Origin of the sequence: Roseivivax isoporae LMG 25204 (assembly GCF_000521865.1) — a bacterium.
Taxonomy (GTDB): Bacteria; Pseudomonadota; Alphaproteobacteria; order Rhodobacterales; family Rhodobacteraceae; genus Roseivivax; species Roseivivax isoporae.
Genome location: NZ_JAME01000024.1, coordinates 1 through 83,383 on the forward strand (window position 1 = coordinate 1; position 83,383 = coordinate 83,383).

Consider the following 83,383-nt stretch of genomic DNA (forward strand, 5'->3'; position numbering starts at 1 on the left):
CGGCGCGCGCATGCGCGGCCGTCAGCGGCGGCTCGGGCGGAAGCGCGGACCGGCGGCGCGTGTCGGCGATGAGCGGCGCCGGGCGGCGACCGCGCCCCTTGGTCAGCGGCGTCTCGGCGGCGATGCGCGCCTCGGGCGTGGCGCGGAGGCGCGCGCGGATCGCGTCGGCGATCTTGGCGCGCACGCGGTCCTCGCCCGGCGGGTCGATCTCGTCGGACATGACGCCCTGCTCCACGAGTTCGGGCTCGGGCATCGGGTCCTGGCGGCGGATGAGCGAGGGCATCCGCGACAGGAAGCCGCCGCGCTCGGGCGCCGGTGCGGCGTCGGCATAGTCGTAGGGATCGAGCACGTCGTCGTCACCGTCCTCGACATGCAGGTCGTGGAACTCGGGCGCGGCGGGCACCGCGCGCCTCACGCGCGAGGACGGCGCCGGGACGGCGGCCTGCGCCGCTTCCCACTCCGCGGCCTCCTCGGCCTCGACCCGGCGGCGTTCCCGGCGGGCAGTGTGCGCCGCCTGCACGGCCTGCGCACCGCGCACGGCACCGGCCGCGCCGTGACCCGCGACCCGCGACAGGACCCGCAGGCAGGCGACATAGGTCACCACGGCCCCCACGCCGAGGAACCGCGCGATGTTCTGCAGCTCGGCCTTGGTGAAGCCGAGCACGAAGGCGCCGAAGGCGATCACGCCCGCGCCCATGAGGACCATCGCGACCTTGAGGCTCAGTCCCGCGCCGAGCGGCAGGATGCCCATGAGCGTGCCCATGGCCATGTCGCCGAAGAGCCCGCCCAGACCGAAGGAATGGCTCCATTCCGGGCCCGCGGTCAGGCCGGCGGCGTAGATCGAGGCGACGGCGATCCAGATCGGGGCAAAGATCACCCGCGACATCGCCCGCTCCTCGCCCGCGTGCAGGACGAGCCGCGCGCCCCAGACCACGAGCACCACGGCGATCGCCCAGGACCCGGCGCCCACGATCATGAAAAGGGGCGCGGCGAAGGCCGCGCCGAAGCGGCCCATCCAGTTCTGCACCGGCGCGTCGGTGGCAACGAGCCACGAGGGGTCCTCGGGCGTGTAGGACCCGATCATGGCGGCGGCCATCAGGCCAAGCACGATCAGCGCAAGCCCGGCCAGCTCCTTGCCGCGCCGTTCGAGCGCCGTCGCCATGTCGCTGTCGAAAAGGGGATCCCGCCCCCGCGCCTGATATGCCATCCTTCGCCTCTTGATCGGTCTTTTCTCTTGTCAGTCCGGGAACAGGCAGGCGCGCAGGCGCTCCAACCCGTCCGCGGTTTCCTCGCGCGGGGCGACCAGCGCCACGCGCACGTATCCCGTGCCCGGGTTCCCCCTGTCCGTGTCGCGCGAGAGGTAGGCGCCGGGCAGGACCCGGACGCCGGTCTCGCGCCAGAGCTTCACCGCCGCGGCCTCGCCGTCCTCGACCGGCAGCCAGAGGAAAAACCCGGCCTCGGGGCTGCGGTATCCCGGCACGTTGCCGAGGATGCGGTCGGCATCCTGGTACTTCTCGGCGTAGAGCGCGCGGTTCTCGTCCACGTGCGCCTCGTCGCGCCAGACCGCCTCGGCCACCCGCTGAAGCGGCAGCGGCAGCGGCGCCCCCGCATAGGCGCGCAGCTGCCGCATCCGCGCGATGCTCTGCGGTCCGCCCGCGACGAATCCCGAGCGCAAGCCCGGCAGGTTCGACCGTTTCGACAGCGAATGGAAGGCCACGATGCGCTCGGGGTCGGCGCCCATCTCGGCCGCGACGTCGAGGATGCCCGGTGGCGGCGTGTCGCGCCAGATCTCGGAATAGCACTCGTCGGCGAGGATGCGGAAATCGTGCTTCTCGGCGAGCGCGACGAGCCGCGCCCAATCCTCGCGGGAGGCCACGGCGCCTTGCGGATTCGCGGGCGAGCAGAGATAGGCCAGCGCCGTGCGGTCGAGCACCTCGGCCGGCAGGCTTTCATAATCGGGCAGATGCCCCGTGGCGTCGGTCGCGTTCACGAAGACCGGCTCGGCGCCGACCGACAGGGCCGCAACGGCGTAGACCTGGTAGAACGGGTTCGGCGACAGCACCACGGGCCGCTGGCCGCGCTTCGTCTCGGGGCAGAGCGCCATCGCGGCGTTGTAGAGCCCCTCGCGCGTGCCGTTGAGCGCCATGATCCGCGTGTCGGGATCGACCGTCACGCCGTAGCGGGCCCGCAGCCAGTCCGAGATCGCCGCGAGAAGCTCGGGCGTGCCCTCGTTCGTGGGGTAGCGGCCGAACTCGGCCGCATGTTCGGCGATGATGTCGGTGATCCACGGCGGGAAGGCGTGCGTCGGCTCGCCGATGGTCATGTGCGTGACCGGCCCGCCGGGCGGATGCACGTCGAGCAGGGCCCGCAGACGCGGGAACGCGTAGGCCGGAAGGTTCGAAAACCGATCGGGAAACATGCTCAACTGCCTCTGTCCGGGATCTTTTGCCGTCCCGCCTTTGGGGCGAGGATACGAAAGCGCGGCTTCTCCGTCCAGCACCGAGGTGGGCCACCGGGGTCCTGTGGCAGGAAGGTCGCAACGCCCCTCGGGCTGCCGGACCGCAGCACGCGGCTTTGCCGCCCGCGCGATCCGCGCTAAGGCTCCGGGGCAGCCGGGAACGCACGCAGCGCCGAGGGATCCGACCATGCCGCACCTGTGGCTTCGCGCCGAAACGAGGCCGAACGAGGCCCGCACCGCGCTGACCCCCGACGGTGTCCGCACGCTCCGCGAGGCGGGACACGATGTCACGGTCGAGGAGAGCGAGCAGCGCGCGCTGCCGCTCGCGGACTACCGCGCGGCCGGGGCCGCCATCGCGCCCGAAGGCGGCTGGCGCGGCGCGCCGCGGGACGCGTGGATCCTCGGGCTCAAGGAACTGCCCGAGGAGGACGCGCCGCTCGTGCACCGGCACGTGATGTTCGGCCACGCCTACAAGGGCCAGGCCGCGGGCGCGCGGCTTCTCGACCGGTTCCGCGCGGGCGGCGGCACGCTCTACGACCTTGAATACCTCTGTGACGCGGGTGGCCGGCGCGTGGCCGCGTTCGGGTACTGGGCGGGCTATGCCGGCGCCGCGGTGGCGCTCATGTCGTGGATCGCCCAGGCCGATGGCGGAACCTGCCCGCCCCTGTCGGCCCATCCCGACGCCGCGACGCTCGAGGCCGACCTGCGCGCGGGGCTCGCCGGCGCGCTGCCCACGGTGCTGGTGATCGGCGCGCTCGGGCGCACGGGCACCGGGGCCACCGATTTCCTGCAGCGCATGGGCCTGCTGCCCACGCGCTGGGACGTGGCCGAGACGCGCCATGGCGGCCCGTTCCCCGAGGTGCTGGCGCACCACGTCTTCCTCAACTGCATCCTCGCCCAGCCGGGCGCGCCGGTCTTCGTGCCCGCGGATGCGGTCACCCGGCCCCGGCGGCTGACCGTGATCGGCGACATCGCCTGCGATCCCGGGTCCGACTTCTCGCCGGTGCAGGTCTACGACGCGCCGACGGACTGGCAGCACCCCGCGCGGCGCGTGCACGGGGCACCGGTCCTCGACGTGATGGCCATCGACAACCTGCCCTCGCTCCTGCCGCGGGAAAGCACGGTGGACTTCGCGGGCCAGCTCCTGCCGCATCTCCTGGGGCTCGAGGCGGATCCCGACGGCATCTGGACGCGGGCACGCGACACCTTCCACCGCTTCGCCGCGCCGGCCGGTCGATGAGCGTCCACTGGGTCGGCACGGGGCGGGCGGCGGCGCCCGGCCTGCGCCGGCTGGTGATCGCCGGGCACGAGGTCGTGGTGTGGAGCCGCGATCTCGACGCGGCCGAGGACGCGGTGGGCGACCTGACGCAGCGGCTGCGCGAATACGATGCCGGGGCGCTTGCCGAGGAGGTGCAGGACGGCGACGTGGTCGTGTCGATGCTGCCCGCCGACCGGCATGCCGAGCTCGCGACGCTCGCCCTGCAGCGGGCCGCGCATTTCGTGTGCCCGGGCCACCTGACGCCCGCGCTCCGCGCGCTGCATGCCCGCGCGCAGATCAAGGACGCGCGCGTCCTCGCGGAATGCGGATTCGCGCCCGGCATCGACCACCTGCTGGCGCAGGGGCTGGTGCGCGACTGGCGGCAGGCGCCGGACCACGACCCCGATGCGGTGCTCGACGTGATGTCCCTCTCGGGCCTTCCGGGCGCACGGCCCGACGCGGGCGCGACCCGGCTGCGGCGCGGGTTCGAGGACCTCGCGGTAGGCGATCCCCGGGACGCGGCGTGGCAGGCGACGCTGCCGCTCCGCGCCAGCCCGCGCGTCGACGTGGTGCCTGCGGGGGACGCGCTGCGCATGGTCGAGGATTACAGCATCGACCCGACCTGGCGGCTGCGGAGCGCCGTGCGCGGGCGGATGGTGCTGCCCGATCCCGGTGCCGCCGCGATCTGCGTCTCGCTCGCCGCCGAGCGGGCCGGCGCGACCCTCTGGCACAGGAGCGCGGTTCTCGAGGCGGGCGATGCTCGGGCGGCGCTCGTATCGGTGCCGGTGTCTCTCGCCGCCGAGGCGGCACTCGGCCGCAAGGTTCCGGCGGGCGTCGGCATCGCGCCCGCGGACCCGCACCTGGCGGCCGCGTGGCTCGAGGTCATCGCGCCGCTGGTCCGGCGGCTCGAGACCGTCGATCACCTGCGCTGAGCCGCGGCTCAGCCCTGCCCGAGCTTCGGCGACGCGCGGTCGGTGACGAGATGCGCGTCGGAAAAGCGGAACGGCGCCCGCACGCCGGGCACGCCGTCGGGATCGATCCTGAGCCCGCGGGCGACGACCTGAGGGTCGGCCATGACCTCGGCCATGTCGTTGATCGGACCCGCCGGCACGCCCTGGTCCTCGCAGGCGGACAGGAGCGCCGCGCGAGTCATGCGCTTCGTGCCCTCGGTCAGCGCGGCGGTCAGCGCCGCGCGGTGCGCGATCCGGTCGGCATTGGTACGGTATTCCGGCGCCTCCGCGAGATCGGGAAGGCCGAGGAGCCCGCAGAACCGGCGGTACTGCGCGTCGTTGCCGGTGGCCACGATGCAGAAGCCGTCGGCGCAGTCGAAGACCTGGTAGGGCGCGAGGTTCGGGTGGTAGTTGCCGGTCCGCCCGGGCGGCGTGCCGGTCGAGAGGTAGTTCATCGCCTGGTTGGCGGTCGCCGCCACGGCGCAGTCGAGAAGCGCCATGTCGATGTGCTGGCCGCGGCCGGTGCGCTGCCGCTGGTGCAGCGCGGCGAGGATGCCCGCGACCGAGTAGAGCCCGGTGAAGAGGTCGGTGACCGCCACGCCCGCGCGCTGCGGCTGGCCGTCCGGATCGCCGGTGATGGACATGAAGCCCGACATGCCCTGGATGATGTAGTCGTAGCCCGCACGATGCGCGTAGGGCCCGTCCTGCCCGAACCCGGTGATCGAACAGTAGATGAGCCCCGGGTTCAGCGCCGACAGGCTCGCGTAGTCCATGCCGTATTTCGCGAGCCCGCCGACCTTGAAGTTCTCGATCAGGATGTCGGCATCGGCCACGAGACCGCGCATGGTCTTCTGCCCCTCGGCACTCGCGAGGTCGACGACGACCGAGCGCTTGCCGCGGTTGCACGCGTGGAAATAGGCGGCGCTGCGCTCGTCGCCCCGGTCGATGAAGGGCGGACCCCACTGGCGGGTGTCATCCCCCGCGGGCGCCTCGACCTTCACCACCTCGGCGCCCAGATCGGCGAGCGTCTGGCCGGCCCAGGGGCCGGCGAGGATGCGGGCCAACTCGACGACCTTGACGCCCTCGAGCGGCCCGCGCGGTGCCGAAACGGTCATTCGGCCGCCGCGATCTTCTCGTCGAGGATGGCGGAGAAATCGTCGTAGCCCATGTTCGAGTGCTTCTCGCCGTCGATGATGAAGGTCGGCGTCGAGGTCACGTCGTCCTCGGTCGCGTTGGCCTGGTACCAGTCGACGAGCGCGCGCAGCTTGGCGCCGTCGGTCAGGCAGCCTTCGAGCTGGTCGTTCGAGAGGCCGGCGAGCCGGCCGATCTTGCGCAGTTCCTCGGCGATGGCGGCATCCGAACCGGCGCGCGTCCACTGCTCCTGCCCGTCGTAGATCAGGTCGGAGATGCCGAAGAACCGCTGCGTGTCGTCGCCGCAGCGCGCGATGAGCGACGCCCACATGCCGTACTTGTCGAAATAGACCTCGCGGTAGACGAACCGGACCTGGCCGGTGTCGACGTAGTTCTCCTTGAGATCCTCGAACACCGTCTCGTGGAAGGTGCGGCAATGCGGGCAGGTATAGGAGGCGTATTCGATCACCTCGACCGGCGCGTCCTCGGCCCCGATCGCCATGTCCGTGATCTCGATCTCCTCGGCCGGAGCGTCGGCATCCTGCGCCATGGCGGCGCCGGGCAGGACCGGGGCGCCGCCCGGGGCGGAAAGTCCGGCGAACCAGAACCCGCCGCCGGCGAGAATCGCGGCGAGCGCCGCGGTCGAAATCGTGCGTTTCATGGGTGGGATGCCTCTCGTGTGTCTGGTGTCGTTCTGGGACGGACGCGGTCGCGTCAGCGCCCGGTTTCGGGCCGTCGGCCCAGCACGTTGAGCGCGAGGCGCTCGAGCGCGCCGCGCAGGCCCTCGTCGGTGACGCCGCCCGCCTCGTCGCGGGCGCGCGCGGTGAGCGCGGGATCGGGTGCGACCTCTGGCGCAGGCTCCGCACGGTGCACGAAGCTCGCCTGCCCCTCGGCGAACCCGGTGGCGGCGGTCTGGGTGATGCGGATGCGCGCGATGGCGTTGTAGCCGTAGACCGCGTTCACCCGGTCGCGCAGCGTGTCCTTCTGCATCTCGAGGACCGGCGCATGCGCCCCGGTCGTCAGCAGGGTCAGCGTCGCCCCCATGCCGCCGCGGCCATAGCCGATCTCGACCGGGCGGCTGATGGCGGCGATGTCGGGGCCCGCGATCTCGGGCCACTGGGTCAGGAGGCGGGACTGGGCGAAGCCGCGGCTTTCCGACGCGGCCCGGATCCGCCCCTGCAGGAGCGCCGAGGTTCGGGTGAATCCGTAGGTGGACGTGCGGCGTCGAACCATGGCTTGCATCCTCTCCATCGACCCTATTCTAGTGATCGCGGCCGCAGGCACCAGACCCGGCAAGCATCCGACAGGCTCAAAGGATCGTCATGTCGCGTGACAGCACGGACACCGGATATTCCCCGACCGCCCCGGCACTGCCCCCGGCGCAGGCCGAGGACCTGCTCGAGTGGTACGACCGGCACGCGCGCGAGATGCCGTGGCGCACCGGCCCGCGCGCCCGCGCCGCGGGCATCCGCCCCGATCCCTACCGCGTCTGGCTGTCCGAGATCATGCTGCAGCAGACGACGGTGGCCGCGGTGCGCCCCTATTTCGAGGCGTTCACCGCCCGCTGGCCGGACGTCACCGCTCTTGCCGCGGCCGAGGATGCCGAGGTCATGGCCGCCTGGGCGGGCCTCGGCTACTACGCGCGGGCGCGGAACCTCCTCAAGTGCGCGCGGGCGGTCGCGGGCGAGCATGGCGGCGTCTTTCCCGCCGACCACGCGGCGCTGCTGAAGCTGCCGGGGATCGGACCCTACACCGCCGCCGCGGTGGCCGCGATCGCCTTCGACATCCCGGCCACCGTGGTCGACGGCAACGTCGAGCGGGTGATGGCGCGGCTGCACGACGAGCCGACGCCGCTTCCCGCGGCCAAGCCCGTGCTGACGCGCCTCGCGGCCGACCTGACGCCCGAGACGCGACCGGGCGATTACGCGCAGGCGGTGATGGACCTCGGCGCGACGATCTGCACGCCGCGGAACCCGGCCTGCGGACTCTGTCCGTGGCGGCCGTCCTGCGCGGGCTGGCACGCGGGCACCGCCCCTGCCCTGCCCGCGAAGACACCCAAGGCGCGCAAGCCGATCCGCCGCGGCATCGCCTACCTCGCCCGCCGCGTCGACGGCGCGTGGCTTCTCGAGACGCGGCCCGAGAAAGGGCTTCTGGGCGGCATGCTGGGCTGGCCGGGATCCGACTGGATCGACGCGGCCGCAGGCGCGCCCACGGACGCGCCGCCGATCCGCGCCGAGTGGAAGACGCTGCCCGAGGAAGCGCGCCACACCTTCACGCATTTCCACCTGCGGCTCGAGATCCGCACCGCGCTCGTGCCCATGGACCGTACGCCGGAGCGCGGCGGCTTCGTGCCCCTCGAGGAGTTCCGCCCGGCGGACCTGCCCACGGTCATGCGCAAGGCCTTCGACCTCGCGCGGCCGCGCTGAGCCGCGGCGCGCAACAGCCCGCCCGCGCCGTTCACTCTGCGGCGACGCGGCGCTTGGCACGGCCCGCGCCGGGGCCGTAACCTCTGCCCCGGAACGCTCCGACGGAGACCTGGAATGCCCGCCCGCACCCTGCCCCCCGCCGACGTGGCGCGCCTGTCGGCTGCGCTCCCGTTCTGGCTGTCGCTCCTTCTCGTGCCGATCCTGTGGCTCGGCGCGATCAAGGGCGGCGCGTGGGTGCTGCTGACGCCGCTCGTGACGTGGTACATGTTCTCGGCGCTCGACGCGGCGCTCGGGGTGAACCAGGACAACGCCGATCCCGCGACCGACGAGGCGCAGCTTTTCTGGTACCGGCTGGTGACGCTCGTCTGGGCGCCGGTGCAGGTCGCGACGCTGGCCGGGCTCCTGTGGTACGTGCCGCGCGCCGACCACCTCGACGGGCTCGAGGCGTTCGGCGTCTTCTTCGGCATGGGCGTGATCTCGGGGACGGTGGGGATCAACTACGCGCACGAGCTCATGCACCAGAGGAACGCGGCCGAACGGCGGCTCGGCGACCTGCTGCTGGCCATGGTGCTCTACGCGCATTTCCGGTCCGAGCACCTGCTGGTGCACCACCGCTACGTGGGCACGCCGCGCGATGCGGTGACGGCGCGCTACAACGAGGGTTTCCACCGCTTCTACCCGCGCGTGCTGCGGCAGTCGCTGACCTCGTCCTTCCGGGCCGAGCGCGACATGCTGGCCCGGCGGGGCCTGCCGTGGTGGCACCGGCGCAACCCGTTCTGGATCTACTGGGGCCTGCAGGCGGGGTTCCTGGCCATGGCGCTGGTCCTCGGAGGCGGGGCCGGCGTGCTGCTCTTTCTCGCACAGGCGGGCGTCGCGATCTGGCAGCTCGAACTGGTGAACTACGTCGAACATTACGGTCTGACGCGCCGGCACCTGGGCGAAGGGCGGTACGAGCACGTCAAGCCGCGCCATTCGTGGAATGCCTCGCACAAGGCGTCGAACTGGCTGCTCATCAACCTGCAGCGCCATTCCGACCACCACTACAAGCCCGACCGGCGCTTTCCGCTGCTGCAGACCTACGACGAGGACGAGGCGCCGCAGCTGCCCTACGGCTATCCGGTGATGACGGTGGCGGCGATGATCCCGCCGGTCTGGCGGCGGGTGATGAACCCGCGGGTGCGCGCCTGGCGGCGCAAGTTCTATCCCGACATCGAGGACTGGACGCCCTACAACCGCCACGCCACGCCCGATCCCCGCTGAACGCGTGCGGGCCCGCCCCCTTGGGGAACGGGCCCGGCACGGCGATGCGAGACGCCTCAGGCCGCCGCGAGGTCCGAGGGCGGTTCCTTGGCGCCCGTCATGAACGCGACCGCGTCGTTCATGGTGATGCTCTTCGGATCGACCACGCAGAGCCTGCGGCCCAGCCGGTGCACGTGGATGCGGTCGGCGACCTCGAACACGTGCGGCATGTTGTGGCTGATAAGCACGATCGGGATGCCGCGCCGCTTCACGTCCTGGATCAGCTCCAGCACCTTGCGGCTTTCCTTCACGCCCAGCGCCGCGGTCGGCTCGTCGAGGATGATGACCTTCGATCCGAAGGCGGCCGCGCGGGCCACCGCGACGCCCTGGCGCTGGCCGCCCGACAGCGTCTCGACCGCCTGCCCGATGTTCTGGATCGTCATCAGGCCGAGCTCGTTCAGCTTTTCCCGCGCGAACTTTTCCATCGCGGCCTTGTCGAGCTTGCGCAGGTACTTTCCCATGAAGCCGGACCTGCGGATCTCGCGGCCCATGAACATGTTGTCGACGATCGACAGGGCCGGCGACATGGCGAGCGTCTGGTAGACCGTCTCGATCCCGTGCTCGCGCGCGGCGATGGGGTTCTCGAAGGTGACCGGCTTGCCGTCGAGCCTGATCTCGCCCGCGTCGGGGGTGACGGCCCCCGACAGCGCCTTGATGAGGGACGACTTGCCGGCCCCGTTGTCGCCGATCACCGCGAGGATCTCGCCCGGGTAGAGGTCGAAGTCGCAGCGGTCGAGCGCGGTGACCTTGCCGTAGCGCTTGACGAGCCCGCGGGCGGCGAGGATGGGCTGCTGGGTCATGACGTCACCTTTCTGATCCACTGGTCGACGGCCACGGCGCCGATGATGAGCGCCCCGATGAGAAGGTAGGTCCACTGCGCGTTGGCCCCCGCCATGCGCAGGCCGAGCTCGAACACGCCGACGATGAGCGCCCCGAAGAAGGCGCCGTAGATCGAGCCGCGCCCGCCGAAGAGCGAGATGCCCCCGATCACCACCGCGGTGATGGACTGGATGTTGCCCACCACGCCGGTCGACGCCGAAGGCGACACCGATCCGAAGCGGCCGATCATCACCCAGCCCGCGATGCCGCAGATGAAGCCCGCCAGCATGTAGACCGACATGATCGTGCGGTGGCGGTTCACACCGGCGAGTTCCGCCGCCTCGGCGTCGTCGCCCACCGCGTAGACGTGGCGGCCCCAGGCGGTCGAGCGCAGGCAGTAGCCGAGGACCACCACCAGGACGATCATGGCGACCACGCCCAGGGTGATGATGGCACCGCCGAGCTGGAACCGTTCGCCCATGAGCCCGAGGAGCGGCGCCTGTTCGTTGATGTCCTGGCTGCGGATCGTCTCGTTGCGCGAGTAGAGGTAGTTCGCGGCGAGCACGATCTGCCACATGCCGAGCGTCACGATGAAGGGGGGCAGCTTGACCCGGCTCACGAGCCAGCCCGAGGCCGCGCCGATCGCGGTGCCGACCGCGAGCCCCGCGGGGATCGAGAAGAGCGGCGGAATGCCGTAGCGGAAGGTGAAGGCCCCCATGATCACCGAGCAGAACACCGCGATCGCCCCCACCGACAGGTCGATGCCCGCGGTCAGGATGATCAGCGTCTGCGCGGCGGCGAGGATGCCGACGATCTGCACCTGCTGCAGGATCAGCGTCAGCGTGCCGGGCGAGAAGAACCGCGAGCCCAGGGTCAGCGCGAAGATGACGATGGCCGCCAGCAGCACGATCAGCGGCACCAGGGCCGGCGTCACGTGCAGCGCGTGCTGGATGCGATGGATGAGGCCTTTGCGCGTGTCCTCGAACTCGGCGACGCGGTTGCTGGCGCTGGACAACGAGGACTCGTAGTCCTGCCCCTTCGAGGCGGTCTCTGACATGGGTTCTCCCCCCGGTTGAATGACGGCGTCTCAGGCGCCTTGCGTCCAGCCTATCACGAAACGGCCGGCAACGCGCGTGCGACAGAGGGAAGGAGCGGGCGCGCCGCCCCTTCCCGGCCGGGGCATCAGCCCCAGCAGAGCTCCAGGCCTTCCTCGACCGAGATCGAGTCGACACCCTCGACCGGGTTGTCGGTCACGAGCGCCACGCCGGTGTCGAAGAAGTCCTTGCCCTCGCTCGGGGTCGGCAGCGTGCCGTCCTGAGCGTATTGCACGATCGCCTCGATGCCGAGCGAAGCCATCCGCAGCGGGTATTGCTGCGAGGTCGCGCCGATCACGCCGTCGGCGACGTTGCGCACGCCCGGGCAGCCGCCGTCCACCGACACGATGGTGACGTCCGAGCTGCCCATGGCCTGCAGTGCCTCGTAGGCGCCCGCCGCCGCCGGCTCGTTGATCGTGTAGACCACGTTGATCGACGGGTCGGAGGCGAGGCAGTTCTCCATCGCGGTGCGCCCGCCCTCCTCGTTGCCGGCGGTGACCTCGTTGCAGACGATGCGCGGGTCCTCCTCGTCGCCCCAGACGTTGGGATCGTTGAGTTCGATGCCAAAGCCCTGCAGGAAGCCCTGGTCGCGCAGCACGTCGACGGAGGGCTGGCTGATGGCGAGGTCGAGCATGGCGATGCGCGCGTCCGCCGCGGCGTCGCCGAGTTTCGCCGCCGCCCACTGGCCGATCAGTTCGCCGGCAAGGAAGTTGTCCGTCGCGAAGGTCGCGTCGGCCGCGTCCACCGGCTGCAGCGGCGTGTCGAGCGCGATCACGAGGATGCCCGCGTCGCGCGCCTGCTGGACCGCCGGCACGATCGCCGCGGTGTCCGAGGCGGTGATCAGGATTCCCTTCACCCCGTTGGCGATGCAGGTCTCGATCGCAGCCACCTGCGCCTCGTTGTCGCCGTCGACCTGGCCGGCATAGCTGTTCAGCGTCACGCCGAGTTCCTCGGCCTTCGCCGACGCGCCTTCGCGCATCTTGACGAAGAACGGGTTCGTGTCCGTCTTGGTGATGATGCACGCGCCGATGTCTTCCTGCGCATGTGCCGGCGCGGCCAGGACGGTGGCCGTCGCCGCGGCACCCAAGAGGGTGGCGAGGGTTGTCCGTTTCATGTCTGTCTCCTCCCGAAAAAAGATCACCCGGCCGCGAGAATCTCGCTAAAGTTGCTTGCGACCGCCCCGGAACGCGGTTGGCCGCGCTGCCGTCGCATACAGAGTTCCCAGAATCGCAGGGATGAGTCAAGAATAAATAAATCACTCTGATTTATAATTGACAGGCGCCTGATTTTGCAGAACCATCAGGCATCGCACGTCCGCACGAGGCATCCCGATGGCGCCGGCCGAACATTCCGACATCACCCCCGAGATCGGCGCCCTTGCAGGAACGCGGGGCTCGAACCAGTCGGGCATGCGCGCGCACAACGAACGGCTGGTGCTGAGCCTCGTGCGCCGCCATGGCGGGCTGGCCAAGGCGGACATCGCGCGCGCCACCGGGCTCTCGGCGCAGACCGTGTCGGTGATCATGCGCGCGCTCGAGGCTGACGGCCTCCTGGTGAAGGGCGCGCCGGTGCGCGGGCGCGTGGGTCAGCCCTCGGTGCCCATGCGGCTTGCCGCTGACGGCGCGTTCTTCTTCGGGCTCAAGGTCGGGCGGCGCAGCGCCGACCTGATCCTGACCGATTTCCTGGGCGAGGTGGTGGCGCGCACGCGCACGACCTACCGCTACCCCGACGTGGACGCGACGCTGCGCTTCGCCACCCGGGGGATGGCGGAACTCGCCGGAGCCCTGCCGGCGGGCAAGGCGCGCCGGATCGCCGGGCTCGGCATCGCGATGCCGTTCCTGATCTGGGACTGGGCGCGCATCATCGGGGTGGAGCCCGGCCGCCTCGACGACTGGCGCCACCGCGACCTGCGGCAGGAACTGGCGGACAACGTCGACATGCCGGTTTTCCTGCAGAACGACGCGACCGCCGCCTGCGGTGCCGAACTGGTGTTCGGCGATCCGGTCGCGCAGTCGGATTTCCTCTATTTCTTCGTGGGATACTTCATCGGCGGCGGCCTCGTCCTGAACGGCAACGTGTTCTCGGGCCATACCGGCAATGCGGGCGCGCTGGGGTCCATGCCGGTGCCGGGCCCCGATGGCAGCCGCCAGCTGCTCGACGCCGCGTCGCTGTCGGTGCTCGAGACCATGGTCGAGGCGCGGGGCGGCAGCGCCGGCTGGCTCTGGGAGGATCCCGATCTCTGGGAGCTGCCCGAGGACACGGCGGCGGCCTGGATCGAGGATGCCGCGCAGGCCATGGCGCACGCCATCGCCGCGTCCATCTCTCTCGTCGATTTCGACCTGGTGATGATCGACGGGTGGCTGCCCTCCGCCTTCCGTACCCGGCTGACCGACGCGACACGCGCCGCTCTGGCGCGGATGAACCTCGCGGGCCTCAACGCGCCGTCCATCGTCGAGGGCACGGTCGGGCCCGACGCCCGCACGCTCGGCGCGGCGAGCCTGCCGCTGTCCGAACGCTACCTGATCGACAGCACCGCCTTCCTGAAGCAGGTCTGACGCGGGGTCCTAAAGGCGGTCGAGCAGGCCGGGCGTTGGCCAGGCATCCGCGGGAAGACCCAGGTCGCGCTGCACGTCGCGCACCGCCGCGCGGGTCCCGGCGCCGAGGATGCCGTCGATCTCCCCCACGTCGTGGCCGCGGGCCTGCAGCGCCTCCTGCAGCCGCTTCATCGCGTCGCCGTCGAGCCCGGGCGCGGGATTTCCCGCGTCGTAGATCTGCGCGCCCTCGAGGCGCGTCGCGAAATAGGCGGCGGTCAGGACGTAGGTGAAGCTCTGGTTCCACTCGAAGAGCACGCGGAAGTTCGGATAGGCGAGGAAGGCAGGCCCGCCCCTGCCCTGCGGCAGGACGATCGACGCGGGCAGGTCCGGCCGGTCGATGTTGCCGTCGCGCGCCGTAACGCCCGCCGCGGCCCAGTCCGTCGCGCTGCGCGTGGTCTCGAGCCCCGTGGCGTGCCAGTCGAACTCCGCCGGCATCACCACCTCCTCGAGCCACGGCTCGTTCGCGCGCCAGCCGAGGCTCGCCAGCATGCTGGCCCCGGACAGGAGCGCGTCCTCGGGCGAGGACTTGAGCCGAACGTGCCCGTCCCCGTCGCCGTCGATGCCGTTCTCGATGATGTCCTCGGGCAGCATCTGCACCATGCCGATCTCGCCCGCCCAGGCCCCGGTCGTGGTCGCGGGATCGAGGTCGCCCTGCGCGTGGAGCTCGAGCGCAGCGAAAAGCTGCGGCCGGAAGAGCTCGGGCCGGCGGCAATCATGCGCGAGCGTGGCGAGGGCGTTCGCCGTGTTGAAATCGCCCTGCACCGCGCCGTAATCGGTCTCGAACGCCCAGAAGGCGAGGAGGATGCCGCGGGAGACACCGAAACGGCGCTCGATCTCGTCGAAGGTCGCCGCGTGCCGGTCGGCCAGCTGCCGGCCGCGCTCGATGCGGTTCTGGCTGATGAGCCGGCGCGAGAAGTCGATGAACGGCGCCTGGAAGATGCCCTGCCGTCGGTCCGCGGCCAGCACATCGGGATCCTGCCGCAGCCCGTCGAAGAAGCGCGCGGCGACATCCGGGTCGGCGCCGCGTTCCACCGCCTCCTGCCGCGCCGCCTCGAGGAAGGCGTCGAACGGGCCGCCGCAGGGCGCCTCCTGGGCCGACAGCGGGCCGGCAAGGCAGGCGGCCGCAGAGAGGAACAGGATGGCGGGTCGGACGGTGCGGCGCATGGGCGGGTCCTCGGAAAGGCGACGTATCGCGCCCGACGCTAGCGCCCGCGCGGCGCCCGGCAAGCATGCGGACCCCGGGGCCTGACCGGAATTCGGTACACGCATCGGCCCAGATTTATGACACATTCAGAAAATAAGGGTGTATCACTGGGACAAGCTGTCGGGACGATTTCCGTGAAGGTGCTCATCGTCGAAAGCCGCACCGCGCTGTGCACGCTCTGGCGCCGCCACATCGAGAGGATGGGCGCCACGGTCTGGTGCGCCGCCGGCCAGGGCGAGGCGGCGCGGCTTCTCTGCGTCATCCCCTTCGATGCCATGGTGCTCGACCTCGAGATCGCCGAGGGCAGCGCGGTGGCGCTGGCGGATTTCGCCAGCTACCGTCGCCCCGATTGCAGCGTGATCTTCGTCACGCGCAGGACGTTCTTTTCGGACGGCAACATCTTCAACCTGTTCTCGAACGTGCGCGCCTATCTGCCGGCGGCCACCGATCCCGACGACATCGCCGCCCTGGTCGAGCATTGCGCGACCACCCGGCTGTCCTGATCAGGCGGCCTCGAGCCGACCGCGCCCGTGCGGCGCGTCGAGGTCGAGATCGGGACCGATGGGCAGGATCCGGTAGGGATTCACCGACTCGTGGCTGTAATGGTAGTGCCGCACGATGTGGTCGAAATTCACCGTCTCGGCCACGCCCGGCCACTGGTAGAGCTCGCGGGTGTAGCCCCAGAGGTTCGGGAAGTCGACGATCCGGTTGCGGTTGCACTTGAAGTGGCCGTGATAGACCTTGTCGAACCGGATCAGCGTGGTGAAGAGCCGCCAGTCCGCCTCTGTGAGGCGCGCGCCCATCAGGTAGCGGTTCCGCGACAGGATGTCCTCGATCCAGTCGAGGCTGTCGAAGAGCGGTCGGACCGCCTCGTCATAGGCCTCCTGCGAGGTGGCAAAGCCCGACTTGTAGACGCCGTTGTTCACCGTGTCGTAGATGCGCGCGTTCACCGGCTCGATCGCGTCGCGCAGGTCCTCGGGCCAGTAATCCTCGCGGTTCCCGGTGATGCCGTCGAAGGCCGAGTTGAGCATGCGGATGATCTCGGCCGATTCGTTCGACACGATGGTTTCGCGCTGGCGGTCCCAGAGCACGGGAACCGTCACGCGCCCCGAGATCCCGGGGTCGGCCTTGAGGTAGACCTCGCGCAGGTAATCGAAGCCGAACAGCGCGTCGCCGGTGGCTCCGGGAAAGTCCGAGCGCAGCTCCCATCCCTCGGACAGCATGTCGGGATGCACGACCGAGACGCCGATATGGTCCTCGAGCCCCTTGAGCTTGCGGAAGATGAGCGCGCGGTGCGCCCACGGGCAGGCATAGGAGACGTAGAGGTGGTAGCGGCCGCTCTCGGCCTCGAACCCGCCCTCGCCCGAGGGGCCGGGCGTGCCGTCCGCGGTCACCCAGTTGCGGAACGCCGTTTCCGAGCGGACGAACTTTCCGCCCGTCTTGTCGGTGTCGTAGCCCTTGTCGTGCCAAACTCCGTCGACGAGAAGTCCCATGACCTCCTCCTGCATTGGCCGGTTTCTGGCCAAAGCTAGGTCGTGCGGGCGGCCACGTCATGCGCCCTGTGCGCAGCGATGCCCTGCATGAGCGCACATATCCGGGCGGGAACAGGCAGGTCTTGTGCGTGCGCGGGCTGCAGCGGCCACGGGTGGCGGCTCAGGCGTCCTGCGGGTCCTCGGCCGACAGGCGCAGGGGCGCCGCCGGCGCCTCGAGATCGTCGGTGCGCAGGGGCTCGGTCGGCCGCGACAGCCTGTTGCGGACGACCCAGATCAGCCGGCCCGACGCGCGCGTGATCGCCACGTAGGCGAGCCGCTTCCACAGGGGCTGGCCGGCCTCGACGCGCCCCATGCGCGCGGCGGCGTAGAGGTCGGGCGCAAAGACCTGCACGTTCTCCCATTGCGAGCCCTGCGCCTTGTGGATCGTCACCGCCGCGCCGTGCAGGAAGGCCGCGCCCATGCGCGCGGCATAGGGGATGAACGGCTCCTCGGTGTCGGGCTTCTCGATCTTCACGATCGAGGCGGCCGAGATCCGCGGTTCCTCGGCCCCCATGACGTGCAGCCGCGAGAAGCCGGGCTTCTTGCCAGGGCCGAGATAGATCACCTGCGCGCCCTTGATGAGCCCGCGCGCCTCGAGGTCGAGCCGTTTCTTGCGGTGCTTGAGCGGCAGCTCGAGCCCGTCGCAGATCAGCGGCTCGCCCTCGAGGAGCTCTGTCTCGGGCGCGCCGTGCACCGCGCGGAAGGCATTGATGAGCCGGATGCGCGTGGCGTTGCGCCAGACGAGGACCGGCGAGCGCGCCATCAGGTCGACCTCGACCCGGCTGCCCCAGACCACGCGGTCGTCCTCGGCCGCCTTGCGCTCCACCAGGCGTTCGAAGTCCTCGAAGCCCAGTGCCGGATCGGCGAGCGCATGGGCGAGGTCGAGGATCGGGTTGTCCGCCGCCTGCCGGTGGATGCGGTTCAGTTCCAGCTTCTGCGACGCGTCGAGATCGTCGAACACCATCTTGCCCGACTGGTTCACCGGGGCGAGCTGCGCAGGATCGCCGAAGAGGACGAGGTTGGGAAAGATCTCGCGCAGGTCCTCCACCTGCCGGTCGTCCAGCATCGACGCCTCGTCCACGAAGCCGATGTCGAGCGGCTCTTCCCGCCGTTTCCAGCCCGAGATGAAGTCCGAGCCGCGCAGCCCCGCCGCCGCCAGCGCCGCCGGCACGGAACTGTGGGCCTCGTAGGAGGCCTGCGCGCGGTCCAGCGCCTCGTCGGTCAGTCCTTCGATCGACGGGCGTTCGGCATTGCCCATGAGCCACTCGGCGATGCGCTCGTATTCGGGATCGTAGACCGGCGTGTAGAGGATGCGATGGATCGTGGTCGCCGGCACGCCGCGCAGTCGCAGGACGCTCGCCGCCTTGTTGGTGGGCGCGAGCACCGCGAGCGTGCGCCGCTCGCGCTTCCGCCGGCTCTCGTAGTCGCCCGACACGAGCTCGACGCCCGCGTCGGCCAGCGCCTTGCAGAGTTCGGCCAGAAGCAGCGTCTTGCCCGACCCGGCCTTGCCCATGAGCGCCATCAGCCGGCCCGAGCCGCCCTTCGCGGGCAGCACCTGCCCGCGGACAAGGTCGATGCCCGCCCCGCGCAGCATCGCGGCGACGTTGTCCCAGGCCTGTGCCTGGTCGTCGGAAAAGGTCACCGCCGGCACGTTCATGCGCGCGACCCTATCGCCGCGGCGCCCTATCCGCCAGAGGGCCGCAGCACTGGCATCCGGCGCGCGCGGTCTCTATCTAGGGCTGGACATGACCCACGGAGCCTCCTCGTGATCCTCGGAGACATCGCCGACCGCCTGCGCACGGGCGTGGAGAACGTGACCGGCACGGTGTCCGAGACCTTCCTCGAACCGGTGGTGCGGCTCGGCGTGACCGGACTCGCGCGGTCGGGAAAGACCGTCTTCATCACCTCGCTCGTGGCGAACCTCACCGACCGGGGCCGCATGCCGCAGCTCCTCGCCGCCGCCGACGGGCGGATCGAGGCGGCGTTCCTGCAACCGCAGCCCGACGACACCCTGCCGCGCTTCGACTACGAGGCGCATCTGGGCGCGCTCACCGCCCCCACGCCCCGCTGGCCCGATTCGACCCGCGCGATCAGCGAGCTGCGCCTGTCGTTCCGGGTGCGTCCGCGCGGCCTGCTCGCCGGATTCCAGGGGGCGCGCACGGTGCATCTCGACATCGTCGACTATCCCGGCGAATGGCTGCTGGACCTCGGGCTTCTCGACAAGACCTACCGGCAGTGGAGCGAGGAGACCCTCGCCCGGAACGCCGCGCGGCCCATGGCGCAGGACTTCATCGCCATGGCACGGGCCGAGGACGCGGGCGCCGAGCTCGACGAGGTCCGCGCCCGCGCGCTCGCCGACAGCTTCACCGACACGCTGAACGCCGCGCGGCGCGCGGGCTATTCCGACTGCACGCCCGGGCGCTTCCTGCTGCCCGGCGACCTCGCGGGAAGCCCGGTCCTGACCTTCGCGCCGCTTCCGCCCCTCGACGCTGCCCCGCGCCGGTCGCTCTGGCGCGAGTTCGAGCGGCGGTTCGAGGCCTACAAGGCCCGCGTGGTCAAGCCGTTCTTCCGCGACCACTTCGCCCGCATCGACCGGCAGATCGTGCTGGTCGACGCGCTCGGCGCCATCCACAAGGGACCGCAGGCGGTCGAGGACCTGCGCCGCACCATGGCCGACATCCTCGGCGCCTTCCGGCCGGGGCGCAACGCGTTCCTGTCCCAGCTTCTGGTGGGCAAGCGGGTCGAGAAGATCCTCTTTGCCGCCACCAAGGCCGACCACCTGCACCACCGCCAGCACCCGCGGCTCGCGGCGATCATGGCGGCGCTGACGCGCGACGCGGCCGAGCGCGCGCGCTTTGCCGGGGCCGAGACGCAGTCGATGGCGATCGCCGCGCTGCGCGCCACCGTCGAGGAGACGCGCCAGCACCAGGGCGAGGCGCTCGACTGCGTCCGCGGCACCCTGCTCGACACCGGGCGCAGCGCCGCGTTCTACCCGGGCGAGCTGCCCGAGGATCCGGCGCGGCTCCTGTCGCCGGCGCGCGAGGGGGCGGAGCGCTGGCTCGACGGCGAGTACGGCATCATGAGCTTCGCGCCCGCGCCGCTCACGCTGAAACCCGGCGAGGGGCCGCCGCACATCCGGCTCGACCGCGCGGCGCAGTTCCTGATCGGGGACCGGCTGTGACCGCGCTGACGCTCCGCCCCGCCCGACCGACCGATGCAGGCCGCCTCGGCGCGCTTCTGACAGATGCGGTCGAGGACGTGCCGTGGAAGCCGCGCCTGCGCTCGGCCGCCGAGGACATCGCCGAGGCGGGCCGCATGATCGAGGCCGGCTGGGTCACCGTGGCCGAGGCGCCGGAACGGCGCATCCTCGGATTCCTTGCGCGCGAGGGCGCCTACGTGCACGCGCTGATGATCGCGGCCGAGGCGCAGGGACAGGGCATCGGCCGGCGGCTGGTCGACGACGCCAAGGACCGCAGCCCCGAGCTGCGCCTCTGGACCTTCGCGCGGAACGAGCGCGCGCGGCGCTTCTACGCGCGGGAGGGCTTTGCCGAGATCGCGCGCACCGACGGCGCGGGCAACGACGAGGGCCTGGCCGACATCCATTTCCACTGGTCGCGCGAGGGCATCCCCCATGAGTGACAGACGCCGCGGACCGGTCCTGTTCGACATCGACGAGGCGGAGCGCCCGGCCGCGGGGCCGGCCGAGGCGCCGCCCGTGCCCGATCTCGGGCCCGAGGAACCGCCGCAGGGCGCGGCGATGCAGGCGGCGGCGACCATCGCCGCGCGGCGCCCGTCGCGGCTCGCCCGCTGGTTCTGGCGGCTCGCGGTCGCCATCGTCGTGACCGTGGCCTCGATCATGGCGTGGAACTTCGTCACCCGGCTCGTGACCGAGAACGCGTGGCTCGGGCTCGCGGTGGGCGTGCTGTTCGGGCTCTTCGCGCTCGTCGCGCTCGCCATCGTGGTCAAGGAGCTCGCCGCCTTCGCGCGGCTCGCGCGGCTCGACGACCTGCACCGCGACGCCGCCGCCGCCCGCGCCTCGGGCTCGGTCGAGGCGGCGCGCTCGGTGACCACGCGGCTCGTGAAGCTCTATTCCGGCCGCGAGGAGACGCGCTGGGGCCGCGACCGGCTGGCCGAGCGGTCCGAGGAGGTGTTCGACGGCGAGGCGCTGCTGGCCCTGGCCGAGACCGAGCTGCTCGCCCCGCTCGACGCCGCGGCCCGGCGCGAGGTGCAGGCCGCCGCGCGCCAGGTGGCGGCGGTCACCGCCTTCGTGCCGCTCGCTTTCGCGGACGTGCTGTCGGCGCTCGCCGCCAACCTGCGCATGATCCGCCGCATCGCCGAAATCTATGGCGGCCGCTCCGGCACGCTCGGGTCCTGGCGGCTGACGCGGGCCGTCTTCTCGCACCTCGTGGCGACGGGCGCCGTCGCGGTGGGCGACGACCTGATCGAGCCGATCCTCGGCGGCGGCATGCTGGCGCGGGTGTCACGCCGCTTCGGCGAGGGCGTGGTGAACGGCGCGCTCACCGCGCGCGTGGGCGTGGCGGCGATGGAGGTCTGCCGCCCGGTGCCCTTCACGGCCGAGACGCGCCCCTCGGTGCGCGGCCTCGTGGCGCAGAGCCTGACCGGCCTGTTCGGCCGCGCCGGCGCCTGAGGGCGGCGCCCCGGGCCCGACCGTCCCGCCGGCGAGGGGCCAGCCCCTCGCGCTCCCCGGGATATTTCCGCCAAGAAGAAGGGCGGAGCCGAGGCCATCGCGGCCCGGGGAGCGGCCGGTGCCCGCGGGCGCGGTGACGCCGCGCGGCGGCGTGCTATGCTTCGCCGCGCGGGCGCCGGGCCCGCCTGCCGGAGCCCTGCACATGGAAAGTTTCGCCGCCGATCTCGCCACCCTCGTGCGCACGCCGCTCGAGCCCGACCACGTGCGCGCGCTCGAGCGGCACGGCACGCGGGTCGAGGTCCCGGCGGGCGCGACGGTGCAGGAGCCGGGCGCGCCCATGGACCGGTTCCTCTACATCCTCGCGGGCGAACTCGAGGCGGTCGATCCCGCGACCGGCTCGCGCTATGGCGGCGCCACGCTCGGGCCCACGCAGTTCTTCGGCGAGCTGGGCTTCCTGCAGGGCGGCAAGGCGCTGCTCGGCGCGCGCGCGGTGACGGACACGACGATGCTGTCGGTGCCGCGCGCCACCATGCTGCGGCTCATGTCGGAAATGCCCGAGATGTCGGACATCGTGGTGACGGTGCTCGCCGCGCGCCGCCGCCGCATCGTCGAGAGCAAGGAGGGGGGGCTCATCCTCGTCGGGCTCGAGACCTCGCGCAACCTGCGGGCCATCGCGACCTTCGCCGCGCGGAACCGGCTGCCCGTGCGCGAGCTCGATCTCGGCTCGGACGAGGCGCGGGCCCTCGCGCGCGACTGCGCCATGCCCGAGGACGCGGCGCTGGTGATCCTCGGGCGCGGCGTCGCGATGCGCGATCCGACGCCGCAGGCGCTGGCCGAGGCGCTGGGGCTCGACCTGCCGATCGCCGACGCGGGGCGGTTCGACGTGCTGATCGTGGGCGCGGGTCCCGCGGGCACCGCCGCCGCGGTCTACGCGGGCGCGGAGGGACTGTCGGCGCTCGTGATCGAGGAGATCGCCATCGGCGGGCAAGCGGGCACGTCGAGCCGGATCGAGAACTACATGGGGTTCCCGACCGGCATCGCCGGGGCCGACCTGGTGGCGCGGGGCGAGGTGCAGGCGATGAAGTTCGGCACCCGCTTCGCCATGCCCCGCCGCGTCGTGTCGCTCGCGGACCTGCCGGACGGCGCGTTCCGCGCGACGCTCGACAACGGCCGCTCGGTCGAGGCGCGCGCGGTGGTGGTGGCCACGGGCGTGCAGTACCGGCGCATGGCGCTGGAGCGGCTCGAGCATTTCGAGGGCGCGGGCGTCTACTATGCCGCGACCGAGATCGAGGCGCGGTTCTGCCGGGACCGCGACGTGGCGGTGATCGGCGGCGGCAATTCCGCCGGGCAGGCGGCCATGCACCTCGCCCGGAGCGCCCGCCACGTCCATGTCCTCGTGCGCGGCGGGACGCTGGCCGCGTCCATGTCCGACTACCTCCTGTCGCGGCTCCGGGCGCATCCGCGCATCACGATCCACCTGCGCACAGAGGTGACCGCGCTGCACGGCGCGGAGAGCCTGACCGCCATCACGGTGCACGACCGCAATGCCGGGCAGGACTGGCGGCTCGCGACCGGCGGTCTCTTCGTGATGGCGGGAGCGGCGCCCAATACCGCATGGCTGCGGGACTGCGTGGCGCTCGACGACAAGGGCTTCGTCCTGACCGGGGCGGAGGCGGGCGCCTCCCAGCCCTATGCCACGTCGCATCCCGGCATCTTCGCCGCGGGCGACGTGCGGGCGGGGTCGGTCAAGCGCGTGGCGAGCGCGGTCGGCGAGGGATCGGTCGCGATCTCCGCGGTCTGGAGCCACGTGCACGGCTGAGGCGCGCCGGGGTCGCCGGCGCGCCCGCGAGCGGGCGTCAGTGCCCGAGGATCTGGCTCAGGAAGAGCTGGGTCCGCGGGTTCTGCGGGTTGTTGAAGAACGCCTCGGGCTCGTTCTGCTCGACGATCTGGCCCTGGTCCATGAAGATCACCCGGTTCGCCACCTGGCGGGCGAAGCCCATCTCGTGGGTGACGCAGATCATCGTCATGCCCTCCTCGGCGAGCTCGACCATGGTGTCGAGCACCTCCTTGATCATCTCGGGATCGAGCGCCGAGGTCGGCTCGTCGAAGAGCATGATCCGCGGCTTCATGCAGAGCGACCGCGCGATCGCCACCCGCTGCTGCTGTCCGCCCGAGAGCTGGCCGGGATACTTGTCCGCCTGTTCGGGGATCTTCACCTTCTCGAGGAAGTGCATCGCGGTCTTGTCCGCCTCGTGCTTCGGCACCTTGCGCACCCAGATCGGCGCCAGCGTGCAGTTCTCGAGGATGGTGAGGTGCGGAAAGAGGTTGAAGTGCTGGAACACCATCCCGACCTCGGACCGGATCGTGTCGATGTTCTTGATGTCCGAGGACAGCACCGTGCCGTCCACCTCGATCCGCCCGCGCTGGTGTTCCTCCAGGGCGTTGATGCAGCGGATGAGCGTCGACTTGCCCGACCCCGAGGGGCCGGCGATGACGATGCGCTCGCCGCGGTGCACGGTCAGGTCGATGTCGCGCAGCACGTGGAACGTGCCGTACCACTTGTTCATCTTCTGGATCGAGATGGCGACCTCGTTCGACACCTTCATCTGCGGGGCGTCGGGGGCGTGGGTGGCGGCGTCGGTCATGGGCTCTCTCCTATCGACGGTCGGTGGCGAGCTGGCGCTCGAGCCACTGCGAGTATTGCGAAATGCCGTAGCAGGTGACGAAGAACAGCAGCGCCGCGAAGCCCAGCAGTTCCCAGTAGACCCCGTTCCACTCGGTCGAGGCGAGGATCGGCCCGCGGATCATGCCGACGAGGTCGAACATCGAGATGATCGAGACGAGCGTGGTGTCCTTGAAGAGGCCGACCGCCACGTTGACGATCCCGGGGATCGAGATCTTCAGCGCCTGCGGCAGGATGATGAGCCGCATCGCCTGGGCGTAGTCGAGCCCGAGCGAGTCCGCCGCCTCGTACTGCCCGCGCGGCAGCGCCGCGAGACCGCCGCGGATCACCTCGGCGATGTAGGCCGAGGCGAACATGGTGATCATGATGATCACCCGCAGGATCAGGTCGAAATTCGTCCCCGGCGGCAGGAAGTAGGCCAGCACCACGTTCGCCACGAAGAGGAGCGTGATGAGGGGCACGCCGCGCACGAACTCGATGAACGCGACGCAGATCCACTTGATGATCGGCATGCGCGACTGGCGCCCGAGCGCCAGCGCGATGCCGAAGGGGATCGACAGCGCCACGCAGACCGTGCCGAGGATCAGGTTCAGCATGAAGCCGCCCATGTTCCGGCTGTCCACCGATTGCAGCGCCAGGATCCCGTCGAAGTCGAGGAACCCCGTCAGCCACCAGAAGAGCAGCGCCGCCGCGATGGCCCCGAAGAAGCCGAGCGCGAAGCTCTGCGCGACGAACCGCGCGTAGACGAGGTAGCCCAGCACGAAGCCCAGCGCCGCGGTGACCGGCACCAGCAGCGAGCCGCCCCAGATCAGCCAGTAGGCGAGGAACGGGTAGATCGCGGTGAAGACGAGCATCTGCGCCGGGAACGTCTTGCGGAACAGCACCGGCGCGATCGCGACGAAGAGGAGCGCGAAGGCGAGCGCCGGGCGCCAGTAGATCTCGGACGGGTACTGGAAACCGAACAGCAGCTGGTTCCACCGCTCCGCCAGCACCGCGAAGCAGCCGCCGGTGGCGCCCTGCAGCATCTCGCGGCAGGCGGACAGCGACGGCGCGTTCCAGATGCCGTTGGCGAACCACGGCACCACCCCCGACAGGAGCTCGTAGAGGCACCAGAGCGCGACGAGCGTCAGGAGGGCGTTCGGGATCGTCGAGAACAGGTTGGCGCGCATCCACCGGACGATGCCGCGTTCGGCGTCGGGCGGCGGCTGCTGATCGATCAGGGAGTCTCGGACCCAGCCGACCGATTGGGCGTGCGTGTCGCTCATCTCAGCGCTCCTTCAGCCGCACGGCATTGTTGTAGACGTTCATCACCGCCGAGATCGTCAGGCTGATCGCGAGGTAGAACAGCATCAGCAGGAGGATCGTCTCGATCGCGCGGCCGGTCTGGTTCAGCGTGATGCCGCCCAGCGTGCCCGTGAGGTCCATGTAGCCGACGGCGATGGCGAGCGACGAGTTCTTGGTGATGTTGAGGTAGTGCGAGATCAGCGGCGGCACGATCACCCGCAGCGCCTGCGGCAGGATCACGAGGTTCATGATCCGGCGCGGGCGCAGGCCCAGCGATGCGGCCGCCTCGGTCTGGCCGCGGCTGACCGACTGGATGCCGGCCCGGACGTTCTCGGCGATGAAGGCCCCGGTATAGATGGCCAGCGCGAACCACAGCGCGATGAGCGAGCCCAGCAGGTTGATCCCGCCGCTGAAGTTGAAGCCGCCGAGCGTCGGCACGTCGAGCCCGATGGGCCGCCCGAGCACGAAGTAGAGCAGGAGCGCCGGCAGCACGAGGATGGCAAGCGTCGGCCAGCCCGTGGGCAGCAGCCGCCCGGTGTCGTAGAGCAGCTTGCGCGCGTAGCGGCGGTAGAGGATCGCCGCGACCACGGAGGCGAGGAACACCGCCAGCACGATCCAGCCCGCGGCCTCGAAGACCGGCTTCGGCACGTAGACGCCGCGATTGGTGAAGGCGATCATGCCAAACAGCATGGAGGCGTCCGGATCGTCGCCCCGGAAGGCGCTCGGCGCCGGCGCCACGGCAGTCATCACCGTGAATATAATGATGATCCAGATCAGCACCGGCACGTTGCGGAACGCCTCGACATAGACCGCCATCAGCTTCCGCACGAGCCAGTTGTTGGACAGCCGCAGCACGCCCGCGGTCACGCCGATGATCGTCGCGGTGATGCAGGCGAGGATCGACACGAGAAGCGTGTTCAGCAGCCCGACGATCGAGGCCCGCAGGTGGCTCGACTGGCTGGTGTAGGCGATCATCGTCTGGTTGATGTCGTACCCGGACGGGTCGCCGAGGAAGTCGTAGCTGATGTTCAGGCCCGCGGCCCGCAGGTTCGCCGCGAGGTTGGCCCCGAGCCAGGCGAACAGCCCGAGCACGCAGAGGAGTGCGATGAACTGGAACGTGTACGAGCGGTAGCGCGTGTCGTTCAACAGCATCGAAAGCCGGAACGACTCGACCGGCGGGTCGCTGAGTGTGGTCATCGATGTATCCCTGTTGGCGCCCGGGCCGTTGTCGCCGGCGGGTTGATCCCTCCTGGCGCGCCACGGGCGTGGTTCTTGTCCTGGTCCTCAGGAAGAAGGGCGCGGGCCATGATGACCCGCGCCCTCCGAAGTCTTGGTCAGCGGAACGGCGGTGCGTAGAGCAGGCCGCCGTCGGTCCACTGCGCGTTCAGGCCGCGCGAGAGGCCGATCGGTGTCGACTCGCCGATGTTGCGGGCGAAGATCTCGCCGTAATTGCCGCCCGCCGCGATGGCGCGCTTGGCCCATTCGTTGTCGAGGCCCAGCATCTCGCCGAGATTGCCCTCGGTGCCGAGGATCCGGTTGATCTCCGGGTTGTCGGTGCCTGCCGACAGTTCCTCGATGTTGGCCGAAGTGATGCCGTATTCCTCTGCGGCGATCAGCGCGTTCAGCGTCCAGCGCGCGATGTCGCCCCAGTCGTTGTCGCCGTGGCGCACGAGCGGGCCGAGCGGCTCCTTCGAGATGATCTCGGGCAGGACCACGTGGTCGCCCGGGTTCTCGAAGGCCGCGCGCGTCGCCGCGAGGCCGGAGGCATCGGTGGTGTAGACGTCGCAGGCACCGGCCAGGTACTGCTGCTGCGCCTCGGCGTTGGTCTCGATCGGGACCGGCGTGTATTCCATGTTGTTCTTGCGGAAGTAGTCCGCGAGGTTCAGCTCGGTCGTCGTGCCGGTCTGGATGCAGACGGTCGCGCCGCCGAGTTCCTTGGCCGAGGAGACGTTGAGCTCCTTGGGCACCATGAAGCCCTGGCCGTCGTAGTAGTTCACGCCGACGAACTCGAACTTCAGGTCGACGTCGCGCGAGAACGTCCAGGTCGTGTTGCGCGCCAGCAGGTCGATCTCGCCCGAGGCGAGGGCGGTGAAGCGTGTCTTGCCGGTGGTCGGAACGAATTCGACGGCGGTCGGGTCGCTCAGCACCGCGGCGGCGACCGCGCGGCACACGGCCACGTCGAACCCGTTCCACTCGCCGTTCGCGTCCGGAGCTGCAAAGCCGACGAGGCCCGTGGTCACGCCGCAGTTCAGCTTGCCGCGCGCCTTGACGTCGTCGAGCGTCGCTGCACCTGCCGCTCCGGCGGCGAGACCGGCAACGGTCAAGGCGCCAAGGATGACGGATTTTTTCATCTTAACCTCTTCCTGTTTTGTGCCGCCTCTTTGCTAGAGACGGTTCTCATCCGAGAGACGGATCCCTTTCCGGGATCGTGCGGCCCCAGAACGGGGCCGAAGCCATACCAAAGTGGGGTTCCCTCCCCTTCAGTGCCGCGAGTTTGGTCGCAATCGTTTCCAGAGGTCAAGCCAAAGCCGGGCACCATTGCAGCCCATTTCAGCAAGTGCCGCAGGGTCGTGCAGCCCGCGGGCGCGCTTCAGGAGGCGCGGGCGAGCGCGAGAAAGCGCACGGCATCGAGGAAGGCGCGGCGCTTGTGTTCGGCCGCCATCGCGGCTTCCTCGTCCTCGCCCCAGAGCTCCTGCTGCCAGGTCTCGTCGATGCGCGAGCGCACCCAGAGATCGTCGGTCGCGAACGCGCCCTGTTCGGCGGCAAGGCCGATCACCAGCGATCCCGACAGCGACACGAGGTCGTGGAACGCCGCGAGCGCGAACCGGTCGAGCGCGTGCACCTCGGCGCGCAGCCGTGCCAGCGCGTCGGCATCCTGCGGCGCGTGCATGAGCCCGGTTCGCGGCTCGAGGCGCGCGCCGAAGCGTCCGGCCGCCCAGTCGAGCAACGGGTCCCATGCCGCCGCCTGCCGCGCCACGAGTTCGGCGGGCGCGTCGGCACGGTAGCACAGGAGGTCCGCATCGCCGTATTCGGCCAGCATGTCGGCGACCTCGGCGTGCTGCACCGAGAGCTTGTCGATGGCCGCGTTGGCCCCCCGGGTGACCGGCATGGTCAGGGGATCGATCCGTTCGCCCTGCGCCTGCCATTCGCCGGCCACCGCCTCGGCCATGGCCCGCGAGGGCAGGACCAGCGGCGCCTTGGCCGGGGTCCGGACGCCGCGCCCGTCGAGCCGCACGGCAAAGCCCTGCGGTTCCTCGGCGACCTCGGCCCTGGTCCAGAACCGTTTCGGAGCCCACTCGCTCATGCGTCCTCCCACACGAGATCGAGAAGGGGCGGAAGCTCGTCGATGCCCGCGATCAGGTGATGCGCGGCGCCGAGGCGCGCGCGGTCGTGATAGCCCCAACCGACGCCGATGGCGGTCACGCCCGCGGCGCGCGCCATGGCCATGTCGTATTCGGTGTCGCCCACCATGACGGCCGCGCGCGGGTCGCAGCCGGTTTCGGCCAGCGCGGCGGCGATCATCGCCGGATGCGGCTTCGACGGGTGGTCGTCGGCGGTCTGCGTGGTGACGAAGCGCCCCGCGAGCCCGTGCCCCTCGAGCACCGCCCGCAGCCCGCGCCGCGACTTGCCCGTGGCGATGCCGAGCAGCATGCCCGGTTGCGCGTCGAGCGCATCGAGAACGGACCGCACGCCGGGATAGAGCGGCGAGGAGGCGTCGACGCTCTGCCGCTGCCGCAGGTCCGCATAGGCGCCCTTGTAGGCGGCGGTCATGTGCGCGCGCGTCTCGGCGTCCGCGGCCGGCACCAGCCGGGCGAAGGCCTCAGGAAGCGACAGCCCGACGATGCCCAGCACCTCGGCCCGGCCCGGCGCGACCAGCCCGGCCGCGTCGAAGGCCACGCCCATGGCCGCGAGGATGTCGGCCTGGCTGTCGACAAGCGTGCCGTCGACGTCGAAGATGACGAGGCGCAGGTCGGTCATGCGTCCTCCGCGAACGGGTCCGTGGGCACGTCGGCCGGGTTCCAGGCGACGTAGTCCCATGTCCGCGCCATGTGGTCCGGCAGCGGCGCGGTGATCTGCAGCCGCGCGCCGCTCACGGGATGGGTCAGCGCCAGCGACCGCGCGTGCAGGTGCAGCTTGCGGCTGATCTCGCCGCCGAGCTGCGCCCCCCAGCCGTCGCCGAGGTTCTCCTGCCCCGATCCGCCGTACTTTCCGTCGCCGACGATCGGGTGGCCGAGTTCCGCCATGTGCGCGCGCAGCTGGTGCGTGCGCCCCGTGACCGGCACGAGCGCGACCCAGGACGCGCGGCGGCCGAGTTCGGACAGGACGGCATAGTCGGTCGTGGCGTGCTTGGCGCCCTCGGTGCCGGCAACCGCGTCGGGATGCAGGCAGCGCATCTTCTCGCCCTCGCCGCCCTTGCCGTGGCCCGGCGCCTTCACGAGCCCGTAGCGCACGGTGCCCATGCGCGGTTGCGGCACGCCCGCCACCACCGCCCAGTAGATCTTGCGCGTCTCGCGCGCCCGGAAGGCGGCGGTCAGCTCCTTGGCCACCGCCCGCGTGCGCGCCATGAGCAGAACCCCCGACGTGTCGCGGTCGAGCCGGTGCACCAGCCGGGGGTTCTCGTCGTAGCCGAAGCGCAGCGCCTCGGACAGCCCGTCCACGTGGCGGGTCTGTCCCGAACCGCCCTGCACCGGCAGGCCCGGCGGCTTGTTCAGCGCGATGATGTGGTCGTCGCGGTAGAGCACCGCCTCGCGGATCATCCGCGCATCGGCGTCCGAGACCGAGGGCTTCGGCTGCGAGGACACCTCGCCCGGTTCGGGCAGCGGCGGGATGCGCACCTGCTGGCCGACCTGCAGGCGGGTCGATCCCTTGACCCGTCCGCCGTCGACCCGCAGCTCGCCCTTGCGGCACATCTTCTCGATCCGCCCCTGGGCGAGGTGCGGGAACATCCGCTTGAGCCAGCGGTCGAGCCGCTGGTCGCCGTCGCCCGGCCCGACCGTGATCGTCTGCACGCCGCTCATGCGAAGGCCCCCCGCGCCGCGGCGAGCCCGGCAAGAAGCGCCACCAGAGACAGGCCGACCGAGGCCGCGACATAGGTCGCGGCGAGCGTCGCGTCGCCCCGTTCCCACAGCGTGACCGCGTCGAGCGAGAAGGCCGAGAACGTCGTGAACCCGCCGAGGAGCCCGGTCATGAGGAGCGGCGCGAGCCGCGTGCCGCCGTACTCGGCCAGGAGGACGACGAGCGCGCCCATGAGGAACGATCCCGCGACGTTCACGCAGAGCGTGCCCCACGGAAAGCCGGGGCCCATCGCGCGCATGGCGGCGAGGCCGGTCAGGTGGCGTAGGACCGCGCCCACCGCGCCGCCGGCGGCAACCTGGATCAGGGTGAGGCTCATGCGCCGTCCCTTCGCGCCCGGGCGGGCGCGAGTCAAGCCCGGGCAGGCCTCCGCGTGCACCGCCCCTTGTCGGGACCCCGTGCCATGGGGCAGGATTTGATCAAACCCGGTCCGGGAATCGGCGGCGGGATGCCCGCGCCCAGAACCACAGGAGACACCGATGGACGGCACCCTCAGCGCGAACGACCTGAGCCACATCGTCACCGCCGACAAGGCCCATGTCTGGCACCACCTGAGCCAGCACAAGCCCTGGGAAGTCTCGGATCCGAACATCATCATCGAGGGCAAGGGCCTGCGCGTCTGGAACCAGGCGGGCAAGGAGCATCTCGACGCCGTCTCGGGCGCGGTCTGGACGGTGAACGTGGGCTACGGCCGCGAGGAGATCGCCCGCGCCGTCTACGACCAGCTCTGCAAGATGAACTATTTCGCGGGCGCCATGGGCAGCGTGCCGGGCGCACTCTTTGCCGAGCGGCTGATCGGCAAGATGCCGGGCATGAGCCGGGTCTACTACTGCAACTCCGGGTCCGAGGCGAACGAGAAGGCATTCAAGATGGTCCGCCAGATCGCGCACAAGCGCTACGGCGGCCAGAAGCACAAGATCCTGTTCCGCGACCGCGATTACCACGGCACCACCATCGGCTGCCTTTCGGCGGGCGGGCAGGACGAGCGCAACGCGCAGTACGGCCCCTTCGCGCCCGGCTTCGTCCGGGTGCCGCACTGCCTCGAATACCGCCGCCACGAGCAGGAGGGCGCGCCGTCCGAGAATTACGGCGAATGGGCCGCCGACCAGATCGAGAAGGTGATCCTGCGCGAGGGCCCCGACACCGTCGGCGCGCTCTGCCTCGAGCCGGTGACCGCCGGCGGCGGCGTGATCGCCCCTCCCGAAGGCTACTGGCCGCGGGTGCAGGAGATCTGCCGCAAGTACGACATCCTCCTGCACATCGACGAGGTCGTGTGCGGCATCGGCCGCACCGGCACCTGGTTCGGCTACCAGCATTACGGGATCGAGCCCGACATGGTGACCATGGCCAAGGGTGTCGCCTCGGGCTACGCCGCGATCGCCTGCCTCGTGACCACGGAAGCCGTTTTCGACCTGTTCAAGACCGACGAGACGGACCCGATGGACTATTTCCGCGACATCTCGACCTTCGGCGGCTGCACCGCCGGGCCGGCCGCGGCGATGGAGAACATGCGCATCATCGAGGACGAGGACCTGCTGGGGAACACCGAGCGCATGGGCGCCTACATGACCGCGCGGCTGCACGACCTGATGGACCGCCACAAGGTGGTCGGCGACGTGCGCGGCAAGGGGCTGTTCCTCGGCGCCGAGCTTGTCTCGGACCGCGAGAGCAGGGACCCCGTGTCCGAGCCGCTGGTGAAGAAGGTCGTCGCCGACTGCATGGCGCAGGGCGTCATCATCGGCGCGACCAACCGCTCGATCCCGGGAAGGAACAACACGCTGTGTTTCTCGCCGGCGCTGATCGCCACGAAGGACGACATCGACGAGATCGTGACCGCCGTCGACGGCGCGCTCGGCCGCGTGTTCGGCTGACCCGCGGCATGGTGGAGAACGCGTTCGGGCTGCCGGTCGGCCCGCCGGCCGACCTCGACCTGCCCCGGCCGCGGCCGCCGCGCACGCCCATGCGGGGGCGCACCTGCAGCGTGGTTCCGGTCTCGCCGGACCACGCGGAGGCCCTTCATGAGGCCTACGCGCAGGAGGACGGGCGCAACTGGACCTACCTCTCGCTCGAGCCGCCGCGAGACGCGGCGGAGATGCGCGCGCGCCTCGTCGCCATGGAGGCGAGCGAGGACCCGCTCTACCACACCGTCCTCGACGCGGCGGGCCGGCCCGTCGGCACGTGTTCCTACCTGCGCATCGCGCCCGAGGCGGCCAGCGTCGAGGTCGGCTGGATCACGTGGTCGCCGCGGCTCCAGCGCAGCGTCATGTCGACCGAGGCCATGTACCTGATGATGGCGCGCGCCTTCGACGAGCTCGGATACCGCCGCTACGAGTGGAAGTGCGACGCGCTCAACGCGCCCTCGCGCCGGGCCGCCGAACGGCTTGGCTTCACTTTCGAGGGCATCCACCGGCAGGCGACCGTGGTGAAGGGGCGCAACCGCGATACCGCGTGGTTCTCGATCCTCGACGGCGAATGGCCGGATCGCCGCGCACGCCTCGCGGCGTGGCTCGACCCGGCCAATTTCGACGGGGACGGGCGGCAGCGCCGCCCGCTCGGGTCCTACTCCGCCGCGCCGGGCGCCGGCTTGGAGCGCGGGCTGTCGTAGACGGACGTCGCGTCGTCCTCGGGATGCAGGTCCGAGGGCTGCGGCCGCATGCCGACCGTGATGTAGTCGATGTCCTCGGCCATGAGGCCCATGATGACCGAGGGGATCATCAGGAACACGAGGCAGAACACCGGCAGACCCACGACCGTGATGACCTGCTGCAGCGCGGTCAGGCCCGCCTGCCCCGCCAGCATGATCAGCAGGACCGCGATCGTGCCTTCGGCGATCCCCCAGAACAGCCGCTGCGGCACCGGGCCCGCATCGGATTCCCCGGTGCAGAGCATGTCGACCACGAGCGAGGCGGAGTCCGACGACGTGGCGAAGAAGATCGCCACGATGATCACCGCGAAACCCTGCAGGAAGGTCGCGAAGGGGAAGTTCTCGAGGAAGGCGAACATCGCCAGCGGGATCGATTCCGCCACTGCCGAGCTGATCTGGCCCGCCGCATCGCCCATCTGCGCGCGCGCCGCGGCACCGATGCCGTCGAATTCCATCGCCTGCCAGCCGAAGATGGAGAACCACACGAGCGTGAACAGCGACGGGGCCAGCAGCACGCCCATCACGAACTCGCGGATCGTCCGCCCGTACGAGATGCGCGCCACGAAGAGGCCCATGAACGGCGACCAGGTCACGGTCCACGCCCAGTAGAACACCGTCCAGCTGCCCTGCCAGCCCCACGCGTCGGTGTTGGGCGTGACGTCGGCCAGCATGTCGTTCCAGAACGCGAGCCGCGGCAGGTTGGACAGGTAGATGCCCGCCGTCTCGACGATGCCGCGCAGCAGGAACAGGGTCGAGCCCGCCACCAGCACGAAGGCCATCAGCGCCACGGCCATGCCGATGTTGATGTTCGACAGGAGCTTCACCCCGCTGTCGAGGCCCGCGATGATCGAACACACCGCGACCGCGGTCAGGACGATGATGATGGTGATCTGCACGCCCGGACCGTCGCCGGTGCCGAGAAGCTCGTTCAGGCCCGCCGCCACCTGGCTCGACCCGAGGCCGAGCGACACGGCCACGCCGAACAGCGTGCCGAGGATCGCCACCACGTCGATGGTCTTGCCGATCGGGCCGTGGATGCCCTCCTTCAGCAGCGGGTAGAACACCGAGCTCACCCGCACCGGCAAGCGGTAGCGGTAGATGAAGTAGGCGAAGGCGAGGCCCGGAAGGGCAAAGATCGTCCAGGTGTGCAGGGCGAGGTGGTAGAGCGCGATCGAGATCGCGTCCTGCGCCGCCTCCCGCGAATGCGGCTCGATGCCCGGCAGCGGCGGCTGGTCGAAATGGCTGATCGGCTCGGCCACGCCCCAGAACATCAGGATGGTGCCGATGCCGCCGGCAAAGAGCATCGTGAACCACGAGAGGTTCGTGTAGTCGGGCCGCGCGTTGCGCCCGCCGAGCCGGATGTGCCCGTAGCGCGAGGCCGACACCCAGATCAGGAAGCCCAGCCACACGTTCACGCCGAGGATGAAGAACCAGCCGAGATTGGTGACGATCCAAGATCGCGCCGCGGCGAAGGCGTCGCCGATCGGCCCCGGTGCAATGATGAGCGCCAGGGCGAACACGATCATGAACGCGGCGGCGGAAAAGAAGATGACAGGATCGGTTTTGAGGCCAAGACGGCGGGCTAGGTCTTCCAAAATCGCGCGTCCTCCGGAACAGCGTGGCAGAACAGAGTGGCGCCGAGAGCCCGCGGACCGCGTGCGCACGCGGACATCGGCAAAAAGTTGCCCTTCTTCAACCGGCCAGACCGCGCGTGGTTCCCGCGATCCGCATGACAGGGCGCCGCAAATGCCGCCGCGACACGAAAAAGGCCGCCCCGAGGGCGGCCCGTGCGACGGACGTCATGTCGCGGATCAGCCGTTGACGCTGTCCTTGAGGGCCTTCGCGATGGTCATCTTGACCTGCTTGTCGGCTTCCTTCTTGAACTGCTCGCCCGTGGCAGGGTTGCGCACCATGCGCTCCGGACGTTCGCGGCAGTAGATCTTGCCGACGCCCGGCAGGGTCACCGCGCCGCCGTCCCCGACTTCCTTGGTGATGATGCCGGTCAGCGCGTCCAGTGCCGCACCCGCGGTCTTCTTGTCGCTGCCCATTTCCTCGGCAAGTGCAGCCACGAGCTGCGTCTTCGTCATCGGCTTCGCCATTTCATGGTCTCCTTGTCGGCCCGCCACTAGGGCCCAATCCCGCATATCTAACCGTATATTGAGTCACCGCACAACAAATTGTGCCTGCGACCAGCAAAATAACGCGACTTTCGCGGGGTTCCGCCCAGTCAGAGAAATGCCGTTTCGTAGAAACTGCGCAATTTCCGGCTGTGAATACGCTCCAGAGGCATCTCGCGCAACTGTTCCATGGCCCGGATGCCGATTCGCAGGTGCCGACCGACCTGCGTGCGGTAGAAATCCGACGCCATGCCCGGCAGCTTCAGCTCGCCATGCAGCGGCTTGTCGGAAACGCAGAGAAGCGTGCCGTAGGGAACGCGGAACCGGAACCCGTTCGCGGCGATGGTGGCGCTTTCCATGTCGAGCGCGACGGCCCGCGACTGCGACAGCCGCTGCACCGGCCCGCGCGTGTCGCGCAGTTCCCAGTTGCGGTTGTCGACGCTCGCCACCGTGCCCGTGCGCATCACCCGCTTGAGGTCGAAGCCCGAGAGTTCCGTCACCTCCTCGACCGCGGTCTCGAGCGCGACCTGGATTTCCGCCAGCGCCGGGATCGGCACCCAGATCGGCAGGTCGTCGTCCAGCACGCGATCCTCGCGCAGGTAGGCATGCGCGAGCACGAAATCGCCGAGGCTCTGCGAATTGCGCAGGCCCGCGCAGTGCCCGACCATCAGCCAGGCGTGCGGCCGCAGCACCGCGATGTGGTCGGTCGCGGTCTTGGCGTTCGAGGGTCCCACCCCGATGTTCACCAGCGTGATGCCGGCGCCACCGTCACGTTTCAGGTGGTAGGTCGGCATCTGCGGCATCTTGAGCGTCGGGGGGATCTCGGCGTCGGGATCGGTGATCTCGAAATTGCCGGTGGACACGAAGCTCGTGTACCCGCTGTCCGGGTCGGCCAGCATGGCGCGCGCATAGGCCTCGAATTCGGTCACGTAGAACTGGTAGTTCGTGAACAGCACGTGGTTCTGGAAATGCTCGGGATCGGTCGCGGTGTAGTGCGCGAGCCGCGCCAGCGAGTAGTCGATGCGCTGCGCGGTGAAGGGCGCCAGCGGTTCGCTGCCGTCCGCGCCCGGCGTGAAGGTCCCGTTGACGATGTCGTCGTTGGTGGAATTGAGATCCGGCACGTCGAAGACGTCGCGCAGGATGAAGGCGGCGGCACCTTCCTGCGGCACCGTCACGTCGTCGCGCGCCGCGACCGCGAAATGGATGGGGATCGGCGTCTCCGAGGGGCCCACCTGCACCGGCACGCCGTGATTGTCGATCAGCAGGCGGATCTGCTGGCGCAGGTAGTCGCGGAACAGGTCGGGCCGCGTGATCGTCGTGGCATGGGTGCCGGGTGCCGCCACGTGGCCAAAGCTCAGGCGGCTATCGACCTTGGCAAAGCTTGTCGTGGTGATGCGCACCTCGGGATAGAAGGCGCGGAAGCGCTTGCGCGGGTGCCCGTGCGCGATCGCGTCGGTGAAGGCGTCGCACAGGAAGTCCACCGCCTCGCTGTAGAGCGCGATCAGCCGGTCGACGGCGTCCTCGGGGTTCTCGAAGCTCTGCACCGCGGCCGCGGCCGGCGTCAGCAGCGGAAGATTGGCCGGAACGTCCTGCATGCGCGCCTCGACTTCTGCGGATTGCGCGCAACCTGCCAGCTTGCACCGTCGGGTTCAAGCGGCGGCGGATGCCGCCACGTCACGCCAGGGAACGGGCCCGCACGCTTCCGCGCGGGCCCGGGTTGACGTCAGATCGCCTGGCCCTCGGGATCGAGCGTGACCGACCACAGCTCGGTGTCGCCCCGGTCCATGAGCCGCACCGTCATCGCGCCCGACGCGCCGTCGATGTCGACGAGGCCGAAGAACTGCAGGCCCGCCGACGGCGGCAGGTTCACCTGGCCCTCGTCCGGCGCCTTCACGAACCGAACCTCGGGCCCGAAGGTCATGTCGAGCGCGTTCGGGCCGAACGTGCCCGCATGCAGCGGCCCCGACACGAATTCCCAGAACGGCGCGAAGTCCTGGAACTGCGCGCGCTCGGGCGAGTAATGGTGCGCGGCGGTGTAGTGCACGTCCGCGGTGAACCAGACGGTGTTGCGGATGCCCGCGACGTTGATGAACCGCAGGATGTCCGCGATGTCGTGCTCGCGGCCCTTGGGCGCGCCGTCCTCGGCATTGGCGACCGCCTCGAACCGCGTGTCGCCGTCGGCCACCACGAGCCCGATCGGCATGTCGGAGGCGATCGCCTTCCACGTGGCGCGCGAGGCCGCGAGCTCGCGCTTGAGCCAGGCGATCTGGTTCGCGCCCAGGATCGCGGTCTCGGGCGACCGCTCCTCCTGCAGGTTCTCCGTGTTCGGCCCGCGATAGGACCGCAGGTCGAGGAAGAAGACGTCGAGATGCGGGCCATAGGCGATCTTTCGGTAGACGCGGCCCGGTTCCGCCGGCGTATAGCGGATCGGCGTCATCTCGTGGAAGGCGCGCCCGGCGCGGGCGGCCAGCAGCGCCACCGACCGTTCGGTGTAGCGGTCGTCGAGCTCCTTGGACGCCGACCAGTTGTTGGTCACCTCGTGGTCGTCCCACTGGAAGAAGGTCGGAACCTGCGCGTTCATCGCCAGCACGTGCGGGTCCATCATGTTGTACTTCCACTGGCCGCGGAACTCGTCCAGCGTCTCGGCCACCTTGCGCTTCTCGTCGATCAGCACCGTGTTGCGCCAGGTGCCGCCGTCCTGCAGGGCGACCTCGTCCTCCATCGGGCCATCGGCATAGATCGTGTCGCCGGAATGCAGGAAGAAATCGGGCGCGTGGCGCAGCATGGTCGCGTAGGTCGCCATCCCTTCGTCGTCGATGCCCCAGCCCTGCCCGGCCGTGTCGCCCGACCACGCGAAGCGCACGTCGCGCCGGTCCGCGGGCGCGGTGCGGAAGCGGCCCACCAGCGGCTCGGACACCGCGTTCACGTCCGACAGGTCCTGCGCGCGGAAGCGGTAGAAGACGTCCTGCCCGGCCGGCAGCGAGTCGAGCAGCCGCTTCACGGCAAAGTCGCTCTCGGGCAGCGCGTCGAGCGGCGGCAGTGCGCGCGCATCCGCGAAGCTCTCGGTCGTGGCGATCTCGACGCTGACGCGCGCGGGACGGTCGGTGCGGGTCCAGACCACGCCCGAACGGGCATCGACGTCGCCCGACTGGACGCCGTGGGTGAAGACCGGGCGGGCCTGCGCGCGGCTGATCGCGGGCATGGCGAAGGTGGCGGCAAAGGCGGTGCCGGCCGCGAGGACGGCGCGGCGGCTGGGCCGGATGAGCTGGGTCATGGCGTGTCGCTCCTGACGGTTCTGTCCCGCCGGCCGGGGCGGCCGGCGCAGGGATCAGACGCGAGTCGCATGACAGGCGCGTCGCGCCTTGCGTGAACTTAATCTTAAGCTTTTGTGACGCGCCACGCGGGGCCGCACCGGAAAGCCGGTTGTCGAATGCTATGTAATATCATAACACACATTGGCGCACCACCGCGCACAGACGAACCAGAGAGGCACTCACCGATGAACACTCCCCTCCTCCGCGCCGCGGCCACCGCGGCCGGCCTTGCCGCGCTCGTGGCCGCCGCGCCCCTCGCCGCAGAGACCGCGTCCGACACGCAGGACCATGACCATGCCCACGCGCATGACGATGCCTCGCAGGTCTACAGGGGATATTTCGACGACGACCAGGTCGCCGACCGGCCGCTGTCAGACTGGGCGGGCGACTGGCAGTCGGTCTATCCGCTCCTGATGGACGGCACGCTCGACCCGGTGATGGAGGACAAGGCCGCGCATGGCGACAAGACCGCCGAAGACTATCGCGCCTACTACGAGACCGGCTATCGCACCGATGTCGACCGGATCGAGATCGGCGACGGCACGGTGACGTTCCACGGCGCGGATGGTCCCGTGACCGGCGACTACGCCTATGACGGCTACGAGATCCTGACCTACGAGAAGGGCAATCGCGGCGTGCGGTTCATCTTCGAGCGCACGGGCGGGGACGAGGCCGCGCCCGGCTACATCCAGTTCAGCGACCACAGGATCGCGCCCGAAGCCTCGGACCACTACCACCTCTACTGGGGGGACGACCGCGCCGCGCTGTTCGAGGAGGTGACGAACTGGCCGACCTACTACCCCGCGCAGCTCGACGCGCAGGAGATCGTCGACGAGATGCTCGCCCATTGACGGGCGCGCTGCGACGGGCACGCATGCGCCGCCCGTCGCGACCCTGTCCGGCTCAGGCGCGGACGAGGGTCTCGTAGCTTTCGGCGATCTCGCGGGTCAGCCCGCCGACCTCGAAAGAATAGTCGCCGATCTGGCCCACCGGGGTCACCTCGGCCGCGGTGCCGGTCAGCCAGCACTGCTGGAAGCCCTCGAGCTCCTCGGGCATGATGTGGCGCTCGTGCACCCTGACCTGCCGCTCCTCCAGCATGCCGATCACGGTCTGCCGCGTCAGCCCGTTGAGGAAGCAGTCGGGCTTCGGCGTGTGCACCTCGCCGTCCTTCACGAAGAAGATGTTGGCGCCGGTCGCCTCGGCCACGTAGCCGCGGTAGTCGAACATCATCGCGTCCGAGCAGCCCTTGGCCTCGGCCGCGTGCTTGGACATCGTGCAGATCATGTAGAGGCCCGCCGCCTTGGCATGGCTCGGCGCGGTCTCGGGCGAGGGCCGCTTCCACTTGGCGATGTCGAGCTTGGCGCCCTTCATCTTGGCGTCGCCGTAATAGCTGCCCCATTCCCACGCGGCGATGGCCAGGCGGACCGGGTTGCGCTTGGAGGCGACCCCCATGTCCTCGCCCGCGCCGCGCCAGGCGACCGCGCGCACGTATGCGTCGGTGAAACCGTTGACGCGCAGCACCTCCTCCTTCGCCGCCTCGATCTCGTCCACGGTGAACGGGATCTCGAAATCGAGCTCGCGGGCCGAGTAGTGCAGCCGCTCGGAATGCTTGCGCGACAGGAAGATCTTGCCGTTGTAGGCGCGCTCGCCCTCGAATACCGAGCTTGCATAGTGCATCGCGTGGGTCAGGATGTGCACGTTCGCGCCGCGCCAGTCCACGAACTGGCCATCCATCCAGATCTTGCCGTCACGGTCGTCGTAACCACCCGCCATCGCTTTGCTCCTCGGTTTCGGGGACACACCCGGATTTTGCATTTGTTGCGCGGGAAACGTCCGATCCGGACATAAAATTTCCCAAAATCTGGTTTTCGCTATCAGTCCACGCTTGGAATGTCAACAACGCTGACTTAAACTGCCGATGCAAGCGGCAGACACGGCAGGAGAAGAATGGCACAGCCGGATCGCGCGCCCCCGAACGGCGGGGAGACGCTGCTGTTTCTCACCGACGAGCAGCTGAGGCAGGGCATCGAGGCGATGTTCTTCGCCTATCGCGGCTTCACCGCCGATCCCGACCGCATCCTCGCCGAGCTCTGCTACGGGCGCGCCCACCATCGCGCCCTGCATTTCATCAACTGCGCGCCCGGCACCACGGTGAACAACCTCCTGTCGATCCTCGGCGTCACCAAGCAGTCGCTGAACCGCGTCCTGCGCACGCTGATCGCCGACGGGCTGGTGGAAAGCCGGGTCGGCCGCTCCGACCGGCGCGAGCGCCACCTGCACCTGACCGAGGAAGGACGCGCGCTGGAACAGCGACTTTCGGACGCCCAGCGCGCCCGGATGCGCAAGGCCTACCGGCAGGCCGGGCCCGAGGCCGTGGCGGGGTTCCGGAAGGTGCTGGAAAGCATGATGGATTCCGAGCAGCGCCGCCAGTATCATGCACTCCGTGATGGCCGTGGCCAGGCATCGGGAGGACGGGAATGAGCGATCCGGACGCGCATCTACTGATCGTCGACGACGACGAGCGGATCCGGGGCCTCTTGCAGAAATTCCTGATGCGGAACGGTTTTCTCGTCAGCGCGGCGCGCGACGCGGCGCATGCGCGGCGCGTGCTGGCCGGGCTTGACTTCGACCTCATCGTGCTCGACGTGATGATGCCGGGCGAGGATGGGATCAGCCTGACCGCGTGGATCCGCGAGACCCACAGCACACCGATCCTGCTCCTGACCGCGAAATCCGAGACCGAGGACCGCATCGCGGGTCTCGAGGCGGGCGCAGACGACTACCTCGCCAAGCCCTTCGAGCCGAAGGAACTGCTGCTGCGCATCAACGCGATCCTGCGGCGGATGCCGGACCCCGTGGGCAGCGCCGCGGCACCCAAGCTCCTGACGCTCGGGCCGATCCGCTACGACATCGAGCGGGGCGAGATGTGGCGCGGCGAGCAACAGGTGCGCCTGACGGCGACCGAAAGCCACCTCATGCGGATCTTCGCGGCGCAGCCCGGCGAGGCGCTGTCGCGCACCCGGCTCGTGGAGGACCTGGGCCGCGACCGCGGCCAGAGCCAGGAACGCGCGGTCGACGTGCAGATCACGCGCCTCAGGCGCAAGATCGAGGACGACCCGAAGCAGCCGCGCTACCTGCAGACGGTGCGCGGCGCGGGCTACATGCTCTCGCCCGACTGAACCCGCGGGGGCGGGTCCGAGCGCCCTTGCCCCTGCCCCGGCTTTCGCGCTTTGCTGCGCTCCATGACAACGCTCATCACCCATGCCGACGGCCTCACCCACGTGACCCCGGACGGCCACCCCGAACGCGTCGCGCGGCTCGAACACGTGCTGCACGCGCTCGAACCCCTCGGGCTGCGGCGCGAGACCGCGCCGCTCGCCACAGAGGACGACCTCCTGCGCTGCCATCCGCAGGACTACATCGACCGCATCCGCGCGAAGGTCCCGTCGAAGGGCGCGGTGCCGCTCGACGCCGACACATGGCTGTCGCCCGGGTCGTGGAACGCGGCCCTGCGCGCGGTGGGCGGCGCGATCCGCGCCGTGGACCTCGTCACCGGGGGCGAGACCGCGAACGCGTTCTGCGCCACGCGCCCGCCCGGCCACCACGCCGAGACCGCGACGCCCATGGGGTTCTGCCTTTTCGGCACGGCGGCCATCGCGGCCCGGCACGCGCTCGACGCGAAGGGGCTGGCGCGGGTCGCGGTCGTCGACTTCGACGTGCACCACGGCAACGGCACTCAGGATCTGCTGTGGAACGAGAAACGCGCCTTCTTCGTGTCCTCGCACCAGTCGCCGCTCTGGCCCGGCACCGGCGCGCCGGCCGAGCGCGGGGCGCACGACAACGTGATGAACGTGCCGCTCGCGCCCGGCACCGACGGCGGCGCCATGCGCAAGGTCTACGAGAGCCGCGTCTTCCCGCGGCTGCGCGACTTCGCGCCCGACCTCCTCATCCTCTCGGCCGGGTTCGACGCGCATGTGGAGGACCCGCTCGCCAGCCTCGAATGGGAGGAGGACGATTTCCGCTGGCTGACGCGCGAGCTCTGCGCGATCGCGGCCGAGGTCTGCGGCGGGCGCGTGGTCTCGACACTCGAGGGCGGCTATGATCTGGAAGCCCTCGGCGCCTCGGCACGGGCGCACGTGGAGGAACTGCAGGAGGCGGCGCGATGACCACGCAGGAACCGAAGCCGGTCGAGGAAATGAGCTTCGAGGAGGCGATGGGCGAGCTCGAGCGCGTGGTGGGACAGCTCGAACGCGGCGACGTGCCGCTCGACCAGTCCATCGCGCTCTACGAACGCGGTGCCGCGCTCAAGAAGCGCTGCGAGGCCAAGCTGCGCGAGGCCGAGGAAAAGGTCGCGGCGATCACGCTCGACGCCGACGGCGCGCCCGTGGGCACGAAACCCGCCGACGGCCTCTGATGGCGTTCGAGGCCGGGCGCGCCGCGGCCGAGGCGGCGATCGAGGCGGGCCTTGCCGCGCGCCTGAAGGATGCGCCCGACCTGCCGCTGACGCGGGCCATGGCCTACGCGCTGTCGGGCGGCAAGCGGCTGCGCGGCTACCTCGCCATGGAAAGCGCGCGCATGCACGGCATCGGGGATGCGCTCGCCCCCGCTCTCGCGATCGAGGCGGTGCATGCCTATTCGCTGGTGCACGACGACCTGCCGGCGATGGACGACGACGCCACCCGCCGCGGCCAGCCCACCGTGCACGTGACGTGGGACGAGGCGACCGCGATCCTCGCGGGCGACGCCCTGCAGACGCTGGGCTTCGAGATCCTGCTCGACCCGGCCTGCCATCCGGACGCGGACGTGCGCGCGGACCTCGCGCTGTCACTGGCGCGCGCCGCGGGCGCGAACGGCATGGTGCTGGGCCAGGCGCTCGACATCGCGGCCGAAACGGCAACGGCGCCGCTCGCGCTCGATGACGTGATGCGCCTGCAGGCCGCCAAGACCGGCGCGCTGATCCGCTGGTCCGCCGAGGCGGGCGCGCGGCTCGCCCGTGCCGATCTCGCGCCAATGACCGCCTATGCCACCGCCCTCGGGCTCGCCTTCCAGATCGCCGACGACGTGCTCGACGTCGAGGGCGACGCCGCCGCCATGGGCAAGGCCGTGGGCAAGGACGCCGCCGCCGGCAAGGCCACGTTCGTCTCGCTTCTCGGGATTGACGAAGCGAAACGTCGCGCGGCAACGCTTGTGGAAGAGGCCTGCGATGCCCTATCTCCGTTCGGAGACGAGGCCCGCGGGCTGATCGGCGCGGCCCGCTTCGTGATCGACCGGCGTTCCTGACGCAGCGACCGAAGACGCCCGAGCCCGAACGACCGACGCGCGAATCATGGAGGCGCGAGAGCCACGATGTCCGACAGACCCCTGACGCCGCTCCTCGACCGGGTGCGCACGCCCGCCGATCTCAAGTCGTTCAGCGACGGCGAACTGCGCGTGCTCGCCGACGAATTGCGGGCCGAAACCATCTCGGCCGTATCCGAGACCGGCGGCCATCTCGGCGCCGGCCTCGGCGTGGTCGAGCTGACCGTGGCGCTGCACGCGGTGTTCGACGCGCCGCGCGACAAGCTGATCTGGGACGTGAGCCACCAGAGCTATCCGCACAAGATCCTGACCGGGCGGCGCGACCGCATCCGGACGCTGCGCCAGAAGGACGGGCTGTCGGGCTTCACCAAGCGATCCGAATCGCCCTACGACCCGTTCGGCGCGGCGCATTCCTCGACCTCGATCTCGGCCGCGCTCGGCTTTGCCGTGGCGCGCGACCTGGGCGGAGACAGCGACACCGGCCACGGCGATGCGATCGCGGTGATCGGCGACGGCGCCATGTCGGCGGGCATGGCCTACGAGGCCATGAACAACGCGGGCCATCTCGGCAAGCGGATGATCGTCATCCTGAACGACAACGAGATGTCGATCGCGCCGCCCACGGGCGCGCTGTCCTCCTACCTCTCGCGGCTCTACGCCGAAGCGCCCTTCCACACGCTGAAGGACGCCGCCAAGAGCGCCGTGTCCTTCCTGCCCGAACCGTTCCGAGAGGGCGCCAAGCGCGCCAAGGACATGCTCAAGGGCATGGCCATGGGCGGCACGCTCTTCGAGGCGCTGGGCTTTTCCTATCTGGGTCCGATCGACGGGCACGACATGTCGCAGCTGCTGCCGGTGCTGCGCGCGATCAAGACGCGCGCCCACGGGCCGGTGCTGCTGCATGTCATCACCCGCAAGGGCAAGGGCTACGCCCCGGCCGAAGAACGCGCCGACCGCGGCCACGCCACCGGCAAGTTCGACGTCCTGTCGGGCGAGCAGAAGAAGGCGCCGTCGAACGCGCCGGCCTATACCCGCGTGTTCTCGGACGCGCTGGTGGCCGAGGCGACGCGCGATCCCCGCATCTGCGCGGTGACGGCGGCGATGCCCGACGGCACCGGGCTCGACCGGCTGGCCGGCATCTTTCCCTCGCGCGTCTTCGACGTGGGCATCGCCGAGCAGCACGCGGTGACGTTCTCGGCGGGCCTTGCCGCCGGCGGCATGCGCCCCTTCTGCGCGCTCTACTCGACCTTCCTGCAGCGAGGCTACGACCAGGTAGTGCACGACGTGGCGATCCAGCGCCTGCCGGTGCGCTTCGCCATCGACCGCGCGGGACTGGTGGGCGCCGACGGCGCGACGCATGCAGGCGCCTTCGACGTGGCGTTCCTGTCGAACCTGCCGGGTTTCGTCGTCATGGCGGCCGCGGACGAGGCCGAGCTTGTACACATGGTGGCGACCGCCGCGGCACATGACGAGGGACCCATCGCCTTCCGCTACCCGCGGGGCGAAGGCGTCGGCGTCGAGATGCCCGAACGCGGCGTCCCGCTCGAGATCGGGCGCGGCCGCATCGTGCGCGAGGGCGCGCGCGTGGCGCTCCTGTCCTTCGGCGCGCGCCTCAAGGAGGTGACCGAGGCCGCCGAGGCGCTCGGCGCCCGCGGGCTCTCGCCCACCATCGCCGACGCGCGCTTCGCCAAGCCGCTCGACCGCGAGATGATCCTGCGTCTCGCTCGCGACCACGAGGCCCTCATCACCGTCGAGGAAGGCGCCATCGGCGGCTTCGGCAGCCACGTGGCGCAGCTCCTGGCCGAGGAAGGCATGTTCGACGAGGGCCTGCGCTTCCGCTCCATGGTGCTGCCCGACAGCTTCATCGACCAGGCGAGCCCACAGGACATGTACGCGGTGGCGCGGCTCAACGCCTCCGACATCGAGGCGAAGGTGCTCGAGGTCCTCGGCGTGGCGCGGATGGGCGAACGGCGCGCCTGACGCGCCGCGCCCTCAGACGAGGCCCTGCCAGATCAGAAAGGCCACGGCCAGCACGCCCGAGACGCAGACGTAGCCCGCGATCATGTAGAGCCCGTCGCGGATCATCAGGCCGATCGCGAAGAGCGACACCGCCACCGCGCCGGCCGAAGTGAAGAACGGCACGAGCTCGAGCAGCGGCCAGGTGATCGTCGTGGCGATGATCGTGAGCAGCGCGAGCGACGAGACCGGCCGGCGCGTCAGCACGCGCCAGCGGTTGCGGCTGTGCCGGTCGACCCATGCGGCGGGCTTGCGCAGGAACCCGAGCGCATTCTCGAGCCGCTCCGCACCGATCCGGCGGCGCATCAGGAACCCCGGCAGCCACAGGTGCCGCCGGCCCACGAGGTTCTGCGCGGCGATCAGCAGGATCACGAGGCCGCCGATCGTCGGCGCGCCCGGGATGCCCGAGATCGGCGACACGAGGATCAGCGCCGGCACCAGCAGCGCGGCGTCGAAGGACCGGTTGCCGATCCTCTCGAGAATTTCGTGCACGGACACGCTGTCCTGTCCGTCCTCTGGGCGGATGCGGTCCAGCAGCTCGGTCAGCGAGGCGACCGGCGTCACCTCGGGCACGTTCAGCCCGGTCGAGGTCGAACTCATGGGGAACTCCCGGATCTCAGGCCGGCTCGGCCTCGAGCAGCGCGCGCAGCCCGCTGCGGTAATCGGGGTGGATCAGCTCGACACCCAGCTCGGCCTTGATGCGGTCGTTCGCCACGCGCTTGTTGTCGCTGTAGAAGCTCCGCGCCATGGGCGACATGTCGGCCTCCTCGAACGGCACCTCGGGCGGCACCGGCAGGCCCAGAAGCTCGGCGGCATGAGCGATCACGTCCTGCGGCGGCGCGGGGTCGTCGTCGCACACATTGTAAACCGCGCCCGGATTCGGCCGCTCGATCGAGGCCGCCAGCACCTGCGCGATGTCGTCCACGTGGATGCGGCTGAACACCTGTCCGGGCTTCACCACGCGTTCGGCGCGGCCCTCGCGCACCTTCTCGAACGGGCCGCGTCCCGGCCCGTAGATGCCCGCCAGGCGGAAGACGTGCAGCGGCAGGTGCGGGATCGCGCCCCACGCGGCCTCTGCCGCCACGCGCATCTCGCCGCGCCGGGTCGTGGGCGCGAGCGGGGTCGTCTCGTCGACCCATGCGCCGTGATGGTCGCCGTAGACGCCCGTGGTGGACAGGTAGCCCGCCCAGTAGAGGTCCCGCGCCTTGTCCGCGACCGCCTCGCCGAGGAGCCGCAGCGACGGGTCGCCCTCGTCGTCGGGGCCGGCGGAGACCAGGAGATGGGTCGCCTCGCGCAGCGCCTGCGTCACCGGCTCCGCCTCCCACGGCAGCGGTTCGACGCCGGTCTCGGCGATGCGCGCGCGCGTCTCGGGCCTGCGCCCGGTGCCGAGGACGCGCCAGCCCTCGGGGATGAGGCGCGCGGCAAGCGCGCGCGCAGAATAGCCGTGGCCGAGCGACAGGAGGGTGGGGCGTTCGTGGGTCATGTCCGTAGAGATGCGCTCGACACCCCGCTTTGGCAAGGCGCGGTCCACTGGCAGAACCCCGCCGCCGCCTCGGCGAAAGCTCGCCGAGGCGCTCTGGACGGCGAAATTCGCATGGCCGGGACGACCGGGACGCGGTGTAGACCGGTGCGCGGGACAACAATCCGGAGACCCCGACCCGTGACCGCATTCCGCCCGGCGCTATGCCTCGCCGCCCTTCTGTCGCTCGGAGCCTGCGCCAGCTTCGCACCGAATGACGGGGAACAGGTCGCCCGCTTCGCCGCAGCGCCGTCCTATGCGACACCGCTCTATCCCAACGAGACCCCCGAGCTTCGGGAACTCATCAACCAATACGCCGACTTCTATCAGGTGCCCCGGCCCCTCGTGCACCGCGTCATCGTGCGCGAGAGCACCCACCGCCCGGGCGCCCGCAACGGCCCCTATTACGGCCTGATGCAGATCCTGCCCGCGACCGCCCGCACCATGGGCTTCCGCGGCCAGCCCTCGGACCTGCTCGATGCCGAGACCAACCTGAAATACGCGGTGAAGTACCTGCGCGGGGCGTGGCTCCTTTCGGACGGCAGCTACGACGCCGCCGTCGGCTGGTACGCGCGCGGCTACTATTACGAGGCCAAGCGCCAGGGCATGCTGGTCGAGACCGGCCTGCGCCCGGGCTGATCCCCGACGCTCACGCCGGCCGCGCGATGTCGGGCGCGAGCCCCGCATAGTCCGGCCCGTGATCCACCCGCACGCCCAGCGCCTCGAGGGCGCGCATGCGGGCGGCGTCGCGGGCATCGGCCCCCTTTCCCGGCTCGCGCAGGATCACCCGGACGACACGTCCCGGATGCCGTTCCGCCGCCGCGAGGTAGACCTGCGGATCGTGCTGGCCGGTATCGCCCACCAGCACCACGGGCAGGTCCGGCACCGCCGCCATCAGCCCGTCGATCGCCGCGCCCTTGTGGTCGCCATGGGTGCCCGAGATGAACTGCGTGCGCGAGATGCCGAGGTCGCGCAGGAACATGGGCGCCCGCGGCAGGTCCGCCCGGTCGAAGATCCGCTGCAGGAAATGGTGCAGGTTCCACGGGCTCGACGAGACGAAGAAGATCGGCGCGCCGCGCGCCTCGAACCCGCGCATGAGTTCGACCGCGTCGGGAAAGACATGCCGCGTCAGCGCGTTGCCGGTGAGCGAGGTCCAGAGGTTGCGCAGGAGCGAATAGGCCCCGGTCTCGAGGACGGTGTCGTCGATGTCCGAGATCACCATGAAGGGTGCCCCCGGCCCCACGACCAGCGCCTCGAGCACCGCACCCTCGCCGCCCTCGACCTCGACCGGGTGCGAGGACCAGCCCGGCGCCGCGTCCCCCCGCGGCAGATGCAGCGTGAAATAGCCTTCGTCGTCGGTCATCGCCGTCGTCTCGCCCGCGCGGACGGTACGCTCCGCGACCTCGCGGGTCAGGAACAGCCCCGCCATCTGGCGCAGGTTCACGAACCACGAATCCTCGGGCTCGGGCGTGGTACGCCGGAGCGAGGTCAGCACCCGCCCCCGCAGCAGGATCTCGTCGGGCGTCGCGTAGCCGAGATAGGGGTCGATCACGACGCCCTGCGGGTCCGAGGGACGGAACACCCGGTCGAGCGCGCGCTCGACCGGATTCGCGATGCGGGCAAGGACGGTCTTCAAGCGCGGATCAGCCCGGGCTCAGACCGCGCAGCTTCTCGGCCCGGCGACGCAGGACCTCGAGCGTCGTCAGCAGGCAGATCGAGATCGCCACGAGCATGGTCGCCACCGCGAGGATCGTGGGCGAGATCTGCTCGCGCAGGCCGGTGAACATCTGCCAGGGCAGCGTCTGCTGGTTGGCCGAGCCGACGAACAGCACCACCACGACCTCGTCGAACGAGGTGATGAAGGCGAAGAGGCCGCCCGATATCACGCCCGGCAGGATCAGCGGCATCTGCACCCGGAAGAACGTGGTGACCGGATCGGCGCCCATGTTCGCCGCCGCCCGCGTCAGCGACCGGTCGAACCCCACGAGCGTCGCCGTCACCGTGATGATGACGAAGGGGATGCCGAGCGCCGCATGCGCCAGCACGACGCCCAGGTAGGTGCCCTGCAGGCCGATGCGCGAATAGAAGAAGTACATGCCCGCGGCCGAGATGATGAGCGGCACGATCATCGGCGAGATCAGGATCGCCATGATCGCCCGGCGGAACGGCACGTGCGGCTGGCTGAGACCGATCGCCGCCAGCGTGCCGAAGCCCACCGACAGGAGCGTGGCCACCGGCGCGATGAGAAGCGAGTTCCGCAGCGCCTGCTGCCAGTCCGCCGAGTTGAAGAAGTCGCGGTAGTGCTTCAGCGAGTAGCCCGCCGGATCGAAGGCCAGCATCTCGGGCGTGAAGGTGAAAAAGTTCTGCGCGTTGAACGACAGCGGCATCACCACGAGGATCGGCGTGATGAGGAAGACGAAGATCGCGCCGCAGATCACGCGGAAGCTGTAGTGCCACAGCACCTGGCCCGAGGTCAGGTAGGGCGGCAGCTTGCTCCGGTAGCGGCAGCGCCCGACCCAGTAGATGAACCAGCCGATGAACCAGCCGAACAGCGTGCCGACCACGAGGCCGGGCAACGCGCCGATCCAGAAGCCCGCCACCGCGAAGAGCGCGAGCACGCCCCACTTGAAGGTGCGTTCGTGCGCGACGCCCGCGACCGCCATGGCAAGGAACGCGAGGCCCGCGCAGAGCGCGGCCCCCACCACGATCCCGGCCAGTCCCGAGCCCTGCGCGGTGCCCACGAACAGCCCGAAGAACGCCCCGGCCGCGGCGACCACGCCGCAGGTGAACCCGTAGGGCATGGTCCGCGTCTCGGTGATGACGACGTCCGATGTCGACATGTCCTCAGCCCCCCAGCTTCACGTTGTCGATGCCGACGATCTTGTCGTAGGCCCAGTAGAGGATCAGCACGACCGCGAGCAGGATCGTGCCCAGCGCCGCCGCGAGCCCCCAGTTCAGCGAGGACGAGATGTGGTAGGCGATCCGGTTCGAGATGAACGTGCCGGTGGTGCCGCCGACGATCTCGGGCGTGATGTAGTAGCCGATGGCGAGGATGAAGACGAGGATCGACCCCGCGCCGATGCCCGGCACCGATTGCGGGAAGTAGACCCGCCAGAACGCCGTCCAGTTGGTCGCGCCAAGCGACTTCGCGGCGCGCACGTAGGAGGGCGGGATCGTCGACATCACCGAGTACATCGGCAGGATCATGAACGGCAGCAGGATGTGCGTCATGGCGACGATCGTGCCGAACTGGTTGTTGATCATCACGAGCCGGCTGCCGTCGCCGATGAGCCCCAGCCAGACGAGCACGTCGTTGATCACACCCTGCTGCTGCAGCATCACCTTCCACGCGCTCGTCCGCACCAACAGCGACGTCCAGAACGGCAGGAGCACGAGGATCATCAACAGGTTCGCGGTCCGCATCGGCAGGTTCGCCAGAAGGTACGCGACCGGGTAGGCGAGCAGGATGCAGCAGCCCATGATCGTCAGCGACATGAACAGCGTCCGCTTGAACAGCAGGCCGTAGATCTGCTGGTCCTCGGGCTGCATGGCAGCACCGTCCGCCGTCTGCCGCATGTCGACGGCGTTCAGGAAGTATCCGGACGTGACCGGCCCAGAGAACGTCTGGATCGTCGCCCAGACATTCGGGTCGCCCCAGTCCTCGTCGATCTCGTCGATGAAGTAGCTGCGGAAATCGACGGTCTCGAAGTCCGACAGCGCCCCGGCCGCCTCCCGCAGGAGCGCAGCCGTGTCGCCGTCGAAGGCGTCGGCCGCCGCGGGCGTCGCCATCAGGTCCTGGTAGAGAGCCGTGTAGGCCACCGGCCAGGGCTCGTCCTCGGCCAGCGAATCCCGGCGTGCGCCGGCGGTGAAGGTGGCGAAGTTCTGGTAGACCGCGGTGGTGCGCGGCAGCATCTCCTCCGCCGCCTCGGACGGGCGGAAGCCCGGCGGCGCGCCCTCCTGGCCGTCGTCGAACCACTCGGTGTAGCCCGCGCGCCAGTCCGGGTCGCCCATGAGCGCGATCCAGGTGGCGGGTTCTTCCCAGGCCTCGTTCAGATCCTCGAACTGGTCGAGGTAGACGTCGCCGATGTCCTCGATGTCGCGGCCCGATTGCCGGAACAGCGACGAGATGCCCGTCGTCTCGTAATTGAGGCGTGTGCCGAGCCGGGTGTGGTTCTTGAGCTGCGCCGCCAGCGCCATGTCGTAATAGAAGGCCTCGAAGACCTCCCCGCCCGGCGCCTCGTCCGACTCGTGGTCCCAGCTGCCCAGAAGCTCGACCGTCCGCGGCAGCGTCTCGGGCACGATCTCGTTCTCGACCGAGCGGAACAGCATGTCCGCGATCGGCGCGATGAAGGTCAGCAGCACGAAGATCAGGAGCGGCGCGATCAGCATCAGCGCCCGCAGCTTCTGCCGGCGCAACGCGCGCGCCAGCGATCTCTTGAGCGGCGTGCCGTCGGCGGCCAGCATCTGTCCCGATTTCGAGACGTTCTGGTCCGCGCGTTTCTGCGCCTGCGGGTCGTCCGCCCGGGCGGGGGCGCCGACCGTGCTGTCGTTGGTCGCGTCGCTCATGGTCTCAGGTCCCTTCTACGAGGACGATGCTGCTGGTGGCCGTCCGGCGCCGGATCTCGGCGACCTCCTGGTAGGCCGGATCGTGATAGGCGCGCCGCGCGGTCTCGTAGTCCGGAAACTCGATCACCACGTGCCGATCGAGGCTCTCGCCCTCGACCGTCTCGGACGTGCCGCCGCGGACCACGAAGCGCCCGCCATGTCCTTCGAGGATCGGCGTGTCGCGTTCGACGTATTCGCGGTACCCTTCGGGATCGCGAACCGAGATGTGGGCGATGATGTAGCCCTTGGGCATGGGCCTCTTCCCTTCAGTCCGCGCGCCGCGGCCGCTTGTGGAAAGGTCCGGGGCGCGCGATGCCGCCCCGGACCCCGGTTCACCCGCTTACTGCGCGAGCCAGGACTGGAACTTCGCGTCGATGTCGTCGCGGTAGTCCGCCCACCACTCGTAGTTCTGCACGAACGAGTTCTGGCTGTTCTCCGGGTTGGTCGGCATGTGCGGCGCCATCTCGATGCCGAGTTCGGCATGGGTCGAGACGAGCGGCGCCGAGCTCTGCCGGGCCGGGCCGTAGGAGATGTACTTCGCCTGGTCGGCGAGGCGCTGCGTGTCGGTCGCGAAGTAGAGGAAGTCGAGCACGCGGTTCAGCCGGTCGTCGGGCAGGCCCGCCGGGATCACCCAGCCGTCGATGTCGTAGACCTGCGCGTCCCAGAGCATGGCGAGCGGCTGGTCCTGCTCGGCGATCGCCGAGAAGAAGCGACCGTTGTAGGACGAGCCGATCACGGCCTCGCCGTCCGCAAGCGTCTGGATGCTCTCGGCCGCCGACGACCACCAGATCGTCTGGTCCTTGATCGTGTCGAGCTTGGCGAGCGCGCGGTCCTGGCCCTCTTCGGTCTCGAGGACCTCGTAGATCTCCTCGAACGGCACGCCATCGCACATCAGCGCCCATTCCATGTTGTTGATCGGGCGACGCTCGAGCGTGCGCTGACCCGGGAAGGTCTCGGTGTCGAAGAGCGCGCAGATGTCGGTGGGGGTCGCGCCGTTCCACTCCTCGACGTCGGTGCGGTAGGCGTTGGTGATCGAGTAGGCGATCTGCGGGATGAAGCAGTCGGACACGATCATGTCGCCGAAATCGTCGCTGGCCTCGGTGCCGTCCGGCGCCGCCGCGAGGATGTCGTCGTGGTCCACTTCCATCGCGAGACCCTCGTCGCAGAGGCGCATGGCGTCGGCCGCCGTCACGTCCACGAGATCCCACGTGATGTTGTTGGCTTCGGCCATCGCGCGCAGCTTGGCGACCGCCTCGGGCGAGCTTTCGTCCCAGGTGACCGAGACGTCCGAGTTCGCCTCGAGGTACGGCTCGACATAGGCCTTGACCTGGCTGTTCTGGTAGGCGCCGCCCCAGCTCACCAGGGTCATGCTGTCGGCCATGTCCTGTGCGGCCACGCCGCCCCCGGCGACCGTCAGCACAGTGGTGGCGAGAAGCGTCTTGGAGATGTTCATGCCTTACTCCCTAAAGCACCCGTTTGAATTGAGGGGGTCCACGTTACGGGTGAAACGCCGGACCCTGTGGTGCGCGCCGCCGCGCAGGCATTCGAGATGCGCAAAGACGGCGCGAATGCGACCCTAGCTCGCGTCGAGCGCGCGGCAGTCCTCGGCCTTCCAGCCGATCTTGACCGTCTCACCCGGCGCGAAGCGCACCTGGTCGGCGCGGTTTCGGGTCTTCACGATGAACTCGTCGTTCCCCGCGACCGAGAGCCGCGTGCGGAACACGTCGCCCATGTAGATGAATTCCCGGACCTGCGCGTCGAGCGTATGCGCCTCGGGACCGAGATCGGGATTGAACTCCACCCGCTCCGGGCGGATCGACACCCGCGTGCGCTCGCCCTTGCGCGCCACGTTGACGGGCATCGCATCGATCACGTTGCCGTTGTCGAGCTTCACCGTGCAGCGGTTGCCGCCGATCTCCTCGACCACGCCCTCGAGCGTGTTGTTCTCGCCGATGAACTGCGCGACGAAGCTGTTCTGCGGCGCCTCGTAGAGCTCGTCGGGCGGCGCCAGCTGCTGGATGCGCCCGTCGTCGAACACTGCCACGCGGTCCGACATGGTCAGCGCCTCGGTCTGGTCGTGCGTCACGTAGACCACGGTGATCCCGAGCTCGTCGGCGATCCGCTTGATCTCGAACTGCATGTGCTCGCGCAGCTGCTTGTCGAGCGCGCCGAGCGGCTCGTCCATCAGCACGAGCTCGGCCTCGAAGACCAGCGCGCGGGCAAGCGCGATCCGCTGCTGCTGGCCGCCCGACAGCTGCGCCGGGCGCCGCCCGCCGAACTGGCCCATCTGCACCATCTCGAGGGCGCGCTGCACCTTCTTCTCGCGCTCGGCCTTCGGCATCTTCCGCACTTCGAGCGGGAACGACAGGTTCTCGGCCACCGACATGTGCGGGAACAGCGCGTAGTTCTGGAACACCATGCCGATGCCGCGTTTGTGGGGCGGGATGTTGTTGATCGGCCGGCCATCCAGCTTGATCTCGCCGTGGGTCGCGGTCTCGAACCCCGCCAGCATCATCAGGCAGGTGGTCTTTCCGGACCCCGAGGGGCCGAGCATCGTCAGGAATTCGCCCTTTGGCATGGCGAGATTGAGGTCCTTAACGACCAGCGACTCGCCGTCATAGCTTTTCTGCACGCGTTCGAATGCGACGAACGCATCGTTCTCAGCCGTTTGCGCCACTTTCTGGCTCCCTGTGTTGACGGCGGATTTCCTCCGCTCGCGTTGCCCCCGATAAAACCGCGTGGTGTGGCCAGATGCAACTGTCTCGGCGGGCGCAGACATTCTGCGGCCCGCATCCGGGAAGTCTGTGCAGAAAAGCGGCGTTTCACAGCCAAAAGCGTCACCCGATCGGGGCCGCACGGACGATTCGACTGCAGGCAGCGCGAGCCACCCCGGCCCGCCTCGCGTCAGGCGTGCATCGCCGCCATCACGGTCGCCCACGTCTTCGTGTGGCCGTGATGTACACAACATGCCGGCATCCCGCGCCCGGACCCGCCCATGATGCGAAAAAAATGGGCGCGAAATGCAAATGCGACCCCGGATGTCGTTTTTCTTGGGGTGAAGATGTACACAATAACCGAGGAGGGTCCCATGCGGTTCGCAATTGGAGGAAAGGTGCGCGCATGGTGTATCACCGGTTTTCTAAGGACCTGCCCTTCACCGAAGCGGAGTACACGCGGCGTCTGGACAAGACGCGCACGGCGATGGACCGCGCGGGAATCGAGGTCCTGTTCGTCACCGACCCGTCCAACATGGCGTGGCTCACCGGCTACGACGGCTGGTCGTTCTACGTCCATCAGGGCGTGATCGTCCTGCCCGACGCCGACCCCGTGTGGTGGGGCCGCAACCAGGACTCGAACGGCGCCGTGCGCACCGTCTGGATGGGCGACGACCGGGTGATCGGCTACGCCGACAACTACGTGCAGTCGACCGAGCGCCACCCGATGGAAGACCTCGCGAGCCGCCTCGTGGGCATGGGGCTCGAGAAGGCGCGCATCGGCGTCGAGATGGACAACTACTACTTCTCGGCCAAGGCTTACGCGACGCTGGCGCGCGAACTGCCCGATTCCACGCTGATCGACGCGACCGCGCTCGTGAACTGGCAGCGCGCGATCAAGTCCGACGAGGAACTGGTATTCATGCGCCGCGCCGCGAAGATCTCGGAAAAGATCATCGACGGGCTGGTCGAGCGGGTCGAGCCCGGCGTGGCCAAGAACGAGGTCGTGGCAGAGGTCTACCGCGACGCGCTGACCGGGGCGGACGGGCACTGGGGCGACTATGCCGCGATCGTGCCGCTGCTGCCCTCGGGATCGGACGCCGCCGCGCCGCACCTGACCTGGGACGGCCGCCCCTTCAACCAGGGCGAAGCCACCTTCTTCGAGATCTCGGGCTGTTACCGGCGCTACCACGTGCCGTTCTGCCGCACGATCTTCCTCGGCGAGCCCTCGGACATCTTCCGCCGCGCCGAGGCCGCGCTGGTCGAGGGGCTCGAGGCCGGGCTCGAGGCCGCGCGCGCCGGCAACCGCGCCTGCGACATCGCCAACGCGCTCGCCGCGCCGCTCGAATCCGCAGGCATCGAACGCGGCGCGCGCTGCGGGTACCCGATCGGCCTCAGCTACCCGCCCGACTGGGGCGAGCGCACCATCTCGCTGCGCTCCGAGGACGAGACCGTGCTCGAGCCCGGCATGACCTTCCACTTCATGCCCGGCCTCTGGATGTCGGACTGGGGCCTCGAGATCACCGAGTCCATCCTCATCAAGGAAGACGGCCCGGCCGAGACCTTCTGCCACCGCCCGCGCAAGATGTTCGTCAAGGAGTGACGCCCGTGCTGCACGAGACCGAACACGTCCTCAGGGGCCTCGTCGCGCATCCCTCCGTGTCGGCCGACAGCAATGTCGCGCTGATCGAGCACATGGCGAACCGGCTCGAGGATGCCGGCGCGCGGGTCGAGATCCTGCGCGACGCGACCGGGACCAAGGCGAACCTCTGGGGCACGATCGGGCCGGAGATCCCGGGCGGCGTCCTGCTGTCCGGCCATTCCGACGTGGTGCCGGTGGCCGACCAGGACTGGTCCACCGACCCCTGGGCGCTCGCCGAACGCGGCGACCTGCTGCTCGGGCGCGGCACCTGCGACATGAAGGGCTTCATCGCCGCGGCCATCGCCATGGCGCCGGGCTTTGCCGCCACCCACCTGCGTCGCCCGGTGCATTTCTGCTTCACCCATGACGAGGAGGTGGGATGCCTCGGCGCGCAGGCGCTGGTCCCTCTCCTCAGGGACCGCGAGGTCCTGCCCTCCGTGGCCATCGTGGGCGAGCCGACCGAGATGCGCATCATCGAGGGGCACAAGGGCTGCTGCGAATATACCGCGCGGTTCCACGGGCTCGAGGGGCACGGCTCGCACCCCGACCGGGGCGTGAACGCCGTGGTCTACGCGGTCCGCTACGTCACCCGCCTGATGGAACTGGCGGAGGAGCTGAAGCAGCGCGCGCCCCGCGACAGCCGCTTCGACCCGCCCTGGACCACGGTCAATGTCGGCAAGCTCGCGGGCGGCGTGGCGCACAACGTCATCCCCGGCCGCGCCGAGGTCGAGTGGGAGATGCGCCCGGTCCAGTACGGCGACGCGGATTTCGTGAAGGAGGCGCTCGCCGCCTACGTGGCGAACGAGCTCCTGCCGGCCATGCGCGCCGTGTCGCCCCGAGCCGACATCACCGTCGAGACCATCGGCGAGGTCGTGGGCCTCGAGCCGATGGAGGACAACATGGCCCGCGCGCTGGTCGCGCAGCTGACGGGGGGCAACTCCGCCGACGTGGTGCCCTTCGGCACCGAGGCGGGCCTCTTCCAGGAACTCGGCATGTCCGTGGTGGTCTGCGGGCCGGGATCGATCGCCCAGGCGCACAAGCCCGACGAATACGTCTCGCGGCCGCAGCTGACCGAATGCCTGACCATGCTCGAAGGGTTGCGGCGGAACCTCGCCTCATGACCGCCGAGGAGCGGCATCTCCGGCTCTACCAGGAAATCCGAAGCCGCATCTGCCTGCTCGACTACCCGCCCGGCGCCAAGCTCGGCGAAGAGGCGCTCGCGGCGGAATTCGGCGTCTCGCGCACGCCGGTGCGCCGGGTGCTCGCCCGGCTCGCCGACGAGGGACTGGTGGCCGCGCGCCACGGCGTCGGCACCATCGTCACCGACGTGGACGCGCGCGAGCTCGGCCAGGTCTACGAGCTGCGGATGGAACTCGCGCAGCTCGCAGGCTGGCTCTCGCCGCTGCCCATCACCGAACGGGTGGTGACCGAGGCGCAGGACTTCGTCCAGCGCGGCGCGGCGCTCGCCGCGGCGCCCGCGCCGCGCGACTTCGCGACGCTCAACATGGCGTTCTTCGATTTCGGCCTGGGGCTTTGCGGCAATGCCGCGCTGGCCGAGATGTCGGAGCGGCTCTACTACCGCACCGCGCGGATCTGGCTCCAGACCATTCCCGCGCTCGACCTCGCGCAGGAGGCCGCGTTCTTCCACGACGAGATGAGGCAGGTCGCAACCGCGCTCGAGGCACGCGATCCGCGCGCGGCAGCGCTGATCCGCCGCGCGCACATCTCCATGTCCTACCAGCGTCTCGCCGCCGCCTGAAGCCTCAGAGCTCGGGGTTGTCCGGGTACCAGTCGGGCGTCAGCACCTCGGCTCCCTCGACCATCGAGGCGAATTCCTGCGGGTCCTGCGTGCCGCCGTCGCGGCCGCGGAAATGGTAGGGATAGACATAGGTCGGCGAGAAGGCGTTGACCGCCGCCGCCGCCTGCGTGGCATCCATGGTGAAGGGCAGGTTCATGCAGACGAACGCGAGGTCGATGTTCTCGAGCGCGCGCACCTCGGGCGTGTCCTCGGTGTCGCCCGAGATGTAGACGCGGAAGCCCTCGAAGCTCAGAACGTAGCCGTTGTCGCGCCCCTCGGGGTGGAAATCCTGCCGCCCCTCGGTGGTGTTGTAGGCGGGGATCGCCTCGATGCCGACGCCTTCCCAATCGGTCGTGTCGCCGTTGCCGATGGATTCGGCCCCCGACAGCTCTTCCGGCAGCATGTCCGCCACCGCCGGGTTCACGATCAGGTGGGTGTTCTCGCCCATGAGCGCGGTCAGCGTGTCGACCTCGTAATGGTCGCCGTGCTCGTGCGTGATGAGGATGAGGTCGGGCGCCGGCAGGTCGCCATAGGCCTCGGCACCGCCGACCGGGTCCACGTGGATGACGCCCGCGGGGGTCTCCATGACAAAGGAGGCGTGGCTGACGGGATGCACGGTGATCGTGCCGCCCGGGGTCTCGAAGCTGTTGTTGGCCCCTTCCTGCGCCAGCGCGGCGAAGGGCAGGATCGCGGTCACGCCGGCCGCGGCGCTCGCGGTGGCAAGGAAGGTGCGTCGGGTCTGGGTCATGGAATCTCCGTCTGTCGCTGGCGGATCGCGGGCGGCGGGGCCGGCCCGTCCTGCGGGGCAGAGCTAGGTCGGCGGGCGACCGCTTCAATCACCCGCGCCGCCGCGACAGCCGCACGTCGCGGTGTCCTTTGTTTCCGGAACAGGACATACTCGCGCCAGAATTGGGCAATAGCTGTCCTTCCGTCGCCGTTGCGTGCATGACGGCCGACAGGAACGAGTGCCCGAGTACCAGAGTCGCCGGATGTTGGAGTTCGACCAGGTCAGCAAGTCCTTCTGGACCGGATCCCGTCGCAAGGTGATCCTCGACCGCGTGTCCTTCCGCGTGGACCTCGGCGAGAGCTTCGGCATCCTCGCCCCCAACGGCACCGGCAAGACCACCCTGATCAAGATGATGGCGGGCCTCGAGAAGCCCGACGAGGGCGAGATCCGCCGCGGCTGCCGCGTCTCCTTCCCGCTCGGGTTCATGGGCGGGGTGATCTCCAAGGTCTCGGCGCAGGAGAACGCCCGCTACATCGCGCGGCTCTACGGCCTCGATCCCGATTACGTCGAGGCGTTCTGCCGCTGGCTCTGCGGGCTCGGCGAATATTTCGACCAGCCGATCGGCGTCTATTCCTCGGGCATGCGCGCGCGCTTCACCTTCGCGCTCATGCTGGCGCTCGATTTCGACATCTACCTCATCGACGAGGGGATGCCCAACTCGACGGACGTGGAGTTCAACCGCCGCGCCGGCGACATCCTCGCCGAACGGCTGCGGACCACCACCATCATCATCGTGAGCCACCAGCCGCAGGTGCTGGAAAAGTTCGCGCGCCGGGCGGCCGTTCTGATGGACGGCAAGTTGCACATGTTCGATTCTCTGGAAGAGGCGAAGCGGCTCTATGACTATGAAACTCAGGGCTAGGAAGTTCCGCATCCGCCGTTCCGCCAGCGCGGAGACGCCGCCGCAGGAGACCCGCGCCGCCAGCGAGGCGCCCCCGTCACCCGCGACGCCGGCGCCCGCGCGCGACGCGCCGACGCACCCGGCCCCCGAGGGTGCGGGCGAGACCGACATCCAGGCGATCCGGCAGGAGGGCCTGACCGGCCGCCAGCTGCGCATGGCCCGCCGCATCGCGCAGAAGCACGGCCTCGCACCCACTTCGGACTTCGACGCGGTGCGGCTGCTGCGGCTGCGCGGCATCGACCCGTTCAAGCTCGGCAACACGCTCGAACTGGTGGTGACGCGCGATCCCAAGGCCCCCGCGCCCGCCACCGGGGCCGACACGGACGGCGGCGGTTTCGGCGGCGCACTCGCGCCCCGGCCCGCAGACGGCGACGGCGACGGGCGCGTGCAGCTGCCGCAGACCATGCCGCCCCGCCCGGGCGTGCCCTCGACCGAGCTGCACAAGGGCCCGACGCCGGCCGACCGCCGCGCCGCCGAGATCGAGAAGATCCAGCGCGACCTCGCCCGCCGGCGGCGGCGCAAGCTCGCGCTCCTTTTCACCCGGCTCGCCTTCTTCGTGTTCCTGCCGACGGCCGTTGCGGGCTACTACTTCTTCGCCGTGGCGACGCCGCTCTATTCGACGAAGTCGCAGTTCCTGATCCTGACGAACGACGGCGGCGGGGGCGGCGGCATGGGCGGGCTCCTGTCCGGCACGCAGTTCGCCACCAACCAGGACGCCATCGCGGTCCAGTCCTACCTGGCGTCCAAGGACGCCATGCTGCGGCTCGACCGCGACGAGGGATTCAAGACGCACTTCTCGCAGGGCTTCATCGACCCGATCCAGCGGCTCGAGCCCGACGCCTCGAACGAGGACGCCTACGGCACCTACCAGCGCAACGTCGAGATCGGCTACGATCCGACCGAGGGCGTCATCAAGATGGAAGTGACGGCCGCCGATCCCGAGGTCGCCGCCGAGTTCAGCCGCGCGCTCATCTCCTACGCCGAGGAACGCGTCGACAACCTGTCGCTGCGCAAGCGGTCGAACGCCGTGCTCGACGCCGAGCAGGGACTCGAGGACGCCGAGGCCGCGCGGCGCGCGGCGCAGGCCCGGCTCGTGCGGCTGCAGCAGGAAAGCGCGCTGCTCGACCCCGAGGGCCGGATCGCGGCGCTGCGCGGCCAGATCAACACTTTCGAGATCCAGCTGCAGGAAAAGCGGCTGCAGCTGCAGGCACTGCTCGACAATGCCCGCCCGAACGAGAGCCGCGTGGACGGCGCCGAGGCAGACGTGCGCCGCCTCGAGGCGCTGCTCGCCGACCTCAACACGCGCATGACGCAGGCGGCCGACGACGGCTCCTCGCTGGCCGACATCGCGGCCGAGGTGCAGCTGGCCGAGGCCGACGTGCTGACGCGCGACATGATGCTGCAGGCGGCGCTCGAACGGCTCGAGACCGCGCGGCGCGACGCCGATGCCCAGGCGCGCTACCTCACCACCTCGGTCGTGCCGCTCGCGTCCGAGGATCCGAGCTATCCGCGCAAGTTCGAGAACACGGCGCTGGCCTTCCTGATCTTCTCGGGCATCTACCTGATGATCTCGCTCACCGCGTCGATCCTGCGCGAACAGGTCTCGTCCTGACCGGGCGTGCGGGGGCGCGCCCCCGCCGTGGTGCCCTCAGACCAGTTCCACCGCCATGGCGGTGCCCTCGCCGCCGCCGATGCAGATGGCGGCGACCCCCCGGCGCAGGCCACGCGCCTCGAGCGCGTGGATCAGCGTGACGAGGATGCGCGCACCGGACGCCCCGATCGGGTGGCCGAGCGCGCAGGCCCCGCCGTTCACGTTCACCACGTCGCGCGGCAGGCCCATCTCGCGCATGAACGCCATGGGCACCACGGCGAAGGCCTCGTTCACCTCCCACAGGTCCACGTCGCCCACGCTCCAGCCCGCGCGCTCCAGCACCTTGCGCGCGGCCGGCACCGGCGCGGTGGTGAACAGCCCCGGCGCCTGCGCGTGCGTCGCATGCCCGAGAATGCGGGCCCGCGGCCTGCGCCCGGCAGCTTCGGCGCAGGCCCGGCGTTCCAGCACCAGCGCCGCCGCACCGTCCGAGATCGACGAGGAATTGGCCGGCGTCACCGTCCCGTCCTTGCGGAAGGCGGGCTTCAGCTGCGGGATCTTCTCGGGCCGCGCGAGCCCCGGCTGCTCGTCCGCGCCGACGGTGACCGCGCCGCCCCGCGCCGGCACCTCCACCGCCGCGATCTCGGCGCCGAAGGCCCCGCTGTCCTGCGCGGCGCGCGCGCGGGTCAGCGAACCCAGCGCGTAATCGTCCTGCGCCTCCCGGGTGAACTGGAACGCCTCGGCGCAATCCTCGGCGAAGGTGCCCATCAGCCGGCCCTTGTCGTAGGCATCCTCGAGCCCGTCGAGGAACATGTGGTCGATCGCCTGCGCATGCCCGAGCCGCGCGCCGCCGCGCATCTTGGCCAGGAGGTAGGGCGCGTTCGTCATGCTCTCCATTCCGCCCGCCACGAGGCAATCGGCCTGCCCGGTGGCGAGCCGGTCGAAGGCCAGCATCGCGGCCTTCATGCCCGACCCGCACATCTTGTTGAGTGTCGTCGCCGGCACCGCCTCGCCGAGGCCCGCCGAAAAGCCCGCCTGCCGCGCCGGAGCCTGCCCCTGCCCCGCGGGCAGGACGCAGCCCATCAGCACCTCCTCGGGCGCGGCGCCCGCGGCCTCGGCCAGCGCCGCGCGGATCGCCGCACCGCCGAGTTCCGCCGCGGCGAGAGGCGCGAGCGCGCCCTGGAAGCCGCCCATGGCGGTGCGCTTCGCGCCCGTGACCACGATCTCGTCCATGACGTCCTCCTCCCAGCCGCCCCATGCCTGCATACCGAATGGAAAGGTTTCGCGTCCAGTCTGGTGCGGTTTTCAACGTCCGGAGGCCCGTCCGTGAACCTCGACACCGAATCGCACGCGGATGCCCTGGTTATCCGCGTCCCGGAGACGCGCATCGACGCGGCGAGCGCCATCCAGTTCAAGGACGCCATGCGGCGGCTGACGGCGTCGGGACCGGACCGCGTGCTGCTGGACCTCGCCCGCGTCGATTTCATCGATTCGAGCGGGCTCGGCGCGGTCGTCGCCTCGATGAAGCAGCTGCGCCCGGACCAGACGCTCGCGCTGGTGGCGCTGACGCCCGCGGTGCACAAGGTGTTCCACATGACCCGCATGGACACCGTGTTCGACATCCACGGCGATCTCGGCGGCGCCCTGGCCGCCGGGCGGTCCTGAACCCGGCCCGATGTCCCGGACCCTGCCCGGAACGGCGCAGCACCAAGCGGCGGACCCCCGCGCGGACCGCCCCGGCCCCGATCCGGCCCCGGCGCCCCCCGATCCGGACACGCCGCCGCGCGGCCCCTCCGCGCTGGTCTTTGCGACCCGCGTCTGGCCCGATCCGTCCGCGATCCGCGCGGCCGTCACCGCCTGCGAGGCGCGGCTGCGCACCCACGGCGCCGATGCGGCGGCGGCGCGGCTCTGCGCCCTGGTCCTGGCAGAGCTTCTGAACAACGTCGCCGAACATGCGTTCCGCGACCTAGCCCCCGTGCCGGTCGAGGTCGAGGTGCGCGCGCGCCGCGGCAGCCTCTACCTCGCGATCGCCGACCGCGGCCGGCCCATGCCCGGCGGCGCGCTGCCGGCGCCCTGCCTGCCCGACCTCGCCGTGGCGCGCGCCGACATGCCCGAGGGCGGCTGGGGCTGGCACCTCGTGCGCAGCCTCGCGACGTCGCTCGACTATCGCCGCGAGGACGGAACGAACCGCCTGCGCGTCCGCCTCGATCCGCAGGGACCGGCCTGACGCCGGGAGCGTCCGCCGCGAAAAGGTCAGATTGACCGCCAAATGGCGCCCGAATGCCGGGCCATACCTGCACCTGTAGCTGCATATGGCTTCCCTCGGCGCCGCGTCGTTACAGCCCCCACCCAGTGCGCGGCGCCGAGGTCTTCAACCGTACGGAACGGCGTTGACCCTGTCCCCGGCTCGGTCGAGTATCCCCGCGATACTCGGAGGGGACAGTCAACCGATGCGCGATTTCCACATGCCCGGCCGCTCGGCCGTCTTTGCCGCGAACGGCCTATGTGCCACCTCGCACCCGATCGCCGCGGCCGAGGCCGTCCGCCTCCTGCAGGCGGGGGGCAACGCCATGGACGCGGCCATCGCGGGCGCGGTCCTTCTCGGGGTCTGCGAGCCGCAGATGACGGGCATCGGCGGCGACTGCTTCGCGCTGGTCTCGCGCCCGGGCGAGGACGTGGTCGCGGTGAACGGATCGGGCCGCGCGCCCCGCGGCGCGGACGCCGCCGCCCTGCGTGCCGCCGGCCACGACACCGTGCCGCTGCACGAGGGCGCCGCGGTGACCGTGCCGGGCGCCATCGACGCCTTCTGCGCCATGTCCGAACGCTGGGGCAAGCTCGGCCTCGCCGACAGCCTCGCCCCCGCGATCCGCTATTTCGACGAGGGCGTGCCGGTCGCACCGCGCGTCGCCGCCGACTGGGCGCGCCTGACCGGCACGCTGTCCGACACCGGGCGCCGCCACTACCTGCGCGACGGCGCGGCGCCGCGCGCCGGCGACGTCTTCCGCCTGCCGGGCCAGGCCGAGCTCCTGCGGGCCATCGCCCGCGACGGCCGCGCCGCCTTCTACAGGGGCGCGGCGATGGAGGACATGCTCGCCACGCTCGCCGCCGCGGGCGGCACCCACACGGCCGAGGATTTCGCCGACGCGCGCACCGACACCGGCGCCCCGATCGAGGGCGCCTATGGCGGCCATCGCCTGCTCGAGCATCCGCCCAACGGCCAGGGCGCCACCGCCATCCTGATCCTGAACATCCTCGCGCAGTTCGACCTCTCGGCGCTCGATCCCTTCGGCGCCGCGCGCGCGCATCTCGAGGCCGAGGCGACCAAGGCCGCCTATGCCCTGCGCAACCGAATCGTCGCCGACCCCGCCCACGTGACGGAGCTCGACGAGATGCTGTCGCCCGACACTGCCCGCCGCATCGCCGAGGGCATCGACCGAAAGCGCGCGGCCCCCGGCGGCGCGGCACCCCGAGAGGCGGTGCACCGCGACACCGTCTACATCACCGTGGTCGACCGCGACCGCATGGCGGTGTCGCTCATCTACTCGATCTTCCACGGCTTCGGCTCGGGCCTCGCCACCGACCGCTACGGCATCCTCCTGCACAACCGCGGCGCGGGCTTCTGCCTCGAGGCGGGGCATCCGAACGAGATCGGCCCGGGCAAGCGGCCCATGCACACGATCATCCCGGCGATGCTCGCCGACGCGGACGGGGTGACCATGCCCTTCGGCGTCATGGGCGGGCAGTATCAGGCGGCGGGGCATGCGCGGGTGCTGACCAACATGGCGGATTACGGGCTCGATCCGCAATCGGCGCTCGACGCGCCGCGCAGTTTCCCCGAGGCGGGCGTCCTCAAGGTCGAACGCGGCTATGCCCCCGAGGTGCGCGCGGCGCTGGCCGAGATGGGCCACGAGGTCGTCGTGCCGGACGAGCCCATCGGCGGCGCGCAGGCGATCCGCATCCATCCCTCGGGCGTGCTCGAGGGCGCGTCGGATCCCCGCAAGGACGGCTGCGCGCTGGGATACTGACCGGACCACCGGGGGCGTCGGCACCCCCGGCCGCGCTCAGTAGCTGTAATCGGCGTAGATGCGGGACAGGTCGCCCTTCCAGTCGCCGCGGTAGCGCGCGAGCAGTTCGTCCGCCGGCACCTCGCCGGTCTCGACGCTTTCCTTCAGCGCGTTCAGGAAATGCGTCTCGTCGGGCAGAAGACCCCCGGCCCCCGGACGCGCCCGCGTCCTGAGCCCCGCCTCGGACAGCGCCACGGCCTCGCGGGCGATCTCGCGCATCGAGATGCCGTTCACGCGCGCCTGCAGCGCGTCGACGGAGGCCGCCACCCGCAGCGCCTCGCGCGTCTCGGCGTCCCAGTCCTTGACGAGGTCCCACGCCGCGTCGAGCGGGCCGTCCTCGTACATGATGCCGACCCAGAAGGCCGGCAGCGCACAGAGGCGCCGCCACGGGCCGCCGTCGGCGCCGCGCATCTCGATGAACTTCTTGACCCGCGCCTCGGGGAAGATCGTCGTCAGGTGGTCGGCCCAGTCCGACAGCGTCGGCACCTCTCCCGGCAGCGCCGGCAGCCGGCCCTTGAGGAAATCGCGGAACGACTGGCCCAGAGCGTCGATGTACCGCCCGTCGCGGTAGACGAAGTACATCGGCACGTCGAGCGCGTACTGCACCCACGCCTCGAAGCCGAAGCCCTCGTCGAAGACGAAGGGCAGCATGCCCGTGCGCGCGTCGTCCAGGTGCCGCCAGACCCGCGCACGCCACGACTTGTGCCCGTTCTCTCGGCCTTCGAAGAACGGCGAGTTGGCGAAGAGCGCGGTCGCGACCGGCTGCAGGGCCAGCGCCACGCGCATCTTCTTGACCATGTCCGCCTCGGAGGCGAAATCGAGGTTGACCTGGACCGTGCAGGTCCGCCGCATCATCTCCTGGCCGGAGGTTCCGACCTTCTGCATGTAGCCGTCCATGAGCCGGTACCGGCCCTTGGGCATCATCGGCATCTCGTCATGCATCCATTCGGGCGCGGCGCCGAGGCCGATATATCCCGCGCCCACACGGTCGGCCACGTCGCGCACCTGCGCGAGATGCTCGTTCACCTCGTCGCAGGTCTGGTGGATGGTCTCGAGCGGCGCGCCGGACAGTTCGAGCTGCCCGCCGGGCTCCAGCGACACGTTCGCGCCGTCCTTCTGCAGGCCGATCAGCTCGCCCGCCTCCTCGACCGGCGCCCAGCCGTGGCGGTCGCGCAGGCCCTCGAGGACCGCGCGCACCGAGGTCTCGCCCTGGTAGGGCAGCGGCGCGTGGGTCGCCTTCACGTAGCCGAACTTCTCGTGCTCGGTACCGATGCGCCAGTCGGCCTTGGGCTTGCAGCCCGCCGCGAGGTACGCGGCCAGCTGGCTCTCGTGCTCGATCGGCCCGCCGCCGGATTGTGGAATGGACATGGGCCGACGGCTCCGTGATCTCTGGGTGTTCGCTGTGCCGCTGTCAGGGATGGTCCGTCGCGCGCGGGGTGTCAATGCAGCCCGATGGCGGTGCGGCGCAGGTCGGGGCGCTGCCAGATCACCTGCACGTGACGCCCCGGCGCCTCGATCGCGCGCAACATCCGCTCGGTCCTGAGGCCCGGCAGCGCCGCGAAGGCGTCGAAGAGCGCATCGGCGCCCTCGGCATCGACCGGCACGCGCAGCGGCTGTGCGCCGGTGCGCGACAGCACCCAGTGGAGCGGCCGCCCCGTGGGATCGACGGCGAGGCTCTCGAGTTCCGACAGGTCGACGACTCCACCGTCGAGGGGGCCGAAATAGGCGATCCGCCCCTCGGACACCTGAACGATTCCCTGCCCTCCGCCCCCGGTGCGGAACCGTGCCCGCTGCACGCCCGCGACGGCCAGCGCGCCGCCGCCGAGGATCAGCCCGATGCCGACGACGCCGAGAAGCCCGCCGGCCCCCAGCACGAACCACGCGCCGAGCGCCGCGGCGCCCGCCCCCGCGAGCGCCTCGCGCCAGCGCCTGATCGCCTGACGCGCGCCGGGCCGCAGAAAGCTCACCGCCAGTCCCCGAACCGCATCTGCCAGAGCGTCAGCGCCGCGACCGCCGCCGTGTCCGCCCGCAGGATGCGCGGACCGAGCGCAGCCACGTGGGCCTGCGGCAGGCGGTCGAGCCGGCCGCGCTCCGCTTCGGAAAACCCGCCCTCGGGGCCGATCAGCACCGCCCACGGTCCCGCGCCCGTCGCCTGGTCGAGCGTGCCCGCCCCGCCCGCGCGAGCCTCGTCGCAGAACATGAGCCGGCGCTCTTCCGGCCAGTCGGCCAGCAGCGCGGACAGCTTCGCCGGCGCCGCGACCTCGGGCACGAAGACCGCGCCGCACTGCTCGGCCGCCTCCTTGGCGTGGGCCTGCAGGCGATCCTGCCGCACCCGTTCGGAATTTGTGAAATCCGTCATCACCGGCACGATGCGCCGTGCGCCCATCTCGACCGCCTTCTCGACGATGAAGTCGGTGCGCGCCTTCTTGACCGGGGCGAACAGCAGCCAGACATCGGGCGGCATCACCTGCGGCGCAACCTGGTCCTCGGGCTCGAGCAGGCCGCCACGCTTGCCCGCCTCGGCCACCCGCGCGCGCCACGCGCCGTCGCGGCCGTTGAACAGGATCAGCTCCGCCCCCTCGGCCATCCGCATGACCCCGAAGAGGTAATGCGCCTCCTCCCGCGAGAGGGGAACCGGTTGTCCCGCGGCAAGCGGGTGATCTACAAACAGCCTGACCCTGGACATGGAGCGGACCTTATGCGCGACGACGTGCAGACGCCAGAGGGCGGCATCGCCGACGCCTATCGCGGAAACTGGGTGGACCGCCACGCGCCCGCAAGCCTAAAACCCTATTTCCGGCTCTCGCGCCTCGACCGGCCCATCGGCACGTGGCTGCTGCTCCTGCCGTGCTGGTGGGGGCTCTTCCTCGCCATCGCGCATGATGGCGCGCCGCGGCTCTTCGACCTGTGGATCTTCGCGGGCTGCGGCATCGGCGCGATCCTCATGCGCGGCGCCGGCTGCACCTGGAACGACATCACCGACCGCGGCATCGACGGCTCGGTGGCACGCACCGCAGCGCGGCCGATCCCCTCGGGCGCGGTCAGCGCGCGCGCGGCCTTCGCCTGGGCCTGCGCGCAGTCGCTGGCCGCCTTCCTGATCCTCGTCACCTTCAACGCGGCGGCGATCGCGCTCGGCATCCTCGCGCTTCTGCCGGTGGCGGTCTATCCCTTCGCCAAGCGGTTCACCTGGTGGCCCCAGATCTTCCTCGGGCTCGCGTTCAACTGGGGCGCGCTGCTCGCCTGGACCGCGCATACCGGGCGGCTCGAATGGCCGGCGGTCCTGCTCTACCTCGCCGGCATCTCGTGGACGCTCTTCTACGACACGATCTATGCCCACCAGGACGCCGAGGACGATGCGCTGATCGGGGTCAAGTCGACCGCGCGGCTCTTTGGCGAGGCGACGCCGCGCTGGCTTGCGGGGTTCCTCGTGGCCACCGTCGCGCTCATGGGTCTCGCGATCGTGACCGCCGCCCCCTCGGGCGAGATCGGCACGCTCGTCCTCGCCATCGCGGGCCCGTGGGCGATGGGCTGGCACATGCACTGGCAGCTGCGGCGGCTGGACATGGTCGATCATCCGGGGCTCCTGCGGCTCTTCCGGTCGAACCGCGACGCGGGCCTTCTGCCCGTGCTGTTTTTCGCCGCCGCCTGCCTTGCCTGATTGCGGCAGGCGGGCCCACGCCCTATCACGGGCCATTCCGTAAACGACCGATCCGGACCCATGCGCCTCTCCGTCATCGCCATCCTTTCTGGAACCTTCACCGCCGCCGCCGCCATGTCGGTCGTCGCCGCCGTCTTCTCGGTCGGGGCGATCGAGGACGGCTCGATCGACGCCGTCACCGAACGGCTGCGCGCGGAGGGCATCGACTGGGCGCAGGTGGATGCGAACGGGCTCCAGGTCTTCGTGCACGGCACCGCGCCCGACGAGGCGGAACGCCTGCGCGCGGCCTCCGTCGCGCGCCAGGTGGTCGACGCGGCCCGCATCATCGACGAGACGCTCGTGGCCGAGGCCGCGGACATCCAGCCGCCGCATTTCTCGATCGAGATCCTGCGCAACGACGACACCGTGCAGCTGATCGGGCTCGTGCCCGCCGATTTCGACCGCGCCCGCCTTGTCGGGACCGTGACCGGGATCGTCGGCGAGGACGGCGAGGTGGCGGACCTGCTCGAGACCGCCGATTTCCCGGTGCCCGAGGGCTGGAACGACGCGATCCGCCTTGCCGTGCGCGCGCTCGAGGACCTGCCGCGCTCCAAGGTGTCGGTCGACGCGGACAGCGTCGCGGTCAAGGCCATGGCTGACAGCGTCGAGGACCGCCGCCGCGTGAGCAACGCGCTCGAACGCGCCTCGCCCGGCTCGCTCGCCGTGTCGCTCGACATCTCGGCGCCCCGGCCGGTCATCTCGCCCTTCGCGCTGCGCTTCGTGAAGGACGGCGAGGGCGCGCGCTTCGACGCCTGCTCGGCCGACAGCGAGGAGAGCCGGCAGCGAATCATCGAGGCCGCGCGCGCTGCCGGCACCACCGGCACGCCGGGCTGCGTGCTGGGACTCGGTACCCCGTCGCGCGACTGGGGCGCGGCCGCGGCCGGCGCCATCGGCGCGGTGGCGGCTCTCGACGGCGGGTCGGTCACCTTCTCGAACGCCGACGTGTCCCTGATCGCGCCGCAGGGCACCCCGCCCGACCGTTTCGACGACGTGGTGGGCCGGCTCGAGGCGGCGCTGCCCGATCCCTTCGTGCTCGACGCCGTGCTGCCCGAGCCGCCCGATCCCGCCGCAGACCGCGGCCCGGTCGAGTTCACCGCGACGCTCAGCCCCGAGGGGCAGGTGCAGCTCCGCGGCCGCCTGGCCTCCGAGGTCGCGCGCACCACGGTCGACAGCTATGCCCGCGCGCGCTTCGGTTCGGACGCGGTCACCATCGGCACCCGCATCGACGACGCCCTGCCCGACGCCTGGTCGGCGCGGGTCCTCGCCGGGCTCGAGGCGCTGTCGATGCTCGCCAACGGCTCGCTCAGGGTCACCACCGAAGGCATCGCGGTCCGCGGCGATACCGGCAATTCCGAGGCGAGCACCGAGATCGCCGCGCTCCTGACCGAGAAGCTCGGCGAGAGCGAGTACGACATCGAGGTCACCTACCTCGAGAAGCTCGACCCCTCGCTCGGCATCCCGACGCCGCCCGAATGCGTCGCGCAGATCCGCGAGATCGTGGGCAACCGCAAGATCACCTTCGAACCGGGATCGGCCACGCTCGATTCCTCGGCCAAGGACATCCTCGACGAGATCGGCGAGCTGCTGAAGCTCTGCGGCGACATCCCCCTCGAGATCCAGGGCCACACCGACAGCCAGGGCCGCGAGGTGATGAACCAGCAGCTGAGCCAGGAACGCGCCGAGGCGGTCCTGAACGAGCTGCGCCGCCGCCGCGTGCTCACCGCGGCGTACCGCGCCACCGGCTATGGCGAGGAACGCCCGATCGCGGACAACGACACCGAGGTCGGCCGCGAGGCAAACCGCCGGATCGAGTTCACCCTGATCGCCGAGGACCCCCAATCGGACGAGCCGCTGGCCTCGGAAGACGTTGAATATCCCGAGCCGACAGGCGATGAAGCGTTCGAGGACGCGATCGCGCCCGAGGATGCCGACGACGCCGCCGAGGACGAGGGGACCGGGGAATGAACAGGATCGAGTTCATCGTGGCCACCGCGATCATCCTGTTCGTCGCGTTCTGCCTCGGCTGGTTCGCCCACTGGATGCTGCACCGCTTCACCCGCGTGAGCCAGGCCGACGTGAACGAGCTCGAACGCATGAGCCAGGAGCTGCACGAGGCCGAGGAGACGCGCGACCAGGCGATCACCTACCTGCAGCAGCGCGAGGCGGAACTGACCAACCAGCTCGCCCAGACCGAGGCAGAGCTTTCGGCCGCGATGGAGGGCCTGCGCGAGGCCCGCCAGGAAGCCGAGGAAATGCGCGCCTACGCGGAGCGGATGAGCTCGACCTGACCGCCACCGCAGGTCCCGCCCGGCGGGCCTTGATGCGAAAAGACCCCGGCACCGCGCGGTGCCGGGGTCTTTCGTTTCCGGGCGCCGGCCGCGCGCGCGGCCGGGGTCTCAGCTCTCGCGGAACGCCTTGGCGAAGTAGTCGGTGAACGGCTTCACCAGGTAGGCCAGCGGCGTGCGGTCGGCGGTGCGGATGAAGGCCTCGACCGGCATGCCGGGGATCAGCGTCGAACTCTCGGGCAGACGGTTGATCTGCCCCTCCGACAGCACGATCTCGGCGCGGTAATAGCTCGCCTCGTTGCGGTCGTCCTGGAAGGCGTCCGCCGAGACCAGCGTCACCTCGCCGAACAGCTCCGGCGTCTGCCGCTGGTCGAGCGCCGGGAAGCGCAGCGTCACCTCCTGCCCGACGAACAGCTGGTCGATGTGGATCGGCAGCACCTGCGCGGCGATCACCAGCGGCCGGTCCTGCGGGACGATGAACATGACCGGGTCCGCGGCCTTGATGACCGACCGCGGCGTGTAGACCTGCAGCCCGTAGACCACGCCCGAGACCGGCGCCGTCAGGTCGAGCCGCGACAGCCGCTCGCGCAGGGCGCGGCGCTGCTCTGCCAGCTCGCGCTCGCGGAACCGCAGGTCGCGCAGTTCGGTGATCGCCTCCTCGCGCCGCTGGGTCCGCAGCGACAGGATCTCGATGTCGAGCTCGGTGATGCGGCCGTCCGACTGCGCGCGCGACGCCGTAAGCTCGCCCACCCGGCCGGCGAGGTTCGCCTGCTCGCGCTGCAGCGCCAGGACCCGGCTCGCCTGGGCGAGCCCGCGGTCGAGCAGCGATTGCTGGTCGCCGAGCTCGCTCTCGATGAGCTCGAGCTGCCGCGACAGCGCCTCCTGCTGGGCGTCGATGCCGTCGATCTGGTCGGCAATCTGCTCGGACCGCTTGGTCAGCTGCTCGACCTCGCGGGTGATCGTCTCGTTCCGCGCGAAGAACAGGTTCTCCTGCCCCTCGACCACCTCCTCGACCTCGGCGTCGGTCGCCGCGCGCTCGAGCAGTTCGTCGGGGAAGGTCACCGTGTCGATCTCGTCCCGTTCGGCCTCGAGCCGCGCCCGGCGCGCCATGAGTTCGAAATACTGGCCCTCGACGATGGTCAGCTCCGATTGCAGGATCGTCGGGTCGAGGCGGATCAGGACGTCGCCCTCCTCCACCACGTCGCCCTCGTCGACGAGGATCTCGGACACGACGCCGCCGTCGGGGTGCTGGACCACCTGCCGGTTCTGGTCGACCTCGATCTGCCCGGACGCGATGATGGCGCCCGAGATGTTGGTGGTCGCCGCCCAGCCGCCGAAGCCGCCGACGAGCACCAGCAGCGCCGTCAGGCCGACCAGCATCGGCCCGCGCAGCGGAAAGCTCTCTTTGGTGGGATCGCTCATCTCATACCTCCGGGCGCAACGGATTTCGCGATTTCCTCATGGTTGCGCACCATGGATTTCAGGACCTCGTCCTTGGGGCCGAAGGCGGCGCGGCTGCCGCCCTCGAGCATCAGCAGCATGTCGCATTCCTGGATCGCGGCGGGCCGGTGCGCCATGATGAGCACCGACTTGCCCTCTTCCTTCATGCGGCGGATGGCGGCGTTCACCGCCTGGCTGCCCTCGTTGTCGAGGTTCGAGTTGGGCTCGTCGAGCACCAGGATCACCGGGTTGCCGTACATGGCGCGGGCCAGGCCGATGCGCTGCATCTGGCCGCCCGAGAGCCGTCCGCCGGTCGAGCTGACGCGGGTGTTGTAGCCGTCCGGCAGCTTCAGGATCATCTCGTGGGCGTCGGCCTTCTTGGCCGCCTCGACGATCGCGGCGTCGTCGGGCGACCGGCTGAGCCGCGCGATGTTCTCGGCGATGGTGCCCTCGAACAGCGTCACCCGCTGCGGCAGGTAGCCGATGTGCTGGCCCAGCACGTCCGAGCCGTATTGCTCGAGGGAGGCGCCGTCGAGCCGCACCTTGCCGCCCGCCGGCCGCCACACGCCGGTCAGCGCGCGGGCGAGCGTGGACTTGCCCGCGCCCGAGGGACCGATCACGCCCACCGCCTGGCCCGGCATCACGGTGAAGCTGACGATGCGCAGCGCCGCCTGCGTCTCGCCCGGGGGCACGACGGTCAGCTGCTGCACCTCGAGCTTGGCGCGGGGCTTCGGCAGGGCGGTGCGCTGCATCTCGGGCGGCACCTCGGACAGGAGCTGCGCGAGGTTCTTCCAGCCCTTGCGCGCGCGCTCGACCATGGGCCACTGGCCGATGGCAAGCTCGATGGGCGCCAGCGCCCGGCCCATCAGGATCGAGCCCGCGATCATCGCGCCCGGAGTGATCTCGCCCTGCAGCACCAGGTAGGCGCCGAGCCCCAGCATCGCCGATTGCAGCAGGAGCCGCAGCGTCTTGGTCAGCGTGGTGAACGAGCCGAGCAGGTCGGAGGACCCGATCTGGCCGGCGAGCGCGGCGCGCCGCGCCTCGGCCCAGCGCAGGAAGGCGTCGCGGCGCATGCCCATGGCCTGCACCATCTCGGATTCCGCGCGGATCTGGTCCGAAACCCGTTCGGCCTGCATGGTCTGCATGTTCGACTTCAACGTCGGGTTGCGCGTGACCATGGTGTTGACCAGCGTGATCAGGATCAGCAGCGCGCCGCCCGCGATGGCGAGGTAGCCGAGCCAGGGGTGGAACAGCGCGATGCCCACCAGGAAGAACGGCGTCCAGGGAATGTCGAAGAAGGCCATCAGGACCGGCGAGGACATGAGCCGCTGCACCGATTCGAGGTCCCGCAGGCCGGTCGCGGCCAGTTCGTCCGGCTGTACCGCCGAGCGGCGCACCACCGCGTCGAACACCCGCATGTCGAGCTTCGACTGGAACCGCGCGGCGACCCGGCCCATCACCCGGCCGCGCACGTAGTCGAGAAGCCCCATCATCCCGTAGAGGAACACGACGAGGACCGACAGCGCGATCAGCGTCTCGATCGACCGCGAGCCGAGCACGCGGTCGTAGACCTGCAGCATGTAGATGGGGCCGGTGAGCATCAGCAGGTTCACGAAGAAGCTGAAGATGCCCACGAACCAGTAGTAGCCCCGGCTCTCGCGGCGCACGGCACGCAGTTCGCTGAGGCCGCTTTCGGCGTCCGGTCTTTTCATGGCGTGTTCGTCCGTCCCTTCGCGGAACCGGGCGCAGCAGTGCGTCCGGCCGCGACTTCAATAATGCACGACGCCCTTCGGCGACAAATGGATTTGGTCACATGTCGCAAGCGTGACCGTATTCCGCCGACATTGCAATTTCCTTTCGGGGGCGCCGGGCGTGCACGCAAGGATGCCGCGGCGGACGGCCGGTCAGCGCAAGTCCGGAACCGCCCCCCCCGCGGGGGCGGTTCGCGTCAGGCGCGAACCGGGCCGGTCAGTTGCCGAAGATGTCGCGCAGCACCCGCCCGACGAAATCGCCCACCGGGTCGTTCGTCTGGGGCTGCGGCTGGCGCTGCGGCTGCGGCTGGCGCTGGACCTGCGGCACCGGCTGCGGCTCGGGGCGCTCGGGCTCGGACATGGGCAGCGGGCGCACCTCGAGACCCTCGTGCACGCGGGTCATCACCTCGCGCCAGATCTCGGCCGGAAGCCCCCCGCCCGTCACGCCGGTCAGCGGCGTGTTGTCGTCGTAGCCCATCCAGACCCCCGCCACGTAATCGGCGGTGAAGCCCACGAACCACGCGTCGCGCTGCTCGTTCGAGGTGCCGGTCTTGCCCGCGGCGGGGCGGCCGTCGAGCCGCGCGCGCGTGCCCGTGCCCTCGCTCACGACCTTCTCCAGCATGAAGACCAGCTCGCGCGCGGCCTCCTCGCGAATCACCCGCTCGCCCATGCCGCCGCGGCGGCCGACCAGCGGCTCGGGATCGCCCTTGATGCGAAGCTCCTCGATCCCGTAGGGGCGCACCGAAGAGCCGCCGTTCAGCACGCCCGCATAGGCGCCCGTCATCTCGAGCAGCGTCGCCTCGGACACGCCCAGCGCCACCGAGGGCGACTGCACGATGGTCGAATCGATGCCGAAATCGGTGGCGACGCGCGCCACGAGGTCGCGGCCCGCCTCTTCGGACACCTTGACCGCGGGGATGTTCAGCGACCGCTTCAGCGCCTCGACCAGCGTCACCGGGCCGGCGTAGTTGCGGCTGTAGTTCTGCGGGCACCACTGGCCCGAGCCGGGAATGGTCATGCAGAACGGCTCGTCCACCACCACGTCGTAGGGCGACCGGCCGAGCTCCAGCGCGGTGGCGTAGACGAAGGTCTTGAACGCCGACCCGGTCTGCCGCCGCGCCTGCGTGGCCCGGTTGAACACGCCCGACACCCCGGTCTTGCGGCCGCCCACCATGCCGCGCACCGCGCCGTCCGCCGACATCACGACGACCGCCACCTGCGCCTCGGACCCCTCGCGCACCTTCTCCTCGAAGACCGCCTTGAGCCCTTCCTCGGCCGCGCGCTGGATCGCCGGGTCGAGCGTGGTGCGGATGTCCACGTCCTGCCGGCTGTCGACGCTGACGAAGGGCGGCAGCGTGTCCATGATCCAGTCGGCGAAGTAGCCGCCGCGCCGCGCCTCGGCCTCCTCGGACAGGGTCGCGGGATCGGCCCGGGCCGCCTGCGCCTCCGCCGCGGTCAGGTAGCCCTGCTCGGCCATGAGCCCCAGCACCACCGAGGCACGGGCCTGGCTGCGCTCGAGGTCGTTGGTCGGCGCGAGGGTGGTCGGCGCGGTGAGAAGGCCCGCGATGATCGCCGCCTCCGAGGGCTCGAGCGCCGAGGCGGGCTTCGAGAAGTAGCGTTGCGACGCGGCTTCCGCCCCGTAGGCGCCGCCGCCCATGTAGGCGCGGTTGAGGTAGATCGAGAGGATCTCGTCCTTCGAGTACTTCGCTTCCATCGCCATGGCGTAGATCGCCTCGCGCGCCTTGCGCACCAGCGAGGTCTCGCGGCAATCGGCGATGTAGGCGGCCTCGCTCTCCCAGTCGTTCGCGTCGTACTCGGTGCCGAGGCAGAGCAGCTTCGCGGTCTGCTGGGTGATGGTCGAGCCGCCGTGGCCCTGCAGCGGGCCGCGGCCCTCGCGCAGGTTGATGCGGATGGCGCTCGCCACGCCGCGCGGGCTGATGCCCGCGTGCCAGTAGAAGCGCCGGTCCTCGGTGGCGATCACCGCGTTCTTGAGGTGCCGGCTGACGCTGTCGGCGGTCACCGCGCCGCCGAACTGGTCGCCGCGCCATGCGTAGACGCGCCCGTCGCGGTCGGCCATGGTCACCGACCCCTGCGCCCGCCCGTCGAGCAGCTCGTCGACCGCGGGCAGCGTCGTGTAGGTGTAGCCCACCATCAGGCCGAGGATCAGGAGCGCGACGATCGTCACTCGGCTGACCACCAGCCAGGCGAGCCGGCCGATCCAGGACAGAAGCGCGGTCACGAGCCCGATCGGCCCGCTCCGGCGCGGCGCGGGCTTCTTCGGCGCGCGGCGCCGGCGGAAGAGCCCGCCGAACAGCCCGCCGCCGCCCGACCCGCCGCGCGCCTTGCGCGGGGTGCCGCTGCGCCCCTGGCGTGTCCCGCCGCTGCTGCCCTGGGTCCGCGCGCTGCCGCCCTTGCCCTTTGCGTAGCGGCGGTCGGCCACAAGCCGCCCCCTGCCGCGTCCCTTCTCGCTCATGTCGTTCCTGCCCGGCCGATCGTGATTGCCGCGCAAGATAGTCGGTCGGCGCGCGGATGTGGACCGCCGCCACGCGCATTTCACCAGTTTTTAATTTGCCTGATTATTGGGCGCGTTCCGTCATTTGTGCAAAAATTGTGCAACAAGCCCGACCCGATGGTCTGATTTTCGGGCATGTCCGCTTTCCTCACGCGCCCGGCGGTTCTTTTCCTGCTCATGCAAATGCAGGGCCGGGCCTGCCACAGCGAAAGGGATCCAGGTGAAACTCATCATTGCGACGATCAAGCCGTTCAAGCTGGAGGAGGTCCGCGAGGCGCTGACCGCCATCGGCGTGCGCGGCATGATGGTGACAGAGATCAAGGGCTTCGGCTCGCAATCCGGACATACCGAGATCTACCGCGGTGCGGAGTACGCGGTGAACTTCGTCCCCAAGATCAAGCTCGAGATCGTGGTTGCCGAAACCATGGCCGACCAGGTCGTCGAGACGATCGCGAAGACCGCCCAGACCGGCAAGATCGGCGACGGCAAGATCTTCGTCCTCGGGGTGGAGCACGCGGTGCGCGTGCGGACGGGCGAAACCAACGCGGACGCGCTCTGACCGGCGGCCCGGTGCAGGTCCGCCGCTGCGACGTAAAGATTTTAGGGAAACGGAACACATGAAAACCTTGCAGAAATTGGCCCCCCTCGCGGCGCTCCTGGTGCTGCCGACGCTGGGCTTCGCGCAGGACGCGACCGAGGCCGCCGAGGCCGCGGCGCCCGGTTTCGACGAGATCGGCCCCTACATCATGACGACGCTGCTGTTCCTCGTGGGCGGCTTCCTGGTGATGTGGATGGCGGCGGGCTTCGCCATGCTCGAGGCGGGCCTCGTGCGGTCCAAGAACGTGACGATGCAGTGCGCCAAGAACATCGCGCTCTTCTCGATCGCCGGCATCATGTACTGGTTCGTGGGCTTCAACCTGATGTACCCGGGTGACGGCTGGACCGTGGCGGGCTACGTCGGCACGCTGTTCTCGCCCGCCGTGCTCGAGCCCGTGGGCCTCGGGGCAGCGGATGCCTCGCTCGACTACGCGTCGGTCGGCTCCGACTTCTTCTTCCAGCTGATGTTCTGCGCCACCACCGCCTCGATCGTGTCGGGCACGCTGGCCGAGCGCATCAAGCTCTGGCCCTTCCTGATCTTCGTCGTGGTCCTCACCGGCTTCATCTACCCGATCGAGGCGTCCTGGCAGTGGGGCGGCGGCTGGCTGTCGGAAATGGGCTTCTCCGACTTCGCGGGCTCGACGCTGGTGCACGCGGCGGGCGGCTTCGCGGCGCTCGCGGGCGCCCTCGTCCTCGGGCCGCGCATCGGCAAGTACTCCAAGGACGGCCGCGTGATGCCGATCCCGGGCTCGAACCTCGCGCTCGCCACGCTCGGCACGTTCATCCTGTGGCTCGGCTGGTTCGGCTTCAACGGCGGCTCGCAGCTGGCCGCGGGCACCGTGGGCGACATCACCGATGTCAGCCGCATCTTCGCCAACACCAACATGGCCGCGGCGGCGGGTGCGGTGACCGCGCTGATCCTGACCCAGATCATGTACAAGAAGCCCGACCTCACCATGGTGCTGAACGGCGCGCTGGCTGGCCTCGTGTCGATCACCGCGGGCCCGCTCGATCCCACGCTCTTCGGTGCGCTCTGGATCGGCGCGATCGGCGGCATCATCGTGGTCGTGACCGTTCCCATGCTCGACAAGATGAAGATCGACGACGTCGTCGGCGCCATCCCCGTCCACCTGCTGGCGGGCATCTGGGGCACCATCGCCGTGCCGTTCTACACCGAGGGCACCAGCTTCGTGACGCAGATCATCGGCGTCGTGTCGATCGGCGTGTTCGTCTTCGTCGTCTCCATCATCGTGTGGATCATCCTCAAGGCGGTCATGGGCATCCGTGTCAGCGAGGAGGACGAGATCACCGGCCTCGACATGGCCGAGATGGGGATGGAGGCCTATCCCGAGTTCTCCAAGGGCTGATTTCCTCCTTCCGATCGGTCCTTGATCCCTGCCCGGGCGTTCGCGCCCGGGCTTTTTCGTGTCCGCGCCGCGGGCGCGCGCGCCGGAACTTTCGCGTCCCCCGCCCTTTCCTCGGCCGGCGGGCGGGCCTAGCCTCCGGCGCGACACCCGCGATTCCCGAGGATTCCATGACCCACGACATCGACACCCGCCTGACCGAACTGGGCTACGTGCTGCCCGACGCGCCCGCGCCGGCCGCGAACTACGTGCCCTACGTGCTGGTGGGCGACCTGCTGCACGTCTCGGGCCAGATCAGCCAGACCCCCGACGGGTTCATCACCGGCAAGCTCGGGCAGGACCTCTCGGCCGAACAGGGCGCCGAGGCCGCACGCTCCTGCGCGCTGTCGCTCCTTTCTCAGGTCCGCGCGGCCTGCGGCGGCGACCTGAAGAAGCTCCGCCGCGTGGTCAAGCTCACGGGCTTCGTCAATTCGACCCCCGACTTCACCGACCAGCCCAAGGTGGTGAACGGCGCCTCCGACCTCATGGTCGAGATCCTGGGCGAGGCCGGGCGCCACGCGCGCTCCGCCGTGTCGGCCGGGTCGCTGCCCTTCGGCGTCGCGGTCGAGATCGAGGGGATCTTCCAGCTCGAGTCGTGACCGCCATGGTCCCGCTGCCGCGCGCCTTCCTCGACCGGCCGATCGCCCATCGCGGCCTGCACCGCGCCCGCGACGGCCGGCCCGAGAACTCGCGCGCGGCGGTCGCGGCCGCCATCGCCGGCGGCTACGGGATCGAGATCGACCTGCAGCTCTCGGCCGACGGCGTCGCCATGGTCTTCCACGACGCGGCCCTCGACCGCCTGACCGACGCCACCGGCCCGCTGGCCGCGCGCACCGCCGCGGACCTCGCGGCGATCCCGCTCCGCCACGGGTCCGAGACCATTCCGACCTTCGCCGAGATCCTCGCGTGCGTGGCCGGGCGCGTGCCGCTCCTCGTCGAGATCAAGGACCAGGACGGCGCGCTCGGGCCGGGCGTGGGCGCGCTCGAGGCCGCCGCTGCCGCCGACCTCGCGGGCTACGCGGGCCCGGTGGCCCTCATGTCGTTCAACCCGCACGCGGTCGCGGCGCTCGCCCGCGCGGCGCCCGGCCTGCCGCGCGGCCTCGTCACCTGCGCCTTTCCCGCGGCCGAATGGCCAGACGTGCCCGCCCCCGTCCGCGACCGCCTGCGCGCAATCCCCGATGCCGGGCCCACGGGGGCGAGTTTCGTCAGCCACGACGCCCGAGACCTCGACAATCCGCGCCTTGCCGAGCTGGCCGCGCAGGGCGTCGCGATCCTCTGCTGGACGATCCGCTCGGCCGAGGCCGAGGCGGCCGCGCGGCGCGTCGCGGCGAACGTGACCTTCGAGGGCTACGCCGCTTGAACCGGCCCGGCCGCGCCACAGATCATGCACGGGACAGGCGCGCCCGCCGTCCCTGAGGCCGGTCGACCGGACGGCCCCCATTGCCCACGACACACGGGATCCTGCCCATGACCTGCGAAAGCCCGGGACCTGCGATCACGCTCAGCGCGCACGAGCGGCTCGACGACATCGGTCAGGCGACATGGGATGCCTGCGCCTGCCCCGAAGCCGCGGAGGGCGGCCGTCCCCGCGACCCCTTCACCACCTACCGCTTCCTGTCGGCGCTCGAACGCTCGGGATCGGTCGGCGCCGGCAGCGGCTGGGATCCGCGCTACCTGACCGTCGAGGCGGACGGCGAGGTCATCGCCTGCGCGCCGCTCTACGTGAAGTCGCACAGCCAGGGCGAATACATCTTCGACCACGCCTTCGCGAATGCCTACGAACGCGCGGGCGGGCGCTACTATCCCAAGCTTCAGGTCGCGGTGCCCTTCACGCCGGCGACCGGCCGGCGCTTCCTCACCAGGCCCGGCCACGACGTGACCGGCGCCTCGGCCATCGTGCAGGGGCTCGCGCAGATCTGCGCCGACAACGGGCTCTCCTCGGCACACGTCACCTTCTGCACCGAGGCCGAGGCGGCGGCGGGAGAGGCGATGGGCCTCCTGCGCCGCACCACGCAGCAATTCCACTGGCACAATCGCGGCTATGCCGATTTCGACGCCTTCCTCGGCGATCTCTCGTCGCGCAAGCGCAAGACCATCCGCCGCGAGCGCCGCATCGCCCACGAATTCGGCGGCACGATCGAGATGCTGACCGGCGACGCCATCCGGCCGGACCACTGGGACGCGTTCTGGACCTTCTACCAGGACACCGGGGCGCGCAAATGGGGCATGCCCTACCTCACGCGGCGCTTCTTCGCGATCGCGCACGAGACGCTGCGCGACGACATCGCGCTCGTCATGGCGACGCGCGACGGCCGCCCGGTGGCCGGCGCGCTGAACTTCATCGGCCGCGACGCGCTCTACGGCCGCTACTGGGGCTGCGTCGAACACCACGACTGCCTGCATTTCGAGGCCTGCTACTACCAGGCCATCGACTTCGCCATCGCGCAGGGGCTCGACCGCGTCGAGGCCGGGGCGCAGGGCGAACACAAGCTCGCACGCGGGTATCTGCCGGCGCCCACCCATTCGCTGCATTACCTGCGCGACAAGGGTTTCGCCGAGGCGGTCGCGCGCTATGTCGACGCCGAGCGCCGCGCCGTGGGCGAGGACATCGAGGTGCTCACCGCCTTCGGCCCGTTCCGCAAAGCGACTATCGAGGAACAGGAATGACCGAGAAACTGAGCGACACCGCCCGCGACACCATGCTGGCCCCGCTCCTGGACAACGGCTGGTCCATGACGGACGGCCGCGACGCGATCCAGAAGACCTACAAGTTCGACGACTTCGTCTCCGCCTTCGGCTGGATGACGCGGGCCGCCATCTGGGCCGAGAAGTGGGACCACCATCCCGAATGGACGAACGTCTACAACACGGTGACGGTGACGCTGACCACCCACGACGTGGACGGCCTGTCGAGCCTCGACGCCAAGCTCGCGCGCAAGCTCGACACGCTCTGACCCCGCGCCGGGCGGACCGCGCCTCGGGGCGCCCCGCCCGGCCCGCCCGTCTCCTGCGGATTTCCTGAAACATTTCCGCCGTCCCGCTGTTCGGGCCGCGGAAACCAACTCAGGACATGAAAGGAGACGACATGCTCCGCACCGTATCCACGATCGTCCTCGCGGCGGGACTTCCCGTCGCCGCCATCGCCCAGGACACCTCGCAGGGCAACACGCAGACCGGCTCCCAGGGCACCGCCCAGACCCAGGGCGACACGCAGACCCAGGGCAATTCGCAATATGCCGGCCAGTCCGGTTCGGGCTCCGACTACCAGAGCGGCAGCCTCGGCACCGAGAACCTCGAGAACGTGATCCGCGCCTCCGAGATCCAGGGCAGCGAGGTCTACACCGTCGGCAACGACTACGACATGTCGACCTGGGAAGACACGCCCTACTACGAGGAAGTCGAGACCGAGTGGGAACAGGTCGGCACCGTGACCGACATCGCGATGACGCCGGACGGCAAGATGACCGGGCTCATCGTCGAACATGGCGGCTTTCTCGACATCGGCGACGACCACGTGCTGCTCAACCTCGACGACGCCAAGTTCGCGAGCATCGACGAGGACAACGCCTACAGCTTCGTGACGCGCTATTCGGGCGACGAGCTCGAACAGATGCAGGAGGTCGAAGAAAACTGGTGGTAACCCCGCCGGTTGACCGCGGACCGCGCGATCCCGCACGCGTGGCACGCGGTGTCGATGCCGGTGCCGGCCCGAGGTCCGGCCGGTCGCCGGCAAGGCCCGTCTGTCCCTCCGGCAGGCGGGCCACCCCGTCAGCGGACCCCCTGCCGTGACGCGAGCTGCGCCGCGAGCGCCCTGACCGCCGTCTCGAGCCGCACCGAATCGCATTCCCGGCAATCGGCGTAGTTCAGGATCTGGATCCATTCCTCGAGCCCGTCCGGCACGTTGCGCCAGTAGACCGGCCAGAGGAACCCGAACCCCGACCGCTTGTTGCGCAGCCGCGCGACCATCAGCTCCTCGAGGCACTCGCCCGAGGCCATGTAGTCGGGGCTGACCAGGCAGAGCGCCCTGTCGCTCCGCTTCAGCGCCGCGTCGACCTCGCGCTGGTAGGCGACGCCGATCTCGATGTCGCGGCGGAAATCGAAGACCCGCACCTCCGGCGCACCCGCGGCAAAGGCCGCGACGATCCGGTCCGCCGCCGCCGCATCCTTCGACGAAAAGCTCAGGAAGACGCGCGCGCCGGCCGTCACATCCGCCGACGACTGCGCCCGCGCGGGCGCCCGCC

79 protein-coding genes are annotated in these 83,383 nt (G+C 70.2%); 38 read left to right on the forward strand and 41 right to left on the reverse strand.

What is annotated here, in order from left to right; genetic code table 11:
* Together RISW2_RS15050 and RISW2_RS15055 are read right to left on the reverse strand one after the other, a co-directional pair.
* A partial coding sequence (locus RISW2_RS15050; RefSeq protein WP_043772798.1) for a DNA translocase FtsK 4TM domain-containing protein occupies positions 1-1,207 on the reverse strand: 1,207 nt, incomplete at its 3' end.
* Positions 1,208-1,237: 30 nt separating this feature from the next.
* Positions 1,238-2,419, reverse strand: coding sequence for an aminotransferase class I/II-fold pyridoxal phosphate-dependent enzyme (locus tag RISW2_RS15055; RefSeq protein WP_043772800.1), 1,182 nt, complete (start codon positions 2,417-2,419; stop codon positions 1,238-1,240).
* A gap of 226 nt (positions 2,420-2,645) precedes the next feature.
* Between RISW2_RS15055 and RISW2_RS15060 the strand changes: the two genes are divergently transcribed.
* The gene (locus tag RISW2_RS15060; protein ID WP_043772802.1) at positions 2,646-3,698 is read left to right on the forward strand and encodes a saccharopine dehydrogenase; all 1,053 of its coding nucleotides are present in this window, start codon (positions 2,646-2,648) and stop codon (positions 3,696-3,698) included.
* Positions 3,695-4,648, forward strand: a complete 954-nt coding sequence (locus RISW2_RS15065; RefSeq protein ID WP_043772804.1) for a saccharopine dehydrogenase NADP-binding domain-containing protein — start codon at positions 3,695-3,697, stop codon at positions 4,646-4,648. Before RISW2_RS15060 ends, RISW2_RS15065 begins: the two co-directional genes overlap by 4 nt.
* A gap of 8 nt (positions 4,649-4,656) precedes the next feature.
* Here the strand turns inward: RISW2_RS15065 and RISW2_RS15070 are convergent, their stop codons facing one another.
* Genes RISW2_RS15070 through RISW2_RS15080 form a run of 3 tightly spaced genes read right to left on the reverse strand, consistent with a single transcriptional unit; the run spans position 4,657 to position 7,030 of the window.
* A complete protein-coding gene (locus RISW2_RS15070) occupies positions 4,657-5,781 on the reverse strand; it encodes a CaiB/BaiF CoA transferase family protein (protein WP_043772806.1) in 1,125 nt (374 codons plus the stop codon).
* The gene (locus RISW2_RS15075) at positions 5,778-6,458 is read right to left on the reverse strand and encodes a DsbA family protein (protein ID WP_043772808.1); all 681 of its coding nucleotides are present in this window, start codon (positions 6,456-6,458) and stop codon (positions 5,778-5,780) included. Before RISW2_RS15075 ends, RISW2_RS15070 begins: the two co-directional genes overlap by 4 nt.
* A 53-nt stretch (positions 6,459-6,511) precedes the next feature.
* Positions 6,512-7,030, reverse strand: coding sequence for a DUF721 domain-containing protein (locus RISW2_RS15080; protein ID WP_043772811.1), 519 nt, complete (start codon positions 7,028-7,030; stop codon positions 6,512-6,514).
* Positions 7,031-7,224: 194 nt separating this feature from the next.
* Here RISW2_RS15080 and RISW2_RS15085 point away from each other — a divergent pair, with 194 nt between their 5' ends.
* Together RISW2_RS15085 and RISW2_RS15090 are read left to right on the forward strand one after the other, a co-directional pair.
* Positions 7,225-8,223 carry an A/G-specific adenine glycosylase gene (locus tag RISW2_RS15085; RefSeq protein WP_244437587.1) on the forward strand — a complete coding sequence of 333 codons (999 nt, stop codon included), beginning with the start codon at positions 7,225-7,227 and terminating at the stop codon, positions 8,221-8,223.
* Between the two features lie 114 nt (positions 8,224-8,337).
* Positions 8,338-9,483 (forward strand): alkane 1-monooxygenase, encoded by a 1,146-nt coding sequence (locus RISW2_RS15090; RefSeq protein WP_043772812.1) that lies wholly within the window; start codon positions 8,338-8,340, stop codon positions 9,481-9,483.
* 56 nt (positions 9,484-9,539) lie between these two features.
* Here RISW2_RS15090 and RISW2_RS15095 read toward each other — a convergent pair whose 3' ends face one another.
* The 3 genes from RISW2_RS15095 to RISW2_RS15105 all read right to left on the reverse strand — a co-directional run bounded on the left by RISW2_RS15095 (position 9,540) and on the right by RISW2_RS15105 (position 12,549).
* On the reverse strand, positions 9,540-10,322 hold the full coding sequence (locus RISW2_RS15095) for an ATP-binding cassette domain-containing protein (RefSeq protein ID WP_043772814.1): 783 nt from the start codon (positions 10,320-10,322) through the stop codon (positions 9,540-9,542).
* On the reverse strand, positions 10,319-11,398 hold the full coding sequence (locus RISW2_RS15100; protein WP_043772815.1) for an ABC transporter permease: 1,080 nt from the start codon (positions 11,396-11,398) through the stop codon (positions 10,319-10,321). The genes RISW2_RS15095 and RISW2_RS15100 overlap by 4 nt, the downstream gene beginning before the upstream one ends.
* A 125-nt stretch (positions 11,399-11,523) precedes the next feature.
* Entirely contained in the window at positions 11,524-12,549 is a 1,026-nt protein-coding gene (locus tag RISW2_RS15105) for a sugar ABC transporter substrate-binding protein (protein WP_043772817.1), read from the reverse strand.
* Positions 12,550-12,766: 217 nt separating this feature from the next.
* Here RISW2_RS15105 and RISW2_RS15110 point away from each other — a divergent pair, with 217 nt between their 5' ends.
* Complete coding sequence (locus RISW2_RS15110) at positions 12,767-13,990, forward strand: ROK family transcriptional regulator (protein WP_051492069.1); 1,224 nt, start codon at positions 12,767-12,769, stop codon at positions 13,988-13,990.
* Between the two features lie 9 nt (positions 13,991-13,999).
* Here the strand turns inward: RISW2_RS15110 and RISW2_RS15115 are convergent, their stop codons facing one another.
* On the reverse strand, positions 14,000-15,193 hold the full coding sequence (locus tag RISW2_RS15115; protein WP_051492070.1) for a lytic murein transglycosylase: 1,194 nt from the start codon (positions 15,191-15,193) through the stop codon (positions 14,000-14,002).
* Between the two features lie 174 nt (positions 15,194-15,367).
* Between RISW2_RS15115 and RISW2_RS15120 the strand changes: the two genes are divergently transcribed.
* A complete protein-coding gene (locus RISW2_RS15120; RefSeq protein ID WP_043772818.1) occupies positions 15,368-15,736 on the forward strand; it encodes a response regulator in 369 nt (122 codons plus the stop codon).
* On the opposite strand, the gene RISW2_RS15125 is transcribed toward RISW2_RS15120, so the two are convergent.
* Entirely contained in the window at positions 15,737-16,726 is a 990-nt protein-coding gene (locus RISW2_RS15125) for a glutathione S-transferase family protein (RefSeq protein ID WP_043772936.1), read from the reverse strand.
* A 160-nt stretch (positions 16,727-16,886) separates the two neighbouring features.
* Complete coding sequence (locus RISW2_RS15130; protein WP_043772821.1) at positions 16,887-18,422, reverse strand: ATP-dependent DNA helicase; 1,536 nt, start codon at positions 18,420-18,422, stop codon at positions 16,887-16,889.
* A gap of 108 nt (positions 18,423-18,530) precedes the next feature.
* On the opposite strand from RISW2_RS15130, the gene RISW2_RS15135 reads away from it, so the two are divergent.
* The 4 genes from RISW2_RS15135 (at position 18,531) to RISW2_RS15150 (ending at position 23,232) form a co-directional block, all read left to right on the forward strand.
* Positions 18,531-19,946, forward strand: a complete 1,416-nt coding sequence (locus RISW2_RS15135; RefSeq protein WP_043772823.1) for a YcjX family GTP-binding protein — start codon at positions 18,531-18,533, stop codon at positions 19,944-19,946.
* Positions 19,943-20,404 (forward strand): GNAT family N-acetyltransferase, encoded by a 462-nt coding sequence (locus RISW2_RS15140; RefSeq protein WP_043772825.1) that lies wholly within the window; start codon positions 19,943-19,945, stop codon positions 20,402-20,404. The genes RISW2_RS15135 and RISW2_RS15140 overlap by 4 nt, the downstream gene beginning before the upstream one ends.
* Positions 20,397-21,413 (forward strand): YcjF family protein, encoded by a 1,017-nt coding sequence (locus RISW2_RS15145; protein WP_043772827.1) that lies wholly within the window; start codon positions 20,397-20,399, stop codon positions 21,411-21,413. Before RISW2_RS15140 ends, RISW2_RS15145 begins: the two co-directional genes overlap by 8 nt.
* A 202-nt stretch (positions 21,414-21,615) precedes the next feature.
* Complete coding sequence (locus RISW2_RS15150) at positions 21,616-23,232, forward strand: FAD-dependent oxidoreductase (protein ID WP_043772829.1); 1,617 nt, start codon at positions 21,616-21,618, stop codon at positions 23,230-23,232.
* A gap of 37 nt (positions 23,233-23,269) precedes the next feature.
* Here the strand turns inward: RISW2_RS15150 and RISW2_RS15155 are convergent, their stop codons facing one another.
* From RISW2_RS15155 to crcB, 8 genes are all read right to left on the reverse strand, one after another.
* A complete protein-coding gene (locus tag RISW2_RS15155; RefSeq protein WP_051492071.1) occupies positions 23,270-24,058 on the reverse strand; it encodes an amino acid ABC transporter ATP-binding protein in 789 nt (262 codons plus the stop codon).
* 10 nt (positions 24,059-24,068) lie between these two features.
* On the reverse strand, positions 24,069-25,361 hold the full coding sequence (locus RISW2_RS15160) for an amino acid ABC transporter permease (RefSeq protein ID WP_043772831.1): 1,293 nt from the start codon (positions 25,359-25,361) through the stop codon (positions 24,069-24,071).
* Between the two features lies 1 nt (position 25,362).
* The gene (locus RISW2_RS15165; protein WP_043772833.1) at positions 25,363-26,577 is read right to left on the reverse strand and encodes an amino acid ABC transporter permease; all 1,215 of its coding nucleotides are present in this window, start codon (positions 26,575-26,577) and stop codon (positions 25,363-25,365) included.
* A 137-nt stretch (positions 26,578-26,714) separates the two neighbouring features.
* Positions 26,715-27,731: an amino acid ABC transporter substrate-binding protein gene (locus RISW2_RS15170; RefSeq protein ID WP_043772835.1), complete on the reverse strand. Its 1,017-nt coding sequence runs from the start codon at positions 27,729-27,731 to the stop codon at positions 26,715-26,717.
* A 239-nt stretch (positions 27,732-27,970) separates the two neighbouring features.
* Complete coding sequence (locus tag RISW2_RS15175; protein WP_043772837.1) at positions 27,971-28,684, reverse strand: ATP12 family chaperone protein; 714 nt, start codon at positions 28,682-28,684, stop codon at positions 27,971-27,973.
* Entirely contained in the window at positions 28,681-29,358 is a 678-nt protein-coding gene (locus RISW2_RS15180; protein WP_043772839.1) for an HAD-IA family hydrolase, read from the reverse strand. Before RISW2_RS15180 ends, RISW2_RS15175 begins: the two co-directional genes overlap by 4 nt.
* Complete coding sequence (locus tag RISW2_RS15185; protein WP_043772842.1) at positions 29,355-30,398, reverse strand: RluA family pseudouridine synthase; 1,044 nt, start codon at positions 30,396-30,398, stop codon at positions 29,355-29,357. Before RISW2_RS15185 ends, RISW2_RS15180 begins: the two co-directional genes overlap by 4 nt.
* Entirely contained in the window at positions 30,395-30,772 is a 378-nt protein-coding gene (gene crcB, locus RISW2_RS15190; RefSeq protein WP_043772843.1) for a fluoride efflux transporter CrcB, read from the reverse strand. The genes RISW2_RS15185 and crcB overlap by 4 nt, the downstream gene beginning before the upstream one ends.
* Before the next feature lie 160 nt (positions 30,773-30,932).
* Here crcB and RISW2_RS15195 point away from each other — a divergent pair, with 160 nt between their 5' ends.
* Positions 30,933-32,324 (forward strand): aminotransferase family protein, encoded by a 1,392-nt coding sequence (locus tag RISW2_RS15195; RefSeq protein WP_043772845.1) that lies wholly within the window; start codon positions 30,933-30,935, stop codon positions 32,322-32,324.
* 8 nt (positions 32,325-32,332) lie between these two features.
* Positions 32,333-33,058 carry a GNAT family N-acetyltransferase gene (locus RISW2_RS15200; protein ID WP_043772847.1) on the forward strand — a complete coding sequence of 242 codons (726 nt, stop codon included), beginning with the start codon at positions 32,333-32,335 and terminating at the stop codon, positions 33,056-33,058.
* Here RISW2_RS15200 and RISW2_RS15205 read toward each other — a convergent pair.
* The 4 genes from RISW2_RS15205 to RISW2_RS15220 all read right to left on the reverse strand — a co-directional run bounded on the left by RISW2_RS15205 (position 33,013) and on the right by RISW2_RS15220 (position 38,488).
* On the reverse strand, positions 33,013-34,692 hold the full coding sequence (locus RISW2_RS15205; RefSeq protein WP_051492072.1) for a BCCT family transporter: 1,680 nt from the start codon (positions 34,690-34,692) through the stop codon (positions 33,013-33,015). The two genes, RISW2_RS15200 and RISW2_RS15205, sit on opposite strands and share 46 nt — an antisense overlap.
* A 216-nt stretch (positions 34,693-34,908) precedes the next feature.
* On the reverse strand, positions 34,909-35,196 hold the full coding sequence (locus RISW2_RS15210; protein WP_043772849.1) for an HU family DNA-binding protein: 288 nt from the start codon (positions 35,194-35,196) through the stop codon (positions 34,909-34,911).
* Between the two features lie 128 nt (positions 35,197-35,324).
* Positions 35,325-36,809, reverse strand: coding sequence for an AMP nucleosidase (locus tag RISW2_RS15215; RefSeq protein WP_043772851.1), 1,485 nt, complete (start codon positions 36,807-36,809; stop codon positions 35,325-35,327).
* Between the two features lie 128 nt (positions 36,810-36,937).
* Positions 36,938-38,488, reverse strand: coding sequence for an alkaline phosphatase D family protein (locus tag RISW2_RS15220; protein ID WP_043772853.1), 1,551 nt, complete (start codon positions 38,486-38,488; stop codon positions 36,938-36,940).
* A 225-nt stretch (positions 38,489-38,713) separates the two neighbouring features.
* On the opposite strand from RISW2_RS15220, the gene RISW2_RS15225 reads away from it, so the two are divergent.
* Positions 38,714-39,379, forward strand: coding sequence for a ZinT family metal-binding protein (locus tag RISW2_RS15225; RefSeq protein WP_043772855.1), 666 nt, complete (start codon positions 38,714-38,716; stop codon positions 39,377-39,379).
* A gap of 52 nt (positions 39,380-39,431) precedes the next feature.
* Here RISW2_RS15225 and RISW2_RS15230 read toward each other — a convergent pair whose 3' ends face one another.
* Positions 39,432-40,301, reverse strand: coding sequence for a branched-chain amino acid aminotransferase (locus RISW2_RS15230; protein ID WP_043772857.1), 870 nt, complete (start codon positions 40,299-40,301; stop codon positions 39,432-39,434).
* A gap of 174 nt (positions 40,302-40,475) precedes the next feature.
* Between RISW2_RS15230 and RISW2_RS15235 the strand changes: the two genes are divergently transcribed.
* The 6 genes from RISW2_RS15235 (at position 40,476) to dxs (ending at position 45,803) form a co-directional block, all read left to right on the forward strand.
* Positions 40,476-41,009: a MarR family winged helix-turn-helix transcriptional regulator gene (locus RISW2_RS15235; RefSeq protein WP_043772859.1), complete on the forward strand. Its 534-nt coding sequence runs from the start codon at positions 40,476-40,478 to the stop codon at positions 41,007-41,009.
* On the forward strand, positions 41,006-41,707 hold the full coding sequence (locus tag RISW2_RS15240) for a response regulator (protein WP_043772861.1): 702 nt from the start codon (positions 41,006-41,008) through the stop codon (positions 41,705-41,707). Before RISW2_RS15235 ends, RISW2_RS15240 begins: the two co-directional genes overlap by 4 nt.
* A 63-nt stretch (positions 41,708-41,770) precedes the next feature.
* Positions 41,771-42,694, forward strand: coding sequence for a histone deacetylase family protein (locus RISW2_RS15245; RefSeq protein WP_043772949.1), 924 nt, complete (start codon positions 41,771-41,773; stop codon positions 42,692-42,694).
* Entirely contained in the window at positions 42,691-42,942 is a 252-nt protein-coding gene (locus RISW2_RS15250) for an exodeoxyribonuclease VII small subunit (RefSeq protein ID WP_043772863.1), read from the forward strand. The genes RISW2_RS15245 and RISW2_RS15250 overlap by 4 nt, the downstream gene beginning before the upstream one ends.
* Positions 42,942-43,808, forward strand: coding sequence for a polyprenyl synthetase family protein (locus tag RISW2_RS15255; protein ID WP_043772864.1), 867 nt, complete (start codon positions 42,942-42,944; stop codon positions 43,806-43,808). The genes RISW2_RS15250 and RISW2_RS15255 overlap by 1 nt, the downstream gene beginning before the upstream one ends.
* 66 nt (positions 43,809-43,874) lie before the next feature.
* Complete coding sequence (gene dxs / locus RISW2_RS15260) at positions 43,875-45,803, forward strand: 1-deoxy-D-xylulose-5-phosphate synthase (protein ID WP_043772866.1); 1,929 nt, start codon at positions 43,875-43,877, stop codon at positions 45,801-45,803.
* Between the two features lie 12 nt (positions 45,804-45,815).
* Here the strand turns inward: dxs and RISW2_RS15265 are convergent, their stop codons facing one another.
* Both RISW2_RS15265 and RISW2_RS15270 read right to left on the reverse strand, forming a co-directional pair.
* A complete protein-coding gene (locus RISW2_RS15265; protein WP_051492073.1) occupies positions 45,816-46,439 on the reverse strand; it encodes an exopolysaccharide biosynthesis protein in 624 nt (207 codons plus the stop codon).
* Between the two features lie 16 nt (positions 46,440-46,455).
* Positions 46,456-47,322, reverse strand: coding sequence for an SDR family oxidoreductase (locus RISW2_RS15270; protein WP_043772868.1), 867 nt, complete (start codon positions 47,320-47,322; stop codon positions 46,456-46,458).
* A 177-nt stretch (positions 47,323-47,499) separates the two neighbouring features.
* On the opposite strand from RISW2_RS15270, the gene RISW2_RS15275 reads away from it, so the two are divergent.
* Entirely contained in the window at positions 47,500-47,997 is a 498-nt protein-coding gene (locus tag RISW2_RS15275) for a lytic transglycosylase domain-containing protein (protein ID WP_156943865.1), read from the forward strand.
* Positions 47,998-48,007: 10 nt separating this feature from the next.
* Here RISW2_RS15275 and RISW2_RS24595 read toward each other — a convergent pair whose 3' ends face one another.
* The 6 genes from RISW2_RS24595 to RISW2_RS15305 all read right to left on the reverse strand — a co-directional run bounded on the left by RISW2_RS24595 (position 48,008) and on the right by RISW2_RS15305 (position 54,640).
* Entirely contained in the window at positions 48,008-48,994 is a 987-nt protein-coding gene (locus RISW2_RS24595; protein ID WP_051492074.1) for a phosphatase domain-containing protein, read from the reverse strand.
* Between the two features lie 7 nt (positions 48,995-49,001).
* Positions 49,002-50,159, reverse strand: coding sequence for an ABC transporter permease (locus tag RISW2_RS15285; RefSeq protein WP_043772956.1), 1,158 nt, complete (start codon positions 50,157-50,159; stop codon positions 49,002-49,004).
* A 43-nt stretch (positions 50,160-50,202) separates the two neighbouring features.
* Complete coding sequence (locus RISW2_RS15290) at positions 50,203-51,924, reverse strand: ABC transporter permease (protein ID WP_084615430.1); 1,722 nt, start codon at positions 51,922-51,924, stop codon at positions 50,203-50,205.
* A 4-nt stretch (positions 51,925-51,928) separates the two neighbouring features.
* Entirely contained in the window at positions 51,929-52,216 is a 288-nt protein-coding gene (locus tag RISW2_RS15295; protein WP_043772871.1) for a DUF1330 domain-containing protein, read from the reverse strand.
* 87 nt (positions 52,217-52,303) lie between these two features.
* Positions 52,304-53,416 carry an extracellular solute-binding protein gene (locus RISW2_RS15300; protein ID WP_043772873.1) on the reverse strand — a complete coding sequence of 371 codons (1,113 nt, stop codon included), beginning with the start codon at positions 53,414-53,416 and terminating at the stop codon, positions 52,304-52,306.
* A 123-nt stretch (positions 53,417-53,539) separates the two neighbouring features.
* Entirely contained in the window at positions 53,540-54,640 is a 1,101-nt protein-coding gene (locus RISW2_RS15305; RefSeq protein ID WP_043772875.1) for an ABC transporter ATP-binding protein, read from the reverse strand.
* Positions 54,641-55,083: 443 nt separating this feature from the next.
* On the opposite strand from RISW2_RS15305, the gene RISW2_RS15310 reads away from it, so the two are divergent.
* The 3 genes from RISW2_RS15310 to RISW2_RS15320 are packed head-to-tail and all read left to right on the forward strand — an operon-like array spanning position 55,084 to position 58,078.
* Positions 55,084-56,280 (forward strand): M24 family metallopeptidase, encoded by a 1,197-nt coding sequence (locus RISW2_RS15310; RefSeq protein WP_043772877.1) that lies wholly within the window; start codon positions 55,084-55,086, stop codon positions 56,278-56,280.
* 5 nt (positions 56,281-56,285) lie between these two features.
* On the forward strand, positions 56,286-57,440 hold the full coding sequence (gene argE, locus RISW2_RS15315) for an acetylornithine deacetylase (protein ID WP_043772879.1): 1,155 nt from the start codon (positions 56,286-56,288) through the stop codon (positions 57,438-57,440).
* Entirely contained in the window at positions 57,437-58,078 is a 642-nt protein-coding gene (locus tag RISW2_RS15320) for a GntR family transcriptional regulator (protein ID WP_043772881.1), read from the forward strand. The genes argE and RISW2_RS15320 overlap by 4 nt, the downstream gene beginning before the upstream one ends.
* Before the next feature lie 4 nt (positions 58,079-58,082).
* Here RISW2_RS15320 and RISW2_RS15325 read toward each other — a convergent pair whose 3' ends face one another.
* A complete protein-coding gene (locus RISW2_RS15325; RefSeq protein WP_043772883.1) occupies positions 58,083-58,865 on the reverse strand; it encodes an MBL fold metallo-hydrolase in 783 nt (260 codons plus the stop codon).
* Positions 58,866-59,106: 241 nt separating this feature from the next.
* Between RISW2_RS15325 and RISW2_RS15330 the strand changes: the two genes are divergently transcribed.
* Positions 59,107-59,766, forward strand: a complete 660-nt coding sequence (locus tag RISW2_RS15330) for an ABC transporter ATP-binding protein (RefSeq protein WP_043772885.1) — start codon at positions 59,107-59,109, stop codon at positions 59,764-59,766.
* Positions 59,744-61,417 (forward strand): KpsE/RkpR family capsule polysaccharide export protein, encoded by a 1,674-nt coding sequence (locus tag RISW2_RS15335; RefSeq protein ID WP_043772887.1) that lies wholly within the window; start codon positions 59,744-59,746, stop codon positions 61,415-61,417. The genes RISW2_RS15330 and RISW2_RS15335 overlap by 23 nt, the downstream gene beginning before the upstream one ends.
* Before the next feature lie 36 nt (positions 61,418-61,453).
* Here the strand turns inward: RISW2_RS15335 and RISW2_RS15340 are convergent, their stop codons facing one another.
* On the reverse strand, positions 61,454-62,626 hold the full coding sequence (locus tag RISW2_RS15340; RefSeq protein WP_043772889.1) for an acetyl-CoA C-acyltransferase: 1,173 nt from the start codon (positions 62,624-62,626) through the stop codon (positions 61,454-61,456).
* 93 nt (positions 62,627-62,719) lie between these two features.
* Here RISW2_RS15340 and RISW2_RS15345 point away from each other — a divergent pair, with 93 nt between their 5' ends.
* From RISW2_RS15345 to RISW2_RS15355, 3 genes are all read left to right on the forward strand, one after another.
* Positions 62,720-63,058 carry an STAS domain-containing protein gene (locus tag RISW2_RS15345; protein ID WP_043772891.1) on the forward strand — a complete coding sequence of 113 codons (339 nt, stop codon included), beginning with the start codon at positions 62,720-62,722 and terminating at the stop codon, positions 63,056-63,058.
* Positions 63,059-63,068: 10 nt separating this feature from the next.
* Positions 63,069-63,620 (forward strand): ATP-binding protein, encoded by a 552-nt coding sequence (locus tag RISW2_RS23585; RefSeq protein ID WP_051492075.1) that lies wholly within the window; start codon positions 63,069-63,071, stop codon positions 63,618-63,620.
* A 223-nt stretch (positions 63,621-63,843) separates the two neighbouring features.
* Positions 63,844-65,418: a gamma-glutamyltransferase family protein gene (locus RISW2_RS15355; RefSeq protein ID WP_043772893.1), complete on the forward strand. Its 1,575-nt coding sequence runs from the start codon at positions 63,844-63,846 to the stop codon at positions 65,416-65,418.
* 36 nt (positions 65,419-65,454) lie between these two features.
* Here the strand turns inward: RISW2_RS15355 and RISW2_RS15360 are convergent, their stop codons facing one another.
* The 3 genes from RISW2_RS15360 to RISW2_RS15370 form a co-directional block, all read right to left on the reverse strand.
* Positions 65,455-66,825, reverse strand: a complete 1,371-nt coding sequence (locus RISW2_RS15360; RefSeq protein ID WP_043772895.1) for a glutamate--cysteine ligase — start codon at positions 66,823-66,825, stop codon at positions 65,455-65,457.
* A 71-nt stretch (positions 66,826-66,896) separates the two neighbouring features.
* Entirely contained in the window at positions 66,897-67,424 is a 528-nt protein-coding gene (locus RISW2_RS15365; RefSeq protein WP_043772897.1) for a hypothetical protein, read from the reverse strand.
* Positions 67,421-68,143: a 16S rRNA (uracil(1498)-N(3))-methyltransferase gene (locus RISW2_RS15370; protein ID WP_043772899.1), complete on the reverse strand. Its 723-nt coding sequence runs from the start codon at positions 68,141-68,143 to the stop codon at positions 67,421-67,423. Before RISW2_RS15370 ends, RISW2_RS15365 begins: the two co-directional genes overlap by 4 nt.
* A 12-nt stretch (positions 68,144-68,155) precedes the next feature.
* Between RISW2_RS15370 and ubiA the strand changes: the two genes are divergently transcribed.
* From ubiA to RISW2_RS15385, 3 genes are read left to right on the forward strand one after another with little or no spacing between them, the layout of a single operon-like run.
* The gene (gene ubiA / locus RISW2_RS15375; protein ID WP_043772901.1) at positions 68,156-69,115 is read left to right on the forward strand and encodes a 4-hydroxybenzoate octaprenyltransferase; all 960 of its coding nucleotides are present in this window, start codon (positions 68,156-68,158) and stop codon (positions 69,113-69,115) included.
* Between the two features lie 60 nt (positions 69,116-69,175).
* The gene (locus RISW2_RS15380) at positions 69,176-71,119 is read left to right on the forward strand and encodes an OmpA family protein (RefSeq protein ID WP_043772903.1); all 1,944 of its coding nucleotides are present in this window, start codon (positions 69,176-69,178) and stop codon (positions 71,117-71,119) included.
* Positions 71,116-71,442: a hypothetical protein gene (locus RISW2_RS15385; RefSeq protein WP_043772905.1), complete on the forward strand. Its 327-nt coding sequence runs from the start codon at positions 71,116-71,118 to the stop codon at positions 71,440-71,442. The genes RISW2_RS15380 and RISW2_RS15385 overlap by 4 nt, the downstream gene beginning before the upstream one ends.
* A 108-nt stretch (positions 71,443-71,550) precedes the next feature.
* On the opposite strand, the gene RISW2_RS15390 is transcribed toward RISW2_RS15385, so the two are convergent.
* From RISW2_RS15390 to RISW2_RS15400, 3 genes are all read right to left on the reverse strand, one after another.
* Positions 71,551-72,861 (reverse strand): HlyD family type I secretion periplasmic adaptor subunit, encoded by a 1,311-nt coding sequence (locus RISW2_RS15390; protein WP_043772907.1) that lies wholly within the window; start codon positions 72,859-72,861, stop codon positions 71,551-71,553.
* Positions 72,858-74,591, reverse strand: coding sequence for a type I secretion system permease/ATPase (locus RISW2_RS15395; RefSeq protein ID WP_043772909.1), 1,734 nt, complete (start codon positions 74,589-74,591; stop codon positions 72,858-72,860). The genes RISW2_RS15390 and RISW2_RS15395 overlap by 4 nt, the downstream gene beginning before the upstream one ends.
* Positions 74,592-74,847: 256 nt before the next feature.
* Positions 74,848-77,103 (reverse strand): transglycosylase domain-containing protein, encoded by a 2,256-nt coding sequence (locus RISW2_RS15400; RefSeq protein ID WP_043772912.1) that lies wholly within the window; start codon positions 77,101-77,103, stop codon positions 74,848-74,850.
* Between the two features lie 259 nt (positions 77,104-77,362).
* Here RISW2_RS15400 and RISW2_RS15405 point away from each other — a divergent pair, with 259 nt between their 5' ends.
* From RISW2_RS15405 to RISW2_RS23590, 7 genes are all read left to right on the forward strand, one after another.
* Complete coding sequence (locus tag RISW2_RS15405; protein ID WP_043772914.1) at positions 77,363-77,701, forward strand: P-II family nitrogen regulator; 339 nt, start codon at positions 77,363-77,365, stop codon at positions 77,699-77,701.
* A 58-nt stretch (positions 77,702-77,759) separates the two neighbouring features.
* Positions 77,760-79,106 carry an ammonium transporter gene (locus RISW2_RS15410; RefSeq protein ID WP_043772917.1) on the forward strand — a complete coding sequence of 449 codons (1,347 nt, stop codon included), beginning with the start codon at positions 77,760-77,762 and terminating at the stop codon, positions 79,104-79,106.
* A 167-nt stretch (positions 79,107-79,273) separates the two neighbouring features.
* The gene (locus RISW2_RS15415) at positions 79,274-79,741 is read left to right on the forward strand and encodes a RidA family protein (protein ID WP_043772919.1); all 468 of its coding nucleotides are present in this window, start codon (positions 79,274-79,276) and stop codon (positions 79,739-79,741) included.
* 5 nt (positions 79,742-79,746) lie between these two features.
* Positions 79,747-80,502: a glycerophosphodiester phosphodiesterase family protein gene (locus tag RISW2_RS15420; RefSeq protein WP_043772921.1), complete on the forward strand. Its 756-nt coding sequence runs from the start codon at positions 79,747-79,749 to the stop codon at positions 80,500-80,502.
* A 107-nt stretch (positions 80,503-80,609) separates the two neighbouring features.
* Positions 80,610-81,809, forward strand: a complete 1,200-nt coding sequence (locus RISW2_RS15425) for a GNAT family N-acetyltransferase (RefSeq protein WP_043772923.1) — start codon at positions 80,610-80,612, stop codon at positions 81,807-81,809.
* Complete coding sequence (locus RISW2_RS15430; RefSeq protein WP_043772924.1) at positions 81,806-82,096, forward strand: 4a-hydroxytetrahydrobiopterin dehydratase; 291 nt, start codon at positions 81,806-81,808, stop codon at positions 82,094-82,096. Before RISW2_RS15425 ends, RISW2_RS15430 begins: the two co-directional genes overlap by 4 nt.
* Before the next feature lie 131 nt (positions 82,097-82,227).
* Positions 82,228-82,782 carry a PRC-barrel domain-containing protein gene (locus tag RISW2_RS23590; RefSeq protein ID WP_051492076.1) on the forward strand — a complete coding sequence of 185 codons (555 nt, stop codon included), beginning with the start codon at positions 82,228-82,230 and terminating at the stop codon, positions 82,780-82,782.
* Positions 82,783-82,910: 128 nt separating this feature from the next.
* Here RISW2_RS23590 and RISW2_RS15440 read toward each other — a convergent pair.
* A partial coding sequence (locus RISW2_RS15440) for a TIR domain-containing protein (protein WP_156943866.1) occupies positions 82,911-83,383 on the reverse strand: 473 nt, incomplete at its 5' end.

Excerpts from the sequence above, each read along its gene's own strand:
- RISW2_RS15240 (WP_043772861.1), top strand. The coding sequence starts at position 41,006 with ATGAGCGATCCGGACGCGCATCTACTGATCGTCGACGACGACGAGCGG.
- RISW2_RS15335 (WP_043772887.1), top strand. The coding sequence starts at position 59,744 with ATGACTATGAAACTCAGGGCTAGGAAGTTCCGCATCCGCCGTTCCGCC.
- RISW2_RS15380 (WP_043772903.1), top strand. The coding sequence starts at position 69,176 with ATGCGCCTCTCCGTCATCGCCATCCTTTCTGGAACCTTCACCGCCGCC.
- RISW2_RS15230 (WP_043772857.1), bottom strand. The coding sequence starts at position 40,301 with ATGGCGGGTGGTTACGACGACCGTGACGGCAAGATCTGGATGGATGGC.
- RISW2_RS15290 (WP_084615430.1), bottom strand. The coding sequence starts at position 51,924 with ATGAGCGACGCGACCAACGACAGCACGGTCGGCGCCCCCGCCCGGGCG.
- RISW2_RS15155 (WP_051492071.1), bottom strand. The coding sequence starts at position 24,058 with ATGACCGACGCCGCCACCCACGCCCCCGACGCCCCGCAGATGAAGGTG.
- RISW2_RS15215 (WP_043772851.1), bottom strand. The coding sequence starts at position 36,809 with ATGCAGGACGTTCCGGCCAATCTTCCGCTGCTGACGCCGGCCGCGGCC.
- RISW2_RS15235 (WP_043772859.1), top strand. The coding sequence starts at position 40,476 with ATGGCACAGCCGGATCGCGCGCCCCCGAACGGCGGGGAGACGCTGCTG.
- RISW2_RS23590 (WP_051492076.1), top strand. The coding sequence starts at position 82,228 with ATGCTCCGCACCGTATCCACGATCGTCCTCGCGGCGGGACTTCCCGTC.
- RISW2_RS15070 (WP_043772806.1), bottom strand. The coding sequence starts at position 5,781 with ATGACCGTTTCGGCACCGCGCGGGCCGCTCGAGGGCGTCAAGGTCGTC.
- RISW2_RS15325 (WP_043772883.1), bottom strand. The coding sequence starts at position 58,865 with ATGACCCAGACCCGACGCACCTTCCTTGCCACCGCGAGCGCCGCGGCC.
- RISW2_RS15425 (WP_043772923.1), top strand. The coding sequence starts at position 80,610 with ATGACCTGCGAAAGCCCGGGACCTGCGATCACGCTCAGCGCGCACGAG.
- RISW2_RS15065 (WP_043772804.1), top strand. The coding sequence starts at position 3,695 with ATGAGCGTCCACTGGGTCGGCACGGGGCGGGCGGCGGCGCCCGGCCTG.
- RISW2_RS15415 (WP_043772919.1), top strand. The coding sequence starts at position 79,274 with ATGACCCACGACATCGACACCCGCCTGACCGAACTGGGCTACGTGCTG.
- RISW2_RS15420 (WP_043772921.1), top strand. The coding sequence starts at position 79,747 with ATGGTCCCGCTGCCGCGCGCCTTCCTCGACCGGCCGATCGCCCATCGC.
- RISW2_RS15210 (WP_043772849.1), bottom strand. The coding sequence starts at position 35,196 with ATGGCGAAGCCGATGACGAAGACGCAGCTCGTGGCTGCACTTGCCGAG.
- RISW2_RS15170 (WP_043772835.1), bottom strand. The coding sequence starts at position 27,731 with ATGAAAAAATCCGTCATCCTTGGCGCCTTGACCGTTGCCGGTCTCGCC.
- RISW2_RS15370 (WP_043772899.1), bottom strand. The coding sequence starts at position 68,143 with ATGTCCAGGGTCAGGCTGTTTGTAGATCACCCGCTTGCCGCGGGACAA.
- ubiA (WP_043772901.1), top strand. The coding sequence starts at position 68,156 with ATGCGCGACGACGTGCAGACGCCAGAGGGCGGCATCGCCGACGCCTAT.
- RISW2_RS15320 (WP_043772881.1), top strand. The coding sequence starts at position 57,437 with ATGACCGCCGAGGAGCGGCATCTCCGGCTCTACCAGGAAATCCGAAGC.
- RISW2_RS15105 (WP_043772817.1), bottom strand. The coding sequence starts at position 12,549 with ATGAAACGGACAACCCTCGCCACCCTCTTGGGTGCCGCGGCGACGGCC.
- RISW2_RS15390 (WP_043772907.1), bottom strand. The coding sequence starts at position 72,861 with ATGAGCGATCCCACCAAAGAGAGCTTTCCGCTGCGCGGGCCGATGCTG.
- RISW2_RS15085 (WP_244437587.1), top strand. The coding sequence starts at position 7,225 with ATGCCGTGGCGCACCGGCCCGCGCGCCCGCGCCGCGGGCATCCGCCCC.
- RISW2_RS15075 (WP_043772808.1), bottom strand. The coding sequence starts at position 6,458 with ATGAAACGCACGATTTCGACCGCGGCGCTCGCCGCGATTCTCGCCGGC.
- RISW2_RS15090 (WP_043772812.1), top strand. The coding sequence starts at position 8,338 with ATGCCCGCCCGCACCCTGCCCCCCGCCGACGTGGCGCGCCTGTCGGCT.
- RISW2_RS15150 (WP_043772829.1), top strand. The coding sequence starts at position 21,616 with ATGGAAAGTTTCGCCGCCGATCTCGCCACCCTCGTGCGCACGCCGCTC.
- RISW2_RS15355 (WP_043772893.1), top strand. The coding sequence starts at position 63,844 with ATGCGCGATTTCCACATGCCCGGCCGCTCGGCCGTCTTTGCCGCGAAC.
- RISW2_RS15225 (WP_043772855.1), top strand. The coding sequence starts at position 38,714 with ATGAACACTCCCCTCCTCCGCGCCGCGGCCACCGCGGCCGGCCTTGCC.
- RISW2_RS23585 (WP_051492075.1), top strand. The coding sequence starts at position 63,069 with ATGTCCCGGACCCTGCCCGGAACGGCGCAGCACCAAGCGGCGGACCCC.
- RISW2_RS15145 (WP_043772827.1), top strand. The coding sequence starts at position 20,397 with ATGAGTGACAGACGCCGCGGACCGGTCCTGTTCGACATCGACGAGGCG.
- RISW2_RS15330 (WP_043772885.1), top strand. The coding sequence starts at position 59,107 with ATGTTGGAGTTCGACCAGGTCAGCAAGTCCTTCTGGACCGGATCCCGT.
- RISW2_RS15060 (WP_043772802.1), top strand. The coding sequence starts at position 2,646 with ATGCCGCACCTGTGGCTTCGCGCCGAAACGAGGCCGAACGAGGCCCGC.
- RISW2_RS15185 (WP_043772842.1), bottom strand. The coding sequence starts at position 30,398 with ATGAGCGGCGTGCAGACGATCACGGTCGGGCCGGGCGACGGCGACCAG.
- RISW2_RS15115 (WP_051492070.1), bottom strand. The coding sequence starts at position 15,193 with ATGCGCCGCACCGTCCGACCCGCCATCCTGTTCCTCTCTGCGGCCGCC.
- RISW2_RS15395 (WP_043772909.1), bottom strand. The coding sequence starts at position 74,591 with ATGAAAAGACCGGACGCCGAAAGCGGCCTCAGCGAACTGCGTGCCGTG.
- RISW2_RS15080 (WP_043772811.1), bottom strand. The coding sequence starts at position 7,030 with ATGGTTCGACGCCGCACGTCCACCTACGGATTCACCCGAACCTCGGCG.
- RISW2_RS15300 (WP_043772873.1), bottom strand. The coding sequence starts at position 53,416 with ATGAACATCTCCAAGACGCTTCTCGCCACCACTGTGCTGACGGTCGCC.
- RISW2_RS15310 (WP_043772877.1), top strand. The coding sequence starts at position 55,084 with ATGGTGTATCACCGGTTTTCTAAGGACCTGCCCTTCACCGAAGCGGAG.
- RISW2_RS15295 (WP_043772871.1), bottom strand. The coding sequence starts at position 52,216 with ATGCCCAAGGGCTACATCATCGCCCACATCTCGGTTCGCGATCCCGAA.
- RISW2_RS15130 (WP_043772821.1), bottom strand. The coding sequence starts at position 18,422 with ATGAACGTGCCGGCGGTGACCTTTTCCGACGACCAGGCACAGGCCTGG.
- RISW2_RS15340 (WP_043772889.1), bottom strand. The coding sequence starts at position 62,626 with ATGGACGAGATCGTGGTCACGGGCGCGAAGCGCACCGCCATGGGCGGC.
- RISW2_RS15095 (WP_043772814.1), bottom strand. The coding sequence starts at position 10,322 with ATGACCCAGCAGCCCATCCTCGCCGCCCGCGGGCTCGTCAAGCGCTAC.
- RISW2_RS15410 (WP_043772917.1), top strand. The coding sequence starts at position 77,760 with ATGAAAACCTTGCAGAAATTGGCCCCCCTCGCGGCGCTCCTGGTGCTG.
- RISW2_RS15055 (WP_043772800.1), bottom strand. The coding sequence starts at position 2,419 with ATGTTTCCCGATCGGTTTTCGAACCTTCCGGCCTACGCGTTCCCGCGT.
- RISW2_RS15110 (WP_051492069.1), top strand. The coding sequence starts at position 12,767 with ATGGCGCCGGCCGAACATTCCGACATCACCCCCGAGATCGGCGCCCTT.
- RISW2_RS15270 (WP_043772868.1), bottom strand. The coding sequence starts at position 47,322 with ATGACCCACGAACGCCCCACCCTCCTGTCGCTCGGCCACGGCTATTCT.
- dxs (WP_043772866.1), top strand. The coding sequence starts at position 43,875 with ATGTCCGACAGACCCCTGACGCCGCTCCTCGACCGGGTGCGCACGCCC.
- RISW2_RS15165 (WP_043772833.1), bottom strand. The coding sequence starts at position 26,577 with ATGACCACACTCAGCGACCCGCCGGTCGAGTCGTTCCGGCTTTCGATG.
- RISW2_RS15125 (WP_043772936.1), bottom strand. The coding sequence starts at position 16,726 with ATGGGACTTCTCGTCGACGGAGTTTGGCACGACAAGGGCTACGACACC.
- RISW2_RS15180 (WP_043772839.1), bottom strand. The coding sequence starts at position 29,358 with ATGACCGACCTGCGCCTCGTCATCTTCGACGTCGACGGCACGCTTGTC.
- RISW2_RS15385 (WP_043772905.1), top strand. The coding sequence starts at position 71,116 with ATGAACAGGATCGAGTTCATCGTGGCCACCGCGATCATCCTGTTCGTC.
- RISW2_RS15195 (WP_043772845.1), top strand. The coding sequence starts at position 30,933 with ATGGACGGCACCCTCAGCGCGAACGACCTGAGCCACATCGTCACCGCC.
- RISW2_RS15200 (WP_043772847.1), top strand. The coding sequence starts at position 32,333 with ATGGTGGAGAACGCGTTCGGGCTGCCGGTCGGCCCGCCGGCCGACCTC.
- RISW2_RS15220 (WP_043772853.1), bottom strand. The coding sequence starts at position 38,488 with ATGACCCAGCTCATCCGGCCCAGCCGCCGCGCCGTCCTCGCGGCCGGC.
- RISW2_RS15255 (WP_043772864.1), top strand. The coding sequence starts at position 42,942 with ATGGCGTTCGAGGCCGGGCGCGCCGCGGCCGAGGCGGCGATCGAGGCG.
- RISW2_RS15160 (WP_043772831.1), bottom strand. The coding sequence starts at position 25,361 with ATGAGCGACACGCACGCCCAATCGGTCGGCTGGGTCCGAGACTCCCTG.
- RISW2_RS15360 (WP_043772895.1), bottom strand. The coding sequence starts at position 66,825 with ATGTCCATTCCACAATCCGGCGGCGGGCCGATCGAGCACGAGAGCCAG.
- crcB (WP_043772843.1), bottom strand. The coding sequence starts at position 30,772 with ATGAGCCTCACCCTGATCCAGGTTGCCGCCGGCGGCGCGGTGGGCGCG.
- RISW2_RS15250 (WP_043772863.1), top strand. The coding sequence starts at position 42,691 with ATGACCACGCAGGAACCGAAGCCGGTCGAGGAAATGAGCTTCGAGGAG.
- RISW2_RS15265 (WP_051492073.1), bottom strand. The coding sequence starts at position 46,439 with ATGAGTTCGACCTCGACCGGGCTGAACGTGCCCGAGGTGACGCCGGTC.
- RISW2_RS15430 (WP_043772924.1), top strand. The coding sequence starts at position 81,806 with ATGACCGAGAAACTGAGCGACACCGCCCGCGACACCATGCTGGCCCCG.
- RISW2_RS15245 (WP_043772949.1), top strand. The coding sequence starts at position 41,771 with ATGACAACGCTCATCACCCATGCCGACGGCCTCACCCACGTGACCCCG.
- RISW2_RS15175 (WP_043772837.1), bottom strand. The coding sequence starts at position 28,684 with ATGAGCGAGTGGGCTCCGAAACGGTTCTGGACCAGGGCCGAGGTCGCC.
- RISW2_RS15100 (WP_043772815.1), bottom strand. The coding sequence starts at position 11,398 with ATGTCAGAGACCGCCTCGAAGGGGCAGGACTACGAGTCCTCGTTGTCC.
- RISW2_RS15285 (WP_043772956.1), bottom strand. The coding sequence starts at position 50,159 with ATGCCCTACGGGTTCACCTGCGGCGTGGTCGCCGCGGCCGGGGCGTTC.
- RISW2_RS15400 (WP_043772912.1), bottom strand. The coding sequence starts at position 77,103 with ATGAGCGAGAAGGGACGCGGCAGGGGGCGGCTTGTGGCCGACCGCCGC.